The following is a 111,833-nucleotide window of genomic DNA, read 5'->3' as shown; positions in this document are numbered from 1 at the left end:
TCGACCGCGAAGGCAAGGAGCCGATCGACCTGCTCGATGAAGTGGAAAGCGTGCTCGGCATCCAGTGCGCGCCGGTGACCTGGCCGATCGGCATGGGCCAGCGCCTGAAGGGCGTGGTCCACCTGATCAGCGGCGAAGTGCACCTGTACGAACAGGGCCGCAACTTCACCCGCCAGGACTCGACGATCTTTCCCTCGATCGATTCGCCGGGCCTGGCCGAGAAGATCGGCGAGCGCATGCTGGCCGACCTGCGCGACGAACTGGAACTGGTGCAGGGCGCCAGCCACCGGTTCGATTCGGCCGAGTATCTGGCTGGCAGGCAGACCCCGGTGTTCTTCGGCTCGGGCGTGAACAACTTCGGTGTGCAGCCGCTGCTGGACTTCTTCGTCGAGCACGCCCCGTCGCCGCAGCCGCGCGCCACCACCGGCCGGGTGATCGCCCCGCAGGAAAACAAGCTGACCGGCTTCGTGTTCAAGATCCAGGCCAACATGGACCCGCAGCACCGCGACCGGGTGGCCTTCATGCGGGTGTGCTCGGGCCGCTTCGTGGCCGGCATGAAGACCTTCCACGTGCGTACCGGCAAGGAAATGAAGCTGGCCAACGCGCTGACCTTCATGGCCAGCGACCGCGAAATCGCCGCCGAAGCCTGGCCTGGCGATGTGATCGGCATCCATAACCACGGCACCATCTCCATCGGCGACACCTTCACCGAAGGCGAAGCGGTGAGCTTCACCGGCATCCCCAACTTCGCCCCGGAACTGTTCCGCCGCGCGCGCCTGCGCGATCCGCTCAAGCTCAAGCAATTGCAGAAGGGCCTGGCCCAGCTGTCCGAAGAAGGCGCCACCCAGTTCTTCCGCCCGCTGATGAGCAACGACCTGATCCTCGGCGCGGTCGGCGTGCTGCAGTTCGACGTGGCCGCCTACCGTTTGAAGGACGAGTACGGCGTGGAAGCCACCTTCGAGCCGGTCAGCGTCAGCACCGCGCGCTGGGTGACCTGCAGCAACGAGAAGAAGCTGGAGGAGTTCCGCGAGAAGAACGCCGGCAACCTCAGCATCGACGCGGCCGGCCAGCTGGTCTACCTGGCCCCGACCCGGGTCAACCTGCAGTTGGCGCAGGAGCGCGCGCCGGACGTGCGCTTTGCCGCCACCCGCGAAGCGGCGCACAGCATTTCAGTGGCCTGAGCCCCGGCCTGAGCCCCGACTGAAACGGCGCGCGTGCATGCGCGCCGCATCGCGGCGATGATAGGGGGGAGCGGGCTCCCCCTCCCCGCACGCCTTATCATCACCATGACCTCTGTTGCTTCGGTACGTGAAGAAATCGCCAGCGCCCTGACCCACGGGTTGGGCGCGGTTGCCGCGCTCGCTGCCAGTGCGGTGCTGATCACCCTGGCCGCCATCCATGGCGACCGCTGGCAACTGGCCAGCGCGATCGTGTTCGGTGTGGCGCTGCTGCTGCTGTATACCGCCTCCACCCTGTACCACGCGATCCAGCACCCGGTCGTCAAGGGCCGGCTGAAGGTATTCGACCATTGCGCGATCTATGTGCTGATCGCCGGCACCTACACCCCCTTCACCCTGATCGGCCTGCGCGGCGGCCCGTGGGGTTGGGGCATGTTCACCGCGATCTGGGCGCTGGCGCTGTTCGGGGTGATCTTCAAGCTGTTCTACACCGGCCGGTTCAAACTGCTGTCGACCATCATCTACATCGCCATGGGCTGGATGGTGATGGTGGCGATCAAGCCGATGTGGGCCTCGCTGGACGCCTGGACGCTGGGCTGGCTGCTGGCCGGTGGCGTGTTCTATACGCTGGGCACCTATTTCTACCACCGCGAATCGATCCCTTATTCGCATGCGATCTGGCATCTGTTCGTGATTGGCGGCAGCGTATGCCACTTTGTGGCGGTCACCGCGCAGGTGCTGTAGCACCTTTGCGGCGGCCGCCACAAAGTGGCACCCCATCCTGCTGTGCAGGATGGGGCCCCTTGCGCATGCCTCCTATCCCCGCGCCTGTCGGCGCGCCCCCTTAACAGAAGGGGGCTTGCACGTTCTGGGGCACCTCCTCGGCAGCACAGCAGACGGCTTACCTCTGCCGGCATGTCCATTTAACAAACACCGCCTCCCTGACAGATCGCTTACGCTTGCTTCGCGTTGCGTGCACCGTGAACAGGGAAAGATGGGCGTGTGAATACCGTCCCCACGCCTGTGCCCGATTCATCCTCCTCCCGCTCACGCTGGCGCACGCGGCGTCCTGGCAAGCGCGGGCAACGCTGGCTTGCGGTGCTGGTGTTCCTGTTCGCGCTGGTCCTGCTGGTGATCGCGCTGTGGGACTGGAACTGGTTCAAGGGTCCTGTCGAACGCGCCGTGCAGGCCAAGACCGGGCGCGAATTCCATATCGGCGGCAACCTGGATGTCGATCTCGGGCGCACCCTGACCGTGCGCGGCGATGGCCTGACCTTTGCCAATGCGTCGTGGTCCAGGACGCCGCGCATGGCCAGCGCCGACCGCGCCGAAATCGACCTGCGGGCCTGGCCGCTGCTGCGCGGCCAGATCCGCATTCCCGAAATCCGCCTTACCCGGCCCGACCTGCTGCTGGAAACCGCACCGGGCAAGGACCAGCCCGGCAACTGGGATTTCCTCGGCCCCAACGATGGCGACCCGCCGGTACTGCAGCGCCTGCTCATCGACGACGGCCGCCTGAAGTTCCTCGGCAGCGCCGGCCGCACCGACGTCCTGGTCGCCCTCAACAGCGGCAAACCACGCACGCCGGACAGTGCCCCGCCGCTGCTGGTCAAGGGCAAGGGCCGCTGGAAGGGCAACGCCTTCTCGCTGGACGGCAACACCGAGTCGCCCCTGGAGCTCACCAACAGCGACCACCCGTTCCGCATCCATCTGGACGGCCGCGCCGGCGGCACCCGTGCCATCGCCAGCGGCACCCTCACCAACCCCTTCGCCCTGCGCGTGTTCAACCTCCAGCTCATGCTCAGCGGCCGGGACATGGAAGACCTGTTCCCGCTGATCGGCGTGGCCATGCCGTCCACCCCGCCGTACCGCCTCAACGGCCGGCTCAAGCGCGACCACGACATCTGGCGCTACGAGGAGTTCACCGGCGTCGCCGGCGACAGCGACCTTGCCGGCACCGCGCAGATCGACGTCGGCGGGCAACGCCCGTTCCTCAAGGCCGACCTGGCCTCCAGGCGCCTGGACTTCGACGACCTGGCCGGCTTCATCGGCGCCCCGCCGCGGACCGGCGCCGGCGAAACCGCCAACGCCGAACAGAAGGCCAGGGCCGCCGCCCTCGCCGCCCGCGCGAAGATCCTGCCCGACACGCCCTACAACCTCACCAAGCTGCGCGCCATGGACGCGGACGTGCGCTGGAAGGCGCAGCGCATCAATTCCCCCACGCTGCCGCTGGACGACATGGATGCCCACCTCAAACTCGACGCCGGCCTGCTGCGCCTGGAGCCGCTCAACTTCGGCGTTGCCGGCGGCGACATCCGCAGCACCGTGCGCATGGACGCACGCAAGGACGTGATTTCCACCCAGCTGCAGGCCAGCATCCGCAAGGTGCAGCTGGGCAGACTGATGCCCGATTCCAAGCTGGCCGACCAGGTCGCCGGCGGCGTCAGCGGCGACCTCGACCTGGCCGGCAGCGGCAACTCGGTCGCGGCCATGCTGGGCAGTTCCAACGGCAACGTGTCCGTGGGCATCGGCCGCGGCCACGTCGGCAACCTGGTGATGGAACTGGCCGGGCTGGACGTGGCCGAATCGCTGAAATTCCTGTTCACCGGCGACAAACAGATTCCGCTGCGCTGCGCCTTCGGCGACTTCGGCGTCGACGACGGCGTCATGCACGCCCGCGCACTGGGGCTGGATACCACCGATACCCTGATCGTCGGCGAGGGCAGCATCGACCTCAAGCAGGAACAACTGGACCTGCTGCTGCGCCCGCGCCCGAAGGACTTCAGCATCCTGGCCCTGCGCTCGCCGCTGCGCGTGGGCGGCAGCTTCAAGGATCCTTCGTTCCGCCCCGACTTCAAGGCCCTGGGCCTCCGCGGCGCGATCGCCCTCACCCTGGGCACCCTCACCCCGCCGGCCGCGCTGCTGGCTACCCTGGAAACCGGGCCCGGCAAGGACAGCAATTGCGGCGGACGCTACCGGAAGTGAGGGACGCCAGGCGTACCGACCAACGGTCGGTACCTACCAATCGCGCCACCGTAGGTGCCGACCGCAGGTCGACACGCCCCCTTCAACCGCAGCGGCGTAACCCGGACAGGAGGGCGCGGGTAACCCCATGCAGGACCGTGAGGCGCATGGATGCGCCGACCGAGCCTACAAGGACGTATTCACGGCGTGTCCTGCATGGGGTTGCCCGCGCCCTCCTGACCGATGCCAGGAAGGCGCCCACCAATGCCGCAAGCCAGCATCATCCAGCCACGATGTACTGCTGCAGCTGATCCAGCTTCTGCGCCTGTTCGTCGATCACCGCCTTGACCAGGTCGCCGATCGAAATCACCCCGATCACGCTGCCACCCTCGACCACCGGCAGATGCCGGATACGGTAGTCGGTGACCAGTTGCAGGCAGTGCTCGACCTGTTCGGACGGCGCCACGGTCACTACCTTGGCGGTCATGATCTCGCTGACCGGCGTGGTCCGCGAGGAACGTTCGTGCAGGACGATCTTGCGGGCGTAATCGCGCTCGGACAGGATCCCCGCCAGTTGCCCGCCTTCCATCACCAGCACCGCGCCGATGCCCTTCTCGGCCATCAGGCGGATCGCGTCGATCACCGCAGATTGCGGCGCAACCGCGAACACCTCAGGGGACTTGCCTTCCAACAGCTGTCGTACCGTGGCCATCTCGCTGCCCTCCAACATTGGGATGCACGCCCGAGTCTGCCACGAACGGCGCCTGCCAGGTGTCAACCAGGTACAGCGGGCGCTGCTTGGATTCCTCATACAGCCGCCCCAGGTATTCGCCGATCAGGCCCAGCGCGATCAGCTGCACCCCGCCCAGGAACAGGATCACCACCATCATCGTCGGCCAACCGGCGACACGGTCGCCATACAGCGCCGCCTTGCCCACCACCCACAACGCGAACAGGAAGGCGAAACCGGCCGTGGCCAGCCCCAGGTAAGTGGTCACCCGCAGCGGCGCGGTGGAAAACCCGGTGATGCCTTCCAGCGCGAAGTTCCACAACCGCCACAGCCCGAACTGGCTGTGCCCGGCCATCCGCGCATGGCGGTGGTACGGCAGCGCCACCCGGCGGAAACCGACCCAACCGAACAGGCCCTTCATGAAACGGTGGCGCTCGCGCAGCTGGCCCAGGGCCTGCAGCGCGCGCGGCGACAGCAGCCGGAAATCACCGGTGTCGGCCGGGATCGGGGTCTTGGACAGCCGCCCGATCACCCGGTAGAACATCGCCGCGGTACTGCGCTTGAGCCAGCCCTCGCCGTCGCGCACGCGCCGGGTGCCGTACACGTTGTCATAGCCCTGCCGCCACAGCGCGACGAACTCCGGGATCAGTTCCGGCGGGTCCTGGCCATCGGCATCGAGGATCATCACCGCCCCGGACTCGACAAAATCCAGCCCTGCGGTCAGCGCGGCCTCCTTGCCGAAATTGCGCGACAACCGCAGCACGCCCACCGCAGGGTCGGCCGCGGCCAGCGCCTGCAGCACCGCCCAGGTCGCATCGCTGCTGCCGTCATCCACATACAGGATGCGGCCCTCGATGCCGTCCAGCGCGTCGAGCACCGCACGCAGCCGCGGGTGCAGCAACGGCAGGCTGGCCGCTTCGTTGTACGCGGCGATGACCACGGTCAGGCGTTCTGCAGGCATGCCCGGATTGTAGCCTCCCCCCATGCCGGGCATCGGCGCTCAGTCCTCGCCCAGGTAGGCGTTGCCACCCAGCTGCCGCGCCTGGCGCTGGATCCAGGCCGCGCGCCGCTGCACATAGGGACCGGGCCGGGCCGCGGCGTAGCGCCGCGGCGCCGGCAGCACCGCGGCCAGCCGCGCGCTTTCGGCCGGACTCAGGCGTTTGGCGTCCTTGCCCCAGAACTGGCGCGCGGCGGCCTGGGCACCGTAGATACCGTCGCCGAACTCGGCGATGTTGGCGTACATCTCCAGGATCCGCGATTTCGGCCACAGGGTCTCGATCAGCAGCGTGTACCAGACCTCCAGCCCCTTGCGGACCCAGCTGCGGCCCTGCCAGAGGAACAGGTTCTTGGCCACTTGCTGGCTGATCGTGCTGGCCCCGCGCAGGCGCCCGCCCCTGGCATTGTGGTCGCGCGCCTTCTCGATGGCCTGCAGGTCGAAACCGTTGTGCTCGGGGAAGCGCTGGTCCTCGGCGGCCACCAGCGAAATGGGCAGGCTCGGGGCCATCTGCTCCAGGTCGCGCCACTGGTAATGCAGGCGGTAGTCCCAATCGCCCTGGCCCAGCGCTTCGCCGTAGCGCCACAGCATCACCGTGGACAGCGGCGGGTCGATGAAGCGCAGGACCAGCACCTGCAGTACGCTGAACGCCGCCAACAGCACCGGCAGCCACAGCAGGCGTTTCCAGTGCCAGCGCCGCGGGCGCGACGGTGCCAGGCCCGGCCCGGCCTTGAGGTTGCTGCGCTCTGCCCCCATTACGGATGCATCCTTTGCCTATACGGTTGTCGGCGCATTATCCGGCAACATGCCGCGTTTGCAGCATGCCGCCGTTGCCGCACATCTTTCCCATTCCAGCGCAGCCACCACACCGATGACCGCCCAATCCGACACCCTTACCCGTTTCCTGCTTCCCGATGCCGGCGTCCGCGGCGTGCACGTGCACCTGGATGAGACCTGGCGCGAGATCCTGTCCCACGCCAGCTACCCGCCGGCGGCGGCCGAACTGCTCGGTGAGGCCAGCGTCGCCTCGGCGCTGTTCACCGGCCACACCAAGGTCGATGGGCGCCTGTCGATCCAGCTGCGCAGCAACACCGCCATGCGCACCCTGTTCGCCGAATGCACCGCCGCCGGCACCCTGCGCGGCATCGTGCAGCTGGCCGAGGGCGGCGGCGACGCCCCGCGCGACCTGACCGCGCTGGGCGAGGACGCGCTGCTGGCCATCACCATCGAGAACCCCGGCCTGGACCCGCGCGAACCGCAGCGTTACCAGAGCCTGGTAGGGCTGACCGCCTCGAACCTGGACGAGGCGTTCGAGGACTATTTCCGCCAGTCCGAACAGCTGCCCACCCGCCTGCTGCTGGCCGCCGACGGCGGGCGCGCCGCCGGCCTGCTGCTGCAGAAACTGCCTGGCGATGAAGGCGACCACGACGGCTGGTCGCGGGCCAGCGCCCTGTTCGAGACCCTGGGCAAGCAGGAACTGCTGGAAGTGGCCGGCAATGACCTGCTGCACCGGCTGTTCCATGAAGAGAAGCCGGAACTGCTCGGCGAGCGCCCGCTGCGGTTTGCCTGCTCGTGTTCGCGCGAGCGGGTGCAGGGGATGCTGGAGTCGCTGGGCGAGGCCGAAGCCCGGGCGGCGGCCGAGCCGACCGGCGCGGTGGAGATCCGTTGCGAATTTTGCGGACAGGAGTATCACTTTGCGTTGACGGAACTGGACATACTGTTCGGCGACGCCGTCGTCTCCTCGCCGGCACCTGAACGGCTTCAGTAATCGCCATGCGAGTTTTGTTCTGGGGAGAACGAAGACTTGTTAAGAAATCATAAACGCCCTAGGATCAGTGTCCCGCTTCGGCGGGAACTTGTGTCGATTGCTGCTGTCTGAGAGTTCCCATGCGCCCCCTTCTGCGTCTACCACTGGCCCTGTTGATCGCCCTTGCCGCGATCCCGGGCGCGTATGCGCAATCCAAACCGCGGCAGGACAGCACCGTGCTGCCGATCTGGAACAAGGGCAGCGGCAAGGTCGAAGCCCTGCTGTACCTGGAGCCCACCGGCGAACAGGCGGTGGGCGCGCGCTGGCATTTCGGGCGCAGTTCGCTCGACGCCGCCTTCGGGCTGTCCTCGGGCGATTCGCTGGGCCTGCTCTGCAACAGCAGCCGCGGCACCAGCATCAGCGGCCTGGCCAGCCATTGCATGCTGGCCACCCTGGGCGACGATGACGACGCCCCGCTCAGCCGCCGGGTCAGCGGCACCGCTGCGTTCAACCGCCCTGGCGGTCGCGTGGGCATCACTGCCGGCAGCGGCCGCGATACCCTGCCGGCCTGGCTGGCCGGCCCGAACAAATCGCCGGCGCTGCGCGCCGAGCAGAATGACCTGACCGTGTTTGGCCAGAAGAACATCGGCCGCGAAGGCTTTGTGTCCATTGGCGGCACCTATGCCAAGGCGCGCCTGGTACCGCTGGCCGACGCCTCGCCGGCCCTGGTCGACCGCTGGGACAGCAAGAGCCTGACCTTGGGCGCCGGCTACGGCAATTTCAGCGGCAACATCATCGGCCGGGTGGTGGATGTGCCCGGCCAGCCCGGCAAATGGGAAGGCCTGGGCGTCGGCCTGACCTGGCGCACGCCGTGGAGCGGCCAGCTCACCGTGGGCGCCGAGAACGTCATCAGCCGCGGCAAGAACCCGTTCGCCCCGCGGAATGAGAGCACCGACGAAGGCACCGTGCCCTACGTCCGCTACGAGCAGGATCTGTAAGCCGGTCCACGCCGCCTGCGCGGCGACCGCTGCCGCTGGAAAACGCGCCTGAGGGCGCGTTTTTTTTTGCCCGGGCGCCAGCGCGAGCCCAGCCCTGCCCGGTCGCGGCGCCTCTGAGAGCAGGGGACTGCATCGCGTCACCGCGGATGCAATGTGTCGAAGCGATACGCGTTGATACAAAGCGTGACAAATCAATTGCAACTATTTTCTTCACATAATTTTAACTTTTGATACGCCATGCCGAAAGTAATGACGTAAGCCTATTGATCCACAAGGACTTTGCCGAATTTCACGCATTTCACAGGAAACATTAACGGGACTTTAATTCTCTTGTCGCGGGAGCTACTATCGAGTCAGCCTCGTGGTTGTTGGCACCCTGGTTGGCGCCGCCGCAGGCAAACACCCCAGTGAATACCCAAGATTCCCTTGGAGAGAGAGAGCAATGAACTTTAAGCCCAACAAGCTGCGTGACGCGGTGATCATCGCGCTGGTCGCGACGGCCGCCACTGCCACCGCGCAGGCGCAGGAGTCGGATCAGCCGACCAATCTGGATCGCATCTCGGTCACCGGCTCGCGCATCAAGAGCACCGACATCGAGACCTCCCAGCCGGTGCTCAGCCTGACCCGTGCCGACATCGAAAAGCAGGGCGTGACCTCGGTCGCCGATATCCTGCAGCGCGTCGCCGCCAACGGTGCCGCCCTTAACCGCACGTTCAACAACGGCGGCGACGGTACGGCTGGCATCAGCCTGCGCAACCTGGGCAGCGCCCGCACCCTGGTGCTGGTCAACGGCCGTCGTTGGACCACCGGTCTGGACGGCAGCGTCGATCTGAATACCATCCCGACCGCCATGGTCGAGCGCATCGACGTCCTGAAGGACGGCGCCTCGACGATCTATGGCTCCGATGCCATCGCCGGCGTGGTGAACATCATCACCAAGAAGGACTTCGACGGCGCGGAAGCCAACTTCTACAAAGGCCAGTACAGCGCCGGCGACGGCGAGCGCGAAGCCTATGACTTCACCCTCGGCACCACCACTGATCGCTCTTCGCTCACCCTTGGCGCCTCCTACGTCAAGGAAGGTTCCGTCGGCGCCGGCGATCGTGCGATCTCCGCCGGTGGCCCGCCGTTCTTCAGTGGCCAGAGCAGCACCGGCCTGCCGGGTTCGTACATCCGTGACGGCCGACGTTACGTCATCATCAATGGTACGGAAACGCCGTTCAACAGCCAGATCCACGGCTACAACAGCTCGCCGGACAACTACCTGCTGACCCCGCAGGAACGTACCTCGCTGTTCGCCACCGGTTCGTACAACGTCACCGACAACATCACCTTCCGTACCGAGGCGATGTACAACGAACGCAAGTCCGAACAGTTGCTTGCCGCAATGCCGGTGACCGGCCAGCGCCTCAGTGCTGACAGCATGTACAACCCGTACGGCGTCGACCTGACCGGCGTCAACCGTCGCTTCAACGAAAGCGGCGGCCGTTCGTTCAACCAGAACGTGAAGAACTGGCACTTCTACGGCGGCTTCGAAGGCTTCTTCGAGTTTGCTGACCGCACCTTCGATTGGGATGTCGGTTACCGCTACGACAAGACCGACGAGAACGTCCTGACCTACGGCCTGTTCAACGTGGCCAACCTGCAGAATGCCTATGGCCCGTCGGAACTGCGCAACGGCGTTCCGGTGTGCGTCAGCGCTCCTGGCGGCGACGTTATCCCAGGTTGCGTACCGGTCAATCCGCTTGGCCCGGAAGGTTCCATCTCGCAGGGCGCGATCGATTACACCGCGTTCACCGCACATGATTCCTCGAACCTGGAATCCAAGGGGTACTACGCCAACATCTCCGGCGAAATCGTGCAGCTGCCGGCCGGTGCCCTGGCCTTCGCAGCCGGCTACGAGTACCGCAAGGAAAGCGGTCAGTTCGACCCGGATGCCTTCATCGCCTCGGGTCTGAGCACCGGCAATGGTGCAAAGCCGACCAAGGGCGGCTACGACCTGGACGAGTTCTTCCTGGAACTGTCGATCCCGGTGCTGGCTGACCTGCCGGGCGCGAAGCTGCTGGACTTCAGCGTGGCTACCCGCTACTCGAAGTACAGCAACTTCGGCAACACCACGAACAACAAGTTCGGTTTCCGCTGGAAGCCGATCGATGACCTGATGATTCGTGGTAACTACTCCGAAGGCTTCCGCGCGCCGAGCATCAGCAACATGTTTGCCGGTGACGCCGACTCGTACGAAACCTACGCAGATCCCTGCGCCCTGGCCAACAACCCCACCGGTGGCACGCTGGCGCTGTGTCAGGCTCAAGGTGTGCCGGCCAACTTCATCCAGCCCAACAGCGTCGACTCCGACGATGTCGCCCAGCCGGGCGCGTATCAGACCAACGAGCCGTTCACCTGGACCTCCAACCCGGACCTGAAGCCGGAAACCTCGACCAGCAAGACGCTGGGCCTGGTGTTCAGCCCGAGCTTCGTGCAGGGCCTGAACGTGACCCTGGACTGGTGGCAGATCGAGGTCGAAGATGCGATCACCCGTCCGGCGATCGGCGACATCATGGATCGTTGCTACTCGGGTAACGCCACCGAGCAGGCTGCGTACTGCGGTCTGATCACGCGTGACCCGAACTACGGCACCACGGCAGAGAACTACACCATCACCAACGTGCGCATGCCGCTGCAGAACCTGGCGTCGTACAAGGTCGAAGGCTGGGATCTGGGCATCATGTATCGCCTGCCGGAGACCTCGTTCGGTCAGTTCACCGTCAGCTGGGACAGCACCTACCTGAGCAAGTGGGAAACCAAGGCGACGAGCGAATCCGCCGCCGAAGGCTACCAGGGCCGGTATCTGGACCAGGACCCCTACTGGCGCATCCGTTCCAATCTGTATGTGGATTGGAGCTTCGGCGATTTCGGCGTCAACTGGGGCATGCGCTACAAGTCGGGCATTACCGAAGAGTGCGATCTGGGCTCGCTGCAGAACTACTGCTCGGATCCGGAGGGCTTGGAAAACCGCCTGCCGACCACGGTCTATCATGACGTCCAGGTCCGCTACAACACGCCGTGGAATGGCACCGTCATGCTTGGCTTGAACAACGCGTTCGACAAGCAGCCGCCGGTCTCCTACCAGGTCTCGTACAACATGTTCGACCCGCAGTACGACCTGCCGGGCCGCTACATGTACATGCAGTACAAGCAGAAGTTCTGATCGATTCACTGATCGGCACCTGATGCAGCAACGGCCCCGAAAGGGGCCGTTGTTTTTTGTGCCGCCGCTAAAGTGGACGGCACCATCGCCCACGAGAAAGGCCGCATCGCTGCGGCCTTTCTGCATGGATCCGGGCAGCACTCAGCCGATCGGGATCAAGGTCTCGATCACGTGCTCCACATACGCCTCGAAATCCTCGCGCGCCTGCTTGGGCTGCTGCAGCTGCAGCGACAGCTGCAGGAAGCCGACATAGGCCGCGTAGGCCAGCCGCGCGCGGTGCTGCGCATCGGTGCGGCTCAGGCCGGCCTGGCGGAACGAGGCCACCAGGTATTCCAGCCGGCGGTGCGACACGCGATCGATCACCGGGCGCACCATCGGATGGTCCAGTGCCTTGAGCAGCTCGCTGTAGATGATGTGCGGCTGCACTTCGTGGGCCACCACCTGGAACAGCTGGCGCAGGCGTACGCGCGGGTCCGGCACGTCTTCCAGGCTGCCGAATACCTGCTCCTGCTCGAACAATTCCCAGCGTTCCAGCGCGGCCTGCAGCAGCGCATCGCGCGAGGGGAAATGCCAGTAGAAACTGCCCTTGGTCACCCCCAGGCGGCGTGCCAGCGGCTCGACCGCCACCGCGCCCACTCCTTGTTCGGCAATCAGGTCCAGGGCGGCCTGGGCCCAGTCTTCCGCGCTCAGGCGGCTGTTGCGGCCGGCACGTGGCTCGCCGGCGGAAGCTTCAGGTTCATTCATGAGGTGATTTAACCATACGCTGGGGTGGGTGTGCGCCGAAGGGGCCGCCAGGCAGCGCCACCGGGCCCCGCCGCGGCTGCGCCGGTAGCGGTCGACGGCCCGTCCAGCATCACCATACCCCAAAGTATTGACATGCCACAGGGCAGGTCCATACTAGCGAGTATGGTCACTCCTTCTTCTACCCTGCCTCGTTTTGACGATGAGCGACTGACCGCCGCGCACGATGCCGTGCTGGCCGCCACCCGCTCCCCGCCCGGGCGCCGCGGCACTGTGTTGTTCGCCCACGGCTTCGGCCAGACCCGGCACGCCTGGACCGCCGCCGCGCAGGCGCTGGCCGGCGCCGGTTACCAGACCCTGGCCTATGACGCCCGCGGCCATGGCGACTCGGACTGGAACCCGGCCGCGCTGGCCTACCACGGCCAGCAATTCGCCGATGACCTGATCGTGCTGGCCGGTGAGCAGGCGCAACCCCCGGTGCTCGTGGCCGCTTCGATGGGCGGACTGTTCGGGCTGCTCGCCGAATCGCGCTGGCCGGGCCTGTTCGCGGCGATGGTGCTGGTGGACATCACCCCGCGCTGGGACACCGCCGGCGTCGAAAAGATCCTGATGTTCATGACCGCCCACCCGGACGGTTTCGCCTCGCTGTCGCAGGCCGCCGACGTCATTTCGGCCTACCTGCCGCACCGCCCGCGCAAATCCGACGCCTCCCTGCGCGCGCTGCTGCGCGAGGACGGCCAGGGCCGCTGGCGTTGGCACTGGGACCCGCGCCTGGTGGCCGAGCTGGCGCGCGACAGCGAACAGCACCAGGACGCGCTGGCCGATGCCGCGCGCCAGGTGAAATGCCCGCTGCTGCTGGTCAGCGGCGGGCGCAGCAACCTGGTCACCCCGCAGACGGTGGCCGAATTCCTCGCGTTGGCGCCGCATGCGCGCCATGTGCAGTTGCCGGAGGCCACGCATATGGTCGCCGGTGATGACAACAACGCCTTTACCGCTACTGTGTTGGACTATCTGGACGTGTTGCCCTCGGCCTCCGCCGTGGCACAGTCCGCCACTACCGAGCACGTCACCGGAGCACGCTCATGAGCATTGTCGTCCCCTTCCTGGCCATCCTGCTGGCGGGCGCCTTCGTCGCCTACCACCGGATGCGGCTGATCACCTGGACGATCATCAGCGTGGCGATCCTCGCCGCCTGCTGGTTCATCCCCTACGTGAACCAGACCGCCACCCTGGTGGCCGCAGCCATCGTTGCGCTCATCGTGGTGCCGCTGCTGCTGCCGTTCATCCGCAAGCCGCTGCTGACCGCGCCGATGATGAAGGTGTTCCGCAAGGTGCTGCCGCCGCTGTCGCAGACCGAACGCATCGCGCTGGAAACCGGCTCGGTCGGTTTCGAAGGCCAGCTGTTCACCGGCGACCCGGACTGGAACATCCTGCTCAACTACCCCAAGCCGCAGCTAACCGCCGAGGAACAGGCCTTCCTGGATGGCCCGGTCGAAGAGCTGTGCAGGATGGTCAACGACTGGGAAATCACCCACGTCTACGCCGACCTGCCGCCGGAGCTGTGGAGCTTCATCAAGAAGAACAAGTTCTTCGGCATGATCATTCCGAAGGAATACGGCGGCCTGGGCTTCAGCGCGCTGGCCCACCACAAGGTGATCCAGAAGCTGGCCTCGGTGTCGAGCGTGGTCAGCTCCACCGTCGGCGTGCCGAACTCGCTGGGCCCGGGCGAACTGCTCAACCATTACGGCACCCAGGAACAGAAGGACCAGTACCTGCCGCGCCTGGCCGATGGCCGTGAAGTGCCGTGCTTCGGCCTGACCGGTCCGTTTGCCGGCTCGGATGCGACCTCGATTCCCGATTACGGCATCGTCTGCAAGGGCGAGTGGAACGGCGAGCAGGTGCTCGGCGTCAAGCTCACCTTCGACAAGCGCTACATCACCCTGGCCCCGGTGGCCACGCTGATCGGCCTGGCCTTCCGCATGTACGACCCGGACGGACTGATCGGCACCACCCGCGATATCGGCATCACCCTGGCGCTGCTGCCGCGCGACACCGCCGGCGTGGAGATCGGCCGCCGCCACTTCCCGCTCAACTCCACCTTCCAGAACGGCCCGATCCGCGGCAAGGATGTCTTCATCCCGCTGACCCAGCTGATCGGCGGCGCCGAGAAGGCCGGCAAGGGCTGGAACATGCTCAACGAGTGCCTGGCCGTGGGCCGCTCGATCACCCTGCCCTCCACCGCCAGTGGTGGTGCCAAGGCCGGTGCGGTGGTGACCGGTGCCTATGCGCGCATCCGCAAGCAGTTCGGCCTGTCGGTCGGCCGCTTCGAGGGCGTGGAAGAGGCGCTGGCCCGGATCGGCGGCAAGGCCTATGCGATCAGCGCGCTGTGCCAGGCCACGGCGGCGGCGGTGGACCGCGGCGACGTGCCGTCGGTGCCGTCGGCGATCGCCAAGTACCACTGCACCACCATGAGCCGCGAAGTGATCTCGGACATGATGGATGTGATCGGCGGCAAGGGCATCATCCTGGGACCGCGCAACTTCGCCGGCCGCAGCTGGCAGGCCGCGCCGATCGCTATCACGGTGGAAGGCGCCAACATCATGACCCGCAGCCTGCTGATCTTCGGCCAGGGTGCGATTCTGTGCCATCCGTGGGTGCTCAAGGAAATGAAGGCCGCCCAGGACCCCGATACCCGTGCCGGCCTGCAGGAATTCGACCGCAGCCTGTTCGGCCATATCCGCTTCGGCATCTCCAACGCCGTGCGTTCGTTCTGGTTCGGCCTGACCGGCGCGCGCATCGGTGCCGCCCCGGGCGACGCCTACACCCGCCGCTACTTCCGCAAGCTGGACCGTTACTCGGCCAACCTGGCGCTGATGGCCGACATCTCGATGATGACCCTCGGCGGCAAGCTGAAGTTCAAGGAATCGCTGTCCGGCCGCCTGGGCGATGTGCTGAGCCACATCTACATGACCAGCGCCATGCTCAAGCGCTACCACGACGAAGGCGCGCCGACCGCCGACCAGCCGCTGCTGGCCTGGGCCTTCCATGACAGCGTGCACAAGATCGAAGAGTCGCTGTCGGCGGCGCTGCGCAACTTCCCGATCCGCCCGATCGGCTGGCTGATGTGGCTGCTGATCTTCCCGTTCGGCCGCCGCGCCGAAGCCCCGGGCGACCGCCTGGGCCACCGCGTCGCCGCGCTGCTGATGGCGCCCAACGAAGCCCGCGACCGCCTGGCCAATGGCGTGTTCCTGACCCCGTGCGAGAACAACCCCGGTGGCCGCATCAACAGCTACCTGTCCAAGGCGATCATGGCCGAGCCGGTCGAGCGCAAGTTCATCAAGGCGGTCAAGACCAAGGGCATCGAAGCGCTGGACTTTGTCACCCAGCTGGACGAAGCCGTGGCCGAAGGGGTGATCACCCAGGACGAACGCACCCTGCTCGAAGAGCTGCGCGTGCTGACCCTGGAAACCATCACCGTGGACGACTTCGATCCGCGCGAACTGCGCTCGGCCGGTTACCACGACCTCCAGCACAAGGATCGGCAGTCGCAGGAAGCGGCGTGATCCCGGCAGCAAGGCAATAACAACAACGGCGGACTTCGGTCCGCCGTTTTTCTTGGGAGACCCATCAATGTCCGCTCCACTGCTCAAGCTCTACCAGCGCATGCAACGCTGGCCCGCCGGCAACTGGCTGTTCGCGCGCGCGGTGTGCTTCAAGGCGCCCTACTTCGCCAGCATCGCCCCGCGCATCACCCTGCTCGAAGCGGCCCGCTGCGAAGGCCGCATCGCGCACCGTCGCCGGGTGCGCAACCACATCGGCACCGTGCATGCCATCGCCCTGTGCAACCTGGCCGAACTCACCGCCGGGCTGATGGTCGACGCCTCCCTGCCCAGCGGCATGCGCTGGATCCCCAAGGGCATGGAGGTGAAGTACCTGGCCAAGGCCATCGGCACCCAGCACGCGGTCGCCACGCCCGCCCAGCCGATCGTCAGCGCGGACGCGGGCTACGCCCTGCCGGTCAACGTGCAGATCCGCGATACCGCGGGGACGGCGGTGTTCGAGGCGCGGATCGACATGTGGGTATCGCCGGTCAAGCGCTGATCATTGCCGCGCCGCCACGCAGGCGTGGTTCGACCGGGGTAGCGTGTGCGCCGAGGTAGAGCCACGCCCTGCGGGGCCGCACCGCCTCAGGCCGGCACCATCCACCATGCCGCCACCGCCAGGATCGCCGGCAGCGCCTGGATGAAGAAGATCCGCTTGTTGACGCTGTAGGCGCCATAGCAGCCAGCCACGATCACGCAGCCGAGCATGAAGTTCACCAGCATCGGCAAGTGGTCGAACAGGCCCCAGAACAGGCCCGCGGCCAGGAAGCCGTTGTACAGCCCCTGGTTGGCCGCCAGCACCCGCGTGGCCTGCGCCTTCTCGGGGGTGTTGCGGAAGGTCTTCAGCCCCAGCGGATGCGTCCACAGGAACATCTCCAGGACCAGGAAGTACACATGCAACAGCGCGACCACCAGGGTCAGGATCAGTGCGGTCCAGTACATGCGCAACCCTCGAACAAGATGGAGGAAGCTTACTCCGGGCGCTCGCCCGGCAGTTTCTTTTCTTCGCCCAGCACCCCGAACGCGGCAGCGGTCATCAACCCGGCCACCACCAGGCCGCCGGCGAACACCGCGTGCGAGCCGAACAGCGACAGCCCCTTGTGCACCCAGGCGAAGGTCAGGTCGGCACCGCGGTAGACCACCGTGTCGATCGCCGCGCCGGCCTTGTAGCGCCACTGGCGGTCCACCCGGGTGTACAGGGTCTCGCGTGCGGGCTTGGCCAACGAGAACTCGCTGGCGCGGGTCATCACCTGCACCATCGCCACCAGCATCGGCAGCGGCGAGGCGGCCAGCACCGAGAAACCGACGATGATCGCAAAGCCGGGAATCAACAGCGCCGGGCCGATGCCATGGCGCGACAGCAGCCAGCGGGTCAGGCCCAGCTGCAGCAGCAGGGTGAGCGCGTTGACCGCCAGGTCCACCCGCGAGAAGAACGCGGTGCTCGCGGCCGGATCGGTATACAGGCGGCGTACGATCGCGGCCTGCTCGTTGTACAGCAGCGTGCCGATGCCCACGCCGAACAGCACCAGCGCCGCCAGCCAGCGCAGCAGCGGCTCGCGTGCGATCAGCTTCAGGCCATCGAGCACACTGCCGCCCATCGGGGTTTCACCCGACGCCAACTGCTGTTCCTGCTCGCGCGCCACGGCCCACAGCCGCAGCCGCCAGATGCAGACCAGGCAGGTGGTGAGGAACCCGGCCGAGACCAGCATCAGGTTGGCGATGCCGACCTGCTCCACCAGCGCCGAGGTGATGACCGGGCCGAGGAACGCACCGAGGGTGCCGGCCGCGCCGATGTAGCCGTACACCGCACGCGCCTGGGCGTTGGAGAACACATCGGCCATGAAGCTCCAGAACACCGCCACCGCGAACAGGTTGAACACCGCCGCCCAGAAGAAGAACGCCATGCCGCGCCCGGGCACGCCACTGTCGAACAGCAGGTAGAAGCCCAGCAGGGAGACGATGAAGAAACCGTACACCGCCGGCAGGAACACCCGCCGCGGGTAGCGGCTGACCAGCGCGCCGTACAGCGGCTGCAGCACCAGCATGATCACGAACACGCAGGTGAACAGCACCTGCAGCACGAAGTCCTGCAGCGCGATGCCGTGCGCGCTGAACCAGTCGATCATCACCGGCGGGAACACCGCCTTCGGGTCGGCCGAGGCCGCCATCGCTTCGCGTACCGGGCGCAGCACGTAGTAGCCGCTGAGCAGGCAGAAGAAATACAGGCAGGCCCAGATCAGCGGCGGCGATTGCCGCAGCGCCGCGCGCAGGCCGGTCCGCACCGGTGCCGCAGCACTCATCGCACCCACTCCCGGCTCGGGCGGCGTGGCAACGGCAGCATCGTGGGAACTCCGGGCAGCAAAGCGCGCAAGGTAAACGATGCACCGCAACATCGCCAGCCTCCGGCGTGCCCATCCACGCAACCCAGCGTGATGCCACCCCGTCGCCCCGTGGCCGGCCGACCTGGCCCATGCTCAACCGCTGCGGTGGGGGACGGCCAATGCCCGACCATCATGCTGGCCAGGCGCGCCGCCCAGTGGCGGCTGGAACAGGCTGGCGGCGGCTGAACAGGGCTGCGCCCGAGGCCAGGCCGATGCCGCCGCATGGCGATGCAAAAACCGCGCCTTTTCAACACGATACGCATTCATCTTCGCTTGGTTTGTGTAATCGGGAACAGCAGCGCTAGAATCGGCCACAGCAGTTGCGCACGGGCCCAAAACGATGAATCAGAACAGCAGGCGTCGACCGATCCGTTCGGCGGCAACCGGATTGCTGGGCATATTGATGCCCATCGCCATGTCGTCCACTGCACAGACCCCCAGTGCCGCCCCGGCTGCGTTCCCGGTGAACATCGAGAACGCTGCGGCGATTGCGCACACCCAACCGGCGGCGTACCGCCCCACCGTCGCCGCGCGCCAGGTGCTGGCGCCGGCGCCGGGCTTCAATGTGGCCGCGATCGAATCGATGGCCCAGCAGCTCACCTACGGCGAACGCGTGCCCGGCATGGCCGTGGCGATCGTGCAGGGCGGCCGCGTGCTCAGCGCGCGCGGCTACGGCGTCACCGACGTCAACAATCCGCAGATGGTCGACGCGCATACCGTGTTCCGCCTGGCCTCGCTGTCCAAGGCCTTCGCCGGCACCATGGCCGGCCTGCTGGTCAACGACGGCACCCTGCGCTGGGACAGCAAGGTCACCGACTACGTGCCCGGGTTCCAGCTGAGCACGCCTGAAGCCACCGAACGGCTGACCGTGGCCGACCTGCTCAGCCACCGCGTCGGCCTGCCCTACAACGCCTACGACCGCGATGTGGAAGGCAACGCCGAGTACTACACGCTCACCCACAAGCTGGCCTCGACCTCGCTCAAGTGCCTGCCGGGCGATTGCTACGCCTACCAGAACGTGGCCTTCAGCCTGATCGGCGATGTGGTCTACGCCGCCTCCGGCAGCTTCTACGAACAGTCGGTCGAACGCCGTCTGTTCAAGCCGCTGGGCATGGACGACGCCAGCCTGGGCCTGGCCGGCATCCAGGCCAGCTCGCGCTGGGCGCGCCCGCACGTGCGCAGCCGCAACGGCTGGGTGGCACTGACTCCCAAGCCCACCTACTACCGGCTGGCGCCGGCCGCCGGCGTCAATGCCAGCGCCAGCGACATGGCGCAGTGGCTGCTGGCCCATACCGGGCACCGCCCCGATGTGCTGCCCGCGCCGCTGCTGGCCACGCTGCACTCGACCCTGATCAGCACCCCCGGCGAAATGCGCTCGGGCTGGCGCCGCGAGCGCCTGCACTCGGCCGGCTACGCACTGGGCTGGCGCAACTTCGATTACGCCGGCCATGAGGTGGTCTTCCACGCCGGTGCCGTGCAGGGCTACCGCGGCCTGGTGGCGCTGGTACCCGAGCGCGACCTGGGCATCGCGATCATGTGGAACGGCGAAAGCAGCCTGCCCAGCGGCCTGCTGCCGACCGTGCTGGACGCGGCCATGGGCCTGCCCAGCCAACGCTGGCTGGACGTGGACACCGACTTCGGCAGCGACAACCTGATGGCCGAAGACGGTGCCCCGCAGCCGGGCAAGCGCAAGGGCGTGTCGTCCAACCGCGCGGTGGCATCGCCGCGCTGAGTCGAGGACGGGCTGAATCGGAAAGGCGACCTGCGGGTCGCCTTTTTTGTGTCCCGGAGAAACCGGGCAGCGCGGGGAGCCGTCCAGCGAAAGCAACTACCGGTCCGTATACACCAACCCATCCCACCGGACAGCGTGGCGCTCTTCGATCCGCCATGGGAAAGTGTGGAGAGGGCGTCGGGCGGCCCAGTATAAAAACGCGCATAAAAAAACTCCCTCCCCGCTGGGCTGCCGGGGAAGGAGTTTCAGGGTACGGCTATCGGGAAACGCTTAGATCAGCGGTGCCGGGGTTGCCGGCAGGGCGACCGGGGCGGCCTTCTTCTTGCGGGCCACCGGCTTGCGCTTTGCAACCTTCTTCACCGCCTTCTTGGCAGCGGCCTTGCGGGCCGGCGCCTTCTTCGCGGTGGCCTTCTTGGCGACCTTGCGGACGGCCTTCTTGGCGGTCTTCTTTACCGCTTTCTTGGCAGTCTTCTTGGCGGCCGCTTTCTTGGCTACCTTGCGGACGGCCTTCTTGGCGGTCTTCTTTACCGCTTTCTTGGCGGTCTTCTTGGCAGCCGCCTTCTTGGCTACCTTGCGGACAGCCTTCTTGGCGGTCTTCTTCGCTGCCTTCTTGGCAGTGGCCTTCTTGGCGACCTTCTTGACCGCCTTCTTTGCCGTCTTCTTCACTGCCTTGCGGGCGGTGGCCTTCTTGGCGGCCTTCTTCACCGTCTTCTTGGCCGCCGCCTTCTTGGCGACCTTCTTCACGGCCTTCTTCGCAGTGGCCTTCTTAGCGACCTTCTTGACCGCCTTTTTGGCGGCCGGCTTTTTCTTCGCAGCTTTCTTGGTTGCCATGGGATGGCTCCTCGTCAGTGATCTATGGAGTTTGAACGCCCAGGTAAAGCAAACCCGCAGATGCTGCGTCGCGGGGACCGCCGTCGCGTCATGCGCGTCGTGACGGATACGGTGATACCCGCCGCATGCGGCCAGGCAGGTATCGAATCAGAAAGGGGCTTGCGGTTCGCCGAGGGAAGCGAAGCCATCTCCACCGTCTTGGGACGCGAGGTGGATGTCCAGGTTGTGCTTCGCGACTGGATGTCGATTCTGCTCACTCTGTTCGCAGGCAAGGTCTGCTGGGCGAAACCTAATCACGCCTTTTTCCACTGTCAACAACCCGGGCGAAAAATTTTCACATCCACGCCTCCCGCCGCAGCGCCGCCACACCCCGCAAACCGTCCCGCCGCGCCCCGTGCAGACGCCATGCAGACCATCCCGGCAACCGCCGTGCACGCCACATGCAAAAAGAAAACCACTTAAAAGAAGCACTTTTGCATTCGGCGCCAGGTTTGAGCGCGCGCATCGCCACTGCATCGGCCGCGCCGCCGCCGACGCCCCGATGCGTCCCAACACGGGAGCAAAACAGAGGCGAAAAGTTTTCACATCCCGGAGCGCTTTTTGCCACCGGATTTGCACAAATGCGCAAACTTTTGGACGCCGACGGCGGCGATGTCGGCGCCGTCGGCATCGGTTGCGCGCCGCGTGCACGACCGCCGCGGCGGTGTCGGGCACGCGCACCGCGACCGATCGATCCCTGCTTATGACCACCGCGCGCATCCACCCAACGCATCCGCATGAGGCCGTTCGCCGGCCGAAGGGTGCACCGATTGCGCCGAACCCATCACGCACCACTAACGCCGCCGGCGTCGCCGCGCGGCCGCCGACCGATCCGGCTCGAGCATCGGCCCGGGTCGAGCGCACCCACCGCAGCCACGACGATCGCCGGCCTCGGTGGCGATGCTCCCAAAAAAAACGGCCGCACCAGGCGACCGTTTTTTCCCAGCCACGACCAGGCTCAGTGGTCGTCGTCTTCCAGCAGCTCGGCGTACTCGTCCGGGCCGAGCAGATCGTTCAGTTCGTCGGTGGCCGAGAACTCGACCACGTAGATCCAGCCCTCGCCGTAGGCATCTTCGTTGATGGTTTCCGGCTTGTCGCTCAGGGCCTCGTTGACCTCGACCACCTTGCCGGTGACCGGGCTGTACACATCCGAGGCGGCCTTGACCGACTCGACCACGGCGGCCTGCTGGCCTGCCTTCACTTCATCGCCCACCGCCGGCAGCTCGACATAGACCAGGTCGCCAAGCAGGCCCTGGGCATGGTCGGAAATACCGATGGTGACGCGGCCGTTGCCTTCCACGCGTGCCCACTCGTGGGACTTGAGGAATTTGAGGTCGCCGGGGATCTCGCTCATGGGACTGCTCCGAGGAATTTCAGGGGGTCAAGAAACGGGGGTAGTGTAACCAACCGGCGCGGACTGCCGACAGACCGCCGCCGGGCAATATCAGGCGTCGGCCAGCACGCCGGGCTGGGCCTGGCCTTCGCGCACGAACGGGAACTTCACCACCCGCACCGGCACCTGCTTGCCGCGGATGTCCACGTGCACCTGGCCCAGCTCGCCGGCCGGCACGCGGGCGAAGGCGATGCCCTTGCCCAGGGTCGGGGAGAACGTGCCGGACAGGATCTCGCCCTGGCCGCTGGCGGTCAGCACCGCCTGGCCGTGGCGCAGCACGCCCTTCTCATCCATCACCAGACCGATCAGCTGGCGCGCGTCGCCGGCGGCCTTCTGCGCTTCCAGCACCGGGCGGCCGATGAAGTCGCGGCCTTCGTCCAGTGCCACCGTCCAGGCCAGGGCGGCTTCAAAGGGGGTGATCGTCTCGTCCATGTCCTGCCCGTACAGATTCATGCCCGCCTCCAGGCGCAGCGTGTCGCGCGCGCCCAGTCCGGCCGGGCGCACGCCGGCGGCGGCCAGTGCGTTCCAGAATGCGACCACCTCGGTCTGCGGCAGCAGGATCTCGAAACCATCCTCGCCGGTGTAGCCGGTACGGGCCACGAACAGCGGCGTGCCGCTGGCGGCGGTGGCCTGCAGCGCGGCGAAGCGGCCCAGCTTTTCCAGCGCGGCGCGGTCGCCTTCGCCGACCAGGCCGATGACCCGTTCGCGCGCGGTCGGGCCCTGCACGGCGATGATCGCCAGGTCCTCGCGCTCGGTCACCTGCACATCGAAGGCGGCCGCCTGTTCGCCGATCCAGGCCAGGTCCTTCTCGCGGGTGGAGGCGTTGACCACCATGCGGAAGAAATCGTCGGCCAGGTAGTACACGATCAGGTCGTCGATGACCCCGCCGCGCGGGTTGAGCATGCACGAGTACAGCGCCTTGCCGGTGACCTTGAGCTTGTCCACCGAGTTGGCCAGCAGCCGGCGCAGGAACGGCTTGACCTGTTCACCACGCAGGTCGACCACGGTCATGTGGCTGACGTCGAACATGCCGGCGTCGGCGCGCACCAGGTGGTGCTCGTCCAGCTGCGAGCCGTAATGGATGGGCATGTCCCAGCCACCGAAATCGACCATCTTGGCGCCGAGCGCGCGGTGGGTGTCGTTGAGAAGCGTCTTCTGGGTCATGACCGGTTCCGGGGGAATGAAAACAAGAACGCCATTATCCCAGAACCGCCTTCACAACGCGTGCGGCGCTGCGGTATGCAGCGCGTGGCCGTGTTTCCACGGTGCCGCCCGGCGGCCGGCGCTAGGACGCGCGCGGGGCGAACATGATCACCATCATCCCGGCCAGGCACAGCCCGGCGCCGAGCAGGTCCCAGCGGCTGGGACGGATGCCGTCCACCAGCCACAGCCAGAACAGCGCGCTGCCGATGTAGACGCCGCCGTAGGCGGCATACACGCGGCCGCTGGCGGCCGGATGCAGGGTCAGCAGCCACGCGAACAGGGCCAGGCTGGCCGCAGCCGGCAGCAGCAACCAGGCACTGCCGTCGCGGCGCAGCCACAGCCAGGGCAGATAGCAGCCGACGAGCTCGGCCGCGGCGGTCAGCACGAACAGCAGCAGGGTTTTCACGACGCCGCTTCGTCGGCCTTGACCTGCTGCCAGAGCCGCTCCTGTGCATCCAGGTCCAGTGCGGCGATGCCCTGCCCGGCCGCGTCGGCCTGCGCTTCCATCGCCCGGAAGCGGCGTTCGAACTTGTGGTTGGCCTGGCGCAGCGCCGCGCCCACGTCGACCCTGGCGTGCCGGGCCAGGTTGGCGCAGACGAACAGCAGGTCGCCCAGCTCTTCCTGCAGGCGGGCGTGGTTGTCCTGCACCGGCCCGCGCGCGAATTCGGCGGCGACCTCGTCCAGTTCCTCGCGTACCTTGTCGATCACCGGTGCCGGGCCGGGCCAGTCGAACCCCACCCGCGCCGCGCGCGCCTGCAGCTTCACCGCGCGTTGCCACTCGGGCAACCCGCGCGAGATGCCGGCCAGCGCCGAGGTATCGGCATGGCCCTTGGCCGCGCGCTCGGCGCGCTTGATCGCCTCCCAGTTGGTGTTGACGTCTTCGGCGCCGTCGACCTGTACCTGGGCAAACACGTGCGGATGCCGGCGCTGCATCTTGTCGCTGATCGAACGGGCCACGTCGGCAAAGCCGAAAGCCTGCTGTTCGCTGGCCATCTGCGCATGGAACACCACCTGCAGCAGCAGGTCGCCGAGTTCGTCCTGCAGATCGCCCAGGTCGCCGCGGTCGATCGCGTCGGCCACCTCGTAGGCTTCCTCGATGGTGTACGGGGCGATGCTGGCAAAGTCCTGCTGCAGGTCCCAGGGGCAGCCCCGCTGCGGATCGCGCAGCCGCGCCATGATGCCCAGCAGGCGTTCCAGTTCGGCAGTGGCGGACATCCGGGGCTCCTTGGCAGGCATCAGTCGGGCAACCAGTCCCGCCACGGCAGGCGGGTGTCGCCCAGGGCGATGAAATCGCCGTTCAACAGGGTCTCGCGGCGGTTGTAGCGGAACGGCTTGCCGGTGGCGGCCGACAGCACCGCGCCGCCGGCGGCATGCAGCACGCACTGGCCTGCGGCGGTGTCCCATTCGGAGGTGGGGCCCAACCGCGGGTATACGTCCAGCGTGCCTTCGGCAAGCCGGCAGAATTTCAGCGACGAACCCTGCGCGACCACCTCGATCTCGCCCATCCGCTCCAGCAGGGCCTGGGTCTGCACGCTGCGGTGCGAGCGGCTGGCGGCGACCTGCAGCGGCGCCGTGGCGGGGGTGCGGGTGCGCAGCACCGAGTCGCGCATGCCATCACGGCGGTAGGCCAGCTCACCGCGCATGGCGTGCCAGACCACGCCGGTGACCGGTGCCTGCACCACGCCAAAGGCCGGCGCACCCTGGTAGATCAAGGCGATGTTGACGCTGAATTCGTCGTTGCGCTTGACGAATTCGCGGGTACCGTCCAGCGGGTCCACCAACCAGTACGCGCCCCAATGCTGGCGCACATCCCACGGCACGTGCGCCGATTCCTCCGACAGGATCGGCAGCTCCGGGGTGAGCTGCCGCAGGCCGCGCTCGATCACCTGGTGGGCGGCCAGGTCGGCGGCGGTCAGCGGGCTGTGATCGGGCTTGATCTGCACCTCGAACGGGGCGGCATACACCGCCATGATGGCGGCGGCGGCGTCCTGGGCGATGGCGATGACGGTTTCGCGCAGATCGGTGGTGAGTTTGATCATTCTCCGCGTCCCAGCCACTGGCGCGCGATGAACAGCGCGGCCAGCGAGCGGCCTTCTGAGAAATCCTCACGCAGCATCAACTGGTCCAGGTCGGCCAGCTTCCACGGCACCACTTCCAGTTCCTCCGGCTCGTCGCCGGCCAGGCGCTCGGGATACAGATCGCGCGCCACCACCAGCCACGACTGGTGGCTCATGTAGGTCGGGGCCAGGGTCATCGCGCGCAGCACGTCCAGGCGGCGGGCACCGTAACCGGCCTCTTCCTTCAGTTCGCGGTCGGCGGCCTGCACCGGGGTTTCGCCGGCATCGATGCGGCCCTTGACCAGGCCCAGTTCGTAGCGGTGCATCCCGGCGGCGTATTCACGCACCAGCAGCACGGTCTGGTCGTCCAGCATCGGCACCACCACCACCGCGCCATGGCCCTGGCTGACCAGGCGCTCGAAGCGGCGGCGCTCGCCGTTGGAGAACTCCAGGTCCAGATGCTGGCGCTGGAACGGCCCGCTCTGCTCGTCCGTGATCTTGTGGATGATGGGCAGGCGACGGCTCATGCGAGCATCTCTAGAATGGGAACTGGTGAAAACGTCTTCATGAGCCTGAAATGCTAGCAGACCCAGCCCCCTCCACGCTGGCCGATCGGTGGCGGCAACGCGACCTGGCCGTGTTGTGGCACCCGTGCACGCAGATGCGCGAACACCCCGACACCCTGCCGCTGGTGCCGATCGCCCGTGGTGAAGGCCCGTGGTTGATCGATCATGACGGCAAACACTACCTGGATGCGGTCAGCAGCTGGTGGACCAACCTGTTCGGCCATGCGCAGCCGCGCATCGGCGCGGCCATCGCCCGCCAGGCCACCCAGCTGGAGCAGGTGATGCTGGCCGGCTTCAGCCACGAACCGGCGGTGGCCCTGGCCGAACGGCTGCTGGCGATCGCCCCGCGCCAGGCCGGGCGCGCCCCGCTGGCCAAGGTGTTCTACGCCGACAACGGCTCGGCCGGGGTGGAAGTGGCGCTGAAGATGGCCTTCCACTACTTCCGCAACCGCGGCGAGCACCATCGCACCCGCTTTGTGGCCTTGGAGAACGGCTACCACGGCGAAACCCTGGGCGCGCTGTCGGTGGGCGATATCCCGCTGTACCGCCGCGTGTATGCGCCGCTGCTGACCGAGGCGCTGTTCGCGCCGTCGCCGGACGCCTACCTGGCCGAGCCGGGGCAGAGTGCGGTCCAGCGCGCCCACCAGGCCGCCGATGCGCTGGCCACCCTGTTCGACCAGCATCCCGGTGAAATCTGCGCGGTGATCCTGGAGCCGCGCCTGCAATGCGCCGGCGGCATGCGCATGCACGACCCGGTGTACCTGCAGCGCGCCCGCGAACTGTGCGATGCCAACGGCGCGTTCCTGATCGCCGATGAGATCGCCACCGGCTTCGGCCGCACCGGCACGATGTTCGCCTGCGAACAGGCCGGGGTGATGCCCGACCTGCTGTGCCTGTCCAAGGGCCTGACCGGGGGCTTCCTGCCGCTGTCGGCGGTGCTCGCCACCCAGGCGCTGTACGACGCGTTTCTGGATGAGTCGCGCGAACGCGCGTTCCTGCATTCGCACAGCTACACCGGCAACCCGCTGGCCTGTGCCGCGGCCCTGGCCACGCTGGATATCTTCGCCAGCGAGGACGTGATCGCGCGCAACCGCGGCACCGCCGAGGTGATGGCCCGCCTGGCCGCGCCGTTCAACGACCACCGGCACGTGGCCGATGTGCGCCAGGCCGGGATGGTGGTGGCCTTCGAACTGACCCGCAATGGCGACAAGCGCACACCCTTCCCCGCCGAGGCGCGGGTGGGGCTGCATGCCTATACCGCCGCGCTCAAGCGCGGGGTGGTGCTGCGCCCGCTGGGCAACGTGCTGTACTGGATGCCGCCGTACTGCGTGGAAGACCAACACCTGGATCTGCTCGCGCAGACCACCCTGGCCGCGATCGAGGAGGCTGTTGCATGCGTGTGACCCGTTGCCATGTTGCCCACCCGCTGGCGCTCGGCCAGATCCTGTCGCTGCCCGAAGAAGCGGCCAACCACCTGGTGCGGGTGATGCGGCTGCGCGAAGGCGACGGCTGCGTGCTGTTCAATGGTGACGGGCACGATTACCCGGCCACGCTGGTGGTGGTGGGCAAACGCGATGCGCAGGTGCGCATCGATGCCGCGCTGGCGCTGGACAACGAATCGCCGCTGCACATCACCCTGCTGCAGGGCATCGCGCGCGGCGAGAAGATGGACCTGATCCTGCAGAAGGCGACCGAACTGGGCGTGGCCGCGATCGTGCCGGTCAACGCCGAGCGCACCGAAGTGAAGCTCGATGCGGCGCGTGCGGAAAAGCGGCTGGCGCACTGGAACAATGTGGTGGTGTCGGCCTGTGGCCAGTCCGGTCGCGCGCGGGTGCCGGCCGTGGCGGCGCCGCAATCGCTGCTGGAGGCCGCACGCAGCATGCCCGCCGACGCACTCAAGCTGACCCTGGACCCGCTTGGCGCGCATCGCCTGTCCACCCTGCCGGCCGCGCCCGGCGGAGTGGTGATCGCGATCGGCCCGGAGGGCGGCTGGTCGCCGCGCGACCGGCAGGCATTGGCCGAGGCGGGATTCCAGGGCCTGCAGCTGGGCCCGCGCATCCTGCGCACCGAAACGGCCGGACTGGCCGCGATCGCGGCCGTGCAGGCGCGGCTGGGCGACCTGGGCTGACCGATCACATTCGGGTAGGTAGCGACCGTTGGTCGCTACCGGCCTGGTCCGGGTCGGTGTCATGCAGGTGCCGACCAACGGTCGGCACCTACCATCGGTCACGCGCCGGTACGCACCGACCGTTGGTCGGTGCGCGAATGGTCCGGCGCGCAATATGCCAGCGCAAGCGGCCCGAGCGGGTGGAACAGCCCCCTTGAGTCAAGGGGGCGCGCCGTCAGGCGCGGGGATCTGGAGGAATGGTCCGCGGGGGGCCCACGATCTGCAGCGCAGATCGTGGGAGGTTTCGCGAATGCGAACCTACCCCGCGACGGGGTAGGCCTCGTCCAGCGCCGCTTCCAGCGCATCCAGGTCCGGCAGCAGCGCGCTCTGCTCGCCCAGCAGCACGCGCATGTGCACGCCCTGCGGCAGGGTCTCTTCCGAGGCGTCGGCCAGCAGGCCGTCGCGCGGCACCGAAATCAGCTGCGGGAAGGTCTGGGTCAGCAGCGCGAAGTACGGGCGGCCCGGATTGCCGCCCAGCGCCTTGAGCACCACCACCTTGTTGTTGCCATGCACCGGCTCGTCGCCCAGCCCGGACAGGCGCGCGAACGACAGCAGCGGCACGTCCCAGCCGTGCCAGGCGATCTGCCCGACCAGCCAGGCCGGCGTGTCCGGCACCGCCTGCACGGCGACCTTGGACATCATTTCGGCGACGGTGGCATTGGGCAGCAGCACGCGTTCGTGCCCGGCCTGGATCAATACCCCACGGATTTCGTCGTTGCTGGCGTAGCTCATCGGTGTGTCCTTGTGGGTGCCGGCGCGGCGATCACTCGCTCACGCCCCAGCGTTCGGCGATGACGGCGGCCAGTTGCTGCGGTTCGCCCGCCTCCCTGCCGGCGGCGACCACGGCGCTGGCCGCGGTCGGGTCGTAGCAGCCTTCACCGATCTGCCCGGCCACCCAGGCGCCGGCGCCGGCCAGCGCCAGCACGGGCTCGACCTGTGCCGGATCGGCGCCACTGAGCAGCACCACGCCGCTGTGTGCCGGCGGCAGGGCGTCGATCTGGATGCCCTGTGCATCGGTGCTGAAGTACAGGCTGCGCCCGCGCAGTTCCAGCCCGACATCGTCGGGCAGGATGTAGGCATGCCCGGCCAGCACCGGTTGTGCGGTTTCGGCCAGCAGTACCGGCAGCGGCGACACCCGCGCCATCTGCTTGACCAGGTTGCCGTAACGGCCGCCGTCCAGGCGCATGTGCACCAGCACCGGCGCGGCCAGCGCGGCCGGCAGGGCGGCCAGCAGCCGGCGCAGCGCGTCCGGGCCACCGATACCGGCCAGCACCAGCACCGCACCGGGGGCGGCGCCGTCGGCCAGGCCTTGCGGTTCCAGTTCGACCAGCGACAACCGTTCCAGGTCGAATGCCGTTGCCGGCGGTGTCGGCGGTGCCGGCTCCGCGGCGGCGGCAGGCGGCGCTGCCGCTGCATCGTCGTCGACCAGCGACCAACTGCTGTGGTCGCCCAGCGGCGCCGCGGCCAGGGTCGCCGCGGCCGAGGGCACCGGCGGCGGTACCGCTGCTGCCGGGGACGGGGTGGCGCCGGTCTGCAGCGCCGCCAGGGCTTCTTCCAGCGAAACCGGCTCGCTCAGCGCCCCGGGGGCTTGGTACAGGCCATCGGCAGGCACCTCGGCCGCCGCGTCGAACGCCTCGCGGACATGGAACTCCAGCGGGGCGTCGGCATGCAGCTGTGCCGGGGTGACCGGCAGGCCCGGTTCGGGCTGCAGCAGGCCGTCCTGCTCCGAACCCGGCGGCAGCACGTCGTGGTGGCCGTGCAGCTTGGCCACCAGGTGCCGCGCCCAGCGCTGGGCCTCCCAGCCCTCGCGGCGCGCGGCCAGTTCGGCCTCGTCGAAGATCAGGGTCAGCGACGGTGCGGCCAGCACCGGGTCCAGCCGTTCCAGCGCATCCTCGATCGCCGGTTCCAGCGCGATCAGCACCGCGCCCGGTGCGGCATCGCGCAGGGTCTGCAGGTCCAGCGTGTTGGGGTCTTCTTCAAGCACCACGTTGGCCCCGGCGAATACCAGCGCCTCACGCAGGCGCTCGCGGGCCGGCCCGACCCGGGCCAGCAGCGCCACCGGCAACAGCGAAGGCAGGTCATTCACGGACACGGGCAATCCCCAGCAGGTCGTACACGTTCCGCATCAGGTCCAGTTCCTGGTACGGCTTGCCCAGGTAACGCTGGACACCGATTTCGAAGGCGCGCTGACGGTGCTTGTCGCCGCTGCGCGAGGTGATCATCACGATCGGCACATCCTTGTAGCGCGGGTCGGCGCGCATCGTGGTGGCCAGTTCATAGCCATCCATGCGCGGCATTTCGATATCCAGCAGCATCAGGTCGGGCACCCGCTCCTCCAGCCGCTCCAGTGCCTCCACGCCATCGCGGGCCACGGCCACCTCGAAGTTGTGGCGCTCCAGGATACGCCCGGTCACCTTGCGCATGGTCAGCGAATCGTCGACCACCATCACCAGCGGTGCCTGGCGGTCGCTGACCTGGGCGGTCATGGCGATCGGCTTGTGCGGGTTGGCCACGAAGCGACGCACCAGCGGCGCAACGTCGAGGATCACCACCACCCGGCCATCGCCGGTGATGGTGGCGCCGTAGATACCCGGCACCGAGGCGATCTGCAGGCCGACCGGCTTGACCACGATTTCGCGGTTGCCCAGCACCTGGTCGATCGCCACGGCGGCGCGCAGGTCGCCGGCGCGCACCAGCAGCAGCGGCACCTGGGCCTGGCCTTCGGCGCGGGCCTGGCCCTGGCCGATCAGCGTGCCCAGATCGTGCAGCGCGAACTCTTCGCCGCCGTAGTGGTAGCCACCGGCGGTTTCGAACCGCTCGCGCGAGATCCGGCCGATACCGCTGACCGAGGCCACCGGTACGGCAAAGGTGGTTTCGCCGATCTGCACGAACACCGCCTGGGTCACCGCCAGCGTCTGCGGCAGACGCAGGGTGAAGGTGACGCCCTGGCCACGTACCGAGTGGATGTCCACCGAGCCGCCGAGCTGGCGCACTTCGTTGTGCACCACGTCCATGCCCACGCCACGGCCGGCCAGCTGGCTGACCTGGTCGGCGGTACTGAACCCGGGGGCGAAGATCATCGCGTCCAGTTCGGCTTCGCCCAGTTCCACCCCGGCTTCGACCAGGCCGCGCTGTTCGGCGCGGCGACGGATCGCGTCACGGTCCAGCCCGGCGCCGTCATCGGCCACTTCCAGCACGATTTCCGAGCCTTCGCGGCGCAGCCGGATGGCGATCTCGCCTTCCTCGGGCTTGCCGGCGGCGCGGCGTTGTTCCGGCGTTTCCAGGCCATGGGCGACCGAGTTGCGCAGCATGTGTTCCAGCGGCGCGACCATGCGGTCGAGCACGTTGCGGTCCAGTTCGCCGTGGGTGCCTTCCAGGATCACATGGACCTGCTTGCCGGTGTCCTGGCCGGCCTGGCGCACCACGCGGCGCAGGCGCGGCACCAGGCCGTCGAACGGCACCATGCGCGCGCGCATCAGGCCGTCCTGCAGCTCCGAGCTGACCCGCGACTGTTGCTGCAGCAGCACGTCGTACTGGCGCGACAGATCATCGAGCACGCCCTGCAGGCCGCCAAGGTCGGCGGCGGACTCGTTCAGCGCACGGCTGAGCTGCTGCAGGGTGGAGAAGCGGTCCAGTTCCAGCGGATCGAACTTGTGGTCGGCCTGGTCCTGTTCGCGCTGGTAGCGGGCGACGATCTGCGCCTCGGTTTCCAGGTCCAGGCGGCGCAGCTGGTCGCGCAGACGGGCATTGGTGCGGTCCAGTTCGCCCATGGCGCCGCGGAAGGCGCCCAGCTGCTGTTCCAGCCGCGAGCGGTAGATGGCCACTTCACCGGCATGGTTGACCAGGCGGTCGAGCAGGTCGGCGCGTACCCGCACCTGTTCCTGCTGCGGCCGGGCCAGACTGTCCTCGTCGGTGGCCACGTCCAGCGGCAGCGGGGCCGACAGCGGGGCATCGGCGACGGTGGCATCCACCACCACCGGTGCGGCCTCCTCAGCCAGCTCGGCCGGTGCCGGTACCACCCGGCCCAGGGTGCGTTGTTCGAACGCGGCGATCAGGTCCTCGGGCATCGCCACGCTGCGGTGCTGGCCGGTGCGGGTCAGCATCTGGTGCAGGCGGTCGAAGCCACGTTCGAGCAGGTGGACGTCGCTGCGGTCGATGTCGGTGCGGTTGGCGGCCACCGCCTCCAGCAGCGATTCGATGCCGTGGCCGAGGTCGCCGATCGGGTTGATCCCGGCCATGCGCGCCCCGCCCTTGAGGGTGTGCAGGTCGCGCTGCAGGCCGGCGATCACCTCGCGGTCCTGCGGGGCCGCACGCAGCTCGCTGATCAGGCCATCGCAATGGTCGAGCAGGTCCTTGCCCTCTTCCACGAAGATGTCGACCAGTTCCTGGTCGAGCACGCTGAAGTCCAGCGCCTCGCTGGGATCGCTGTCCTCGTCCGGCGCAGCGGCCGGCGTCGGTGCGGCGCCATCCACCGTCGCTGCGGCAACCGCAGCGACGGCGACCGGCGCGGCCGCCCCGCTGCCGGCTGGCAGCGGCGCGTCTTCGAGTTCGAAGAACGGCGACGGCATGGCGGTTTCTGCTTCGGCTTCAGTCCCGGCGTCGCTTGCGCTGTCGGCCGGGTCCGCGGCCGATTCGGCGAAGGCATCGGCTTCGGTGCGTGCGTCCGGGTCGGCGGCATCGCCGGCGTCCAGGTCGAGCACGCTGTCGAGGTCGGCGTCCAGCGCGTCGATCACGGTCAGGCCGTCATCCAGTGCCTGCTGTGCATCCACCGGTTCACCGAAGGCCGGTACCGGCGGCAGCGCTTCTTCCAGTGCCTGGCGGTCGCTGTCGGCATCGGCATCGGCGTCTACTTCCGCAGCGGCAGCGGCAGCGTCCAGGCCGGCGCGGTCTGCATCGCCGTGCTGCGGTTCGGCCGTCGGCACATCGGCTGCGGCGGTTACCGCGCTGTCATCGGCCAGAACGCCGGCACCCGACCACGGGTTGAGCGTGGCAACCGGCGACGACGGCTCGGCATCGGCGTGCGTGGCCGGCTCCACCTCGGAGCCGGTCTCGGAGGCAGAGTCGGTGCCTGCGGTCGGCCCGGCGGCGGCCAGGGGCTCGGCCGTGCTGTCCGGGCTGATGCCGGCCGCGCCATCCTCGGCGGCCGCAGCCGGCGTCGCATCGGGTAGCGGCAACGCATGTTCGAAGAAGCGCGACAGGTCTTCGGCGCCGGTCAGTTCGACCGCTTCCAGGCCCTCGGCCGTGGCCGCCCCGGTGGCGGCCGGCGGCAGCGGCGCGGCGGCAGCCGTGACAGCATCGCTGCCGGCAGGCTGGCTGGCCGTAAGATCGGCGTCGAAGTAGGCCGACAGGTCATCACTGCCGGTCAGCTCGCCGACCAGCAGCGCGTCGTTGTCCGCGTCGGCAACACCGTTGGTGTCGGCAACAGTGTCGGCAACTGCATCGGCATCGGCATCGGCATCGGCATCGGCATCGAAGTCGAGCACGGACAAGGCGTCGGCCTGCGGCAGCGGCGCATCGCCGCTGGTGTCGGCGTAGTCGCCCTGCCCGCCGGCCTGCGGCCACGTGGCCAGTGCATCGGCGGCATCGCGGGCAGCACCATCGCTGGCAGCCGGCTGGTCGCCCTCGTCCTGGTCCAGGCCGTCCTCGTCGTCCAGCCCATCATCGGCATCCAGCGCCGGCCAGCGTGCTTCGGGCAAGGTGTCGGCCAGCGCCTGCAGGCGCGCGGCCAGCGTGGCCTGCACCGGAATGCGCGGCGCGTCGGCCTGCAGCGCGGTCATGGTGGCGGCAATGGCCGCAGCGGTCGCTGCCAGCGCGTCCACGCCGTCGGCATCGGGCGCGGCATCGGCCGCCAACGAACGCTTGATATAGCTTTCCGCACTGCCGGTGACGGCGGTGATCTCGGGCACGTCGGTCATCGCGAACGCGCCGTTCATGGTGTGCACGGCGCGCAGCAGGCTGTCGGTAACCGGCTGCGGGGCCACGCGGGCATCCTGCAACCAGGCCTGCAGCGTGGCCTGGTGGGTGTCCACCTCGGCCTCAAGTATCTCGCGCAGCACCTCGTCGATATTGGCCGGGGTACCGGCCGCTTCGATCGGTTCGGCCACCTCGGCGGCAACGGCAACCGGCGCGGCGCGCTGCAACGGCACGTGGAAGGTTTCCTCACCGGCGGCAACGCGGTCGGCAATGGCCTGCATCGCCTGCAGGTCGGCGGTGACCCGGCTGCCGTCGCGCAGCGCGGCATTGAGCTGCGGCAGCACTTCATAGGCCTGGCCGACCATCGCCACCACCGCCGGGGTCGCCGCGCGGCTGCCGTCGAGCACGCGGTTGAGCATGCCCTCGATCTTCCAGCTGAACTCGCCCAGGGTACGCGCGCCGACCAGCCGGCCACTGCCCTTGAGGGTGTGGAACACGCGGCGGATCGGGCGCAGGCGGTCCAGGTTGTCCGGCGCGGCGCGCCAGACCGGCAACAGGTTGCCGAGGTTGACCAGCTCTTCGTCGAATTCTTCGATGAAGACCTCGCGGATGTCCTGGTCGATGTTCTCGCCATCGTCCTCGAAGCCGGCCTCGATGCTGTCGACCGGCTCGACCACGCCGGCATCGACGGACGCCGGCGCAGCCGGCAGCGGCTCGGTGCTGAACTGCGCGGCGGCGGCATCGAGCTCGGCGAGGAAACGCGCCGATTCGTCGTCCAGTTCGATCTTGCCGATCACCGCGGCATGGACGCCGGTAACACTGTTGACCGGCGTGGCAGCGACCGGCTCGGTGCTGTCGGCGGCGGCCGGTTCGGCGTCGTGTGCATCGGCAATATCGCCGATATCGGCAACCTGACCGATCGTCGGCTCGATCTGCCCGCGCAGGAACGGCGGCAGGCTCTGCACGTCCAGTTCGGGCGCGGCATCGCTGTCCAGCCCGGCAGCGGCCGGGAGCCCGTCATCGATCTGCAGCGACAACACGTCATCGGCATTGTGCAGCGCCTCGTCGACGCTGAACTCGATCGGCTCGTCGCTGATCTGCAGGTCGTCGTGTTCGGCAGCGACCGGATCAAAGCCGGCGCTGTCGGCGACGAACGTATCGGTGCGCGCAACCGGCAGCGCCTCCCCGGCAGCAGGCTCGGCGCTGGCGTCCAATCCATCCAGCCCCGCATGCAGCGCTGGCGGTACGTCCCAGTGCGCGGCAGTCACGGCATCCTCGGCCACGACCGGATCGAAGTGGGCGAAGGTAGGCAACGCGTCGTCGCGTTCACTCGGGCGCGACAGCGTCCACTGCGGTGCGTCGGGCGCGACCGGTGCGGTGGAAGCATCGAACACCAGGGCGACCGGAGCAGCCACGGCGGGTGCAACCGTTGCCGCGGCGTCGGCGTCGGTGTCGGCATCGACCGCGGCCAGCAGCGGCTCGAAGGTGAAATCCGGCAGCGCCGGTGGCACGCTGCCCGGCGGCGGCGCGCTGGGAGCCACCTGGATCGGCAGCGACTCCACCGATGCGGCGTCCCAATGGGGCAGGTCGATGCGCTCGGCAGCTACCGGCAGCGCCGCGGCACTGGCATCGACGGCAGCGGCATGCGCATCGGGCAGCGGCCAGTAGCGCAGCGTTTCCAGGCTGGTACGGGTGATGTCGAGGATTTCCTCGCGGCCCGGGCGGCGTTCGCGCAGGGCTTCGAGGTAGTACTCCAGGCTGGCCATGGCATCGGCCAGGGTGTCCAGCTGGCGCCCGCTGGGCACGCGCTGGCGGTCGATCAGCTCCACCGCGATGTACTGGCGCACGCCCTGCAGGTAATCGGCCGGGGTGGCCAGGTCCAGCATGCGCAGCGCACCGGCGACCTCGCCGAGCAGGCGCGGCACTTCCTGCAACTGCTGGTGGTTCCAGTTGGTTTCGATGAAGGCGACGAAATGCTCGCGCGCCGCGGCGAAATTGGCGATCGCTTCATGCGCCAGCACCTCCACGGTGCGGCGGTTTTCCACCGCGCTGGGATCGTCCTCGCCACTGCCGCCGGCGCCCAGGTGGGCGACCTGGTCGTCCAGCGAGGCATCCACGTACAGCAGCGCGCCGGCGATATCCAGCAGCAGGCTTTCATCGATGGTCTGCTCGCCCTGGACCACGCTGCGCAGCGCATCGCGCTGCTGCACGACCACGCCGCGGGCCACGCCCAGGCCCATCATGCCCAGGGTGTCGGCCACCGCGCCCAGTTCGTTGACCTGGGTCTGCAGCTGGGTCGGCTCGCCGCCGGTGCGCAGGTGCAGGTCCAGCGCGTCCTTGATCCGCAGCAGTTCTTCCTTGACCGCGTTGCCGACGGTATCGAGCAGTTCGCGGTTGCGCCCGCTCAGGCTGCCGCGGGCGTGGTCGAGCTCGGCTTCGGTGGCGCTGGCGCTGTCCGGGGCGAAGGCGAACAGCACGCTTTCATTGATGCCCGGCAGGGCGCGCGCCGAACGGATGTCGTTGAGCAACGGCAGCAGCACGATCGGGATGTCGCGATGGCCGTTCTGCAGGCGTTCCAGGTAGTCGGGCAGCAGCACGCTGCCGCGCATCAGGGTGGCGCAGGCTTCATCGCGGTCGGGCACCTCGCCGGCGCCGATGGCGTTGGCCAACTGCTCCAGTTCTTCGGCCACCATTGCCGGCGCATACAGCTCGACCATGCGCAAGGTGCCCTGCACCTGGTGCAGGTAGCCGGCGCAGAAGCGCATGCGGCTGCCGTCGGCCGGGTCTTCGGCGTAGTACTCGACCTCGTTGCGCACCTGGCGCAGGGTCTCGTCCAGCTCCGGCTTGACCCAGCCCAGGGCGGCATGGCTCATGGCATCGCGCAGCGTGCTCATGCCGGAACTCCCGGCAGGGGCGCGCGCGTGTCGTGCTGTGATTTCTCGCGATGCATCATCTGCTGATTCCTTCCCTCTCCGCCCTGCCCGCGGCTCACGCCGGCAGCTTGAAGTCGGCAACCGAGCGGCGCAGGTCGGCCGCCAGCTGTGCCAAATGACCGATCGACTCGGCGGTCTGTCCCGCGCCCTGCGAAGTCTGGCCGGTAATCTGCCGGATCACGCCCATGGTGCGGGTGATGTCCGAAGCGGCCGACGACTGCTGCTGGGCGGCGATCGAGATGTTCTTGATGAGGTTGTTGAGCGCGTTGGAGACCCGCTCGATTTCGGTCAGCGCGGTACCGGCGTCCTCGGCCAGGCGCGCGCCGGATACCACTTCGGCGGTGGTCTGCTCCATCGAGCTGACCGCCTCGTTGGTATCGGCCTGGATGGCCTGGACCAGATTCTCGATCCGTCGGGTCGCGCCGGAGGTACGCTCTGCCAGGCGCTGCACTTCGTCGGCCACCACCGCGAACCCGCGGCCGGCCTCGCCGGCCGAAGCGGCCTGCACGGCCGCGTTCAGGGCCAGGATGTTGGTCTGCTCGGAAATGTCGTTGATCAGTTCCACGATCGAGCCGATTTCCTGCGAAGACTCGCCCAGGCGCTTGATGCGCTTGGAGGTTTCCTGGATCTGGTCGCGGATCTGGTCCATGCCCTGGATGGTCTCGCGGACCACGCCGGCGCCTTCGGCGGCGATCACCACCGAACGCTGCGCCACCTCGGCCGATTCGGCCGAGTTGCGCGAGACCTGCTCGATGCTAGAGGCGATTTCGCCGATGCGGTCCGAGGCCGAGGTGATCTGGTTGGCCTGGTGGCCGGCCGCTTCGGCCAGCTGCATCGCGGTGGCCTGGGTTTCCTGGGTGGACAGCGCGACCTTGGCCGAGGTGTCGTTGATGGTGGTCACCAGGTGGCGCAGTTCGTCCACGGCGTAGTTGATGGCGTCGGCGATCGCGCCGGTCATGTCTTCGGTCACCGAGGCCTTGACGGTCAGGTCGCCCTCGCCCAGCGAGCTGATTTCATCCAGCAGCCGCATGATCGCCTGCTGGTTGCGGCTGTTGAACTCGACCTGGGTCTGGTAACGCAGGTCCTGTTCGCGCGACCGGCTGCGCACGGTGCTGCTGACAAAGCCGATGATGGCGACCAGCGCCAACGCGCCGGAGATCACGCCCAGCCAGAAGTTCGGGAACAGGCGCGTATCGCGCACCGAACCGAACGAGGAGAACGCTTCGAACAGCTTCTTGCTGTCATCGAGCATCTTGCCCGAGCCGGCGGTCAACGCCGCGGCCGAGGACTGCGCCGAGAACAGCTGGCGCGAGCTGGCCAGGATCGCGTCGGCGTCCTTCTTCATGGTGTCCCACTGCTTCTGCGACTGCTCCAGCGCCGACAGCGCACCGGCATTGCGGACCGGGCTGATGCCAAGTTCCTCGTTGCCGTTGCGCAGCGCTTCCAGCACCTGGGTGAACACCACCGAGTCGCGCGCCAGCGCGTCGCCGGCCGCGGCGGCATTGGCGCCGCCGGCCCGCATTTCGGTCACCCGGCGCGCCATCGAGCCGACCACCACCACCTGCTGCAGCGCGTTGTACACCTGCGAGGCGGGGGCGCCACCGGCCGACATCGCGCGCACCACCTCGTTCAGCTGCGCCTGCAGTGCCGGCACGCCGTTGACGAAGTTGTTGGCGTTGCCGGCCAGGGCCAGCACCGCCGGCTCACTGGCCACCAGCTGGGCGGCGCTCTTGCCGAGCGGTTCCCAGGTCTGGCCAAGCTGGTTGAGCGGGCCGGACACGTTGGCTTCGCTGCCGTAACGGCCCTGCAGGCTGCTCACCGTGCTTTCGATGCGGGTCTTGGTGTCCTTGAACGCGGTGAATGCCTGGGCGTTGCCCGAGACCGCTTCACGGCCCTGGTTGGCCAGCTGCTGGGACAGCACCTGCAGGTCGGCCGCGCCGGTACTGGCGCCGGCCAGGCGACTGCCCTGCCAGGTGGCCACGCCGGTGTTGACGCCGAACACGATCATCGACAGGGCCAGCAGGCCGAGCCAGAAATTGGTTCCCACCGAGCCCAGCTTGCCGGCCTTGGCGGTATCCGAAGCAGTACTCATGGTTCAACCTCGATCTTCAATGCGGTGAGGCAGGCAGCAGCGATCAGGCCGCGGCCTGCCTGAATTCGGGAGTACGGGACAGCAGCGACAGCGAGAACACGCCCCAGTCATGGCCGTCGCCATGGAAGGCGCGGTCGACGAAATGGGCATAACGGCCACTGGCCAGGTCGCCGGCGGCGATGTCCTGGTCCTGCTCGAAACTGCGCTGGCCAAACAGTTCATCGATGGTCAGCGCCACGTCGCCGCCGGCCTGGCGCATGATCAGCACGCGCTGGCCTTCCTGCTGCACGGTGCGCTCGCCTTCCATGAAGTACTTCAGGTCGACCACCGGGAACAGGTTGCCGCGCAGGTTGCCCACGCCCAGCAGCCACGGCTGGGCGCCGGGCACCGGGGTGATCGGCGGCATCGGCACGATTTCCACCACTTCGCGGAAATCCGAGACCAGGTGGCGCTTGCCGACCCGGTAGCCCACGCCACGCCACAGATCCTGCGAAAACTGCCGCTCGGGCAGCTGCACCGCATGGGCCAGGCTGCGCCGTTCGTAGACTTCCAGGATGTCGAAGGGAGAGCGCATCAGACCACCAGTTGGTTGATCCGCGCGATCAGTTCATCCTCGCGCGGCGGCTTGACGATGTAGTCGGCCGCTCCCTGGCGCAGCCCCCACGCCTTGTCGGTTTCCATCGCCTTGGTGCTGACGATGATCACCGGGATGTGCTTGATCGCCGCGTCGCGCGCCATCGCTCGGGTGGCCTGGAAGCCACTCATGCCCGGCAGCACCACGTCCATCAGCACCAGCTGCGGCGCATGCTCGCGGACGAGCGCAAGCCCGTCCTCGGCGTTGTCCGCTTCGAGAACCTCGTGCCCGGCCTTGGTCAACCACTGCGTGAACACCGCACGGTCGGTCGGTGAATCCTCGATCAGAACGATTCGAGCCATTGTGCCTTTCCCCCTGGTCAGGCGTTGACGTATGTGCGGATGGCACCCAGCAGTTCTTCACGCGTGAAAGGCTTGGTCAGGTACTGCTCCGAGCCGACGATGCGCCCGCGCGCCTTGTCGAACAGGCCGTCCTTGGAGGACAGCATGATCACCGGGGTCGACTTGAACAGCTGGTTGCCCTTGATCAATGCGCACGTCTGGTACCCATCCAGCCGCGGCATCATGATGTCCACGAAGATGATCTGCGGCTGTTGGTCGGCGATCTTGGCCAACGCCTCGAAACCATCGGTCGCGGTCACCACCTCGCAGCCTTCGCGCTTGAGCAGTGTTTCGGCGGTCCTGCGAATGGTCTTCGAATCGTCGATGACCATGACCCTGAGCCCTGCGAGTTCCCCACCCGCAGCCATGTTTTCAGTCATTACCTTTCCCCGAGCGCGCGACGCTTCTGCTTGGTCTGGCGCCGCTGCGAAAGCGTATCTATATCCCAAACCCGGCGCAGGCTTCAAGCGCCGCCGCCGCAGCCAAGCCGCAGCCGGGGCCGGGCTGACCGATTCGGCACGTTTTGCGCAAAACCGGGCCGGGCCGGACACTGCGTTGCGCCCCGCCGGGCAGGCAACGGCCCCCCGATCCGGCTACCATCATCGCCCTGCCCGCCAGGTTGCGACCATGCCGTTGAACGTCATCGTGGTGATGGACCCCATCGCCCACATCAAGATTGCCAAGGACACCACCTTCGCGATGCTGCTGGAAGCCCAGCGCCGCGGCCACGCCCTGCACTACGTCAGCCCCGGCGGGCTGGCCCTGCGCGGTGGCCGGGCGGTGGCCCGCACCGCCCCCCTGCAGGTGCGCGAGGACAAGGCCGACTGGTTCAGCCTGGGCGAGTTCGGCCAGACCGAGTTCGGTCCGGGCCAGGTCGTGCTGATGCGCAAGGACCCGCCGGTGGATGCCGAATTCATCTACGACACCCACGTGCTCAGCGTGGCCCAGCAGGCCGGCGCGCTGGTGGTCAACGACCCGCAGGGGCTGCGCGACTTCAACGAGAAGCTGGCCGCCCTGCTGTTCCCGCAGTGCTGCCCGCCGACCCTGGTCAGCCGCCGCAACGTCGACCTGAAGGCCTTCGTGCTCGAGCACGGCCAGGCCGTGCTCAAGCCGCTGGACGGCATGGGCGGGCGGTCGATCTTCCGCAGCGGCACCGGCGACCCCAACCTCAACGTGATCCTGGAGACCCTGACCGACGGCGGGCGCACGCTGGCGCTGGCGCAGAAGTTCATTCCGGACATCACCGCCGGCGACAAGCGCATCCTGCTGGTCGATGGCGAGCCGATCGACTACTGCCTGGCACGGATCCCGCAGGGCGACGAGTTCCGCGGCAATCTGGCCGCCGGCGGCCGCGGCGAAGGCCGCCCGCTGAGCGAGCACGACCGCTGGATCGCCGCCCAGGTCGGGCCGGAAATGAAGCGCCGCGGCATGCGCTTCGTCGGCCTGGACGTGATCGGCGACTACCTGACCGAGGTCAATGTGACCAGCCCGACCTGCGTGCGCGAACTGGACGCCCAGTACGGGCTGAACATCGCCGGTACCCTGTTCGACGCGATCGAGGCCGGCCTGCCGCGATGACCGCAACGGTCGAGCCGCTGCTGCCGCTGCAGGCGCGCGAATCCCAGCGCCTGGGCGCGACCCTGGCGCTGTCGCTGCTGGTGCATGCGCTGCTGATCCTGGGCGTGGGCTTTGCGGTCGGCGACAAGGCCGCGCTGGTGCCGACCCTGGATGTGATCTTCAGCCAGACCCAGACCCCGCTGACGCCCAGGCAGGCCGATTTCCTGGCCCAGGCCAACCAGCGCGGCGGCGGCGACCACGACAAGGCCCAGCGGCCGCGCGACAACCAGGCCGGGATCGTGCCGCAGCCCCAGGCCGGGCTGTCGCCGGTGCCGCAGCAGCGCCAGGATGCGGCCAGCCCGCCCCCGCCGCAGACCCGGGTGGTGTCCAGCCGCAACAGCACCGAGCCGGTGGCCAGCGCCCAACCGCTGCCGCAGCCCGAGCAGCCGCGGCCGGACGCGCCGTTGAACGCGCGCGAGCAGCGCGATGCGGAAATGGCCCGGCTGGCCGCCGAAGTGCACCTGCGCTCGGCGCAGTACGCCAAGCGCCCGAACCGCAAGTTCGTCTCGGCCAGTACCCGCGAATACGCCTACGCCAACTACCTGCGCGCCTGGGTGGACCGGGCCGAGCGGGTGGGCAACCTCAACTATCCCGACGAGGCGCGCCAGCGCCGCCTGGGCGGCCAGGTCGTGATCACCGTCGGCGTGCGCCGCGACGGCAGCGTGGAAAGCGCGCGGATCCTGCGCAGCAGCGGCACCCCGCTGCTGGATGAGGCCGCGCTGCGCGTGGTCCGCCTGGCCCAGCCGTTCCCGCCGCTGCCCAGGACCGAGGACGGCGTGGAGATCCTGCAGGTCACCCGCACCTGGGCGTTCCTGCCCGGCGGTTCGCTGCGCGACGATCGGTAGGTCCGGGCCATGCCCGGACATCGCGGTGCCGGAGCGAACAGCATCCGACCACGGGTCGGACCTACCGCCGGGCTGCGCGCGCGGCCTGTTGCTCCACCAGCGTCAGCGCGACGTTGTTGCGCAGGTAGGCCGGTTCGACCCGCTCCGGCGCCATGCCCTCGCCCCGCTCGAACGCCGGCACCGCCAGCGCCAGCACATCGGAAGCACGCGGCAACGCCTGTGCGTCCACGCCGTCGAGCTGGTCGGCCAGGCGCGTGGCCAGCAGGCCGGCGGCGGCCCCGAAGCCGGTGCCCACGCCGAACCAGCGGCTGCCGTCGGGCAGTGCCACCGCGTCCGGTGCGCAGACGGCCTCCTCACCCTGCAGCTGCCAGTGCCCGTCCACGCGCACCTGGCGCGCCACGTAGACCTCGCCCATGCGCGCATCGATGCTGCTCAGCACGTGATCGGCGTCGGCCGGGGCACGCAACGCCAGAACCTGCAGCGTGGAGACCGGGATGAGCGGTCGGTCCAGCGCCAGCGCGATGCCCTGCGCGATCGCGATCGCCAGGCGCACCCCGGTGAACGCGCCGGGGCCTCGCCCCAGCGCGACCGCATCCAGCTGCGACCGCGCCACGCCCGCCTCGGCCAGCAACGCCTCGGCCCACGGCAGGCTCAGCTCGGCATGCCGGCGCGGAGCGATCTCGAACCGCTCCAGCACCTGCCCATCCACGTACAGGGCAACGGAACAGGCTTCGGTTGCGGTTTCAAAGGCGAGCAGTTTCATCGAGGTCAGAACAGGGAAGTGGGGAAAGGGTCGGCATCGCCGGGGGCGGCAGGGGCAGCGGGGGCCGCCGGCACGACCGGCGCGGCGGGCCCGGCGCCAGCCCATTGTGGCGCAAAGAAGCCGCGCACATCGTCCAGCGCGCGGGTGCGCCGGAACGGCGGCAGCGAATCCAGGAAGATCCGCCCGTAGCCGCGGGTCAGCAGGCGCGGGTCGCACAGCACCAGCACGCCGCGATCGGTCTCGCTGCGGATCAACCGGCCCACCCCCTGCTTGAGCGCGATCACCGCCTGCGGCAGCTGCTCGTCGCGGAACGGGTTGCCGCCGTCGCGGCGGATCGCATCCAGCCGCGCCTCGAACACCGGGTCGTCCGGGGCAGCGAACGGCAGCTTGTCGATCACCACCACGCTGAGCGCATCGCCGACCACGTCCACGCCCTCGCGGAAGCTGGCCGACCCCAGCAGCACGCCATTGCCCGATTCGCGGAACCGCTGCAGCAGCGTCGCGCGTGGCGCCTCGCCCTGCACGAACAGCGGCCACGGCGCATCGCGCAGCGCCTCGGCGGCCTCGCGCAACGCGCGGTGCGAGGCGAACAGCAGGAAGGCCCTGCCCTGCGAAGCCTCCAGCACCGGGATCAACGCACCGATCAGGGCCGTGCCGAAACCGCGTGCGGCCGGATCGGGCAGACCGGCAGGCAGGTAGCACAACGCCTGGGCGGCCCAGTCGAACGGGCTGGGCTGCAGCAGCGTGACCGGGTCATCCAGGCCCAGCCGCTGCGAAATATGCGCAAAGCCGCCGTCCACGGTCAGCGTGGCCGAGGTGAACACCCAGGCCGCCATCGAACGCTGGCGGTGCTCGCGCAGCGGGCCGGATACGTCCATCGGGGTGCGCTGGCAACGGAAGCCGCGCGGGGTCAGTTCGTACCACAGCACTTCGGCGGCGGCCGGGGCCTGGCCGGGATCGCTGTCGAAATCCAGCAGCGGCGCATCCTCGCCCAGCCAGCGCGACAGCCGCGATGCCGCCTCCAGCGCGCGCGCATGGCAGGCATCCAGGCCGGGCGATGCCTCGCGCACCCCGGCCAGCGCATCGCCCAGGGTGACCAGCGCACTCATCGCCGCATCGAAGCCGTCGCGTACCTGCGGCACGGCCAGCGCGCGCCACTGGGTACCGCGCGGCGGCAGGCCGTCCATCGCCGTGCGCAGCTCGCGCAGCACCTGTTCCAGGCCGGCCGCCGGCACCTGCAGCGCGGCCTGGGCGCCGGCCACGCTGCGGCTCTCGGCCAGGCAGTCGCGCGCCAGTTCCTGCCACGGGCGCATGCCGAAGCTCTCGCCGAAGAAATTGGCGGCCAGTTCCGGCAGCTGGTGCGCCTCGTCGATCACGAATGCCTGCGCGCCGGGCAGGATTTCGCCGAAGCCCTCCTGCTTCAGCGCCAGGTCGGCCAGCAGCAGGTGGTGGTTGACCACCACCACGTCGGCCGACTGCGCACGCTGGCGCGCCTGCACCACGAAGCAGTCGTCCCAGAACGGGCATTCGGTGCCCAGGCAGTTGTCGACGGTGGAGGTCACCATCGGGTACAGCGGCGAGTCTTCGGGCAAGGCGTCCAGTTCGGCCATGTCACCGAACTTCGTGCGCCCCGACCAGGCCAGGATGCGCTGGAACTGCGCGACCTGCTCGGGCGAACTGAACCGTGGCTCGCCCCTGGACTGCTGCAGGCGGTAACGGCACAGGTAGTTGGCCCGGCCCTTGAGCAGCGCGCTGCTGTGCCCCACCCCGAGCGCGGCGCGCACGCGCGGCAGGTCGCGGTGGTAGAGCTGGTCCTGCAGCGCGCGGGTACCGGTGGAGATGATGGTCTTCAACCCGGACAGCAGCGCCGGCACCAGGTAGGCGTAGGTCTTGCCGGTGCCGGTGCCGGCCTCGGCGAGCAGCACGTCGCGCTGGTCGAACGCCTCGGCGATCGCCGCGGTCAGGCGCAGCTGCGCCGGGCGCGCAACGAAGGCATCGAGCTGGCTGGCAAGCGTGCCGCCCTCGCTGAGGGCTTCGCTGCTGGCATGGGCAAGGCGTGGCATGGAAGGCATTGTAGAGCGGGGCTCTGCCCCGCTGCTTGGATCTGTCTCCGCTGCAGGGCGCTGCGCCGTCGCGGATCGAGGCAGCGGGGCAGACCAGGCAGCGGGGCAGAGCCAAGCAGCGGGGCAGAGCCCCGCTCTACGAGTCAATACCGCTTGATCCCCGGCACCGTGCAGCCATCCAGCTGCGCGTGCGCGGACACCGCGTTTTCCTTCTGGCCACGGGCCAGGCGCGACTGTTCGATGGTGGCCCAGTGCCGGCGGCACAGCGGGCCGGTCTTCGAGCCGAGGTCCACGGCCTTGCGCGCCAGCGTTTCAGCGCGCGCCCAGTCGCCCTGCAACAAGGCGATCTCGGCGCGTTCCTGCAGGATCGAAGGATCGCCTTCGGAGACCAGCAGGGCCTGGTTCAAGGACTCGGCGGCAGCGGCCAGGTCGTTGGCCTGGCGTTGCGCCTGTGCGGCCATGCGCAGGTCTTCGATCTGCGCATCGCGCAGCGGCTGCACCGCCAGTTCCTTCTCATCGGCGCCGGCGGCGGCCGCGTCCACCGCCGCCATGCGCTGGGCCGGTGTGGTGGTATCCAGCGGCGCCTTCTGTGGTGGGGTGGAGGTAACGCAGGCGGCAAGGCCCACGCCCAGCGCAAGCAGCGACGTACAACGGATCAGGGTTCGGTAGGTCATGCGGGCCGGCCTCGTTCCGGAATCATCGCGCAGGGGGAGTGGTGGCGGCCGGGGCCGGCTCGGCCGCAGGTTCGGGCTTCTTGTCCAGCCCGAACCAGCTGCGCCAGCCACCGCCTTCGGCACCTTCACCGCCCTCGCCTTCCGGCAGGGCGGCCGGCGGCGTGCACGCGGCATAGGCCGGCGCATAGCCGACCACGAACGGGAAGCGGCGCGCGCCCGGGCAGGTTTCATCGGTGGCCGCAGTCCCGCTGGCCTCCACGTACTGCCAGTCCAGGCCCTTGTTGCTGACCTTCAGCGGCGAACTGGGCAGGCGGCTGAAGATGCCCGACCACACCCGCATCGCGCCGCTGGCGCCGAACAGGCCGGTCTGTGCGTTCTGGTCGTTGCCCATCCACACCACGGCCAGATGGTCGCCGGTGTAGCCGGCATACCAGCTGTCGCGGCCGTCGTTGGAGGTGCCGGTCTTGCCGGCCGCCTGCAGGCGGGCCAGGCCGTCGGCATTGAGCCGTTGCGCGGTGCCGCTGGCCACCACCTGCTGCAGGCCGATGCTGATCAGGTTGGCCGCGATCGAATCGCCCTCCTGGGCCGGCGCCGGGCTCTTGTCGTAGCGCTTGAGCAGCTTGCCCTGCGGATCGAGCACGCCACGCACGGCATGCAGCGGCTGGATCTCACCGCCCGAGGCAAGGAACTGGTACAGCTGGGCCATCGCATACGGGCTCTGGTCGGTCGCGCCGAGGATGACCGACGGGTTGGGGTCGGCCTTGATCCCGGCCAGCACGTGGATCAGCTTGGTCAGCCGTTCCGGATCCACCGCCATGCCGATCCGCACCGTGGCCTGGTTGTAGGAGTGCGCCAGCGCATCGATCATCCGCACCGTGCCGTGGCTGCGGTTGTCGGCGTTGCCCGGGCTCCACTTGCGGCCGCCGCTGAGCTGCACCGTCACCGGTGAATCATCCACCCAGCTGGCCAGCGAATAGCGGTCCGGCTGGGCCAGGGCCAGCAGGTAGACGAACGGCTTGAGCAGCGAGCCGACCTGGCGCTGCGCCTCGATGGCGCGGTTGAAGCCAGGTTCGGACACATCGCGGCTGCCGACCACGGCCAGCACGTCGCCGTTGTGCACATCGGTCAGCACCAACCCGGCCTGCAATTCGGGGCGGCGCTTGGTTTCCAGCGACTTGAGCGTCTTGGTCACCGCGCCCTCGGCATAGGCCTGGGCCGACGGCGCCATGCCGGTCATCACGCTCAGGCCGGCGCCCTGCAGCACCGACTCGGGGTAATCGTGGCCAAGCTGGCGCCGCACCAGGTCCACGTAGGCCGGGAAGCGGTTGGCCGCGATCAGGCCCGGGGTCTTGGGCACGCCCAGCGGCGCCTTGAGCGCACGCTGGTATTCGGCATCGTCGATCAGCTGGCTTTCGTGCAGCTTGCCCAGCACGAAGTTGCGGCGGTCCAGCGCCCGCTCGGGATTGCGCCGCGGGTCGTAGTGGGACGGGCCCTTGACCAGGCCGATCAGCAGCGCGACGTGTTCGGTATTGAGCGAGGACAGGTCGCGGCCGAACCAGAATTCGGCGCCCGACGACATGCCGTGGATGGCCTGGCTGCCGCGCTGGCCCAGGTAGACCTGGTTGAGGTAGGCCTCCAGGATGGTGCGCTTGTCGTAGCGCGCTTCCATGATGAGCGCGTACAGCACCTCGTTGAACTTGCGGGTGACGGTCTGTTCCTTGCCGATCCCGAGCAGGCCGCTGCGCGCCAACTGCTGGGTCAGGGTGGACGCACCCTGGCGGCTCTGGCCACCGGAGCGCACGGTCACCCAGACCGCGCGGGCGATGCCGCTCAGGTCGATGCCGTGGTGGCGGTTGAAGTCCTTGTCCTCCACCGCCTGCAGGCCGGTGACCAGCAGTTCGGGGGTTTCCTCGATGCGTACCAGCCGGCGCTCTTCCTGCTTCTGCCCGTACAGGGTGGCGATCCGGGCCGGGTCCAGCCGCGCGGCCTTCAGGGCCTTGCGGCTGCGCGCATCGCGCAGCGAACCGATCTGCCCGCCGGACAGGGTCAACTCGACCTGGCGCGGGGCGACCGGGCCATCGACATCGTTGTAGCCGCGGCTGGAGATCACAAAGCGGCCGCCGTCCTGGCTGTAGGTGGCCGCCGCCTTGCCGGTGCCGTCATCGCGGTAGGCCGCCGCGGCCAGTTCGGTCTTCAGCGTCTGCGCATCCATCGCCACCCCCGGCGCCAATGCCAGCGGACGGGCATAGACGCGGGTCGGGATCTGCCAGCGCAGCTCGCCGAACCGTTGGGTGACCTGTTTGTTCAGGTACACCGTATAGGGAATCAGGAAACCCAGCGCCAGCGCGAACGCGGCCATGCCCCAGGTGATCAGGCGTCGACGCCACAGCGGCCAGCGGCTGTCGGTGTCGTCGTCGAACTCGTCGATGTCGTCGGAATCGTAGCGTCGGGGCACGGGAATGCTGGAGAGTAAATTCTGCCGAGTCTAACGCAGCCATCGCGGCATCCGTCGGCGGCCGGCCCTTCGTTTCACCCCAGTTCAATCACGTCAACTGCTGTCCACGCCAGCCCGCCCATGCCCCGGCGCAGGCGGCGCCGACCCCTGCCCAGCCGCCCCCGGCCAGGCAGGCATTGCCGATGCGCGCGATCAGGCGCGGCGCGTCGTGGGCGATCCACGCCCATTGGACATCCGCGCGCCGGTAGATCTTCAAGCGGGACCACCCCATGCGCCACGCCAACGCAGCCAGGCCATGCACATGCGCAGGGGCGATCTGCACCCGGCGTTGCCGCAGCAGCGCCTGAAGCGCCTGAAGGCGCAGGGCGGTACGTTGCCGGGCCCGCGCATTGAACAGGTCAACGCCGCGCAGGCGCTGCAGGAACGAACGCCGCTTGGCGCCGATCTGGTTACCGCCGTGCTGGCGGTAATCGATGGTGGGCCGCGGCAGCATGTCCAACCCCCCCTCCAGCGACGCAATCACCGCCAGCCACTCATCGTGGCTCCAGTCTGGCGCGACCGGCAAGCCCCGCTCCAGCAGAGACCGCCGCAGTGCGCAGGTCGCTCCGGTGACGAAGTTGCGCAGCAGGATGGAATCCAGCGCCAGGCCGGACCGTTCCAGCGCCACCTCGGCCGGATGCACTCCCAGTACATCCAGCAGGGTGGTACCCAGCGGCATGCCGGCACCATCGACCAGACGCGCATCGCTGTGCAGCAGCAGCAGGCCCGGGTCGGCGTCGAAGCGTTGCAGGAAGCTCGCCACGCGGTCCGGGTACCAGATATCGTCCTGGTCGCACAGGAACAAAATCTCGGCGCGGCAGCGTCGCAGCACCTCGGAGAAATTCAGTACGTAGCCCAGATTGCGCGGGTGCCGGATCACCTCGACATGGATGCCCAGGGCGGCCGCGCGCGATGCGAACCGCTCCAGGATGGCCAGGGTACCGTCACTGGAACCATCGTCACCGATCACCACCTCCTCGACCGCCACGGTCTGCGCCAGCAGGCTGTCCAGCTGCTCCTGCAGATAGTGCTCGCCGTTGTAGGTGCACAGTGCGACGCCAACGCGGGGTGCAGCGTTCAATTCGGGGCGGGCGCCGGACATCAGCTCGTCCTCGGTTGCGATCGGGCGGCGCGATGGTAGCAGAGCCGATCCACCGCACCACATGCAGGCCGCGCGCGCATCAGCACGTGCCCGTACCGATGCGCGCACGCGCTTGGGCCGGCGACATCGGCTGCCAGGTGGCCGCGTCGGGCCGGAACCCACGCGGCTGCACGCCCAGCAGGGCCTGCAGCCGGGCATTGTCGGCCAGCAGATCCTGCCCCAGCCGCGACACCGGGCCACGTGCGCGCGGCACCAGGCTGGCCAGCAGGCGCAACCCGGCCGCGGGCAGGTACAGCGGCAGCGTGCGCTCGGCCAGGCTGGCATGTACGCGTTGGAACATCTGCTGGTAATCCAGCCGCTCGCCGCCGCCGATCTCCAGCACCTGGCCGCTGGCCGCATCGCCGGCCAGGGCGGCCATCACCGCCTGAGCGATGTCGTCGGCGTGCACCGGTTGGCGCAGGCCATGGGTCATCGGGATCGGGAACACGCGCAGACGCCGCGCACGCTGCACGATCGGGGTAAGACTGCGATCGATGCCGGCGCCGTAGATCAGGGTCGGCCGCAGCAGGGTCCAGGCCATGCCCAGCCGCGCCGCCTGCGCGGCAATGCCCTGTTCGCCGCGCTGCAGGCGCAGCACCACGGCCTGCTCATCGGCCTGGGCGGAGTTCTGCTTGGTCACCACGCTCATCGAACTGGTGGCGATGATCTTCGCCGCCGGCGCCACCGGCTGGGCTGCCAGCCAATCCACCAGGGGGTCCATCGGGCCGAAGCTGACGATGGCCTGCCAGGAACCGCCGGCGGCGCTGCGCAGCACGCCGGGCAGGTCGCCTGCAAGCCAGCGCACGCCCTGCTGTTCCGGTTGCCGGTGCCGGCTCACCGCCAGCACCGGCAGCTGCGCGGCGACCAGCCGCGGCAACAGGAACCGGCCGATCTGGCTGGTCGCGCCGGAAACAAGAACGGTCATGCCGGACTCACGCTCGAACGGGCCGAGCACTATAGCCCAAGCCGACCGGCGCTCTCAGCGGGCGCCCTCGATGTCGCGCAGGCGCTGCTGCAGCAACTGGTAGTCGCTGTTGGCGGTATCCACCCCGAGTGCGTCGGCCTGCTGCAGCGCCCGCCGTGCAAAATCCAGATCGCCACTGCCCAGCCGCTCGCTGCCGATCGCCAGCCAGCGCTGCGCCAGCCGCTGCCGTGCCGGTGCCAGGGCCGGATCGGCATGGGCCAGCACCTGCCAGGCGTCCAGGCAGGCACCGGCGGCCTGTACGCGGTTTTCGCGCAGGCGGTCTTCAAAGCAGCGGCGGGTGCCCGGCAGCAACCGTTGCGCCGCCGCGCGCACGCGCGCATCGCCTGCGGCAAGGGCCTGTGCTTCACGCAGCGCGTCGTAGGCACTGCGCCCCGGCGGCGTCAGGAAATGGCCCTGCGCCTCGGCATCGGCGATGCGCTCGAGCAGGGCGGCCAGCGCCCGCTCACGCTGTACGCGCGGTGCCGAGGGCGTCTTCAAGGCCTGCTGGGCCTGGCGCGCCTGGGCGACCGCCTGGCGCGCCTGGGCAACCCCCGCCTCGGCCGCGTCCAGCGATTGCGCCGCCTGCAATGCCTGCTCGGCCTGGTCGAAGCGGAAATCGCCGGCCAGCCGGACCGCCCGCACCAGCTGCGCCTCGGCGACGCGCTGCAGGCCGAGGCGGGCCGCCGGATCGTCGGGCAGCGCGGCCAGTACCGCCTGGAAACCGGCGGCGGCCGCATCCCAACGCTGCCGCTGCAGCGCACGTTCGGCCTGTCGCTGGCGCTGTTCCAGCGCATTGTTCAAGGCTTCCTGGGTGGCCGGCAGGTCGACGTGGCCGGCATCGAACCGGCGCGCCCGCTGGACCAGCCCGGCCGCCTGCGCCAGCTGGCCGGCCGCAGCGGCCTGGCGCGCCTGCAGCAACAGGTCCGACAACGCATCCTCGCGCCCTTCCAGCGCGCGCAGCTGGTTCGGCGCCACCGCCAGCACCTTCTGGAACAACGGCAGCGCCGCATCCTCGCTGCCATCCAGGCGCTGCGCCAGCAGGGCCGCTTCGGCACGGCCGAGCAGCACGCCGACCCCGGCCTGCGCCCCGCGCCGCGCGCGCAGCTGTTCGGCCAGCACGTCGGCATCGAGCTGCGGCACCTGCAGCTCGCGGGCCAGTGCCAGCGCGCGCCCGGCCGCGTCCAGGTCGCCGGCCGCCAGCGCATCGCGGGCCTGCTGCAAGGCCGCCTGCGCGGTGCGCGCCAATCCGTTGCGGGCCTGGTTGCGGTCGCCGTCCAGGGCCAGCGCGGCCTGGTAGGACTCGCGCGCGCCGCTGCCGTCGGCCGCGCTCAGGTGCCCGGCGGCCAGCGCACGGTCGCCCTGGTCGAGCAGTTGTTCGACCTGCGGTTCATTCCAGAACCAGTTGGCCAACGGCCCGCGCAACAGCGCCAGCAGCACGAACACCAGCACCGCGGCCGGCACCGCCCACCGCCACACGCGCCGCGCATGGCGCGCCTGCAGCCACCACCAGCGGCCTTCGCGGCGCACCCGGCGCAGCGCGGCGTGCGCGGCATCGTCGTGGTCGGAAGAGTGGCTCATCCGTTGAGCCTAGCGCGGACCACGTGAGGTCAGCCTAGACGGCGCGCATCGCTGACCCCGGGCAGGGCATCGAGCTTGCCCAGCAGGGTGGACAGCTGGCCGTAATCGCTCACCTTCAACCGCAACCGCAGGTGCGCGCGGCCGCTGTTGCGGACGTTGTCGCTGTGGATGTCCAGCACGTAGGCATCTTCCTGCGCGATCAGGTTGGTGATGTCCTTGAGCAGCCAGCGCCGGTCGACCGCATCGACCACCACATCCACTTCGTAGCCACTGCCGGCCTGGCCCCACTCCACCGGCAGGATCCGCTGCGGGCTGGCCGCGGCCAGCCGCGCCAGCGCGGCGCAGTCGGTGCGGTGCACGGTGACCCCGCGGGTGCGGGTGAGATAACCCACGATCGGCTCGCCGGCCACCGGCTGGCAGCAACGCGCCAGCTGCACCAGCAGGTTGCCCACGCCCTGCACGGTGAATTTGGACTTGCCCAGGCTGTCGCGGCGCGCGGTCGGCCGCGGCAGTGCCGGTGCGGCCGGCTGGCTGGCGGCGCGCTCGGCTTCCAGCAGCGCGCGGCTGACCTGGTTGGGCCCGGTGTCGCCCAGCGCGACCTGGATATACAGATCATCGACGCTGTCGGCGTGGAATTTCTTCGCCGCAACGCCCAGGTCGGCATGTTGCAGGCCCAGCCGTTTCAGTTCGCGCTCCAGCAGCTCGCGCCCGGCGTGCACGTTGCGCGCGCGGTCGAGCTTGTGGAACCAGCCACGCACTTTTTCCCGCGAGCGGTTGCTGGCCAGGAAGCCATTGGCGGCCAGCAGCCAGTCGCGGCGCGGGTCGGCCTCCTTGCCGGTGAGGATTTCCACCCGGTCGCCACTGCGCAGCCGGTAGGTCAGCGGCACGATGCGGCCGTTGACCTTGGCCCCGCGGCAGCGGTGCCCGACCATGGTGTGCACGTGGTAGGCAAAGTCCAGTGGGGTGGCGCCCTGCGGCAGGTCCATCACCTCGTCCTTGGGACTGAGCGCATACACCCGGTCTTCGGTCAGCTCGGCATCCAGCGCACCGGCCAGTTCACCGGCATGGCCGTCCTGGGACTGTTCCAGCAGCTGGCGCATCCAGGTGATCTTGCGGTCGAAGGCCTTTTCGGCGCCCTTGCTGCCTTCCTTGTAGCGCCAGTGCGCGGCCACGCCGAGTTCGGCCTGGGCATGCATGTCATGGCTGCGGATCTGTACTTCGATGGTGCGCCCTTCCGGGCCGATCACCGCGGTGTGCAGGGAGCGGTAGTCGTTGGCCTTGGGCCGGGCGATGTAGTCGTCGAATTCGCTGGGCACCGGCGCCCACAGCGAATGCACCACGCCCAGCGCGGCATAGCAGGCGGCCACGTCGGGCACCATCACCCGTACCGCGCGGATGTCGTAAAGCTGCTCGAAGGCCAGCTTCTTCTTCTGCATCTTCCGCCAGATGCTGTAGATGTGCTTGGGGCGGCCGCTGACCTCGGCGCTGAGGCCCTGCGCATGCAATTCGCGCGAGAGCACCTTTTTCACCGTTTCCACATAGCGTTCGCGCGCCAGCCGGGTTTCATCCACTTCGCGCGCGATGCGCCGGTAGGTGTCCGGTTCCAGGTGGCGGAAGGCCAGGTCTTCCAGTTCCCACTTCAACTGCCAGATGCCCAGCCGGTTGGCCAGCGGGGCGTGGATGTCGCGGGTGAGCTGGGCCAGGGCGCGGCGCTCGGACTCGGCCAGGCGGTCGGCGCCGCGCATGCGCGCCAGTTGCCGGGCCAGCAGGATCGGCACCACCCGCAGGTCCTGGATGATCGACAGCAGCAGCCGGCGCAGGCCTTCGCTGTTGCGGCCGGCATCGCGGCCGGCATGCAGGGCCCAGACCTGGTCGGCCGCATCCTGGCCTTCCAGCAGGCCGGCCACGGCCGGCTTGAGCGGGCCCAGCGGCAGCGCGTCCAGGCCGGCGCGCAGCCACGGCAGGTCGAACAGCAGCGCTGCCAGCAAGGCGCTTTCGTCGGCCGACAGCAGGGCCAGCGCATCCAGCGTGTCGGCCAGCACCGACCAGGTCGAGCGCAGCGGCGGCTCGGCGTCGGCTGCCTGCCAGCGCAGCAGCAGCGCCTCGCGCAACGCCGTGGGCAGCGACGCCGCCGAGGGTCGGTTCAACAAGGCATCCAGGCCGGGGACAGAAGCGCGGTTCACAGCATCGTGCAGGCAAGACAGAGACCCCTACACTAGCGCCGCCGCTGTTCAGGGACAATCAAAACCGCCGCATCGCTGCGCATCAGCTGATTCCCGCAGCGCCCGCCGGGCCACTTGGCGCTGTGCGCCGATGCTCGCCCAAACGCAGCCGCTGGCCCTACACTGCGGCCACATCCAGGAGAGTTGCCATGCGCTTTTCCCGTCTACGTGTATTGGCCAGTGCGGCCGTCCTGTTGAGCCTGGCCAGCCCGGCGCTGGCGCAGCGGGTGGTCGAAGGTGATCTGCAGCAGCAGATGACGCCGGCCGAGTTCAAGGCCGCCGGCCTGGACAAGCTCAACCCCACCGAACTGGCCACCCTCAACAGCTGGCTGCAGGGCAAGGTGGCCGCGGTCACCGCCGATGTGCGCGAGCAGGTCCGCGAACAGGCGCGCGAGGAAGGCCGCCAGGAAGTGATCGTCAAGAACCGCGGCTTCTTCGATTTCGGCAGCAGCGAACCGATCGCCAGCACCCTGCCCGGCGAGTTCCGTGGCTTCGGCAAGGGCCGCCGCTACGTGCTGGCCAATGCGCAGGAATGGGAGCAGACCGACGACACCCAGCTGGCAGGCGTACGCAAGACCGACCCGGTGGTGGCCATCACCCCGGGCGTGGCCGGCGCCTGGTACCTGCGCGTGGAGGGGGTAAACACCCGCGCCAAGGTACGCCGGGTCAAGTAGGCCGCCATCGCCCCTGCCGCGTCGGCACGGGGCGACGCGGGGTCAGGCCTGGCGCAGCGCGGCCACGCGCTGGGCCAGCTTCTTGGCCGACACACCGGTCTTGGCGCCCAGTTCCTGGGCGAACAGCGACACCCGCAACTCTTCCAGGTCCCAGCGCAGCGCCTGCCATTGCGGGCGCTGGCGTTGCCCGCGCGCGTCGGCCTCGGCAAGTGCATCGATGAACGGCCGCAGTTCCAGCATGCGCGCCTGGTCGCGCGGGGGATCGCGCTTGGCCCGTTCGCTGCGCAGGATCATCGCGCGCAGGTAACGCGGGTACTGGGCCAGTGCGTCGGCCGGGGTATCGCGCAGGAAGCCCGGATGCACCAGCGCGGCCAGTTGCTGCTCCAGATCGTCCAGGTTGCCGCGCGCCCAGCCCATCAGCGGTGATTCCAGCAAGGGCTTGAGTTCGGCGACGTGGGCCAGGATGTTCTCGGCCAGCTTCAGCCGTGCCACCGCCTCGGCAAACAGCCCCTTGCCGGCCGCATCGCGGCGCTGGGCGAACGCGGCCGGATTGCGGATCTCGCCCAGCCCATCGGCCAGCACCGCGTTGATCGCGGCATCGACCAGATCGCCGCGCAGGCGTTCCTGCGATTCGATCGCCGCATACAGCAGGCCGGTCTTGGGCGGCACCGGCAACTGCTTGCGGGCCTGCTTGGCCTTGTCGGCCAGCGCGATCTCCAGCAACCGGCGCACGCCGCGCGGATGCTGCTCCAGGGCTTCGTTGCGGTCGGCGAAGATGCGCAGCGCGGCCGTCTCGCCGGTATCGACCAGGGCCGGGTAGGCCGGCACGCCGGCTTCGCCGGGCACCTGCAGCGGAATCGGCGTGGCCGGGAAGTCGCGCAGGCCGGTAGCGGCCAGCGCGCGCCCGGCGCGTGCGGCAAACGCATCGCCGGCCTGGGTGCCAAAGCGCGCGCGCAGGCCGTCCAGGTCGCGCGAACTGGCCAGCAGCTTGCCGTCGGCGGCGTACAGCCGCAGGTTCATGTGCAGGTGGGTGTCCAGCGCGGCCAGGTCGAAATCGGTGGCGGCCAGCTGCGCGCCGGTGGCGCGGGTCAGGAACCGGGCCAGCTCGCCGCGGATATCGTCGGCGCTGGGCTCGGCGAAGGCTTCGGCAAAGGCGCGGCCGAAATCCGGTGCCGGCACGTAGTTGCGGCGCATCGCCTTGGGCAGGCTGCGGATCAGCGCGGAAGCCTTGTCGGCGACAAAGCCCGGCGCCAGCCACGACAACCGCGCCGCATCCAGCGCATTGAGCAGGTGCAGCGGCACATCCAGGCTGACCCCGTCGTCCTCGCTGCCCGGTTCGAACCGGTAATGCAGGGCCAGCCGTGCATCGCCCAGCGCCAGGTACTTGGGATACCGCTCGGCATCGCTGCCCTCGCCGGGCAGCAGGTCGGCCAGCGACCAGGCCAGCGCACGGCGTTTTTCCGGGGCCAGCGCCTGCCACCAGGCATCCAGCGCGGCGGCCGAATGGATCTCGCCGGGAATCCGGTCCAGGTACCAGCGCGCCTGCCAGCCCTCGTCGGCGACGATGCCGGCGCGGCGCAGCTTGGCCTCTTCCTCGCGCGCCTGCTCCAGCACGGCCAGGTTGTCGCCGATCACCCCGGCGCGGGTGTTGATTTCGCCGGTGACCAGGCCTTGGCGCACGAACAGCTCATGCGCCTCGGCCGGCGCGATGCGGCCGTAGTGGACCGGCTTCTTGGGCGCCAGCACCAGCCCGAACAGGCTGATCTGCTCGGAGGCCAGCACCTGGCCCTGGGCGCGCGACCAGTGCGGGTCGAAGTGCTTGCGCAGCAGCAGGTGCGGCAGTTCGGCAATCACCCAGTCCGGTTCGATCGCCGCATTGGTCAGGCCCCAGATCTTCTGGGTGTCCAGCAAGGTGGCGGTGAGCAGCCACGGCGGCGGCCGCTTGGCCAGGACCGAGCCGGGGAACGGCAGGAAACGGCGCTGGCGCGGGGCGAGGAAATCGCCCTTGTCGCTGCGGTGGCCGATCTGGGTGGGCAGCCCGGCGATCAGCGCGCGGTGCAGGGTCTGGTAGGCGGCCGCGCGCACCTTTTCGCTGAAAGCACTGCGCGCCTCGGGCAACGCAGCGGCCGGCCCGGCGCTGGCCGGCGCCGGTTCGGCCTTGCCTTCGCGGGCCAGGCGCGCGGCACGGTGCTGCTGGCCGCGGGTGGCCTTGACCTTGGTCTGGTCATCGGCGGCCGGGGCCGGCGCGGAGGCACCGGCCAGCAGTGGCTCCAGCGCGGCAGCGGCCGGTTCTTCGGTCCAGCCCAGTTCCTCGCATTGCAGGCGCAGCTGGCGATGCAGTTCGCGCCATTCGCGCATGCGCAGGAAGCCGAGGAAATGGCGCTCGCACCAGCCGCGCAGCTTGGACTGGGTCAGGTCTTCATGGGCCTGGCGGTAGCCGTCCCACAGCCGCAGCACGCCGACGAACTCCGAGCGGCCGTCGGCAAACAGGGCATGGGCGGCATCGGCCGCGCCGCGTGCTTCGGGCGGGCGTTCGCGCGGGTCCTGGATGCCCAGGAACGAGGCGATCACCAGCATCGGCCGCAGGCAACCTTGGGCCTGGGCGGCCACCAGCATGCGGGCCAGCTTGACGTCCACCGGCAGGCGCGCCATCTGCCGCCCGACCGGCGTCAGCCGCCGCTCGGCATCGACCGCGCCCAGTTCGCCCAGCTGCTGCCAGCCATCGGCGACCGCGCGCTCGTCGGGCGCTTCCAGGAACGGGAAATCCTCGATCCGGCCCAGGCCCAGCTGCAGCATGCGCAGGATCACCCCGGACAGGCTGGAGCGGCGGATTTCCGGATCGGTGAACTCGGCGCGCGACTGGAAATCGGCCTCCGAATACAGCCGGTAGCAGATGCCCTCGGACACGCGCCCGCAACGGCCCTTGCGCTGGTTGGCACTGGCCTGGGACACCGCCTCGATATGCAGCCGGTCCAGCTTCTGGCGTGGACTGTAACGCTTGATCCGGGCCAGGCCGGGATCGATCACGTAGCGGATCCGCGGCACGGTCAGCGAGGTTTCGGCGACATTGGTGGCCAGCACGATGCGGCGCTTGCTGCCCGGGTTGAACACCTCGTCCTGGTCTTTCACCGACAGCCGCGCATACAGCGGCAGCACGTCGGTTTCGCGGTATTTGCGCCGTTCCAGTGCCTGGTGCGCGTCGCGGATCTCGCGTTCGCCGGGGAAGAACAGCAGGATGTCGCCCCGCGGGTCGACCCGGGTGATCTCATCCACCGCCGCCACCACCGCGTCGTTCACCGTGCGCTCGCCATCGCGGTCGCTGCCCTCACCGCCCGATTCGCCTTCCAGCGGGCGGTAGCGCACTTCGACCGGGAAGGTACGGCCTTCGACGCTGATCACCGGGGCATCGTTGAAATGCTGGGCAAAGCGCGAGGTGTCGATGGTGGCCGAGGTGACGATCAGCTTCAGGTCCGGGCGCTTGGGCAGCAGCTGCTTGAGGTAGCCGAGCAGGAAGTCGATGTTCAGGCTGCGCTCGTGCGCCTCGTCGACGATGATGGTGTCGTACTGGGACAGCCAGCGGTCGCTGCTGATTTCGGCCAGCAGGATGCCGTCGGTCATGAACTTGATGCGGGTGTCATCGCCGACCCGGTCGGTGAAGCGCACCTGGTAGCCCACGGTGGTGCCCAGTTCGGACTTCAGTTCCTGCGCCACGCGGGTGGCCACCGCGCGTGCGGCAATCCGTCGCGGCTGGGTGCAGCCGATCATGCCGGCCACGCCGCGGCCGGCGGCCAGGCACAGCTTGGGCAGCTGGGTGGTCTTGCCCGAGCCGGTTTCACCGGCGATCACCACCACCTGGTGGTCGCGGATCAGCGCGGTGATCTGCGCCGCTTCACGCGCAATCGGCAGCTGTTCGTCCAAGGTGACCGCAGGCAGATTGCGCGCGCGCGCCTGGCGGCGCTCCACCGAAGCCTGCAGGGCTTGCTCGAAGGCGGCCGCCACGCCGGCATCGCCGGGCTTGGCGCGCATGCGCGACAGCAGGCCCAGCAGGCGGCCGCGATCACGGCTCATGGCCTGGTCGAGGGCCGGCTGCGGCGGGTGCCGGGGAGAGGCGCTGGTTTTGTTGATAGGGTTCATCAATCGAATTGTTTAGAACTTTTGTTTACTACTGAAAGAGTAGTCTGATCTATTGTGAAGGCCATCCCAATCCAACAGGAGACGTTTCCCATGGCGAAGACCAAGACCCCGGTCAAGGCAATCAAGGCCAAGACCGGCAAGCAGAAGCTGGCAACGGCGGCCCCGTCGGCCCCGAACATCGATATCGGGATCAAGGAAGGCGATCGCAAGAAGATTGCCGATGGGCTGGCGGCCTTCCAGGCCGATGCGTTCACGCTCTACCTGAAGACCCACAACTTCCATTGGAATGTGACCGGGTCGATGTTCAACTCGCTGCACACCATGTTCGAGACCCAGTACACCGAACAGTGGGCCGCGCTGGACGACGTGGCCGAACGCATCCGCGCCCTGGGCTTCAACGCGCCGGGTTCCTATCGCGAATTCGCCGCCCTGACCTCGATCACCGAGGAACCGGGCCTGACCGACAGCGCGGACTGGCGTGAGATGGTACGCCAGTTGGTGGCTGCCAACGAGGCGGTGTGCCGGACCGCGCGCAAGGTGCTGGACGTGGCCGACGACGCCGACGACGCCCCGACCGAGGACCTGATGACCCAGCGCCTGCAGACCCACGAGAAGTACGCCTGGATGCTGCGGTCGTTGCTCCAGTAAAGCGGGTTGTTTGGCGCGCTCATGTTCTGCGCGCGGCGAGGCTCCCAGCCCCTTGCCGGGACACGCCGTAAATCCTTCCCTGGAGGCTCGTGGGCGCCATCCTTGGCGCCCAACGGTCCCGGCAAGGGGCTGGAACCCTCGCCTAGATGGATGTGCATCTGGCGGTTGGGAAGAGAGAAGAGCATGCAGAACAGGCGTCCGATGGCGCCTGTTCTGCGTTTTGGGCCCTTCGCTTCCATGTCTGCCGGCAAGGACACTGCTTTAGGCTTTGGCTCGCTTTCCCCCGCGCACCGACCAACTGTCAGGGGCGCGGGGTGTGGGGGTTGGCGGGACCGTTGGGCGCCATGGATGGCGCTCACGAGCCTCCAGGGGTGAGAACGCATTGCTTGCGAGGCATTGCCTCGCATGCGCTCGAACGCCCAGCCGCCAGCGGCTGGGCCGGACCGCGGAGCGGGATTTACGGCGTGTCCCGCCAACCCGCACACCCCGCGCCAACCATTGGCAGGAATAACTATGGCCTTAGGCTCTGGGGCTTTGGCTTTGGCTTTGGCTTTGGGCTTGGAGTCGATTCTGCGGAAAGCCGGCCAGCGGCCGGCACTACCCTGATCCTGGACGGTGCCGGAGACTTGTGGGCGTGGGCCTACGCGCCAGACCGCTGTTGGAGGACACGGCCGGCCTGCGCGGCGGGGTAAACTAGTGCGATGTCTTCCCGCCCCGCGCACGACCTGCTCAGCCGTATTTTTGGTTACGACGATTTCCGCGGTCCGCAGCAAGCGATCGTCGAACATGTCGCCGCCGGCAATGACGCGCTTGTATTGATGCCTACCGGCGGCGGCAAGTCGCTGTGCTACCAGGTACCCTCGCTGCTGCGCGACGGCACCGGCATCGTCATCTCGCCGCTGATCGCGCTGATGCAGGACCAGGTCGAAGCCCTGCGCCAGCTGGGCGTGCGCGCCGAGTTCCTCAACTCCACCCTCGATGGCGACACCGCCGCCCGGGTCGAACGGGAACTGCTCGCCGGCGAACTGGACATGCTCTACGTCGCCCCCGAACGCCTGCTCACCGGCCGCTTCCTGTCGCTGCTGGCGCGCAGCAGGATCGCCCTGTTCGCCATCGACGAAGCCCATTGCGTCTCGCAGTGGGGCCACGACTTCCGCCCCGAGTACCGCCAGCTCACCGTCCTGCACGAACGTTGGCCCGACGTGCCGCGGATCGCCCTGACCGCCACCGCCGACCCGCCGACCCAGCGCGAAATCGCCGAACGCCTGGACCTCACCGGCGCCCAGCACTTCGTCAGCTCCTTCGACCGCCCCAACATCCGCTACACCGTGGTCCAGAAGGACAACGCCAAGCGCCAGCTGCTGGACTTCCTCAAGGTCCACCGCCAGGAAGCCGGCATCGTCTACTGCATGTCGCGGCGCAAGGTCGAGGAAACCGCCGAGTTCCTCTGCAAGGAGGGCATGAACGCCCTGCCCTACCACGCCGGCCTGCCCGCCGAAGTGCGCGCGGCCAACCAGCGCCGCTTCCTGCGCGAGGACGGCATCGTCATGTGCGCCACCATCGCCTTCGGCATGGGCATCGACAAGCCCGACGTACGCTTCGTGGCGCATACCGACCTGCCCAAATCGATGGAAGGCTACTACCAGGAAACCGGCCGCGCCGGCCGCGACGGCGAACCGGCCGAAGCCTGGCTCTGCTATGGCCTGGGCGATGTGGTGCTGCTCAAGCAGATGATCGAGCAGTCCGAAGCCGGCGAAGAACGCAAAAGCCTGGAACGCAACAAGCTCGACCACCTGCTGGGCTACTGCGAATCCATGCAGTGCCGCCGCCAGGTGCTGCTGGCCGGCTTCGGCGAAACCTACCCCCAGCCCTGCGGCAACTGCGACAACTGCCTGGTGCCGCCCGATGCCTGGGATGCCAGCGTGGCCGCGCAGAAGGCGCTGAGCTGCGTCTACCGCAGCGGCCAGCGGTTCGGCGTGGGCCACCTGATCGACATCCTGCGCGGCGGCGAGAACGACAAGATCCGCCAATTCGGGCATGCCCAGCTCAGCACCTACGGAATCGGCAAGGACCTGGACGCACGCACCTGGCGCAGCGTGTTCCGCCAGCTGGTGGCCGCCAGCCTGCTGGAAGTGGACAGCGAAGCCTACGGTGGCCTGCGCCTGACCGACGGCAGCCGCGAGGTACTCAAAGGCCAGCGCAAGGTCATGATGCGCCGCGAAAGCCCCAAGGCCCGCGAGCGCGAGCGCAGCGGCCAGCGTACCGGCCTGTCGGTACTGCCGCAGGATCTGGCCCTGTTCAACGCGCTGCGCAGCCTGCGCGCCGAACTGGCCAAGGAACAGAACGTGCCGGCCTTCGTGATCTTCCACGACAGCACCCTGCGCAACATCGCCGAACAGCGCCCAACCAGCATCGACGCGCTCGGGCGGGTCGGCGGCATCGGCGGCACCAAGCTGGCCCGCTATGGCGAGCGGCTGGTGGACATCGTCCGCGAGCAAGGCTGATGGGCCGCCGGCACGGCCATGGACCGGGCGCCAGGCTTGAACGGCGCGTTCAGCTGCAGGTGCACGCGCGCCGGTTTGGCGCTAGGGTAGGCCCCATGTCCGCCGGTAGCCTGCTCCTGCGAGTGGTCCTGATCTTCAGCCTGTTGCTCAACGGGTTGAATGTCGCCATGGCCGCGCCGATGGCCATGGCCCTGGCCGCACCGGTTGCCGCCGCACCGGCCGCGCCCTGCCACGGCGATGCCCAGGCAGTAGCCACGCACCACGACCATCACCCCGATGCGGCCGTGCAGGCCCCGCATGACGGCGACCACTGCAAAATCAAGGAATGCCTGCGCAACTGCGCACAGCAACCCAGCCTGGCGGCGACCATCGCCTGGATCGCCAGCCCGCCGCCACTGACCCTGGCCCCGCTCGAGCGCACCCGGCCGGCCCTGCCGGCGCTGCCGCTGGACCGCATCACCCGCCCTCCGATCGGCTGAACCTGCGCCCCTTGCGGGCGCGTCTGTTCGATGCGATGCCACGCCTTGCCGCGTGCGCGTCCTGACCGCACCTGCCGGTGCCACTCCCATCCGATTCGGAGCTGCAATGTCATTCCCCAACACACCCGGCCCGGGCCAGCTGCCCATGCCGTCGCGCCGCCTGTTCGTACAAGGCGCCGCCGCCGGCGGCGTGGTCGCCGGCCTGGTCGCCAGCGGCCTGCCCGGCCGTGCCTTCGCCGCGGCCGGCCCGAGCGTGGCCGGCGCCCCGCAGGTCCTCAGCGGCACGCAGATGGACCTGAGCATCGGTGAATCGCTGGCCAACTTCACCGGCCGCACCCGCCCGGCGATCACCGTCAACGGCAGCCTGCCCGCGCCGATCCTGCGCTGGCGCGAAGGCGACACCGTCAGCGTGCGCGTGGCCAACGCCCTGCAGGGCCACCCCACCTCGATCCACTGGCACGGCATCCTGCTGCCGGCCAACATGGACGGCGTGCCCGGCCTGAGCTTCAACGGCATCGCCCCCGGCCAGGCCTACCAGTACCGGTTCACCCTCAAGCAGTCCGGCACCTACTGGTACCACAGCCATTCGATGTTCCAGGAACAGGCCGGGCTGTACGGCGCGCTGATCATCGACCCGCTGCAGCCGGCGCCGTACCGCTTCGACCGCGAGCACGTGATCCTGCTGTCCGACTGGACCGACATGGACCCCGGCGCGCTGTTCCGGCGCATGAAGAAACTGGCCGAATACGACAACTACTACAAGCGCACCCTGCCCGACTTCCTGCGCGATGTCCGCAAGGACGGCTGGGCCGCGGCCACCGCCGACCGCGGCATGTGGGGCCGGATGCGGATGACCCCGACCGACATCTCCGACATCAACGCCCACACCTATACCTACCTGCTCAACGGTACCGCCCCGGCCGGCAACTGGACCGGGCTGTTCCGCAGCGGCGAAAAGGTGCTGCTGCGCTTCATCAACGGCGGCTCGATGACCTATTTCGACGTGCGTATCCCCGGCCTGAAGATGACCGTGGTGGCCGCCGACGGCCAGTACATCCATCCGGTCAGCATCGACGAATTCCGCATCGCCCCGGCCGAAACCTTCGATGTGATCGTCGAACCCAGCGGCCAGGACGCTTTCACCATCTTCTGCCAGGACATGGGCCGCACCGGCTATGCGGCCGGCACCCTGGCCGTGCGCCACGGCCTGCAGGCCCCGATTCCCGCACGCGACCCACGCCCGCTGTTGACCATGAGCGACATGGGCCATGACATGACCCATGTCCCAAATAGCATGTCGGGCCATGGCTCAAACGGCATGTCGGGCCACGCCATGAAGGGCATGGAAGGCGGCTGCGGCGCCAACATGGGCCACGGTACCCACGGCGGCAACGCCAAGGCACCGCGCCACGCGCCTAGCGAGAAGGGCAACCCGCTGATCGACATGCAGAGCATGGCCACCGAGCCCAAGCTCGACGACCCCGGCATCGGCCTGCGCGACAACGGCCGCAACGTACTCACCTACGGCGCGATGCGCAGCCTGTTCGACGACCCGGACGGGCGCGAACCCGGTCGCGAGGTCGAGCTGCACCTGACCGGGCACATGGAGAAATTCAGCTGGTCCTTCGACGGCATTCCGTTCGCCGGCGCCGAACCGCTGCGCCTGAACTACGGCGAGCGCATGCGCATCGTGCTGGTCAACGACACCATGATGCAGCACCCCATCCACCTGCACGGGGTGTGGAGCGACCTGGAAAACGCCGAGGGACACTTCCAGCTGCGCAAGCACACCATCGACATGCCGCCGGGCACCCGCCGCACCTACCGCGTGCGCGCCGACGCACTGGGCCGCTGGGCCTACCACTGCCACCTGCTGTACCACATGGAAGCGGGCATGATGCGCGAAGTGAGGATCGAAGAATGAGCCGCGCCCCTCTCACCGCACTGACCACGGCCCTGCTGCTGGCCTTGTCCGCACCGGCATGGGCGCAGTCGCATGCCGGCCATGCCGCAACGCCGACCACGACCAAGGCGCCACCGGTGGATCACAGCCGGATGGACCACTCGAAGATGGGCCATGACAGCAGCGATCACGGCGCGATGGATCACTCCAAGATGGACCATCGCAGCACCGATCACAGCCAGATGGACCATGCCGCGATGGGCCACGGCGCTCCGAAACCGCCCGCCCCCAGCGAGCCGCTGGAACCGATCCCCGCCGTGACCGCCGCCGACCGCGCCGCCGCGTTCCCGCCGATCGACCACGGCGCGATGGAACATGCCCCGCAGGTCCACAGCATGCTGCTGGTCAACCGGCTGGAGCAGTGGGACGGCCGTCATGGCAATGGCCAGGCCTGGGAGGCCAGCGGCTGGGTCGGCGGCAACATCCACCGCTTGTGGCTGCGCAGCGAAGGCGAGCGCAGTGGCGGCAGCACCGAGTCGGCCGACCTGGAAGCGCTCTACGGGCGTAGCGTCTCGCCCTGGTGGGACGTGCTGGTGGGCGTCAAACAGGACTTCCGGCCAGCCGATTCGCGCACCTGGGCCGCGCTCGGCATCCAGGGCCTGGCCCCGTACAAGTTCGAGACTTCGGCCACGGCCTATGTCGGCGAAGGTGGCCAGGTGGCGGCAAGCGTGGAGGTGGAGTACGAGCTGCTGCTGACCAACCGCCTGATCCTGCAGCCGCTGCTGGAAGCCAGCTTCTCGGCCAGGGACGAGCCCGAGTACGGCAACGGCGCCGGGCTCAACAAGGTTGAAGCCGGGCTGCGCCTGCGCTATGAGTTCAGTCGTCGTTTCGCCCCCTACATCGGCATCAGCCACGAACGCCTGTTCGGCGACACCGCCGACTACCACCTGGCCGCCGGCGAACGTGCCCGCGACACCCGCTGGGTGGCCGGCATGCGCATCTGGTTCTGAGGAAAAAGATCCCGGGCGCGGCGAGCGCCCGGGACAACAGGGGTTGTGCATGCCGGATCAGACGGGCCGCAGGCGGGGCGTCACAGGTGGCCGCGTCGAAGCGTGGCCTGTCCTGTCCGACACCCGGGCAGCCTTGCTCGTTGGCACCCGGGTATTGATTGGATGCGCCCGGGCAAAGGTTCCGCCATCGGCCGGCGCTTTTTCCCTCCGGCGCCCGATGGCGTAAGCTGCCGCCCCGCCCTGTGAAGACCCGCGCCATGGCCCTGTTGATCCGTCGCGCCACCCCGGCCGACGCCGACGCCTTGTCGGCGATCGCCATCGCCACCTATACCGAAACCTTCGGCGACTCCTACCCGGCGCAGGATCTGCAGGCCTTCCTGCAGGACCATTACAGCCCGGCCCCGCAGCGGCGCGAGCTGGAAGACCCGCACAGCGCGGCCTGGCTGCTCGAGGAAGACGGCCGCGCCGTGGGCTATCTGGCAGCCGGCCCGAACGGCTTGCCGCATGCCGATGCGGCCGCTGGCGATATCGAGCTCAAGCGTCTGTACGTGCTGGCCAGCCACCAGGGTGGCGGCCACGGTGCGCGACTGATGGAGGCGTTCCTGGCCTGGCTGGATCACCCGGTGCACCGCCGCCTGTGGGTCGGCGTGTGGTCGGAAAATTTTGGCGCCCAGCGGTTCTATGCGCGCTACGGCTGCGTCAAGGTCGGCACGTATGAGTTCGTGGTCGGCGACAGCCGCGATCTGGAGTTCATCCTGCGCCGGCCCTGAGCGACAGGGCCGGCGCGAGGGTCAGAAGTCGAACAGGTCCGACAGGAAGCTCTCTTTCTTCTTCTTGCGGTAACCCTGCTGGTCGCCGTACGGCTGCTGCTGGCCCAGATGGCGGGTGTCGCGGTGCTGCGACGGCGGCGGCGCGGCGGCGCGTACCGGTTCGGCCGGCGCGGCCGTACCGACCGAACGCTCGATGATCTTGTCCAGCTCGCCACGGTCCAGCCACACGCCACGGCACTGCGGGCAGTAGTCGATCTCGATGCCCTGGCGTTCGGACATCACCAGCGCCTGGGTCTTGCATACGGGGCATTGCATGTTCAGTGCTCCATTGTTCAAACCCCGACTCTACCCTGCCCCGGCTGAGCCCTGCGCAACGCGGCCAACGCCGGCTGAACCTGCACGCGCGCGCATGCCCGCGTGCACGGCTCGCTAACCTGGGGCCGGCGATACTTGCGCGCCTTTTCCGGCCCAACCCAGGAATACCGTGTCATGTTGTTGTCCAAGCGCCATGTTGCACCGCGCGTGCTGTTGATCGAAGACAGCGAAGAAACCCGTGAACTGAGCCGCATCACGCTGGAAAGCCAGGCCTGCGACGTGGTCGCGGTGAGTTCGGCCGAAGCGGCCCTGGGCCTGCTGCAGGCCGGCGAGCGTTTCGACCTGGTGTTCACCGATGTCTGCCTGGGTGGCCTGAGCGGGATCGAGGCGGCCCACCAGATCAAGCAGTACCAGCCCGGTCTGCCGGTGCTGGTCACCTCCGGGCTGGAACCGGCCCAGGTCACCGGCCAACTGCGTCCCGGCATGCACTTCCTGCCCAAGCCCTATTCGATGAGCGACCTGCTGGACGCCATCCGCAGCTGCTTCGGCGCGGTGGAAACCGGGCAGGCGGCCTAGATCGGGAACGCGCTCAACCGCGCGGCTTGTAGCTTTTGTTGCCCGAGGGCGTCAGGCAGTAGCGACCACCACGCGGGCCGGTACACAGCCGGCCGGAACTGCACGGACAGCTGCCGGCCGCCGCCGGGGCCAGCGGGGCCAGCCGGGCACCGCTGCTGCCGCCGGCAGCGGCGCATACCTTTTTCGAGGCACTGATCGAGCCGTCGTTGCACACGAACTGGCCCGCAGCGCAATGCGACACCCCGCCCTTGCGGCCGGAGCAGGGCGTGTTTCCCGCCGTCGCTGCCGCACTGGCCATTCCCAACGCCAGCAGCAGCCAGCCCAGCACGCAGCCTCGTCCATGAACCCGCATCCTGGCCCCCTGTGGCCCCCGCGCCGAAGTGGCACGGGGAAATCCTACGTCTTCATCCGGTTTTCATCCATGGATGGCATCGTCTGCCTGTGCCCTCTCCTGCCGGACCCGCATCATGCCCACCCGCCTGCTGCTGACTGCTCCGCTGCTGCTTGCCGCCTCGCTCACCGACGCCCGCGCCGACGAGTTCATCACCTGCGAAAGCCGCGACAACCGCTACCAGTCCTGCGCATTGCCGTGGGCCGGCTACGTCAGCCTGGACCGCAAGCTGTCCGGCGCCGACTGCCGGCAGGGCCGCAGCTGGGATTACGACCGCCGCGAAGTGTGGGTGGACGACGGCTGTCGTGCTTCGTTCCGCGTGCATGACGGTGGCGGGCGCGATGGCGACGACCGGCATGACGGCAACCACGATGCCAAGGTCGCCGCCGGCGTGCTGATCGGCGCGGCGATCCTGGGCGCGCTGGTGCACAACGCCAACAAGCAGGACGACCGCTACGACGACGACACCTACCAGGGCGCGCGCCACAACTCCTACGTGCCGGGCTGGATGGTTGGCGAATTCGAAGGGTTCAACCCGATCTACAATGCCGACATCCGCATGACCATCGACAGCAACGGGCGCATGAGCGCGCGGGCACGCGGGCAGAACCTGTCCGGCTGGGTCAACGGCGGCCAGCTCAACGTCGGCAACAGCGTGTTCGACATCAGCCAGAGCCGCGACGGTTTTGTCACCACCGAAGTCGGCGACCGCCAGAACGAAGTGCGCTACCGCCGCGTGCGCTGAACACCCTCATCGAGCGCTGCAATCACCGGTAGGGTCGGATCCCGATCGACTGCCGATCACGATGAACACGCCGACGAACGCAGGACCATCGATCGACAGCAGCGCCGACGGCTGATCACGCACGCTCCTCCAATGCAGCCATCCCGGTAGGGTCGAATCCCGATCGACTGCCGACCACGATGAGCACGCCGACGAACGCAGGATCATCGATCGACAGCAACCGCTGGCGCCAGTCTGGACGCCCCCCCCCTACCGGTAGCCCGTCCCGCGGCCAAGCTCCGGCTCAGCCAACCGCCTTGCAGCTCAATGCAGTGCCATAGAAATTCAGCGTGGCCTCGCCCTGGTGCTCCCAGAACTCCACGCCTTCGCGCGTGTAACGGGCGCCACTGGCCGCTTCGGCCGGGAACACGATGGCCTGGTCGTTGCCCCAGCGGATCACCGCCGCCTGCGGATCCAGTTCGTTGTAGAACACCGCGGTGACCGGCTTGCTGTCGTCGTCGCAGCGGTATGCCACCGGTGCAGGCGCCTTGACCGCGCCACTGCCGATGTTCAGTTCGACGATCCGGGTCTGGTAGGCCTCCAGCAGGCAACGATGGGCATCCACCGCCTGCCAGCAGGCATCGCGGCCCTTGACCCAGCCGCGCTGTTCGGCGGCGATATCCAGTTCATCCGGGCTGCTCTGCGCGCTCTTGTACAGCGCGGCCAGCTGGCGGTCCAGCGCGGCCAGGCGCGCATCGCCGCACACCAGTTTCTCCGCATCGTTGTGCGCCTTGGCGCAATCGAACGACCGCGCCTCCAGTGCCGGGGTCGCCGGTGCGGTGGCTGCCGGGGCCTTGGCATCGGCGACCGGCGGTGCCGTCGGCGCAGCGGTATCGGTCGGTACCGGCTTGGAACAGGCCGCGAGCGCAAGCGCCCCCATGCCGAGCAGGACGAAACGATTCATGGCACCTCCAACAACGGTCGACGGAAAGACGTCCCATTGTGCGGGATCGGTCGCCTGCTGGATGTGTACGCCGCCTGCGCTACTCCACCGTGCAATCGGCCACCGGCGCCGGGTGCGGCAACACCTCGATCGAACGCGCTTCCAGCTGCGCCAGCACCGCCTCGGGCCCGCGCTGGCTGCGCCAGCCCAGGCCGATGCTGGCCGCGCGCGGGTCGTGGATGCGGTCCACCACCGGCAAGGTCCAGCCACGGCGGTCGTATTCGGCCAGCCACTGCGGGCAGCGCCGCGCCAATACCTCCCGCGGCTGCTGCGCCAATTCCGCGCAATCCTGCGGTTGGAACGGCGTCCAGCCACTGGCGATGTAGCGCTGGAACGCCGCCCCCGGGTTGCCCAGTGCCGCCACGTGCGCGTCGGCCACATCGCGCACATCGATGCCACGGTGCAGGCGGTACAGCAGCATCCGCTCGGCGGTTTCCGGGAAACAGCGCGACATGCGGATCACCCGCACCGCAAATCCCGGCGCAGCGGCCTGCTCCAGCCACTGTTCGGCGGCCAGCTTGGAGCGGTGGTAGACGGTACGCGGCTGCGGCCGGGTGTGCTCGTCGATCCAGGTGCACTGCCCCGGCACGATCGCATGCCCGTACAGCGCGGTGGTGCTGGTGAACACCAGGCGCGCCACCCCGGCCTCGCGCGCCAGCATCGCCAGCGTCCGCGTGCCCTCCACATTGATGCGCTGGAACTCGGCATCGGGCGCCAGCCCCACATGCGGCGCATGCAGCGCCGCGGCATGGATCACCGCCTCCACCCCGACCAGCGCACGGCGCAGCACCCGGGCATCGGTGAAGTCGGCCACATGGCGGGTAGTGTTGAAGGGATTGCGGTCGATCCCGACCACCTCGTGCCGTGCCGCGAGCGCGCCGAAGATCGCGCGCCCGACCCGGCCTGAACTTCCTGTCAGGAGAATCTTCACTGTGTTGCACATGGTCAGCGCCCGGGAGCTACCGGGATGGATCGAGTATAGCCATGCACCCGGCCGGCCGAGCATGCCGCTAGGTGCGCTTGCCGACGCGCGCGGTGCGGCCGTCTTCCCGGCGCACAAAAAAGGCGCCCCATGGGCGCCTGATCTGTGCATGCAATGGTGGGCCGTGATGGATTCGAACCATCGACCAAAAGATTAAAAGGCGACTACACTTCCCTTTACAATCACGGGGTTACCTCATCCAATTTTTCCGGTGCCACACCGTGGAACCTCTGCGGCATCGAGGGGGGACACCCTTTTTTTCCGACCCGCCTTTCGGTGCGCGATACTTCCTGCCTGGACCGCGCGTACAGCAAAAGGAATGGGGATGAAGCAGGGAACAGTTCGGCGTTGGGGAGAGATCCTGGGATGGGCAATTACAGCCATCCTGATCGTCGCATTGCTACTGAACCCGGATGGGCCTTGGGAGCGTTGGCTAACAGCCTCAGCGTTCCTCATCATGGTTTTCGCCAAGATTTTCAACTGGCTCAGGCCGCCGCAGCCTGAGCGATTCGCGTCCGACGCGGCGCGTGTGCAGCATCGAGAGGCGATGCGTCAGCTGCTACAAGGCGAGATCTACCGGCGCCGAGGCGAGCAGCTGCGACAGGATGTTGTTATGCGTGACTTGTCACGCATGGACAGCTATCCGGACGCACTCGGGGGAGACGGCATCTCGCCCTGGTTCCGTGTCGGCCTTGTCGACACCTACGACAAGGGAATCGTGGTGGGCCTGCGGATCGGCGGCCTGAAGGAATGCGAAGCGGGCTATCGGTTTGTCGACTGGATCAACGGCGAGAAAGGCGACCATGTGGTGCATTTGCTGGGTGACGTTCCTTACGACTCCATCGCATCGGTGAACCTTGATGGCGACGAGTATTACGGCTACGCGCACATCTACTGCCACTTCGATTTCGAAGGCCAGCCCTACCGGCGACTATGGCTCGGCCGTCAGGTGAAAATCAGCGATAACGCGTGGTACTACGAGCATGTAGCGGACTATGACGCTGTGACCCGCAATAATCCCGTGGATGGCACGCTCCACTTCGGCTGAAGCCGGCGCCAGCTGCTGCAGGTCGCTTGACCCCGCCGCCGAAGGGCTCTACCCCATCCAGCCGAACGGCGGCGGAATGTTCAACTTGGCCAGCCTGTTCGCACGCACAGCCTCCCGCCAGCGGTTGATGGCTGCCACGTCCTCGCGGAGCCTTGCCTCATGCCTGGCCACCCAAAGCTCCGCGCCGGCACGACCCTGCTCGTAGCTGCTGCACCGCCGGGCAGGCCCACCTGGGCCATTGCGGTGACGGTCCAGCGAAGCGATCCAGGTGCCGTCGTCAACGCGCCGGGACAGGGTGACGACCCACTCGGTCCCGTACGCGATCACCGTCAACCGTCGTCTAGGCCGTTTGTCGTGATCGTGGTCCAACGGAAGAGGGAGTGCCATGGGCGCAATGGTTGCCATTCGGCGTCTCAGATCTTGTGACGGCCAGCCCGCCGTGGGCAATGGCGTGCGTGCGTGCGACGGAGGGTGTGCGGGCATGCAGGGCGCCAGGCGGCCCTCCCGCCTTATAAGGCGATTTTCGATGTGCCCACGGCGAACGGGTAATCTTGGTAACCACCCCCGCAATCGACGGAAAATCTTCTTATATTTCAATAAGATATCTATATATCTATAAGGTAATAATAGGGTAACGCTAGAGTAATCACGTTACCTTCTCAGAGGGTAACCAATAGCCGAGAAATAGTCCTTTCAAATCAAACACATAACCATCCGCCACCCAGGAAATTACCCGCCATTACCTCCCGAGGTAACCGTCAAGAGCGTTGCGGCAGTAAGGCCTTCGCCGCGTCCCGCTGTTGGTGTTACCGGATTACCCGGTTCCGATGGGCATATCCAGAAGCGGCCAGCGATCAATGCCGCCGTGAACGCCCTGACAGGCTCCCAGACGGGCGCCGCCGCGCAGGGTTCCGCAGGGCCGGCGCACGACTCCACCCCCCGCAGCAACCCATAGTGGCCCAGCCACCAACGCCTCCGAAGGGGTGCGGAAAAAGAGGTGCATTAAGCCGGCAGGCGTGGGGGGGAGACGAGTGCGCGCGCCAGGGTCCGAACGCGGCTGAACCTCGCCTCGGCCCAGCGGGACGGGACGGTGCCACCTGGCGGGACGCAAGGCGGCGTCAGCGGATGCTGTGACGGTGGAGCCTGGACCAACGTCGGCTACGCCGCAGGACAGTTGGCCAGCCCAGCCGAGGGAGACGCCGCCATATTGCAACCGACCGATCTATCGGCGAAGCTACTGCCGCAGCATCATTCCCCAGGTCGGGGAATCAGGAACAATATCCTTAGACGGACCGAAGGAGGCTGTGGTGAATACGCGCTTACTATTATTGGGTTGCGGGCTGGTTGGGGCAGGAGCCATAGCATGGTTTGCCTACAGCGCTGGCGCGCCTCGCTCAACCGAACCCGCCAACCAAGACCGAACAATCGCATCGGCGCCTCAGCGAGAATCAGCGCGGGCACCCGCACTAAATCGCAGCTTGACTAACTTCGCCCCGAGCGATCAAACCGTCATCGCCGGTCGAGCAATTGACGTTGAAGCTAGACTCCGAAATGCTGCCGAACATGGCGACGCGCGCGCCAGCTTTAGTATTTATCTCAAGCTGGCTCAATGCGCTGATTCAATGGCAACCGGCACTTCGGAGCAAGAGCGGGAGATGTTTAGGCAGGGGGGAGTTGACACCAGAACCCTCGACGAGGCGACAGCAAAGCTCCAGGTCGAGTGCCAAGGGGCCGAAGAGCTGATCGCTAGCCGCGGACGCTGGCTTGAGATCGCCGCCGAGAACGGGCTAAAGGAAGGACAACTGTTGTACGCCGCCGATCCTGTTGCGGTGCTGGGTAGCGATGACCTGAAAAAACTTGATCCTGAAGCGGTCGCCGAGTATGGGCAGCGAAGCGAGAGCTATATGTCCAACCTGGCTTTAACAGGCGATGTCGACGCGATGCTTTCACTGTCCTTGATGTACAAGGCGAGCCAATTCACACCGCGAGACTATGTGAAATCCGCAGCATTTCGCTTGGCTGCAGAACGTGCGGCACCGACGATTATTCGCCCCCAACCGCTCAGCCTGACAATGAGTGGGCTTGATGCAAATCAGCAAGCCGATGCCATCAGAATGGCGCGCGATATCCAATCGCGGTGCTGCAAAAGTTAACGTAAGGAACGTTGACACAAACCGCCCAGTGCATTCGACCAACCCGAATGCCCTAGGCCTTCATGAAATACCCCCAATCAGAAGGACATGATTGTGATAAAGCGACTACTGTTGACTGGTCTTGTTTTTGCTTCTGGCGTTGGAATTGGCATTGCTGGCAACTATTTGAACCAACCTGAGTTGTATGGGCCGTTCGTCTGCGACACATGTACGTTGGCGTACCCTGCCCCTGACGTAGGGACCAGAGCCTACATCGACTATATGGATAACTGGCTCGACGATGGTCCCAACTACTACAGAATGGTGAACGACAGGTTCCTAGTCTGCAACGCGACGCATTGCGGCATTTATACGCGAACCGCCAGTGGCGACTATCTGGGCTCGGCTCCAATGCCCCAGAATCCCGGCACCGGTGGCGGCGGCGGTGGTGGTGATGGCGGCGGTCTCCCCGGGGGCGGAGGAGATAACTTTGATGATTGCATATCTTCCACAAAGCCCATCACCGCATGCACTAGCGTCGGCGGCGGCAAGAGCGTTTGCACGACGCACAATGTCCCAGTCCTGGACTGCCCCCCCTGAACGCCTGGGCGTGGGAGCACAAATGCCCCCATGCCCATGAATGCCGCTTCCAGCGGCACATCGGACATAAGCCGCGCCCACCGACTGAACGCATAGAAGCCGCCCAAGGGCGGCTTCGACATGTTGTGCTGCTCGTAGGCCGCAGGCTACAGGCCGGGCAGGACGAGTGCGCGCGCCCGGTCTGGGCGGCGGTCGGAGGTCCCAACGGCAGCCCGCGCTATGCTGCTGCCTCCAGGGCAGGAGCAACGAACGTGGACCCACTGCAGGAAGCAATACGCTGCGCGATCAACGAAATGCCGGTCGCCGTCGTCCGGCGCCCCTCAAAGGCGCGTGAGTCGCTCGTCCACATCGCTACTGATGCGCAAGCATTCGTTGAGGAAACCCGCACGGCGATGGCTGCTGGTGCGGGGGGGCCACGGACCGAACGCCGAATAGTTGCTGGGGCGCTGCTGGCCTACGCCCTGGACATCGCCTGGTCGATCTGCCACCTACTCCGCACTGAGCCGGTGCGAACCCACATCGTTGTGCTGACACTCTGGCGCCCCCTGTTGGAGACGTGGTTGCGTGCCGCCTTCTTCGCGCTGGAGGCAACCGAAGAAGAGATAAGCGCCTTCCGGACTGCTGGAACGCTGCCTAAGCGCGGATGGCCGAGCCGTCCCGAAGTCAAGACTGAGATCACCCCTCGCTTGATCGCTAAATTGATCGCCCCGTTAATCTGTCCCCAACAGCCGGGCCTGCTAGACAGCCTGGCCGATGAGGTGAAGGACTGGCACGGATTCGTGCATGGAGGGGATGTGGTCGTTGACCTGTTCGACGGCGGGGACACACTGCAGTCGCAAGTTGGCCCTGATCATATGGCGTTCAAGGTTCAACGCGTGGCTGTGATCGCGCTCCTAACCGGGCTGGTGGGCCTGAACCTCTCCACCGGCGAGCGCCAGCCCGAAGAACTCGACCCGCTCGGAGCGGGCCTGCGGGAGAAGATCCTCGCGTTCCAATCACGGTGGCCGCGACCTTCCGAGAAAAGCGACGCCGCCCCCTAAAGTCAATCCTGCCGCAGCCGCTATCTACCGAACAGGGGCATTTCGTAGATACGCTGGGAGACGTTTCATGCTGCAGGGCTTTTCGTTTGGCATCTGGACCATCATCGGCGCCGCCCTGGGGCCGGTAGCCGCGTACCTGGCGTTCAAACTGCGCCGATTTATCGCATTCATGGATGGAAAGCAGGATCAGCCGCGCCCGTTCTTCGCCTGGTGCATCATGTTCGCAATCGCAGGGGCCGTAGCGGGATCGCTCTGGCAGGGCTCAGGCGTTGCTTTCATCGAGTGCCGCGGCCAGGGTCACGCCACTGGCGAGTGTTTCTTCAAGCCCCTGACCAGCAGGGACTGAAACGAGAATGGCCGCCCGGTCGGGCGGCCATTGCAGGTCCGGGGTCAGGGTACGGTCAGGGTGTGCAAGTCAACCGCGAGCGGGCAACGTCGTGGTAATGGCCGGTCATCTCGATGCCGGTCCAGTTGTAGCCCTCAAGCTCCGCAGCGACCAGGGTTGTGCCCGATCCCGCGAACGGATCGAGAATGCGGCCCCCTTCCTCGCAGATCCGCACCAGCTGTCGCATGAGGTCCGTGGGCTTGCCGGTCATGTGGTGCTTGTCGGCCTTGCGGACGCTCTCGCGGATCACGCCGGGCAACACTGGGGCGCGGCGGCCGAGCGGCATGTTGCCCTTGCTGCCCCACACTACGTACTCGGCCTGGTTCCGGAACCGGCCCAGCTGCGGGCGCACGCCTTCGGTCTTGTCCCACACCGCCACACCGCGCCAGGTGAAGCCGGCGCATTGCAGCGCGTCGGTGGTCAGCGGCAGCTGCCGCCAATCGGTGAACAGCAGCACCGGGGCGCCGTCCTTTAGCACGCGGCTACATTCCACTAGCCACAACCGCATCCATGCCAGATGCGACCGCTGGTCGCGTTCGTCGCCCACGAAGTCGGCATGCAGCTGGGCGGTGCCGCTCTGCATGTACTTCGCCTGGGGCGACTGCTGGCGCGAGGATGCATGCACGCCCCCGCTGGCATACGGCGGATCAGTGATCAGGGCGTCGAAGCTCGCGGCCGGCAGGGTCGGCAGCACGGTCAGCGCATCGCCGTGGATCAGTTCGTTCTTCATCAGTGGAGCCTTCTTCGGGATGTCGCTCGCGGCGATCCGTGGAGAGGCTCTCGGCCTTCATGTGGTTCAGAACCCCGCAGCGGGGGCATTTGATCTGGATCTCATAGGTGCCGCCGGCCTTGCCCAGCAGCTTGGCGCAGTCGCCGCAACGCAGGTTCTTCATGTGCCGGCCGTCCCCACGGTGAACGGGTTGAAACGGATCACGTCCATTCCCAGCCACTCGTTGATCGCCGTCATGCGTGCCTGCAGCGGCGCCAGCTCCATGGCCGCCCAGACCTGGGCAGCCTTGCCGATGTCACCAAAGCCGCCGGAATTCTGCGCGACGATGCCGAGCAGCTGCGGCTGCACGCGTAGCGCGGTCAGCATGTCATCGCGGGTTACGTTCTTGATGCCGCTGAATTCGTCCTTGGCCGCCACCTCGCTGATCGGGATCAGCTTGATGCCGTCCTTCTGGCCGCCAGGGGAATGCAGGAACAGGTTGCGGAAGTTGCCTACACCCTTGGAGTCCTTCAGCGCCTGGCGCATCGCGTCCACGTCGCCATCGTTCACGTTCGCGTCTGACAGGTACAGGATGAAGCCGGCGTGGGAGCCGTTGTTGTAGTAGCGGCGGCGAAACAGGGTCGCCGACTCGTTAAGCAGGGCCGACTGGACCGCCGACAGCCATTCGGGCATGCCGTAGATCTCCTGGTCCACATCGGCGTCACGCAGCTGGAAGATGCTTCCCGGCTTGAACGCGTGTTCCTCGCGGTGGCCGCGGACCTGGAAGAACTCTCCCGGCACCACCCCTCGGCGGACGTACTGCGCCAACGGCACCAGCATTTCCAGCGGCGCCCCGGTCACCGAGTTCCGCCGTTCGACGTAGGCGGTGCCGAACGTGATCCAGTCCAGCGCCAGCTGGTTGAAGCGCTCGCGCGACAGCAGTGGATGCGGCTTGAACGTCAGCGACAGCATGTTCCGCTTGAACAGCAAGCCGCTCTGCAGGGTCGGGTTCGACCGCGTCGTGCGGGCCAGGCCGGACAGCGATACGGGCGGCTCGTAGTACCGCCCGTTCTGCCAGCACTCGGCGTAGTCGAGGATGCCACGCGAGTCCAGTACGGGGGTCGGCTCACCGAAGGTGAACGCCTGCGCCCCTGCGGGTGCGGGCACGGGTGCCTGATCGGCGGTGTCGGACATCAGTAAATCTCCATGGTGCTGGTGCGCGCGGCGGTGCCTTCCAGCGGCTCGTTGTGCAGGGCGTGGAAGAGCGCCCACGCCAGATCGGCATGGCCGGTTTCGTTGGACCGGCCAGCGGTGTAGGTCATGTGGCGCCCGCTCTTGGTCATGGTCTTCTGGATCGCCATGATGGACTGGGCCAGGTCGGTCCAGCCCGCATCGAACTGCAGGCGTTCGTTCTTGATCACGTCGTAGGCCTTCAGGACCAGGCGCGACTTGACCTCCGGCGAGTACTGGAACGTCGTGACGTTGGGGAAGAACACGCGGACCAACTGGGCAACACCCGTGCCCATGCCTGTCGTATCGATCCCGATGTAAGTCACCCAGTAGCGCTGGCAGATCTTCTGGATAAACGCGGCCTGGCCGGCGAAGTCCATGCCCCGGAACTGGTGCTTCTCCAGGACGCGGAACGCGCCGCCCTCGACACCCGGCGGCGCGAGGACAACCAGGCCAGCGCTGTCGCCAGTTTCGGCCGGGTCATAGCCGATCCACACCGCTCGGTCGCCGAAGGGGCGCTGCGCGAATGGCTTGTATTCGCCTCCCCATTCCTCCCAACTGTCGACCATGCACGGCTGGATCAGAGCCAGCGGGAAGACGCTGGCGCTGTCGTCCACGAACTCGCACATCAGCAGGTTGGCGAAGGCGTCCGGGCTGTACTCGCGGCGCAGTTCCTCGATATCGAACAGATCGCAACCGCCCTCCTGCGCGTCAAGGATCGTGACGATGTGCCGCCAGATATGGTCATCGCAAGCCGCACCGCGCTGCAGGGCGGCGTGGGTTACATCCAGGTGATGGCGCTGCGCAGCCGGCTTGCCCTTGTTGAAGCGCTCGCCGGTCCAGAAGTCGTAGGCCTCATGGGCCATGGACGAAGGCGTGCTGAAGTAGGTCTTGCGCCACTTCTTGTGCATCGCCATGCCGCTGGCGACCTTTTCCAGCTCGTTGAACTTGTGGGTCCAGAAGAACTCATCGAAGTAGAAGTTGCCGTGATAGCCCTGCGCCGTACGTGCGTTGGTGCCCAGGAAGAACAGCTCGGCGCCGTTCGCCAACACGATGGGATTGCCGGCAAGGTCCACGTCCAGTACCTCACGAACGAAGGACTGCATGTAGCGGCGGAACAGGTCAGCCTGCGCCTTGGAGGCGCTCAGGAAGATCTGGTTGCGCCCGGTGGTCAGCGCGTCAATCAGCGCTTCGCGGGCGAAGTAAAAGGTGGCACCAATCTGGCGCGACTTCAGCACCGCTCGGGTGCGCTGATCCCGCGCCCGGTACCAATCGCGCTGGTAGCCGAAACACGTTTCAAGGAAGGCATCGACCAGCAGCGTGACCTGGTCCTCGCTGAAATCGTTCTTGCGGGCCTTCTTCTTCGGGCCGGCGTTGCGGTTGGCAATCGCCGGGGACAGATCCGTCTCTGTGCCGCCGCCCTGGTACCGTTGAATCCTGGCCTGGCGCTCAAGCTGGCGGTGCAGCAGGTCAATCTCTTTGAAGTCGCCGCCGGTCTTCTCCGGCTTCATGATCAGCATGATCAGGCGGGCTTCTAGCGCCCCGCCGATGCGCTCCACGTTGTCCGCACGGTCCCATTCGTCGCGCGCCTTCCAGCTGTGAATGGTCTTCTCTTTCTCCCCTGTCGCTTCGGCGATATCGCAGACACGCCAGCCCATCCAGTACAGGAACTTGGCTTGCCTGCGCACATCGATCGGCATCTGGTCGACAACTGTATTCACATGGATTAGGGTGCCTACCGCGCGCATCACCGCACAGCTAAGTACCGCGTAGCTGAGTCAGCTACACGGCGACTTCATTGCTGGGAAATTGCCCTCTGCCGAACATGGGTCATCGCATCGCCAGCCGATGTTTTCGACCACCAAGCAGAGGGCACCATGTCCAACAAGTCCAAAAAGTTCCGTTCCAAGTTCTTCCGCGTGGCGGTCGAGGGCGCGACCACCGACGGCCGCAAGATCGAGCGCAGCTGGATCGAGCAGATGGCGGCAACGTACAGCGCCGACACCTATGGCTCGCGCGTATGGGTGGAACACATGCGCAGCCTGCTGCCGGAGTCCCCGTTCCGCGCGTACGGCAGCGTGCTGGCGGCCAAAGCCGAAGAAGTCACCGTCAACGGCGAGAAGAAGCTCGCACTGTTCGTGCAGATTGACCCGACCGATGACCTGGTCAACATGGTCAACGTGCAGAAACAGAAGCTCTACACCTCCGTCGAGGTGCAGGAGAACTTCGCCGGCACCGGCAAGGCCTACCTGATGGGCGTGGCCGTGACCGACACCCCGGCCAGTCTGGGCACCGAAATGCTGGCTTTCGCCGCGCAGAACCCGGACGCCAACCCGCTCAAGGCACGCAAGACCAACCCGGACACCCTGTTCAGTGCGGCCGAGCTTGTCGATATCGAGCTGGACGAAGTCGCTCCGGCCGCGCCGCAGGTCCGGTCCTTCGCCGAGCGCATCAAGGGCCTGTTCAAGCCGGCCAACCCGGCACCGACCCCGGCCGATGAGGGCGATGAAGGCATGCAGCGCTTCGCCAGTCTGCTCACCGATATGGATGAGCAGATGGGCAGTCATCAGGACGAACTGGTGCGGCTCACCGCGCGCCTGGCCGAGAGCGAGCGCGTCAATCAGGGCCTGCGTGCAGAGTTCGCCACCCTCAAATCGACCGTCGAGAAGACCCCCGAGTTCAGCACCCAGCGCCCGCCCGTCACCGGCCCGGCCGGTGCGGAACTCACCGACTGCTGATCGCCTGCAGCCCACACCCCGACCACCAAGGACCACACGATGCATCCCAATACCCGCGTAGCGTTCGACGCCTACACCCGCCGCCAGGGCGAGCTGAACAATGTCGGCTCCACCGCGCACACCTTCACCGTCGTTCCGGCCGTGCAGCAGGTCATGGAACAGCGGATTCAGGAATCCAGCGCGTTCCTGCGCCAGATCAACATCGTCGGCGTGCCGGATCTGGAAGGCGAAAAGGTCGGCGTCGGCGTCTCCGGCACCATCGCCGGCCGGACCGACACCACCGGCAACGCCGAGCGCAAGCCGCGCGACGTGACCGCGCTGGACAAGAAGGGCTACCGGGCGGTGCAGACCGACTTCGACACCGCCCTGCGGTACGCCACGCTCGACGCCTGGGCGCGTCAACCCAACTTCCAGACCCTGATCCGCGACAGCATCGTTCAGCGCCAGGCACTCGACCGGATGATGATCGGCTTCCACGGCACCGAGGCCGCAGCCACCACCGACCGCATTGCCAACCCGCTGCTGCAGGACGTGAACATCGGTTGGCTGCAGCAGTACCGCACCAATGCCCCCCAGCGGGTCATGAGCGGCGGCAAAACCGATGGCGTGATCAAGGTCGGCGGTGCCGACGCGGACTACGCCAACCTCGACGCCCTGGTGATGGACGCGGTCAGCAGCCTGATCGACCCGTGGCACCGCCACGACCCCGGCCTGGTGGTGATCCTCGGCCGCGACCTGATCCACGACAAGTATTTCCCGATGGTCAACAAGGACCAGCCGGCCACCGAGAAGATCGCCACGGACCTGCTGCTGGCCTCCAAGCGCATCGGCGGCCTGCAGCCCGCCGACGTGCCGTACATGCCCGACAACGCCATCCTGATCACCAGCCTGGCCAACCTGTCGCTGTACTGGCAGATCGGCGGGCGCCGCCGCTTCATTCAGGAGCAGCCGCAGAAGAACCGGGTCGCCAACTTCGAGCAGTCCAACGACGCCTACGCGGTCGAAGACTACGGTCTGGGCGCCCTGATCGAGAACATCCAGCTGCCGGAGGGTTGAGCCATGGCCGACAGTCCCGCCAAGCGTCACCTGCGCCGCGTCCTCGCCGCGCAGGAGGCGTCCGCCCGTCAAGCCGACCAGCCCATGGATGGCTCCGGCCAGTTTGAGCTGACCATGATGCAGCTGCACCAGGACCGGCTGCGGTTGAAGCAAATCCAGTCCAACGAAGGCAAGGCCCAGCTGAAGGCCCACCTGCTGCCCGCCTACGATCCCTATGTCGAAGGCGTACTGGCCGAGGGGAAGGGCGCGGCCGATGAAGTCATCACCACCCTGATGATCTGGAACATGGACGCCGGCCGCTACACCGAGGGCCTGCAGCTGGCCGAGTACGTCCTGGCCCACGGCATGAAGATGCCCGACCGCTTCCAGCGCACCACCGGATGCCTGGTTGCCGAGGAAATTGCCGAGGGCGCCCTGAACCTGCAGAAGGTGGGCGGGACGTTCGATGGCGCCGTCCTGGAACGGGCGCAGCTGCTCACCACCGGCCAGGACATGCCCGACGAGGTCCGCGCCAAGCTGCATCTGGCGCAGGCCCGCAACATCCTTGGGGCGGACGATCCCGAGCAGGTGCCGACCGACGCGGTGAATCGCGCCGTCGACCATCTGCACGCCGCGCTGCAGTTGCACGGCAGCTGTGGGGGGAAAAAGGATCTGGAGCGCGCCCTGCGTGTCCAGAAGAAACAGGCCACCGCTACCGCCAACGGCGATAGCAACGGCTGATAGAGCGTCCCCGCGACCCAGCCGGCTCGGGGCCGATCACCAGGTATCCATCCCATGGTGTGACGCCCCGACCACCGGCTTTCTTTCCTTGAGGCCACCATGAGCGGATTCACCGCCAACGCACCTGCAGTTGCTCCCGAGGCCGACGTGGTCGCTGGCAGCTTCTGGCCTGCGGTCAAACTGCGCCCGCTGCGCGAGGCCATGCGGCTGGACGGCAGTGCCACGCCAGCCCGCCTGCGCGTCGCTGTGGTGGCTGCAATGCTCACCGTCGGTGATGAGCTGGCCCACTGGCGTGCCGAGCAGCAGGCAAAGGGATATGCGACCTTGGCCGATGTGCCCTCCGATGAGGTCGACGGCTCGACACGTCACCTGCAGCTGTTCCTGCGGGCGGTCCAGTGCGCAGCCGCCGTCGAGTTGTCCGAGCGCTACCGCTCATATGACGCCACCGCGCAGGGCAACCAGCGCGCTGAGGACCTTACCCCCACCATTGATGACCTGCGCAGGGACCAGCGTTATGCGATCAGCGACTTCCTGGGGCGCCGCCGCGTCACCGTGGCGCTGATCTGATGCGCGTGTATGCCCAGCAAGGCGACACCGTCGACCTGCTGTGCTGGCGCCACCTCGGCGCCACGGCCGGCATGACGGAGCAGGTGTTCGCGCTCAACCCCGGCCTATCACTCCACGGGCCAATCCTTCCGATGGGGACGGTGGTGACACTGCCGGCCCCCCCCTCCCCCCAATCGATCGCCACCGAGCGACCGCTGATCCAGCTCTGGGACTGACCTGATGACCGAACCCACCTCCCTCACCGGCACCGCAATGCTCGCCACTGGCGTGGGCCTTGCCTCGCTGCTGCCCGGCATCGACGGCGATGCCCTGGTCGGCGCCTTTGCCGGCGGCACGCTGTTCGTTGTTTCGGCAAAGAACCTGCCGGTCTGGAAACGGCTGATCTACCTGGGCATCAGCGTGGTGGCCGGCTACTACGCCGCGCCCGACGTGCTGCGCTGGGTGCCTATCCAGTCCACTGGCGTGGCCGCCTTCGCGGCAGCAGCCTGCGCCATCACCGTCACGCTCGGGCTTATCGAGCGCGGCCGCACTTTCGACCTGTCCCGTCTTCGCCGCGGAGGGCCACCTAATGCATAGCCTGCTCATCGTTGCCACGCTGATTTCCAGCCTCGCCATCTGCGTACGCCTGATCACCTACCGGCCAGGACCAGATGCCCGCCACCGGTTCGGCGTGTCCTGCTGCGCCTGGCTGCTGATCGCCTGCACCGGCGGCCTCGCTATCCACGTCGCGCTGTTGGGCGCTTCCGCACAGGTCAGTGTGTGGCAGCTGGGCCTGCTTGTTGTTCTAATGTTGGTGACCTACCGCGCCCGAGGCAATGTGGCGCAGCTTCTGAGGGTCGAATGATGATCACTGCCGAGCAGTTGAGCCAGATCATGCAATGTCCGCTGCCCCGTGCGCAGCGCTGGGCGCCCGCGCTGAACGCCGCCATGGCGCGCTTCGGCATCAACAGCCGGCGGCGCACGGCACACTTCCTCGCACAGCTGGGTCATGAAAGCCTGAGCCTATCCAAGGTGGAAGAGGGCATGAGCTACAGCCGCATGCGGCTGCTGGAAGTGTTCGGCAAGCGTCTTGCTCCGAGCGAAGTGGGTGCGTTGGTGCACCAGCCGGTGAAGCTGGGCAATCGCGTCTACGCCAATCGCAACGGCAACGGCAATGAGGCCAGCGGCGACGGCTACCGCTACAGAGGGCGCGGGCCGATTCACGTCACCGGGCGCGGAAACTACGCAAACGTAGGCCAGCTGATCGGCGAGCCGCTGGAAGAGCAGCCGCAACTGCTGCTGGACGTGGACGTTGGCGCGGCAGCGGCGGCCGCCTACTGGAAGGATGCCGGCCTAAACGTGCTGGCCGATGGCGGCGACGTGCTGGCGGTCAGCCGGCGTATCAACCTTGGTTCGGTCAACGCCCGCGCCACTCCCGAGGGCATGGCCGACCGTATCAGCCGCACCAACCGCGCCCTGCAAGTCCTGGGGGCTGCGTGATCTCCCGCCGCCTGGCAGCGATCCTGGCCGCGCTGCTGGTGATCGTAACGCTGCTGGGCGTCGTCGTCGCCCTGATCCAGCAGCGACGAATTGATGGCGTTGGCCGCCAGCGCGATCACGCCGAGGCCCAGCGCGACGCGGCTATCCAGCAGCGCGACGCAGTCAGCGGCGACGCCAAGGTCATCACGCGCTACGTCGACCGGGTGCAGTACGTCCGCGAGGCCGGCGCCACCATCGTCAAAGAGGTTCCCGTCTATGTCACGCCCCAAGCTGATCGCGCTTGTCCTGTGCCTGTTGGCTTTGTCCGCCTGCACGACGCCGCCGCAGAGAACCGCCCCCTGGCCGGACCTGCCGGAGATTCTGATGCGCCCGCCGCCAGCATTGCGCTCTCTACCGTCGCCAGCACCGTCGCCGACAACTACACCAGCTGCCACGCCATCCGCGAGCAGCTGATCGGCCTGCAGGACGCTGTGCGTCAGCGGCAGGCGCAGGCCCATGATTAAGCCCGGCTCGCTGCGTGACCACCTGCTGGCGGCGGTTCCCGGCCTGCTAGACAGTCCCGACCGCCTGCTGGTATTTGTGGAAGACGGCAAGGTCCAGAGCAGCTACGAACCGGGCTTGTCGTTCCAGATCCTCTACACGCTCTCTCTGATTCTGACCGACTACGCCGGCAGTCCCGACTCGGTGATGCTGCCGCTGTTGCAGTGGGTGACGCGGCACCAGCCCGAACTACTCGCCAACCCGGCTCACCGCGATGGCATCGCCTTCGATGTCGACGTATTGGCAAACGACCTGGTCGACGTGGCGCTCAAGCTGCCACTGAGCGAGCGCGTGGTGGTGGTGGCGCAGGCCGATGGCACCTTCCTACTGAACCACGTGGGCGAGCCGCCCACCGAGGACTACCACGCCCAGTCGCTCGCCGGCGGCGCGGTGCTCGACGCGGCCGGAGTCCTGGTCGCCACGCTTCCCGACATCCCACTTGTCTGAGGATCTGCGCGCATTGGAGCAGTGGGTAGAACCGCTGCTGGCGCGCCTGGCGTCCGCCCAGCGCGTACGCCTGGCCCGGCGCGTGGGTATGCAGCTGCGGCGTGCGGAACAGCGCCGTATCGCCGCACAGCGCAATCCTGACGGCAGCGCCTATGCGCCACGCCGCAAGCCGGCGCCGGCCCGGCAGAAGGCCGGTCGCATCAAGCGCGCGGCCATGTTCGCCAAGCTGCGCCAGGCCAAGCACTTCCGTGTACGCGCGGGCGCCCAACAGGTGTCGGTCGGATTCGTCGGGCGCGTATCCCGCATCGCCACGATCCATCAAGAGGGCCGCTCCGATAGCGTCAGCCGCGGCGGCCCACGCATCCGCTATGAGCAGCGCCGCCTGCTCGGCTTCTCCAACGACAGCCTTGCGCTGGTGCACGAAGCGATCATGAGCCATCTCACCGCCGGCAATCCGTAGAGGCTGCGGCTACACACGCTCGACATGGCCCCCGATGTGGGCCGATGACACCCTTGATACGCCCCTGCGCCTGGTGTTGCCATGTCCACCTTTACCGCCGTCGAACTGTCGAAGCTGCCCGTCCCGGATCTGACCGTTCAGGTCAGCTTTGAGCAGTGCTATGCCGATCTCAAGGCGATTCTGTATCTGCTCGCTCCCGAGTACGGCGACCTGCTGGAGTCGGACCCGATGAGCGTGGCACTACAGGTATCCGCGTATCGAGAGGTGCACCTGCGCGAATCGTTCAACGTGCGCGCCAAGGGCAACATGCTGGCCTACGCCGGCGGCGCCGACCTGGACAACCTGGCCGCCTTCTTCGGTGTGGTGCGGCACCAGATCACTCCGCCTGAGCCGAAGACTGGCGTGGCGGCGGTGATGGAGAGCGATGGAGAACTTCGCCGCCGTGTGCAGCTGGCGCCGGAAGGCTACAGCGTGGCCGGTCCTGAGGGCGCGTACCTGTTCCATGCGCTGTCGGCAGACCCTGACGTACTGGATGCCAGCGCAATGAGCCCCGCCCCGGCGGAGGTTCTGGTAACACTGCTGTCGCGCAGCGGTGACGGCATCCCATCCGGCGGGCTGATTGCGCGCGTAACCGATGCACTTATGGATGGCAACGTCCGGCCGTTGACTGACCTGGTCACAGTCCGTGCAGTCGAGAACGTGAGCTACGCGGTCAAGGCCGAGATCATCACCTATGCCGGCCCGGACGCGACCGTGGTGCTGGAGGAAGCGAATCGGCGCCTGCGTGCCTATGTGGAGGATCTGCACCGGCTCGGGCGTGACGTGCCACGCTCGGGGCTGTATGCAGCACTGCACGTTGAGGGGGTTCAGCGGGTGACGCTGACGGAACCCGTGGCCGACCTGTTCATTGCCAAGCATCAGGCCGCGTACTGCACCGGCGCTGAGATTGTCCACGTGGGCGGCAATGAGTAAGCGGATCACCAGACGGCTGATCAATGAGCCGGTAGGCATCGGCGATGGCTCGCGGTCGGTCTTCGCGCCGACGTTCCTGGGCAAGCCCACCCGTCTCGCCACGGAGATCACCTCGATCTATCGGCGTGACTGGCGAGGCCGCCTGCGGCTGTCACGGGAGCTGCGGCACAACCTGCTGGCGAACTCCGATGTGCTGACTTCGGTCGTTGGCACGATTCCCAGCATCGGAAGGTTGCCTCCAGGCTGGAGTTCCTCATCCGGGGCGTTTGCTAATTGGACCCGGCACGTGGTGGCGAAGGGACTACTGCCCGACGGCACGCCGTACATCGACTATCGACTGGCCGGCAAGAACACCGGGCCGGTTGAGCGCCTGTTCAACCTGACATTTCAGGCCACACCTGTTCCTGCGGCGCGAAACAGCCTCTGGACCGCTAGTGTTGGTGTACAGGTGATCGGCGGTGATCCAGTGACCGGATTCAGCGACCCGGTGCGTGGCCTGGTGCTGGGCGAATGCAACGCCAATGGTGACTACCTTGCCACCAGCGCCAGTGGCCCGGGCAATCCGAGCGCGCTACAGCGCGTATCGATCACTCGGAAGCTAACCCACCCCGATGTTGCAGGCATCAAGTGCTACATCAACCTAGCAGTGGCCCCCTACGGCGCAGTGGACGTCACGCTGCGCGTTTCCCAACCCCAACTTGAACCCGCCACCGGCCCCACCGCCTACATCCCGACGCGGGGCGGTGCCCGGTCGATCACCGACTACGCGCTGGATGAGCGCATGCAGATCGCGTTGGGCGAAGCGCCACCGGTCGGTGCCGTCCTGACCTGGGACGGGACCATCGCCTATGACCTGCCCGATTCGCTGCTGCCGCCCAATGCCACACGCTTGGAGCGCCTGGCCGAAGCCGCCATCGCCCGCAGCACCGCCATCGACTCCGTCGTGGGGCAGCTGTGGAACCCGACCACGTGTCCGGAGGATCTTCTCCCCTGGCTGGCCTGGACCGTGTCCGTCGACACGTGGCGCAATACCTGGCCGTTGGCCGTCAAGCGTGCCCGTGTTGCCAACTCCCTGATCGTGCAGCGCCGCAAGGGCACCGCCCGCAGCATCGCCGATGTGGTGAACAGCTTCGGCGGCGCGGTGGAGATCACCGAGTGGTGGCAGACCACACCGCGTGGCACCCCGCACACCTTCAGCCTGACCTTGACCCTCGGCGGCCAGGACGGTGAAACCACCACCGCGCAGTACGTCGATGACGTGATCGCGGAAGTGAACCTCACCAAGCCCGTGCGCAGCCACTTCACCTTCACCCAGGGCATCAACCTGGCAGGCCGCGTCGGCGTCATCGCTGCTGCCCGCGTCGGCATCTTTGTCCGCTTGCAAGCTACGGAAACCACTACCCCATGACCGGCCTGAGATTCACCGTAACCCGCCGTGGCCGTGAGGCCATCGTCAACGCCGAGCAGAATGGGACAGCCCCGGTGCTGGCTCATTCGCTTGGCCTTACCGCCGAGGTGATCGAGCCCGACCGGGAGATGCAGACCCTGCCGGGCGAACACACCCGCCTGCTATCGATCAAGGGCGGCGCCACTGCCCGAGACACGATCCACGTCACGGCCCGCGACGCAACCGACGCCACTTATTCGGTACGTGGGATGGGCCTGTTCCTGGCCGATGGAACCCTCCTGGCGGTGTATGGCCAACCGAGCGTGCTTGCCGAGAAGTCCACCCAGGCAGTGCTGCTGCTTGCTGCCGATCTGCAGTTCGCTGACATCGCCGCTACCGACATCACCTTCGGCGATACCAACTTCGATCTCAACATCGGCACCGAGGACAAGGCCGGCGCACTGGAACTGGCAACGCCGGCAGAGACGGCCGGGGGCCTCGACGCCACCCGCGCCATTCACCCGAAGGCGCTGCGGGCACTGCTCGATGGCCGGTTCGGTGCGGGCGCTCCCAGCGCGTTCGCCAAGAAGCTGATCGCCGCTGCCACTGATCAGGCAATCCGCGAGCTGCTGGGTCTGAAGAATGCCGCATTGAAGGACGAAGGCGACGGCAATGGCCTGGATGCGGACCTGCTGGACGGCAAGCATGGCTCGCACTACCTGGCTTGGGAAAACCTGACCGGCGTACCCGCCAGCACTTATATGCCCGGCCAGGTGATCACCTTCGCCGGCATCGCCCCGCCCCAGGGCACCCTGATCTGCGACGGCAGCGAGCTGCTGCGCAAGGCGTATCCCCGCCTGTTTGCGGCCATCGGCACCACCTATGGCGGCAACGCCGAGGGCACCACGTTCAAGCTGCCCAAGGTCGATGAAGACAGCGGCATCATCCACACGGCCAACCCGGCCAAGGTAGGCCAGACCAGCGACGGGGCCGTGATGTCGCACTCGCACGATGCGAGCGCGTCGGCCGCCGGCGGGCACGCACACTCGGCCAGCGCAGGGGCGGTGGGCGACCACGCCCATGGCGCATGGACCGACCACCAGGGCGTCCACGGGCATACGGGCGGCACGGGCTGGCAGGGCGATCACCAGCACCTCACCGCCTTCGCCGAGACCGGCGCCCAGTATCCGTGGGGTGCCGACTATGCGCGTCACATGGGTTCAGGCGGCAACATCGACTACGACAACCCGTGGCCCTACACCAGCCCGGCCGGCGGCCACTCCCACGCCTACACCACCGATGGCGCCGGCAACCACGGTCATAACGTCGGCATGAATGCCGCCGGCGGCCACAGCCACGCTGTCTCCGTCGCGGCGGTCGGCGATCACACCCACATCATCAGCGTCACCGCCACCGGCTCGACCCGCAATCTGCCTGCCGGCATTCGGATGCTGTTCTGCATCGCCTACTGAGGAACAACCATGCAGCTGAAGCAAGCCCATGAAACCTACGGCCACTCGTTCGATGAAGTGACCGGCCTGTACCTCCTGCCGATCCGCATCTATCCCGAAGCCGATGGCAGCTGCCCCCTGCCAGACAATACGGTCGACTTCCCGCCGGTGCAGCAGGCTGGCCGCTACCAGGGGTGGCGCATCAGCGCGGACCGGTCCGCCTGGGAAACCGTGGCCGATTTCCGCAGCGCGATGCTGTGGGACAAAGCCACCGCCATGGCCGCGCCCAATACGCTAGCCCTGGGCGATCAGCTGCCCTCGACGGTGACGCTGGACGCGCCGCTGCCGGTCGCGATGGGCCAGCCGGCCGCAAACCGGTGGAGCGATGCGCTCGATTCCTGGGTGCTGGTGCCGGACTACAGTCAGACCGCCATCTGGGAGAAGGCAACGGGGTGCAACCTGCCCCAGCTGGCCGTGGGTGAGCCACTGCCCGCAACGGCAACCGATCAGGCACCGCCGCGCGATGACACGGGGCCGTGGTGCTACAGCGACGCGCAGAGCGTGTGGGAACCGATACCCCGGCCGCAGCCGGTTGAAGTGCCGCCGGCGCCTACTGACTCCAACCCGGACCGGGCGGCGGAATGACCGGCATGGCGCGCGGCGACATCCCCGCAGAGGTCAGCAACATGCTGCGCTGGGGCACGGTGATCGCCGTCCGCCCCGCGATGCCTGCACGCGTGCGCGTCCAGACCGGGGAGATTCAGTCCAACTGGATCACCTGGCTGGAACGCCGCGCTGGACCTAATGGCCGCACCTGGTCTGTACCCGGCATCGGCGAGCAGGTGCTACTGGCTTGCCCTGACGGTGACATTTCGCAGGCGGTCATCCTCGGCAGCGCGCCGCAGGATCAGTACCCCCAACCGGCCGCCAGCGAGGACGTGGACCGCACCACCTATCCAGACGGCAGCGTGGTCGAGTTCAACCACGCAACCTCGACCCTGTCCGTGCATGTCGGCAAAGGCCAGGTCATCGTGAATTGCCAGCAGGCCGAGGTACATGCGAGCGCGGCGGTGGTGCTGGATTCGCCCACGGTTCACGTCACAGGCAGCGTCGCGGCCGATGGCAACGTGTCCGCAGGCACCGGCGCTACCGGCACCTTCACCACCGGTACCGGCCAGGTCGTGAGCGTAGAGCGCGGCAGCGTCACCAACATCTACTGAGACACCCCATGAACCCACAAGGCTCCCTTCCCTTCAACGCCGAAACGTTTGAGCGCCTGGCCGACCAGATCAATGCGGTGCAGTCCTGCGCTGAACTGCAGGCTCTCACCGATGAAGCTATGCAGTCGGCCAACGCCCTGCTCGCCGGCATCGGCGCACAGATGTCGGCGCTGCAGCCGATGCTGGCGCTACTCAGCCCGCCTGGCGTCAACCCTGCACAGATCGTCACGTGGATCACCGACTTCATCACGGCCTTTCTGCAGCCTTACGTGAAGCCCATGCTGGTGCTGCCGCTGCAGATCGCACAGATCACCGCGGCCATCGCCAAGCTGCAGGCGGCTATTGAATCGGCCTCGTCGCGCATCGGCTCCTGCAGCATCGAGATGCCGACCATCACCATGCCCGAGCTACCCAAGCCACCAGAGCTTCCGCCCGTGGGACTGCCGGATATCTCCGGCCTTTCATAGGGCGTTGGTGTTTGCGTAGCTGATACATGCAGACAGGGGCGCCTTCGGCGACGCCCGTCAACAGAATGAGGTCATGGCTTTGACCTCGCCCCATCTGCCCCTCCCGCGCCGTTGCGCTCCCCTGCGGAGTGCGGCGCGATGAGGGGTATGGATGCAAGCACTGGTCGCTGGCTGGACGATGACGCGCACCTGGTGCAGTCCATCGCACGCATCCTAACCACGCCCATTGGCACGAGGGTGCAGCGCCGCGACTTCGGCTCGCTGCTGCCCGAGCTGGTCGACCAGCCGTTCAACAGCACCACCCAGTTGCGCCTATATGGCGCCGCTGCCACGGCGCTCATGCGCTGGGAGCCCCGCCTGCAGATCAAGCAGCTGGCGCTCTCGCGCGGCGACCGCCCGGGCGCGTTCGTGCTCGATGTCACCTGCCGCCGTGTACGCAGCCTGCAGTCCAACGAGTTCACCCGGCTGACCGTCCCCCTCCGCTACCGCGAAACCTGACCCAAGGAACCAGCAATGGACCAATATCACCACGGCGTGCGCGTCATTGAAGTCACCGGCGGCACCCGCTCCATCCGAACGGTGGCCACCGCCATCCTGGGCATCGTCTGCACCGCCGAGGACGCCGACAAGTCGGTGTTCCCGCTCAACAAGGCCGTACTGCTGACCGATGTACGCGGCGCCGTCGCCAAGGCCGGCACCAAGGGCACGCTGGCGGCCAGCCTGCGCGGCATCGCCGACCAATCCAACCCCGTCACCGTGGTGGTGCGCGTCGCCGAGGGCGCCGCCGAACCGGACACCATCACGAACATCATCGGCGGCAAGGACACGGGAGCCTACACCGGCATGCATGCGCTGCTGGTCGCCGAGGCGCAGCTGGGCGTCAAGCCGCGCATCTTGGCTGTTCCGGGCATGGACACGCAGGAGGTGGTCACCGCGCTGGCGCCCATCGCAAAGACGTTGCGTGCGATGGCCTACGTCAGCGCCTCGGCCGCCGGCAAGGTGTCCGATGTGATCGTCTACCGCGATCAGTTCAGCGAGCGTGAGCTGATGATGATCTGGCCGGACTTCGTCGCCTGGGACTCCACCACCAACGCGCCGGCAATGGCCTACGCCACGGCCCGAGCCGCCGGCCTGCGCGCGCGCATCGACCAGGAACAGGGCTGGCACAAGTCGATCTCCAACGTGCCCGTCTCGGGCGTGACCGGGATCAGCCGCGACGTGCACTGGGATCTGCAAGACCCCAACACCGATGCCGGCCTGCTCAATTCCAAGGATGTGACCACCCTGGTCAACGTGAACGGCTATCGATTCTGGGGCAACCGCACCCTGAGCAGCGACCCACTGTTCGCGTTTGAGACCGCAACCCGGACGGCGCAGATCCTGGCCGACACCATCGCCGACGCGATGCTGACCTACATGGACAAGCCGCTGCATCCGAGCCAGGTCAAGGACATCTTGGAAAGCATCAACGCCAAGTTCCGCGAGCTGAAGAACAACGGCTACATCATCGACGCCAACGCCTGGTACGACGAAGCCGCGAACCTGCCCACCTCGCTGTCGGGCGGAAAGTTGGTCATCGAATACGACTTCACGCCTGTGCCGCCGCTGGAAAACCTGCAGCTGAACCAGCGCATCACTGACCGCTACTTCGCCGATTTCCCTAGCCGCATCAACGGCTGACCGGCATTACTGAGGAACCCACAACATGGCAATGCCCAGCAAGCTGAAGAACCTCAACCTGTTCAACGACGGCGGGAGCTATCGTGGACTGGTCATCGAATTCAAGCTGCCCACGCTGACCCGCAAGATGGAGGAATACCGTGGCGGCGGCATGGCCGGCCCCGTCGACATCGACATGGGCCAGGAGAAGATCGAGGCCGAATGGAAGTGCGGCGGTCTCGCCCGCGAAGTATTGCGTCAGTACGGCGCCAACCGCCACAACGCCGTGCAGCTGCGCTTCGCCGGCGCCTACCAGCGCGACGACACCGGCGAAGTGGACGCGGTGGAGATCGTGATGCGCGGTCGCCACAGCGAGATCGACGCCGGCACCGGTAAGGTCGGCGACGACACGGAGTTCAGCGTGAAAACCACGGCCAGCTACTACAAGCTGTCCATCAACGGCCGCACCGAGATCGAGATCGACATGGTTGCCATGATCTTCATCGTCAACGGTGTGGATCTGCTGAAGGAACAGCGCCGCGCAATCGGCATCTGACCCGCCCACCACGGCCCGGCATCGCCGGGCCTTGCTTCCCCTCCGGAGACACCATGAGCCGCAAGACCCCCGACACCGCCGTGCTGGACACCTCCACCGGCCAGGTCAGTGCACCCGACTACACCACTATCGATCTGGATTCCCCGATCACGCGCGGCGACCAGGTCATCGACAGGCTGCAGGTCCGCAAGCCGGACGCCGGCTCGTTGCGCGGCGTGAAGCTGCTGGACCTGCTGCAGATGGACGTGACCGCGATCCGCACCCTGGCCCCGCGCATCACCTTCCCGACGCTGACCACCGCTGATGTCGACAAGCTGGACCCGGCCGACTTGGTGTCCCTGGGCACCGAGATTGCCGGTTTTTTCATGAAGAAGGCGGATCGGGAATCCCTGAACGCGTAGAGGATGCGATGGCCGATGTGGCCGTCATCTTCCACTTCCCGCCCAGCGAGATGGAACGCTGGACGGTGACCGAACTGATGGAATGGCGGGAGCGAGCCGTCGAACGTAGCGGAAACCACCCATGACCCATTCCAGCGCTGCCCCTTCGACCCGCCGTGACCTTCCGGCGGCCCACACCGAGGGGCTGCGCTGATGGCCGCCGACAGCCTCCGGATGCAGGTCATCTTGTCCGCAATGGACAAGGTGACTGCGCCGTTCCGCAAGATCCAGCGCAGTAGCAAAGGCGTAGCCGATCAGTTGCTGCAATCGCGCGATGCCCTACGCAAGTTCAACGCCACCCAGCGCGACCTAGGTGCCTTCCGGCAGCAGGCCGCTGTATCGCGGCAGTCCGCCGTGGCCTACGCCGAGCAGCAAGCCCGCGTCAGTGAACTTGCCGCCCGCATGAAGTCGGCCGCCGGGCCGTCGCGGGCGCTGACGAAGGAGTTCAAGGACGCCACGCGCGTCGCCGGGCTGATGAAGGCCAAGCAGGGACAGCAGGCCGCCGAGTTGCAGCGCCTGCGTGATGGCCTGAAGCGGGCGGGAATCAGCACCCGCGACCTCTCCGCCGGGGAGCGCAGGTTGCGCGCCGACATCGCGCGCACCACCGAGAGCATCCGCAAGCAGGAGCGGCACCTAGCCCTGGCATCCAAGGCCAAGGAGCGCGCAGGGAAGCTGCAGAGCGCGGGCATCGGGATGGCCGCCACGGGCATGGGTATGGCCTTCGGCGGGCAGCGTGCGCTGATGGCCCAGGCGTTGCCGCTGCGAGAGGCCATGAGCTTCGAGTCGGCGATGGCTGACGTGAAGAAGGTGGTGGACTTCGATACTCCCCAACAGTTCGCCCAGATGGCCCGGGATGTGCAAAACCTGTCGCTGGCTCTGCCGATGGCATCCACCGACATTGCCAAGATCGTGGCCGCCGCCGGCCAGGCCGGCATCGCCAAGGGTGAGCTGGTGCGCTTTGCGCAGGACGCGGCCAAGATGGGCGTGGCGTTCGACTCCACCGCCGAGGACGCCGGCCAGACCATGGCGACGTGGCGGACCGCGTTCCGGATGGGCCAGGACGACGTGGTAGTCCTCGCCGACAAGATCAACTACCTCGGCAACACCGGCCCAGCCAGCGTGCAGAAGATCAGCGAGGTGGTTAACCGCATCGGCGCCCTGGGCGAAGTCGCCGGCCTTGGCAGTGGGCCGCTGGCCGCGCTGGGCGCGACCGTGGCCGGCATGGGCATCGAGTCGGAAGTGTCCGCCACGGGCATCAAGAACATGCTGCTGACGCTCGGCTCAGGCGAGGCGGCGACGAAGCGCCAGGTGGAGGCGTTCAGCACGCTGGGAATCAATGCCACGCAGATGGCAAAGGCCATGCAGAAGGATGCGGGCGGCGCGATCTTGTCAGTCCTGGAGAAGCTGAAGAAGCTGCCCAAGCACCAGCAGGCGGCCACCATGACCACCCTATTCGGGCGCGAGTCGGTGGGCGCGATCGCGCCCCTGCTGACCAACCTGGACCTGCTCAAGACCAACTTCGACAAGGTCACCGACGCCACCAAGTACAGCGGCTCGATGAACGCCGAGTACGCCTCGCGCGTGGCTACGTCCGAGAACGCGCTGCAGCTGCTGAAGAACGCGGCCGGGGTGACCGCGCAGGCCATCGGCGAGACCCTGCTTCCGGACTTCAAGGTCTTGGCCGAGCGCACCGCCGTGGTCGTGAAGCGGGTGATCGACTGGGTGCGCGAGAACCCGGAGTTGGTGAAGTCGCTCGCCAAAGCCGCGATTGTGGGCACAACCCTGGTCACCGTGCTGGGCGGCCTGCTGGTGGCAGCCGGTGTGGTGTCGATGGCCTTCTCTCAGATCCACGGCGCCATCGCTCTGCTCAGTAATGCCGGCGGCTTCAGTGGCCTGGTCACCCGCGTGCTGTCGCTGGCGGGACGTGCCTTCCCGATGCTACTCAACGTCGGCCGCATGCTGTTGCCGCTGCTGGGCGGGATCAGCGCGCCGGTGCTTGCCATCGGCGCGGCGGTGGCACTGGTCGCCGTACTGGTCTGGAAGTATTGGGGCCCCATCAAGGCCTTCATGATCGGCATGTGGCAGGGCATCGGCGATGTGGTCGGGCCGATCCTTGACGAACTGAGCGCTGCGCTCGCGCCACTGGGTCCGGTATGGGATCAGGTGGCCGCTGCGATGGGTAAGGCATGGGCCTGGGTCAAGCAGCTGTTCGCCCCGTTCGAGGCGACTACCGAGCAGCTGGCCGGGGCCACCAGCGCCGGCCGCGGATTCGGCCAGATCCTGGGCACGGTGCTGACCATGAACCTGCGCGCGGCGGTCAAGGCCATCGGTTGGTTGGTGGATGCCTTCATGTTCCTGCTGCCGGCGATCAAGGCCACAATGACCGGCGCCTGGACGTTCCTGCAGGGCGCGTGGGCAATCATCGTGGGCATCTTCACCGGCAACGGGGACAAGCTGCGCGAAGGCTTCATCCAGACCTGGAACGGCATCAGCACGCTGCTCGGCGGCTGGCCGGCGCGGATGATGCAGGCCGGCGTGGACATGGTGCGCGGCCTGGTTAGCGGCATCAGCTCGATGGCTGGCGCCGTGCGCGACAGCATCGCCGGTGTTGCCGGCGGTGCCATCGACTCGTTCAAGGGCATGCTGGGTATCCATAGTCCATCACGCGTGTTCGCCCAACTGGGCGACTACACAATGCAAGGCCTGGCCGGCGGTTTGAACAGGGGCCAGGATCGCGCCCTGCAGTCCGTGGCGGGCCTCGGCGACCGCATGAGGCGCGTTGGTGCCGGTATAGCTATAGCGGCCGCCGCAGCGCCTGTGGTGCCGGTCAGCAGCAGTCCGGTCATGGCGCCGTCGACAGTCGGCGCCGGCGGCGCGGCTGCAGGTGGCAACACCTATGAGATCAACATCCACGCCGCCGCCGGCGCCGACCCGCAGGCCATTGCATTGGCGGTGCGCGCCGAGCTGGACCGCCGCGACCGCGAGAATGCTTCGCGCCGCAACAGCCGCCTGACCGATTGAGACCCGCCACATGATGATGTCCCTGGGAACGTTTGTTTTTTCCCTCTCCACCGCTGCCTACCAGCAGCTGCAACGCCAGATGTCCTGGCGCCACCCGACCAGCGAGCGGGTCGGCGCGCGGGCGGCGCGGCAGTACGTCGGCCCTGGCGAGGAGACCATCGACCTGTCGGGTGTCATCCACGCCGAGCTAACCGACGATCTGCTCACCCTGGATGCACTGCGCGAGCTGGCCGCCGAGGGCCGGCCACTGGCGCTGGTCGAAGGCAATGGCATGGTCTACGGCGCGTACGTCATCCTGTCGATCAACGAGGGCCGGTCTGAATTCTTCTCCGATGGGACGCCGCGCCGGATTGAGTTCCAGCTGCAACTTGCGCGGACCGACGACGACGCCGAGGGCGCATGAACGCCTACCCGATTCCCCAGTGGCGGGCGACCCTGGACGGTGTCGACATCACCGACCGCATCGCCCCGCGCCTGCTGGATCTGACCTTGACCGAGAGCCGTGGGGATGAAGCCGACCAGGTCGACCTTCGGCTGCACGACCATGATGGGCGCCTGGCGCTTCCGCGTCGCGGTGTGACCCTGGCGCTCGCGTTCGGCTGGGCCGACACCGGCATCGTTAACAAGGGTATGTTCGTCGTCGATGAGGCCGAGCACAGCGGCCCGCCCGATATCGTCACCATCCGCGCTCGCAGCGCGGACCTGACCCATTCGATCCGCACCCGGCGCGAACGCAGCTGGCACGACACCACGCTGGGTACGGTGCTGCGCACGCTAGCCGGCGATCACTCGTTGAAGTTGGCGGTGGGGCCAACGCTGGACACCATCGCCCTACCCCATCTGGATCAGGCGAACGAGAGCGATGTGAACCTCATCACTCGGCTGGGCAGGCGCTTCGATGCCGTGGCAACGATCAAAGCCGGAACGCTCATCTTCAGCCCCATCGCCAGCACGACCACCTCCAGTGGGCTGCAGCTGCCTGTGCAGCGACTCACCCGCGCATCGGGCGATTCGCACCGTTACGCCGTCGCAGACCGCGACGCCGTCACGGGGATTCGCGCGTACTGGGGAGATCGCGGCGCAGCGCGGCGCAAGTCCGTGCTTGTCGGCAGTGCCGAGAACGAAAAGAAGCTGCAGGCCACCTACGCCAGCGAGCGCGAGGCGCGGCAGCATGCTGGTGCGGAGCTGCGGCGCCTGGCGCGGGGCACCGCCACGCTATCGCTCAAGTTGGCGTTAGGCCGTGCCGATCTTTATCCCGGTCAAACGGTGAATGTCGCGGGGTTCAAGCCGGAAATCGACGGTACGGCCTGGCTGGTGATCAAGGCGACGCACACCATCGACGGCGGCGCAGGCTTTTGCACGGGCCTAGAGCTTGAGCGCGCTACCACCGCGCCCGCTATATAAGAGCACCATTTCGCTCATCGAGAATGGTCGTCAGTACCGCACCATCATCTGTAAAGCTGGCCCCTTGGATTAGCACTGGGTAGGGCACCTCCGCAGAAATTCTGAACGCGACTGCGGTGGCCCATCTACTGCGACTCCAGAACTCTACCGAGACATCCGAGCCGTAAAGAACCACTGCATCCGCCTCTACGACCGCGCTCTCGGCAACGGCAATGTAGTTGTCAAGCCCTTCCAGGGACGGGTTCTCTTTCGGCCAGGTGGAGACGTTGACCAGAGCATATTTCTGCATTCTCTTCCCGTCACCAAGCGGTACCGAAGCCACAATAAAACCCTGCCGTGCCACACGGAATCGCACTGCACCTAGCGCATCTCCAATCATCCCTATGCCTACGACCGCCCCGGTGAGTCCCCCACTGGCGTCCCTCATCGAATGCTTGAGTTGAAGATCTACCACGTAACTGTCGGCGGCGATCTGATCTGCCTGCTCCACGTCCGAAATTGTGTCTTCGGACACGGACGAATCGAGGTACTTCTTCGACTTCTTCACAAAATCGCTAAGTGTGTACATCCAGAACCGCCCGTCACATCCGCGCCGGCGCACATCCATCACTAGTTCTGGCTGAGGCCTGAGACCCGATACAGACTTTGTGTCCAGCCACCAGTCCTCCTTGACGTCGGACGTGATCAACAGGATTCCATCAGGCTTCACCTTATCAACGTGCGCCAGTAGCTGCGTCCAGAGAACATAGTCGCCGTACTGGCGGTCATAGATAAGCCCGTCGATCATATACTTGTCACCAGCCTTGGCCCGATCTAGGTGACCTGGCCCCATGCCCACGGCGTATCTTGCCTCTGCCTCTTGGTAGAGCGCTTCTAGCTCATCTTGGTCGCGCGGCCGCGCCCCGATCCGCCCATTAAAGAGCTCAGTTAGAAAGTCGTTGATGCCGTCTGCCTCATTGGGCGATAGGTAGCCATCCGCCAGTTTTCCCGCCAACTGCGACAGCTCGGAGACGTTATCGGCGATCTTCTTCATCACAGCATCAACCTCTTCGCCGCCCCCGCGCTCATTGAACTGAACGCTCTGGATGCTCTGCCGAAACGCCGCATGCGCTTTGTTGACATTTGCAGCGAGGGCCTTGGCCTTGTCGTACTCTTCTCGAAGCGCCTTAAGTCTATTTCGCTGGAACTCGGCGGCGACCTGATAGGGAATCCAGAGACGGTCCTTTTGTGAATCCAGAATCGCCATGACTTCTCGACGTGCCTTGTTGGACACACGATACAAATTCAACAGCACGTTGGTATCTAAGACGATCAATGCGTCAGCCCACAAGGCGCGAATCTCCGCCTCATTCGGATCGTAGTAGCCTTCGAAGAGAGTCTTCACGTTGTGATCTTCCTTTACCCTTCAACTTGAACGATTGGCAACGACTGCGGCTTTTGTCGTGCCTGACTCTACATGGTGTGCCATGCCGGCCGATAGGATGCCCGACAGCTACCACCAGCTGACCGATGTTCAGCTCGACCGTTTGCCGCCGCCCTTGCTGCGCGAACCGATCTGGAAGCTGACATCACCCTGTGTGACCGTACCCGCATTGACCTGGCCGGAATTGTTGCCGCCCACCAGCGCCGGGGTGTTCGCCCTGGCCTGCCGCGCAGCGGCTTCCTGCGGCGCCGTCAACATCAGCCGAACGGCAAAGCGCAGTTCCGGCGTCGCGGCGCGGAACCGGGCCAGAATCTCCGCATCCTCATCGAGCAGTTCGGTGGGAAACCCCGTCAGCACGTAGCCGATGTCCACGCCCAGGTCGGCAAGATCGTGCAGGTAGGCGGTCGTAGGCGCGTTCACCCCCGTCTCGTAACGCATCTGGGTGTTCTTATTCTTGCCGGCGCGGGTGCCCATTTCGTCCTGGCTCATGCCCAGGCGCTCCCGCTCGACGCGCAATCGTGCGCCCACACCGTGCTTCGCATCCTCAATAAGTGACATTTTTCGTACCTTCCATGTTGACTAGTGCGTTTTTTCGCACTATCGTTACCCCAAGTACACAATAATCACACTTTGGTGCCCGATATGTCCAAACCTTCTCTAAAAACCGCACCCGAAGTGCGGGAAGAACTCGACCGGCAGGGCATCTCAATCGCCGAGTTTGCCCGCATGCACAAGCTCGACAAGCGCGCCACCTGGCTGGTGCTGTCGGGCCGCAACAAGGGCCGGCGCGGCGAAGCACACAGGGCGGCCGTGGTGCTTGGCATTAAGGCCGGCACCATCGACACCGCATCGAACTGAGGGCCCGCACATGTCTCCGTACGGTGCACGTAGAAAGGTGGTCTTCCGTTGCGACTTCTGCCTTGCCCCGCTGGTGAAGCGCACCAGCCACCTGAGCCACGACCATCTGCGTCACGACTCCTTCAACTGCACCAACCCGGTCTGCTCGGCCGCCTTTACCGGCCACACCGAGTTGACCGGCGTCGCCAGCCCCAGCGGCCTGCCCCATGCACGGCCCAGCGATCTACCCCCAAGCCCGGCGCATGCACGCGAGATCGCACAGCGCGCCCACCGGATGCAGCAAAACGGCAATCAGCCCGATCTGCTGGATGCACTGCCGCTCACCGCCGACCACTGAGGTAACAAAACCATGGCTGTTCTTGAACTGGCGATGCTATCGCCAACGGCAAAGCATTGCCTGCAATCCACGATCCGCTGCGGCGGACTGATTGTCGGACCCCGTGGCTACACCGGCCGCGAAGCCGAGGCGGGCGAGGCCTTCACCGCCGCTCCTGTGTGGCAGCTGATGGCCCACGGCCTCGTCAGGTGCGCAGCCACCAATGACCTGCTGTTGGAGGCGACCAATCGCGGCATCGAGCTGAACGATTACGGCGTGGTCGAGATCAACAATCCGCCCCAGGGGCTGGGGCTGATCGACGACGACTCGCATCAGGTTGAAGGCACGCCATGACACAGCGCGACAGCTGGTCCACCGCCCAACAGCCCTTCTTCGTGCCTGGGCCGAGTGGCTACGTGCCCACCGACCCGGCCGAGAAAGCCAACCAGGCCGCTGCACTGGCCGCCCAGGTCGCCGCGTTCCGCAAAGCCGGCGGCAAGGTCGAGGTCATCGCTGGCCCGAGCCACGGCGCACAGAAGCGCAACACCAGCCGCAACGCCAAGGCCTGAACCGACCATGCAAGAAGACATCCGCCAGCACGTCCTGCAGCGCATCGAACAGGACTACGGCCTGAAGCACCGGCCCGGAACGGAGTACGTGCGCGGGGGCAGGTGCCCTTCCTGCGGCAAGAAGGAGCTTTACACCAGCCACCTCAAGCCGTGGGTGCTGCGCTGTGGCCGGCAAGCAAAGTGCGGGCGTGAGGTGAGCGTCAAGGACGTATACGAGGATCTGTTCGACGACTGGTCCAAGCGCCATGAGCGCACGGAGGCCGCGCCCAACGCCGCCGCCGATGCCTACCTACAGTATTCCCGTGGCTTCGACCTGGCCCCATTGCGCGGCCTGTATTCGCAGGAGAGCTACCACGACCGCAAGATCGGCGAAGGCACCGCCACCGTGCGCTTCGCATTGGCGAAAGGGGGCTATTGGGAGCGCCTGATCGACCGTGCCCACCGCTTCGGCAAGCAGAAGGCCCGCTTCATGCCGGGCCAGAGCTACGCGGGCGTGTGGTGGATCGCGCCGAAGGCGGCCGAGCAGTTGCCCACCGCCAAGGAAGTCTGGATCACCGAGGGTATCTTCGACGCCATTGCCCATATGCAGCACGGCAACACCGCCGTATCTGGCATGTCTAGCAACGCCTTCCCTGAGCAGTCCCTGCGCGCACTGCTCGACCTGCGCCGCAATGACCTCCCGGTGTTGGTTTGGGCCTATGACAACGAGCCGGCGGCGCGCGAGTACGTGCGCAAGCACGTCCGCCGCGCCGAGGCCATGGGATTCAAGTGCCGCGCCGCCCTGATCCCCCAGCAAGCGGGCAGGAAGACCGACTGGAACGACCTGCACCTGCGTGCCCTGGCCGCGAGCGGAACCGACGAGCAGCATGCGCAGTGGCACGCCGACATCACCGAGGCGCGCTATCAAGGCGACCTGCTGCTGGCGAAGACTGCCATCGAAAAGGGCGCGCTGATGTACGCGCACACCCAGCGCCGGGAGTTCCACCTGGAACACAGGTCGCGGCTGTACTGGTTCCATTTCGACAGCGTGAAGTTCGACAAGCTGTGCCAGGAGCGGGCGAAGCGGAAGGAAGACCCGGACGAAGAGCTTGACCACGACGAGGCCGACAAGATCCGCCGCGCGTGCAGTAGCGTCGAGGAAATCGCCAACTGCTACCCGGAGGCGCTGTACTTCCAGAGCCATGAGAAAACCGACGAAAGCTGGTACTTCTTCAGGGTCAGCTTCCCCCATGACGACCCGCCGGTAAAAGGCACGTTCACTGGCGCCCAGGTTGCCAGCGCGAGCGAATTCAAGAAGCGCCTCATCAGCATGGCCCAAGGCGCGGTGTTCACCGGCTCGGGGCACCAGCTGGATTGCATCATCCGCGATGTCCTGTTCAACATTACCAAGGTCCAGACCATCGACTTTGTCGGGTACAGCGCGGACCATGCGTCCTACATCCTGGGCGATATCGCGGTGCGCGACGGCGAAGTCAGCATCGCCAACGCCGAGGACTATTTCGAGTTCAAGAAGCTGCGGGTGAAGACCACGCAGAAGTCGATTCGCCTGGATATCCAGCGGGACGCCGAGAAGTTCCGCACCGACTGGCTGGCCTGGCTGTGGACGTGCTTTGGCACGCACGGCATGGTCGCCCTCACCTTCTGGTTCGGCTCCCTGTTCGCCAACCAGATCCGCGCCAGCACCAAGTCGTTCCCGTTCCTGGAAGCGACGGGCGAAGCCGGCGCGGGCAAAACGACGCTGCTGACCTTCCTATGGAAGCTGCTGGGCCGCAGCGACTACGAGGGCTTCGACCCGGCCAAGTCGTCGAAGGCGGGCCGTGCGCGCGCCATGGGCCAGATCTCCGGCATGCCGGTGGTGCTGCTGGAGGCCGACCGCAGCGACGCCGACAGGGCGCATGCGAGGTCGTTTGAATGGGACGAACTCAAGGACTACTACGGCGGCGGCACGCTCGCCACGCGCGGCGTGCGCAATGGGGGCAACGATACCTACGAGCCACCGTTCCTGGGCACCATCTGCATCAGTCAGAACGCCGCCGTGGACGCGAGCGAGGCGATCCTGACCCGTATCGTCAAGCTCCATTTCCGCAAGCCCCAGGTGACCACGGAAAGCCGCATCGCTGCGGACAACCTGAATTCCCTGCAGGTCGAGGATCTGAGCCACTTTCTGATCAAAGCAGTGCGGGCCGAGGGCCAGGTGCTGGAGGCGTTCAAAGAACGCGTCCGCTTCTATGAGGCCAAGCTGCGTGATCGTGGCGATCTACGCATGGAACGCGTCATCAAGAACCACGCCCAGATGCTGGCGCTGTTCGACGCCTTGCGTGTGGTGATAGATATTCCGGAGCAGATCGTGGTCGACACCCGCGAGGCGCTGGTGACAGCGGCGATGGAGCGCCAAAGTGCGGTCAGCGCCGACAACGCCCTGGTCAACGAGTTCTGGGAGGTCTACGAGTATCTGGAAACCACCAACGGTGGCCTGCCGGCGGTCAACCATTCGCGCGATCCGTCGCGGATCGCCATCAACCTCAACGAGTTTGCCGCCAAGGCGGCGCACCATTCCCAGCAGCTGGCAGACCTCAAGGTGCTGCGCTCACTACTGCGTGATTCCCGGCGGCACAAATGCGTGGACAGCAACGTGGCGGTGAATAGCGCGATCCGCCAGGGCGCCATGGGCGCCGCCGCCACGGTCAAATGCTGGGTGTTCAAGGCATGACCACGCTACCGCTGCCCCGATCCCCAACGACTGCGCGCCAGGTCAGCCCCGATCTGAGCCTCACCGGCCGGCGCCACCCGCGCCTTCGGTCAGGCCGCGCTCGCGTGCAGCTGCACACCGAGGGCGCGCGTCACCTTGAGGATCGTGGCGAAGTCGGGGCTGCGCTCGCCGGACAGGGCGCGGTAGAGGCTCTCGCGCGACACACCAGCGTCGCGGGCAACCTTGCTCATGCCCTGGGCGCGGGCGATATCGCCAAGCGCCTTGGCGATGAACGCCGAGTCGCCATCGCTTTCGATGATGCACGCGTCCAGGTACGCGGCCATTTCTTCCGGGGTGCGCAGATGCTCGGCGACGTCGAACGCCTCCAGCTGGATCTTCTTCTTGGCTGCCATGACTTTGTTGCTCCGTCTGTTTCGTCTGTTTCGTCTGTTTCGTTTGCTTCGTTTGCTTCGTTTGCTTCGTTTGCTTCGTTCGCTTCGTTCGCTTCGTTCTTCAGTGTCTTTGATACTTCAGCGTTGCGTGTTGCTCAGACCCGCCCCTCAGAGGTTGCCGGCCAATTCCTTCGCCTTGTCGATGTCCCGCTGCTGGCTGGCCTTGTCGCCGCCCACCAGCAGGATGACCAGTTCGTTCCCCCGCTGGGTGTAGTACACCCGGTACCCCGGCCCCACATCGACGCGCAGTTCCGAAATACCGCCGGTCAGGTTCCGGTGGTCGCCGGGGTTGCCGTCGGCCAGCCGCCGGATGCGGGCCAGAATCCGAGCGCGCCCCGTGATGTCCTTCAGGCCGTCGATCCATGCGGTGAACTGGGGGGTGCGCTTCGTTTCCATGGCCCCAACTGTAGCCCACGGGCTACACATCGTCAAGCAATTTGTAGCCGCCCGGCTACACGCCATTCTGCACTGAATGCCGGCACTGGGTCGACTACGTGGTGCTTGACACCCGCAGATAACGAGGGCAAAGTCCGCCGCAAGGAGATTAAGAACTCCGAGAACGTAGCGGCAACCGCGCCCGACAGCATCGCGGTTTTTTTGCGCCTGCAATTCTGGCGCACCGACGTCTTCTGCGTCGGGAGGGCGGCAGCGATACAACACCCGCAAGGGGAAACCTGCCCGCCGGTCTACGTTCCGGTTCTTAACCTCCCGACACCCTCGGTGCGGCGCGTAAGAACGTCTCCCCGAGGTCCAATCTCGAACGTAGGAGACGTCTTCGATGTCACACGACACCCAAGTTGCGCCCGCGCACGCCGCGCGCCAGCTCGCACACTTCTTCGGCCAGATCGCCGACACCACCGAATGGAACCACGCCTGCTGGCAGGGTCTCTTTGCGCGCCTGCTCGGCGTTGGAAGGACGCCGGCAGATTTGACTCTGGGCGAGATCCAGATCGCCATCGACCAGGTCAAAGCCCGGTGGGAGCATTGCCAAGCCACCGCCCCGAACTCCGGCCGGGGGTCGCTGCAGTGAGCGCCTACACCCGCAACGGCACCCGCACAGCGGCGGACGTGGTGAACAGCATCCACTTCGTGATCCACGAACACGACATCGACCGTCTCTGGCAGGCCCAGCAGGCCATCGACCTGCTGGCACTGCTCGATACCAGCCAGCCCTCGCCAATCACCCTCGACCACGTCGCCGCCATTGCGGCCTACGTCGCCGAGGATCTGCGCGGCATCCTGGGCAATGCCCACCGCGCCGACCAGCTGCCGGGTGAAGACCTGGCCGACACCCTGTAACAAGTGGGTCCGGCCGGTGGCGCGCCAACGCCACCGCTGGGCCTTCCCACCACGAAGCTCGAGGAAGAGCCATGAACCAGCAGACTGAGTTGACCCCAGCCACCGCCGCATGTTCGCAGGGGGCCGACACCGGACCCGGTGCGCAGGCTAGCACGCACCTAGGTTTCGACCCTGCACAGCACCCCGACAGCACCGCCGTGCTGATGTTCTCGATCAGCCATGGTGAGATCGTCGTCACCGCAATCCTGACCATGGGCGCGGTCCGCAAGGTCGAACAGCGGTGGCGCCGCCGCAGCCCCAGCAGTTGGGTGCTGGCCGGCGGCCCGCCCGTGTTCGATTACGAGAAGGGCGCGATCAGCCCGGACCTGGCCGACTTTCTGGACCGTGCCGGCGTACCGATCGGCATCGCCAACATGCTGCCGCGCCAGCCCAGTGCAGCCGCAGCCGCGGCTATCGCCGCCGCCGCCCAGGAGGTAGACCGTGTTTGACCGCAAGCCCTGTCCAACCTGCGAAGCAATGCCGGCCAACGCCCGCCAACTGGTCAAGCGCCTAACCGACCAGGCCGAATATGCGGCCGAACTGCCGCCGTACGAGCGTGTCGTCGGTGTGCACCAGGCCCATCAAGCGCTGGCGGCGGCGCTGACCGCGCGGACCGCAGACATGCGCTCCACTGAGCCGCTTTCCGCCCGAGAAGTGATGATGTCCGGCGTGATCGATGCGGTCATCCGTCAGCGCTTCCTGCTCAACGCGTCCAACGGCGTCTATGCGGAGGAACTGATTGCAGCCACCCGGCAGGTGGATGCCGCCCTCGCGGTGCTGGCCGCGCACGACTTCGACGCGGCGCTGGCGGTGACCCGATGAAGTACCACACGACACTGCGCCAGATCACCGCGCCCTGGCCGCTGCCGGCGTGCAAGGCCAAGCACGTCGCCCGGCTGATGGAGGACCGCCGGCGGCCTAGCGCCGGCGGTGGCCACTTCATCGAATGCCTGTGCGGTCACACCCAGAAGCACCCCAGCCCGCACCTGGCCCTGCAGGAGTGGACGCGGGTTTACGGGCGCGCTGTGCAAGTTGCGCCCACCGCAAGCAACGTGGTGCAGCTGGGGCTTGGCCTGGGCGATAGAAGCACCGGGTAATGGATGACGCCACAGAAGCGCACCGGCGGGCCTGCGAGGCCCGCCACTGGATCAGGCAGGGGTACAGCAGCGGCAGGTGGGTCGACGAACTGATTGCCCGCATCGCGGGCAAACGTGGCCCGGCTGCAGCCGAAGCCCTACGGGAAGAAATGCGCCGGCAGTGGGTTCGCCGGCGGGAGTGGATGGAGGCGTCCGAGCTTTGAGCAGCCGCATTGTGCAATTCAACGTCCTGCAGGAACTGTGCACGCCGCATGGCCCGCCGCCCCGGGCGGCGGCCGTGAGGCGCTGGGCAGATCGACAGGGAATCCGGTACAAGTACGACCGCCACGGCGGGATCTGGACCACGCTCGATGCCCTGAACGCAGCACTGGGCCTCGTCGAACCGCTACAGCAGGACGTACGGGAAGAGGACAACATCTGATGACACGCGGCAGAAAAAGGAAGTTCAACCCCGCCATCCCGGGGCACATCGAGCAGGATGCCCTGCCAAAGGGAATCTACTGGGACGACGGCCGATGGTTCATCTACCAGGATCACGCCGAGGGCGGCCGGCGCATCAAGCGCACGGTCGCCCACGCCAGTGCCCGCCTATCGGAACTGCACGCCATCGTCGAAGAACTCGGCGCCGGCGCCGCCCGGGGCACCCTGCGTTTCTTGTTTGACCGCTACCACCAGTCCAGCGATTTCCGGGGACTGGCGGCCGGCACACGGAAGAACTACGAGGGGCACGCCGAGGTGTTGGCCAACTACGTCCGCAAGGACGGCACCCTGCTGGGATCGATGCAGGTCGACCGCATCACCACGCCGGTCGTGCAGCGCCTGGTCGAGACCTTCGCCGCCGGCAGGCCGGCAAATCGCTCGCAGCCAGCGCTGCCGGCGACGCCCAGCAAGGCCAACCACCTCCACCGCTACCTTCGGCTCACCCTGTCCTGGGGCGTACGCATGGGCTACTGCCAGTCCAACCCGGCAAAGGGCGTGCGCCAGGCAAAGGAGCGGGGCGATTCCCGCATGCCCTCTCAGGAGGCATTTCGCGCCGTGCTGGCCTTCGCGCGCGAGCGCGGCGCCCTTTCCACCAATGTCAAAGGCAGCTTCCCCGACTACCTTGCCCCCGTGATGGTCCTCGCGTACAGCGTGCGGCTACGCGGTATCGAGGTCTGCACGTTGACGGATGCCCATCGCCACGCCGAGGGAGTCCACAGCAACCGGCGGAAGGGGTCGCGCGACAATCTGACCGAATGGGACGCGGCGATGGTCGAGGCATGGGACCAACTGGTGGCCCGGCGCCATCGGATATGGAACCGGAAGGGTCGGGTGCGCCCGGTTCCGCTGCGCGCCAGTGATCGCTTTCTGCTGGTGGAACGCGGTGGGAATCCCATCACAAAATCAGCATTGGACAGCGCATGGCAGCGGTTCATCACCAGGGCAATCCGGGAGAAGGTGATAGACGAGGCGGAGCGCTTCGCCCTGCATGGGCTGAAACATCGCGGCATCACCGATGGCGAAAACAAGTCCGCCGGCGGCCACGTCACCGAGGCGATGCGGCAGCACTACGACCACGAAGTGCCGGTGGTGCAACCGCCGGGCGTGAGAAGTGCCCTTGAGCGTGGAACCTCGTAATTTTTCCGCCAATTTTTCCGGCGACACAAAAAAGGCGCCCCGAGGGCGCCTAAGTCGTTGATGCAATGGTGGGCCGTGATGGATTCGAACCATCGACCAAAAGATTAAAAGTCTTCTGCTCTACCAACTGAGCTAACGGCCCGTGCATGCCCCGGCATCGCTGCCGGGGGTGCGCATTCTAACCCACTTGGCACCCAAGCGTAACCGCCCGGCGCTCAGGCGTAACGGGTCGGGTCGGCGACGCCGGCCTCGATAAAGCCCTGTGCGCGCAGGCGGCAGGCGTCGCAGTGGCCGCAGGCCGCGCCGCTGTCGTCGGCGCTGTAGCAGGACACGGTGAGGCCGAAATCCACGCCCAGGCGCACGCCTTCACGCACGATGTCGGCCTTGCTCAGGAACTGCAGCGGGGCGTGGACCTGGATGCCCGCGCCTTCGACGCCGGCCTTGGTGGCCAGGTTGGCCAGGGTCTGGAAGGCGGCGATGAACTCGGGGCGGCAGTCGGGGTAGCCGGAATAGTCCACGGCATTGACGCCGCAGAAGATGTCGTTGGCGCCCAGTACTTCGGCCCAACCCAGCGCCAGCGACAGCATGATGGTGTTGCGCGCCGGCACGTAGGTGACCGGGATGCCCTGCCCGCCGGCATCGGGCACGTCGATGTCGTCGGTGAGCGCCGAGCCACCGATGCTGCGCAGGTCGACGCTGACGGTCTTGTGCGCGACCACGCCCAGTGCGGCGCAGACCGCGGCGGCGGCGTCGAGTTCGGAGGTGTGCCGCTGGCCATAGCGCACGCTCAGGGCATGCACGGCGAAGCCCTGTTCACGGGCGATGGCGACGACAGCGGCGGAGTCCATGCCGCCGGACAGGAGGACGACTGCTTTTTTCATGGGGGTGTTTCCGGTGGTTTGCGGGGAACCAGCACGCTGTCCCGCGCCGGGATGACAAAAGAAAAAGAGGCGTAGCGAGCGGTCGTCAGGCAGACGTGGACGGCGCGCAGGAACCGGAGTGTACAAAAGTACATGAGGCTGCCGAACACCGGCCGCGCCTGCCTGGCGGCCGGCCGGCAACCGACCTCAGCGGCCGGGTTCGTCGTTCCAGAGCAGTTTGTGCAGCTGCATCTGGAAGCGCACCGGCAGGCGGTCGGCGACGATCCAGTCGGCCAGGTCGCGCGGGCTTACGTCGCTCTTGCTGGGCGAGAACAGCACCATGCTGCGCTCGTTGAGCCGGTGCTCGGCCACCATCGCGCGCGCCCACTCGTAATCGGCGCGGCTGCACAGCACGAACTTGATCTGGTCGCGCGCGGTCAGCAGCGGCAGGTTTTCCAGGCGGTTGCGCGCCATCTCGCCCGAACCGGGGGTCTTGAGGTCGACCACCCGCGACACCCGCGCGTCCACGCCGCCCACATCCAGCGCGCCGGAGGTTTCCAGCGATACGTCCAGGCCGGCCTCGCACAGCTTTTCCAGCAGCAGCAGGCAGCGTTTCTGCGCCAGCGGCTCGCCGCCGGTCACGCAGACATGGCGCACGCCCTGGGCCAGCACCTCGGCGACGATGTCGTCGATATCCCACCAGGTGCCGCCATGGAAGGCATAGGCGGTGTCGCAATAGCTGCAGCGCAGCGGGCAGCCGGTCAGGCGGACGAACACGGTCGGCCAACCGGCGGCATCGGCTTCGCCCTGCAGCGAGGTGAAGATCTCGGTGATCTTCAGGCGCGGCAGCGGCGACTGCACGATCTCGCTGGGGAGCGCGGCGGCGGCGGACAGGGGGACGGTCATGGCGGCGATGGTTGGGCTACGGCTTCGGAAACGACGATAGCCGAGCATGGCTCGGCTCTACAGGCCCCTTTGGGCGGGGGTGCAACCAAGGATTATACCGGTCCGGGCCGACCACGCGGCCCAAGGCGGTTCAGCGGATCTGCTGGCCCAGCCGGATCGACTGCAGGCGGTCCTGCGCGGTGCGCGCGGCGTCCGAACCGGGATAGGTGGACACCACCTGCTCCAGGGTTGCCTGGGCCTGGTCGACCTTGCCTTCGCCATACTGCGACAGGCCGATCTTGAGCAGGCCACCGGACGCCTTGTCGTGGGTCGGGTAGCGCGAGAGGAGATCGCGGAACTGCGCCTCCGCCAGCGGGAAATTGCGGGTGGCGTAATAGCTTTCGCCCAGCCAGTACAGCGCATTGGGGGCGTAGACGCCGTTGGGATACAGCTCCAGGAAACTCATGAACAACTGGGCCGAATCGTCGTACTTGCCGGCCTTGAGCGAGTTGAAGGCCACGTTGTAGGCGGCACGTTCATCGCCACTGGCAGCCAGGCTGCCGGCATCGCCGTGCACCGAAGGCGGCCGCTCGGAAGCGGCCGTTGCCGGTTTCGCGGGGGCCACAGGCGGGGGCGCGGCGGCCGCGGGCGTGGCAGGAAGTGCCGGGGCACCGCCTTCCAGGCGGTTCAGGCGGCCGTCCAGGTCCAGGTACTGGTCCTTGCCGGTCTGCTTGAGCTGCTCGTTGTCGTGCTGCAGCTGCTCGACCTGCGACTGCAGGGCCTGCACCTGGGCACGCAGCTGGTTCAGCTGGTTGAGCATGTCCATGTTGGACTGGTTGTTGCTGGCCTGCTGCTCAAGCGCGCCGACCCGGTCGGCCAGGCTCTGCCGCTGCGCATTGGCCGGTGCGGCAGCCACCAGGGCTGCCGCAACGATCATCGATAGGAATCGAAGGCGCATCTATTACTGAGCCGTGTACACGATCTCGACGCGGCGGTTCTGCGACCAGCAGGACTCGCCCGACTCGGTGCAGACCGGACGCTCTTCACCGTAGGACACCACGGTCAGCTGCGAAGCCGAGCCGC

At 67.3% G+C, this 111,833-nt stretch carries 111 protein-coding genes, 1 tRNA gene and 1 other RNA gene (2 of these 113 cut by a window edge); 66 read left to right on the top strand and 47 right to left on the bottom strand.

All coding sequences use genetic code 11. The annotated features are described in order from the left end of the window. The 3 genes from IC535_RS08240 to IC535_RS08230 all read left to right on the top strand — a co-directional run. Positions 1–1,181, top strand: partial view of a peptide chain release factor 3 gene (locus IC535_RS08240; RefSeq protein ID WP_228884176.1) — the 3' portion only. The gene continues 424 nt to the left of window position 1, outside the view; 1,181 of the gene's 1,605 nt are visible here — the last part of the coding sequence; its start codon lies beyond the left edge, outside the window; it ends in the stop codon at positions 1,179–1,181. A gap of 105 nt (positions 1,182–1,286) precedes the next feature. Then, the gene (trhA, locus tag IC535_RS08235; protein ID WP_267472835.1) at positions 1,287–1,922 is read left to right on the top strand and encodes a PAQR family membrane homeostasis protein TrhA; all 636 of its coding nucleotides are present in this window, start codon (positions 1,287–1,289) and stop codon (positions 1,920–1,922) included. Positions 1,923–2,180: 258 nt separating this feature from the next. Next, positions 2,181–4,163, top strand: coding sequence for an AsmA family protein (locus IC535_RS08230; RefSeq protein ID WP_429000309.1), 1,983 nt, complete (start codon positions 2,181–2,183; stop codon positions 4,161–4,163). Positions 4,164–4,422: 259 nt separating this feature from the next. On the opposite strand, the gene IC535_RS08225 is transcribed toward IC535_RS08230, so the two are convergent. Genes IC535_RS08225 through mtgA form a run of 3 tightly spaced genes read right to left on the bottom strand, consistent with a single transcriptional unit; the run spans position 4,423 to position 6,622 of the window. Continuing rightward, positions 4,423–4,854 (bottom strand): CBS domain-containing protein, encoded by a 432-nt coding sequence (locus IC535_RS08225; RefSeq protein WP_228884175.1) that lies wholly within the window; start codon positions 4,852–4,854, stop codon positions 4,423–4,425. Further along, entirely contained in the window at positions 4,814–5,833 is a 1,020-nt protein-coding gene (locus tag IC535_RS08220) for a glycosyltransferase family 2 protein (RefSeq protein ID WP_228884174.1), read from the bottom strand. The genes IC535_RS08225 and IC535_RS08220 overlap by 41 nt, the downstream gene beginning before the upstream one ends. A 39-nt stretch (positions 5,834–5,872) precedes the next feature. Then, complete coding sequence (gene mtgA, locus IC535_RS08215) at positions 5,873–6,622, bottom strand: monofunctional biosynthetic peptidoglycan transglycosylase (protein WP_228884173.1); 750 nt, start codon at positions 6,620–6,622, stop codon at positions 5,873–5,875. A gap of 115 nt (positions 6,623–6,737) precedes the next feature. On the opposite strand from mtgA, the gene IC535_RS08210 reads away from it, so the two are divergent. The 3 genes from IC535_RS08210 (at position 6,738) to IC535_RS08200 (ending at position 11,819) form a co-directional block, all read left to right on the top strand. After that, entirely contained in the window at positions 6,738–7,634 is an 897-nt protein-coding gene (locus tag IC535_RS08210; RefSeq protein ID WP_228884172.1) for an Hsp33 family molecular chaperone HslO, read from the top strand. Between the two features lie 119 nt (positions 7,635–7,753). Further along, positions 7,754–8,611, top strand: a complete 858-nt coding sequence (locus IC535_RS08205; RefSeq protein ID WP_228884171.1) for a hypothetical protein — start codon at positions 7,754–7,756, stop codon at positions 8,609–8,611. Positions 8,612–9,053: 442 nt separating this feature from the next. After that, positions 9,054–11,819, top strand: coding sequence for a TonB-dependent receptor (locus tag IC535_RS08200; protein WP_228884170.1), 2,766 nt, complete (start codon positions 9,054–9,056; stop codon positions 11,817–11,819). Between the two features lie 141 nt (positions 11,820–11,960). Here the strand turns inward: IC535_RS08200 and IC535_RS08195 are convergent, their stop codons facing one another. Further along, positions 11,961–12,563, bottom strand: a complete 603-nt coding sequence (locus tag IC535_RS08195) for a TetR/AcrR family transcriptional regulator (protein WP_228884169.1) — start codon at positions 12,561–12,563, stop codon at positions 11,961–11,963. A 162-nt stretch (positions 12,564–12,725) separates the two neighbouring features. Here IC535_RS08195 and IC535_RS08190 point away from each other — a divergent pair, with 162 nt between their 5' ends. The 3 genes from IC535_RS08190 (at position 12,726) to IC535_RS08180 (ending at position 16,661) form a co-directional block, all read left to right on the top strand. Continuing rightward, entirely contained in the window at positions 12,726–13,646 is a 921-nt protein-coding gene (locus IC535_RS08190) for an alpha/beta fold hydrolase (protein WP_228884168.1), read from the top strand. Continuing rightward, entirely contained in the window at positions 13,643–16,123 is a 2,481-nt protein-coding gene (locus tag IC535_RS08185; RefSeq protein ID WP_228884167.1) for an acyl-CoA dehydrogenase, read from the top strand. Before IC535_RS08190 ends, IC535_RS08185 begins: the two co-directional genes overlap by 4 nt. Positions 16,124–16,190: 67 nt before the next feature. Continuing rightward, complete coding sequence (locus tag IC535_RS08180) at positions 16,191–16,661, top strand: hotdog fold domain-containing protein (RefSeq protein WP_228884166.1); 471 nt, start codon at positions 16,191–16,193, stop codon at positions 16,659–16,661. A gap of 86 nt (positions 16,662–16,747) precedes the next feature. Here the strand turns inward: IC535_RS08180 and IC535_RS08175 are convergent, their stop codons facing one another. Further along, positions 16,748–17,104 (bottom strand): DUF1304 domain-containing protein, encoded by a 357-nt coding sequence (locus tag IC535_RS08175; RefSeq protein ID WP_228884165.1) that lies wholly within the window; start codon positions 17,102–17,104, stop codon positions 16,748–16,750. Positions 17,105–17,133: 29 nt separating this feature from the next. Further along, complete coding sequence (locus tag IC535_RS08170) at positions 17,134–18,462, bottom strand: NTP/NDP exchange transporter (protein WP_228884164.1); 1,329 nt, start codon at positions 18,460–18,462, stop codon at positions 17,134–17,136. A 421-nt stretch (positions 18,463–18,883) separates the two neighbouring features. On the opposite strand from IC535_RS08170, the gene IC535_RS08165 reads away from it, so the two are divergent. Further along, positions 18,884–20,275: a serine hydrolase domain-containing protein gene (locus tag IC535_RS08165; protein ID WP_228884163.1), complete on the top strand. Its 1,392-nt coding sequence runs from the start codon at positions 18,884–18,886 to the stop codon at positions 20,273–20,275. Positions 20,276–20,545: 270 nt separating this feature from the next. Here IC535_RS08165 and IC535_RS08160 read toward each other — a convergent pair whose 3' ends face one another. Next, positions 20,546–21,106, bottom strand: coding sequence for a hypothetical protein (locus IC535_RS08160; RefSeq protein WP_228884162.1), 561 nt, complete (start codon positions 21,104–21,106; stop codon positions 20,546–20,548). Positions 21,107–21,130: 24 nt separating this feature from the next. Here IC535_RS08160 and IC535_RS08155 point away from each other — a divergent pair, with 24 nt between their 5' ends. Next, complete coding sequence (locus IC535_RS08155) at positions 21,131–21,568, top strand: hypothetical protein (protein WP_228884161.1); 438 nt, start codon at positions 21,131–21,133, stop codon at positions 21,566–21,568. A gap of 535 nt (positions 21,569–22,103) precedes the next feature. Here the strand turns inward: IC535_RS08155 and gcvH are convergent. From gcvH to nudE, 6 genes are all read right to left on the bottom strand, one after another. After that, entirely contained in the window at positions 22,104–22,499 is a 396-nt protein-coding gene (gene gcvH / locus IC535_RS08150; RefSeq protein ID WP_228884160.1) for a glycine cleavage system protein GcvH, read from the bottom strand. Between the two features lie 90 nt (positions 22,500–22,589). Next, complete coding sequence (gene gcvT, locus IC535_RS08145; protein ID WP_228884159.1) at positions 22,590–23,702, bottom strand: glycine cleavage system aminomethyltransferase GcvT; 1,113 nt, start codon at positions 23,700–23,702, stop codon at positions 22,590–22,592. A 121-nt stretch (positions 23,703–23,823) separates the two neighbouring features. Further along, the gene (locus tag IC535_RS08140; protein WP_228884158.1) at positions 23,824–24,147 is read right to left on the bottom strand and encodes a YnfA family protein; all 324 of its coding nucleotides are present in this window, start codon (positions 24,145–24,147) and stop codon (positions 23,824–23,826) included. Continuing rightward, complete coding sequence (gene mazG / locus IC535_RS08135) at positions 24,144–24,956, bottom strand: nucleoside triphosphate pyrophosphohydrolase (protein WP_228884157.1); 813 nt, start codon at positions 24,954–24,956, stop codon at positions 24,144–24,146. The genes IC535_RS08140 and mazG overlap by 4 nt, the downstream gene beginning before the upstream one ends. 20 nt (positions 24,957–24,976) lie before the next feature. Further along, positions 24,977–25,780 (bottom strand): 3'(2'),5'-bisphosphate nucleotidase CysQ, encoded by an 804-nt coding sequence (gene cysQ / locus IC535_RS08130; RefSeq protein WP_228884156.1) that lies wholly within the window; start codon positions 25,778–25,780, stop codon positions 24,977–24,979. Beyond that, on the bottom strand, positions 25,777–26,325 hold the full coding sequence (gene nudE, locus IC535_RS08125) for an ADP compounds hydrolase NudE (protein ID WP_228884155.1): 549 nt from the start codon (positions 26,323–26,325) through the stop codon (positions 25,777–25,779). The genes cysQ and nudE overlap by 4 nt, the downstream gene beginning before the upstream one ends. A 50-nt stretch (positions 26,326–26,375) precedes the next feature. Between nudE and bioA the strand changes: the two genes are divergently transcribed. Further along, positions 26,376–27,767: an adenosylmethionine--8-amino-7-oxononanoate transaminase gene (gene bioA, locus IC535_RS08120; RefSeq protein ID WP_228884154.1), complete on the top strand. Its 1,392-nt coding sequence runs from the start codon at positions 26,376–26,378 to the stop codon at positions 27,765–27,767. Further along, entirely contained in the window at positions 27,758–28,492 is a 735-nt protein-coding gene (locus IC535_RS08115; RefSeq protein WP_228884153.1) for a 16S rRNA (uracil(1498)-N(3))-methyltransferase, read from the top strand. The genes bioA and IC535_RS08115 overlap by 10 nt, the downstream gene beginning before the upstream one ends. Positions 28,493–28,789: 297 nt before the next feature. Here the strand turns inward: IC535_RS08115 and IC535_RS08110 are convergent, their stop codons facing one another. From IC535_RS08110 to pilG, 7 genes are all read right to left on the bottom strand, one after another. Further along, positions 28,790–29,263: a chemotaxis protein CheW gene (locus IC535_RS08110; RefSeq protein ID WP_228884152.1), complete on the bottom strand. Its 474-nt coding sequence runs from the start codon at positions 29,261–29,263 to the stop codon at positions 28,790–28,792. A gap of 31 nt (positions 29,264–29,294) precedes the next feature. After that, positions 29,295–30,623, bottom strand: coding sequence for a chemotaxis protein CheB (locus tag IC535_RS08105; RefSeq protein ID WP_228884151.1), 1,329 nt, complete (start codon positions 30,621–30,623; stop codon positions 29,295–29,297). Continuing rightward, a complete protein-coding gene (locus IC535_RS08100) occupies positions 30,610–37,338 on the bottom strand; it encodes an Hpt domain-containing protein (protein ID WP_228884150.1) in 6,729 nt (2,242 codons plus the stop codon). Before IC535_RS08100 ends, IC535_RS08105 begins: the two co-directional genes overlap by 14 nt. Before the next feature lie 94 nt (positions 37,339–37,432). After that, positions 37,433–39,469: a methyl-accepting chemotaxis protein gene (locus IC535_RS08095; RefSeq protein WP_228884149.1), complete on the bottom strand. Its 2,037-nt coding sequence runs from the start codon at positions 39,467–39,469 to the stop codon at positions 37,433–37,435. Between the two features lie 43 nt (positions 39,470–39,512). Continuing rightward, the gene (locus tag IC535_RS08090; protein WP_228884148.1) at positions 39,513–40,043 is read right to left on the bottom strand and encodes a chemotaxis protein CheW; all 531 of its coding nucleotides are present in this window, start codon (positions 40,041–40,043) and stop codon (positions 39,513–39,515) included. Beyond that, positions 40,043–40,405, bottom strand: coding sequence for a response regulator transcription factor (locus tag IC535_RS08085; protein ID WP_228884147.1), 363 nt, complete (start codon positions 40,403–40,405; stop codon positions 40,043–40,045). Before IC535_RS08085 ends, IC535_RS08090 begins: the two co-directional genes overlap by 1 nt. Positions 40,406–40,422: 17 nt before the next feature. Further along, positions 40,423–40,824: a twitching motility response regulator PilG gene (gene pilG / locus IC535_RS08080; RefSeq protein ID WP_017356958.1), complete on the bottom strand. Its 402-nt coding sequence runs from the start codon at positions 40,822–40,824 to the stop codon at positions 40,423–40,425. A 247-nt stretch (positions 40,825–41,071) separates the two neighbouring features. On the opposite strand from pilG, the gene gshB reads away from it, so the two are divergent. Beyond that, the gene (gshB, locus tag IC535_RS08075; protein ID WP_228884146.1) at positions 41,072–42,022 is read left to right on the top strand and encodes a glutathione synthase; all 951 of its coding nucleotides are present in this window, start codon (positions 41,072–41,074) and stop codon (positions 42,020–42,022) included. Next, positions 42,019–42,906, top strand: coding sequence for an energy transducer TonB family protein (locus IC535_RS08070; protein ID WP_228884145.1), 888 nt, complete (start codon positions 42,019–42,021; stop codon positions 42,904–42,906). Before gshB ends, IC535_RS08070 begins: the two co-directional genes overlap by 4 nt. Before the next feature lie 61 nt (positions 42,907–42,967). On the opposite strand, the gene tsaB is transcribed toward IC535_RS08070, so the two are convergent. The 8 genes from tsaB to IC535_RS08030 form a co-directional block, all read right to left on the bottom strand. Then, on the bottom strand, positions 42,968–43,669 hold the full coding sequence (tsaB, locus tag IC535_RS08065; RefSeq protein WP_228884144.1) for a tRNA (adenosine(37)-N6)-threonylcarbamoyltransferase complex dimerization subunit type 1 TsaB: 702 nt from the start codon (positions 43,667–43,669) through the stop codon (positions 42,968–42,970). 5 nt (positions 43,670–43,674) lie between these two features. Next, complete coding sequence (locus IC535_RS08060; RefSeq protein ID WP_228884143.1) at positions 43,675–45,732, bottom strand: ATP-dependent DNA helicase; 2,058 nt, start codon at positions 45,730–45,732, stop codon at positions 43,675–43,677. A gap of 143 nt (positions 45,733–45,875) precedes the next feature. Next, entirely contained in the window at positions 45,876–46,406 is a 531-nt protein-coding gene (locus IC535_RS08055) for a hypothetical protein (protein WP_228884142.1), read from the bottom strand. 22 nt (positions 46,407–46,428) lie between these two features. Further along, complete coding sequence (mrcB, locus tag IC535_RS08050) at positions 46,429–48,861, bottom strand: penicillin-binding protein 1B (protein WP_228884141.1); 2,433 nt, start codon at positions 48,859–48,861, stop codon at positions 46,429–46,431. A gap of 88 nt (positions 48,862–48,949) precedes the next feature. Continuing rightward, on the bottom strand, positions 48,950–50,164 hold the full coding sequence (locus IC535_RS08045; RefSeq protein WP_228958669.1) for a glycosyltransferase family 2 protein: 1,215 nt from the start codon (positions 50,162–50,164) through the stop codon (positions 48,950–48,952). Further along, a complete protein-coding gene (locus IC535_RS08040) occupies positions 50,082–50,966 on the bottom strand; it encodes an SDR family oxidoreductase (RefSeq protein WP_228884139.1) in 885 nt (294 codons plus the stop codon). The genes IC535_RS08045 and IC535_RS08040 overlap by 83 nt, the downstream gene beginning before the upstream one ends. A gap of 54 nt (positions 50,967–51,020) precedes the next feature. Continuing rightward, entirely contained in the window at positions 51,021–52,583 is a 1,563-nt protein-coding gene (locus IC535_RS08035; RefSeq protein ID WP_228884138.1) for a hypothetical protein, read from the bottom strand. A 29-nt stretch (positions 52,584–52,612) separates the two neighbouring features. Further along, the gene (locus tag IC535_RS08030; protein ID WP_228884137.1) at positions 52,613–54,766 is read right to left on the bottom strand and encodes a RelA/SpoT family protein; all 2,154 of its coding nucleotides are present in this window, start codon (positions 54,764–54,766) and stop codon (positions 52,613–52,615) included. A gap of 188 nt (positions 54,767–54,954) precedes the next feature. Between IC535_RS08030 and IC535_RS08025 the strand changes: the two genes are divergently transcribed. Next, positions 54,955–55,479 carry a hypothetical protein gene (locus IC535_RS08025; protein WP_228884136.1) on the top strand — a complete coding sequence of 175 codons (525 nt, stop codon included), beginning with the start codon at positions 54,955–54,957 and terminating at the stop codon, positions 55,477–55,479. 42 nt (positions 55,480–55,521) lie between these two features. Here IC535_RS08025 and hrpA read toward each other — a convergent pair whose 3' ends face one another. Continuing rightward, the gene (gene hrpA / locus IC535_RS08020; protein ID WP_228884135.1) at positions 55,522–59,613 is read right to left on the bottom strand and encodes an ATP-dependent RNA helicase HrpA; all 4,092 of its coding nucleotides are present in this window, start codon (positions 59,611–59,613) and stop codon (positions 55,522–55,524) included. Positions 59,614–59,703: 90 nt separating this feature from the next. Here hrpA and IC535_RS08015 point away from each other — a divergent pair, with 90 nt between their 5' ends. From IC535_RS08015 to IC535_RS07990, 6 genes are all read left to right on the top strand, one after another. After that, positions 59,704–60,261, top strand: a complete 558-nt coding sequence (locus IC535_RS08015) for a Dps family protein (protein ID WP_228884134.1) — start codon at positions 59,704–59,706, stop codon at positions 60,259–60,261. Positions 60,262–60,962: 701 nt separating this feature from the next. Further along, positions 60,963–62,765, top strand: a complete 1,803-nt coding sequence (gene recQ / locus IC535_RS08010; protein ID WP_228884133.1) for a DNA helicase RecQ — start codon at positions 60,963–60,965, stop codon at positions 62,763–62,765. Positions 62,766–62,860: 95 nt separating this feature from the next. Then, the gene (locus tag IC535_RS08005; protein ID WP_228884132.1) at positions 62,861–63,244 is read left to right on the top strand and encodes a CopL family metal-binding regulatory protein; all 384 of its coding nucleotides are present in this window, start codon (positions 62,861–62,863) and stop codon (positions 63,242–63,244) included. A 106-nt stretch (positions 63,245–63,350) separates the two neighbouring features. Next, a complete protein-coding gene (locus IC535_RS08000; protein WP_228884131.1) occupies positions 63,351–65,168 on the top strand; it encodes a copper resistance system multicopper oxidase in 1,818 nt (605 codons plus the stop codon). Then, the gene (locus IC535_RS07995; protein WP_228884130.1) at positions 65,165–66,157 is read left to right on the top strand and encodes a copper resistance protein B; all 993 of its coding nucleotides are present in this window, start codon (positions 65,165–65,167) and stop codon (positions 66,155–66,157) included. Before IC535_RS08000 ends, IC535_RS07995 begins: the two co-directional genes overlap by 4 nt. Positions 66,158–66,414: 257 nt before the next feature. Beyond that, complete coding sequence (locus IC535_RS07990) at positions 66,415–66,927, top strand: GNAT family N-acetyltransferase (protein WP_228884129.1); 513 nt, start codon at positions 66,415–66,417, stop codon at positions 66,925–66,927. A 21-nt stretch (positions 66,928–66,948) separates the two neighbouring features. Here the strand turns inward: IC535_RS07990 and IC535_RS07985 are convergent, their stop codons facing one another. Continuing rightward, positions 66,949–67,242: a zf-TFIIB domain-containing protein gene (locus IC535_RS07985; RefSeq protein ID WP_228884128.1), complete on the bottom strand. Its 294-nt coding sequence runs from the start codon at positions 67,240–67,242 to the stop codon at positions 66,949–66,951. 174 nt (positions 67,243–67,416) lie between these two features. Between IC535_RS07985 and IC535_RS07980 the strand changes: the two genes are divergently transcribed. Next, positions 67,417–67,818 (top strand): response regulator, encoded by a 402-nt coding sequence (locus IC535_RS07980; protein ID WP_228884127.1) that lies wholly within the window; start codon positions 67,417–67,419, stop codon positions 67,816–67,818. A 13-nt stretch (positions 67,819–67,831) separates the two neighbouring features. Here the strand turns inward: IC535_RS07980 and IC535_RS07975 are convergent, their stop codons facing one another. After that, positions 67,832–68,146, bottom strand: a complete 315-nt coding sequence (locus IC535_RS07975) for a hypothetical protein (RefSeq protein WP_228884126.1) — start codon at positions 68,144–68,146, stop codon at positions 67,832–67,834. A 139-nt stretch (positions 68,147–68,285) separates the two neighbouring features. On the opposite strand from IC535_RS07975, the gene IC535_RS07970 reads away from it, so the two are divergent. Then, positions 68,286–68,954 (top strand): DUF3011 domain-containing protein, encoded by a 669-nt coding sequence (locus IC535_RS07970; protein ID WP_228884125.1) that lies wholly within the window; start codon positions 68,286–68,288, stop codon positions 68,952–68,954. A gap of 283 nt (positions 68,955–69,237) precedes the next feature. Here IC535_RS07970 and IC535_RS07965 read toward each other — a convergent pair whose 3' ends face one another. Beyond that, complete coding sequence (locus tag IC535_RS07965) at positions 69,238–69,897, bottom strand: MliC family protein (RefSeq protein WP_228884124.1); 660 nt, start codon at positions 69,895–69,897, stop codon at positions 69,238–69,240. A gap of 79 nt (positions 69,898–69,976) precedes the next feature. Next, the gene (locus tag IC535_RS07960; RefSeq protein ID WP_228884123.1) at positions 69,977–70,867 is read right to left on the bottom strand and encodes an NAD-dependent epimerase/dehydratase family protein; all 891 of its coding nucleotides are present in this window, start codon (positions 70,865–70,867) and stop codon (positions 69,977–69,979) included. Between the two features lie 376 nt (positions 70,868–71,243). On the opposite strand from IC535_RS07960, the gene IC535_RS07955 reads away from it, so the two are divergent. The 4 genes from IC535_RS07955 (at position 71,244) to IC535_RS07940 (ending at position 76,084) form a co-directional block, all read left to right on the top strand. Next, complete coding sequence (locus tag IC535_RS07955; RefSeq protein ID WP_228884122.1) at positions 71,244–71,966, top strand: hypothetical protein; 723 nt, start codon at positions 71,244–71,246, stop codon at positions 71,964–71,966. Positions 71,967–73,444: 1,478 nt separating this feature from the next. Continuing rightward, complete coding sequence (locus IC535_RS07950; protein WP_228884121.1) at positions 73,445–74,119, top strand: hypothetical protein; 675 nt, start codon at positions 73,445–73,447, stop codon at positions 74,117–74,119. An 830-nt stretch (positions 74,120–74,949) separates the two neighbouring features. Then, positions 74,950–75,738 (top strand): hypothetical protein, encoded by a 789-nt coding sequence (locus tag IC535_RS07945; RefSeq protein WP_228884120.1) that lies wholly within the window; start codon positions 74,950–74,952, stop codon positions 75,736–75,738. Between the two features lie 67 nt (positions 75,739–75,805). Further along, positions 75,806–76,084, top strand: coding sequence for a hypothetical protein (locus tag IC535_RS07940; protein ID WP_228884119.1), 279 nt, complete (start codon positions 75,806–75,808; stop codon positions 76,082–76,084). 55 nt (positions 76,085–76,139) lie between these two features. Here IC535_RS07940 and IC535_RS07935 read toward each other — a convergent pair whose 3' ends face one another. The 4 genes from IC535_RS07935 to IC535_RS07920 are packed head-to-tail and all read right to left on the bottom strand — an operon-like array spanning position 76,140 to position 79,783. Further along, entirely contained in the window at positions 76,140–76,853 is a 714-nt protein-coding gene (locus tag IC535_RS07935; protein ID WP_228884118.1) for a DNA-methyltransferase, read from the bottom strand. After that, positions 76,771–77,016, bottom strand: a complete 246-nt coding sequence (locus IC535_RS07930; protein ID WP_228884117.1) for a Com family DNA-binding transcriptional regulator — start codon at positions 77,014–77,016, stop codon at positions 76,771–76,773. The genes IC535_RS07935 and IC535_RS07930 overlap by 83 nt, the downstream gene beginning before the upstream one ends. Beyond that, positions 77,013–78,026, bottom strand: coding sequence for a phage portal protein (locus IC535_RS07925; protein ID WP_228884116.1), 1,014 nt, complete (start codon positions 78,024–78,026; stop codon positions 77,013–77,015). Before IC535_RS07925 ends, IC535_RS07930 begins: the two co-directional genes overlap by 4 nt. Next, positions 78,026–79,783 (bottom strand): terminase ATPase subunit family protein, encoded by a 1,758-nt coding sequence (locus tag IC535_RS07920; protein ID WP_429000423.1) that lies wholly within the window; start codon positions 79,781–79,783, stop codon positions 78,026–78,028. Before IC535_RS07920 ends, IC535_RS07925 begins: the two co-directional genes overlap by 1 nt. Before the next feature lie 156 nt (positions 79,784–79,939). Here IC535_RS07920 and IC535_RS07915 point away from each other — a divergent pair, with 156 nt between their 5' ends. The 25 genes from IC535_RS07915 (at position 79,940) to IC535_RS07795 (ending at position 98,646) form a co-directional block, all read left to right on the top strand. Continuing rightward, entirely contained in the window at positions 79,940–80,800 is an 861-nt protein-coding gene (locus IC535_RS07915) for a GPO family capsid scaffolding protein (RefSeq protein WP_228884114.1), read from the top strand. A gap of 39 nt (positions 80,801–80,839) precedes the next feature. Continuing rightward, positions 80,840–81,856 carry a phage major capsid protein, P2 family gene (locus IC535_RS07910; RefSeq protein WP_228884113.1) on the top strand — a complete coding sequence of 339 codons (1,017 nt, stop codon included), beginning with the start codon at positions 80,840–80,842 and terminating at the stop codon, positions 81,854–81,856. Between the two features lie 3 nt (positions 81,857–81,859). Further along, positions 81,860–82,576, top strand: coding sequence for a phage terminase small subunit (gpM, locus tag IC535_RS07905; RefSeq protein WP_228884112.1), 717 nt, complete (start codon positions 81,860–81,862; stop codon positions 82,574–82,576). A gap of 99 nt (positions 82,577–82,675) precedes the next feature. Then, on the top strand, positions 82,676–83,143 hold the full coding sequence (locus tag IC535_RS07900) for a head completion/stabilization protein (RefSeq protein WP_228884111.1): 468 nt from the start codon (positions 82,676–82,678) through the stop codon (positions 83,141–83,143). Next, positions 83,143–83,358 (top strand): tail protein X, encoded by a 216-nt coding sequence (locus tag IC535_RS07895; protein ID WP_228884110.1) that lies wholly within the window; start codon positions 83,143–83,145, stop codon positions 83,356–83,358. The genes IC535_RS07900 and IC535_RS07895 overlap by 1 nt, the downstream gene beginning before the upstream one ends. Before the next feature lie 4 nt (positions 83,359–83,362). Then, the gene (locus tag IC535_RS07890; protein WP_228884109.1) at positions 83,363–83,719 is read left to right on the top strand and encodes a putative holin; all 357 of its coding nucleotides are present in this window, start codon (positions 83,363–83,365) and stop codon (positions 83,717–83,719) included. After that, complete coding sequence (locus IC535_RS07885; RefSeq protein ID WP_228884108.1) at positions 83,712–83,987, top strand: phage holin family protein; 276 nt, start codon at positions 83,712–83,714, stop codon at positions 83,985–83,987. Before IC535_RS07890 ends, IC535_RS07885 begins: the two co-directional genes overlap by 8 nt. Beyond that, the gene (locus IC535_RS07880) at positions 83,987–84,622 is read left to right on the top strand and encodes a glycoside hydrolase family 19 protein (protein WP_228884497.1); all 636 of its coding nucleotides are present in this window, start codon (positions 83,987–83,989) and stop codon (positions 84,620–84,622) included. The genes IC535_RS07885 and IC535_RS07880 overlap by 1 nt, the downstream gene beginning before the upstream one ends. 20 nt (positions 84,623–84,642) lie before the next feature. Beyond that, positions 84,643–85,125 (top strand): hypothetical protein, encoded by a 483-nt coding sequence (locus tag IC535_RS07875; protein ID WP_228884496.1) that lies wholly within the window; start codon positions 84,643–84,645, stop codon positions 85,123–85,125. Continuing rightward, positions 85,118–85,609 (top strand): phage tail protein, encoded by a 492-nt coding sequence (locus IC535_RS07870; protein ID WP_228884107.1) that lies wholly within the window; start codon positions 85,118–85,120, stop codon positions 85,607–85,609. The genes IC535_RS07875 and IC535_RS07870 overlap by 8 nt, the downstream gene beginning before the upstream one ends. Further along, entirely contained in the window at positions 85,602–86,069 is a 468-nt protein-coding gene (locus IC535_RS07865; RefSeq protein WP_228884106.1) for a phage virion morphogenesis protein, read from the top strand. The genes IC535_RS07870 and IC535_RS07865 overlap by 8 nt, the downstream gene beginning before the upstream one ends. An 81-nt stretch (positions 86,070–86,150) precedes the next feature. After that, positions 86,151–87,041, top strand: coding sequence for a baseplate assembly protein (locus IC535_RS07860; protein ID WP_228884105.1), 891 nt, complete (start codon positions 86,151–86,153; stop codon positions 87,039–87,041). Beyond that, complete coding sequence (locus tag IC535_RS18785; RefSeq protein ID WP_306433045.1) at positions 87,034–88,449, top strand: phage tail protein I; 1,416 nt, start codon at positions 87,034–87,036, stop codon at positions 88,447–88,449. The genes IC535_RS07860 and IC535_RS18785 overlap by 8 nt, the downstream gene beginning before the upstream one ends. Continuing rightward, positions 88,446–89,900 carry a phage tail protein gene (locus IC535_RS07850; RefSeq protein ID WP_228884104.1) on the top strand — a complete coding sequence of 485 codons (1,455 nt, stop codon included), beginning with the start codon at positions 88,446–88,448 and terminating at the stop codon, positions 89,898–89,900. Before IC535_RS18785 ends, IC535_RS07850 begins: the two co-directional genes overlap by 4 nt. A gap of 9 nt (positions 89,901–89,909) precedes the next feature. Continuing rightward, the gene (locus tag IC535_RS07845) at positions 89,910–90,524 is read left to right on the top strand and encodes a hypothetical protein (RefSeq protein WP_228884103.1); all 615 of its coding nucleotides are present in this window, start codon (positions 89,910–89,912) and stop codon (positions 90,522–90,524) included. A gap of 5 nt (positions 90,525–90,529) precedes the next feature. After that, positions 90,530–91,099: a phage baseplate assembly protein V gene (locus IC535_RS07840; RefSeq protein WP_228884102.1), complete on the top strand. Its 570-nt coding sequence runs from the start codon at positions 90,530–90,532 to the stop codon at positions 91,097–91,099. Positions 91,100–91,107: 8 nt separating this feature from the next. Then, positions 91,108–91,566, top strand: coding sequence for a hypothetical protein (locus IC535_RS07835; RefSeq protein WP_228884101.1), 459 nt, complete (start codon positions 91,108–91,110; stop codon positions 91,564–91,566). A 138-nt stretch (positions 91,567–91,704) separates the two neighbouring features. Continuing rightward, on the top strand, positions 91,705–92,064 hold the full coding sequence (locus IC535_RS07830; RefSeq protein ID WP_228884100.1) for a GPW/gp25 family protein: 360 nt from the start codon (positions 91,705–91,707) through the stop codon (positions 92,062–92,064). Between the two features lie 15 nt (positions 92,065–92,079). Continuing rightward, the gene (locus IC535_RS07825; RefSeq protein WP_228884099.1) at positions 92,080–93,246 is read left to right on the top strand and encodes a phage tail sheath protein; all 1,167 of its coding nucleotides are present in this window, start codon (positions 92,080–92,082) and stop codon (positions 93,244–93,246) included. A gap of 25 nt (positions 93,247–93,271) precedes the next feature. Further along, positions 93,272–93,781 (top strand): phage major tail tube protein, encoded by a 510-nt coding sequence (locus IC535_RS07820; protein ID WP_228884098.1) that lies wholly within the window; start codon positions 93,272–93,274, stop codon positions 93,779–93,781. 53 nt (positions 93,782–93,834) lie between these two features. Beyond that, entirely contained in the window at positions 93,835–94,182 is a 348-nt protein-coding gene (locus IC535_RS07815) for a phage tail assembly protein (protein ID WP_228884097.1), read from the top strand. A gap of 8 nt (positions 94,183–94,190) precedes the next feature. Next, complete coding sequence (locus IC535_RS07810; protein ID WP_228884096.1) at positions 94,191–94,307, top strand: GpE family phage tail protein; 117 nt, start codon at positions 94,191–94,193, stop codon at positions 94,305–94,307. 64 nt (positions 94,308–94,371) lie between these two features. Then, a complete protein-coding gene (locus IC535_RS07805; RefSeq protein WP_228884494.1) occupies positions 94,372–97,242 on the top strand; it encodes a phage tail tape measure protein in 2,871 nt (956 codons plus the stop codon). 10 nt (positions 97,243–97,252) lie between these two features. Next, on the top strand, positions 97,253–97,645 hold the full coding sequence (locus tag IC535_RS07800; RefSeq protein WP_228884095.1) for a phage tail protein: 393 nt from the start codon (positions 97,253–97,255) through the stop codon (positions 97,643–97,645). After that, complete coding sequence (locus tag IC535_RS07795) at positions 97,642–98,646, top strand: phage late control D family protein (protein ID WP_228884094.1); 1,005 nt, start codon at positions 97,642–97,644, stop codon at positions 98,644–98,646. Before IC535_RS07800 ends, IC535_RS07795 begins: the two co-directional genes overlap by 4 nt. Here the strand turns inward: IC535_RS07795 and IC535_RS07790 are convergent. Further along, positions 98,639–100,030, bottom strand: a complete 1,392-nt coding sequence (locus IC535_RS07790) for a PIN domain-containing protein (RefSeq protein ID WP_228884093.1) — start codon at positions 100,028–100,030, stop codon at positions 98,639–98,641. The genes IC535_RS07795 and IC535_RS07790 overlap by 8 nt on opposite strands. A 129-nt stretch (positions 100,031–100,159) precedes the next feature. After that, positions 100,160–100,627 carry a helix-turn-helix domain-containing protein gene (locus IC535_RS07785; RefSeq protein WP_228884092.1) on the bottom strand — a complete coding sequence of 156 codons (468 nt, stop codon included), beginning with the start codon at positions 100,625–100,627 and terminating at the stop codon, positions 100,160–100,162. A gap of 84 nt (positions 100,628–100,711) precedes the next feature. Here IC535_RS07785 and IC535_RS07780 point away from each other — a divergent pair, with 84 nt between their 5' ends. From IC535_RS07780 to IC535_RS07760, 5 genes are all read left to right on the top strand, one after another. Further along, positions 100,712–100,927 (top strand): DNA-binding protein, encoded by a 216-nt coding sequence (locus IC535_RS07780; protein ID WP_228884091.1) that lies wholly within the window; start codon positions 100,712–100,714, stop codon positions 100,925–100,927. Positions 100,928–101,000: 73 nt separating this feature from the next. Further along, positions 101,001–101,264, top strand: coding sequence for a hypothetical protein (locus IC535_RS07775; RefSeq protein WP_228884090.1), 264 nt, complete (start codon positions 101,001–101,003; stop codon positions 101,262–101,264). Positions 101,265–101,276: 12 nt separating this feature from the next. Next, positions 101,277–101,597: a hypothetical protein gene (locus tag IC535_RS07770; RefSeq protein ID WP_228884089.1), complete on the top strand. Its 321-nt coding sequence runs from the start codon at positions 101,277–101,279 to the stop codon at positions 101,595–101,597. Then, on the top strand, positions 101,594–101,812 hold the full coding sequence (locus IC535_RS07765) for a hypothetical protein (RefSeq protein ID WP_228884088.1): 219 nt from the start codon (positions 101,594–101,596) through the stop codon (positions 101,810–101,812). The genes IC535_RS07770 and IC535_RS07765 overlap by 4 nt, the downstream gene beginning before the upstream one ends. Positions 101,813–101,819: 7 nt before the next feature. Beyond that, complete coding sequence (locus tag IC535_RS07760) at positions 101,820–104,522, top strand: toprim domain-containing protein (protein WP_228884087.1); 2,703 nt, start codon at positions 101,820–101,822, stop codon at positions 104,520–104,522. An 89-nt stretch (positions 104,523–104,611) separates the two neighbouring features. Here the strand turns inward: IC535_RS07760 and IC535_RS07755 are convergent, their stop codons facing one another. Beyond that, entirely contained in the window at positions 104,612–104,914 is a 303-nt protein-coding gene (locus IC535_RS07755; protein ID WP_228884086.1) for an addiction module antidote protein, read from the bottom strand. A 147-nt stretch (positions 104,915–105,061) separates the two neighbouring features. Further along, positions 105,062–105,349, bottom strand: a complete 288-nt coding sequence (locus IC535_RS07750; RefSeq protein ID WP_228884085.1) for a type II toxin-antitoxin system RelE/ParE family toxin — start codon at positions 105,347–105,349, stop codon at positions 105,062–105,064. Between the two features lie 382 nt (positions 105,350–105,731). Here IC535_RS07750 and IC535_RS07745 point away from each other — a divergent pair, with 382 nt between their 5' ends. The 8 genes from IC535_RS07745 to IC535_RS07710 all read left to right on the top strand — a co-directional run bounded on the left by IC535_RS07745 (position 105,732) and on the right by IC535_RS07710 (position 109,005). Then, positions 105,732–105,983 (top strand): hypothetical protein, encoded by a 252-nt coding sequence (locus IC535_RS07745; RefSeq protein WP_228884084.1) that lies wholly within the window; start codon positions 105,732–105,734, stop codon positions 105,981–105,983. Continuing rightward, on the top strand, positions 105,980–106,252 hold the full coding sequence (locus tag IC535_RS07740) for a hypothetical protein (RefSeq protein ID WP_228884083.1): 273 nt from the start codon (positions 105,980–105,982) through the stop codon (positions 106,250–106,252). The genes IC535_RS07745 and IC535_RS07740 overlap by 4 nt, the downstream gene beginning before the upstream one ends. Positions 106,253–106,323: 71 nt before the next feature. Next, positions 106,324–106,740 carry a hypothetical protein gene (locus IC535_RS07735; protein WP_228884082.1) on the top strand — a complete coding sequence of 139 codons (417 nt, stop codon included), beginning with the start codon at positions 106,324–106,326 and terminating at the stop codon, positions 106,738–106,740. Continuing rightward, positions 106,733–107,113, top strand: coding sequence for a hypothetical protein (locus tag IC535_RS07730; protein WP_228884081.1), 381 nt, complete (start codon positions 106,733–106,735; stop codon positions 107,111–107,113). Before IC535_RS07735 ends, IC535_RS07730 begins: the two co-directional genes overlap by 8 nt. Continuing rightward, positions 107,110–107,388 carry a hypothetical protein gene (locus tag IC535_RS07725; RefSeq protein WP_228884080.1) on the top strand — a complete coding sequence of 93 codons (279 nt, stop codon included), beginning with the start codon at positions 107,110–107,112 and terminating at the stop codon, positions 107,386–107,388. The genes IC535_RS07730 and IC535_RS07725 overlap by 4 nt, the downstream gene beginning before the upstream one ends. Next, positions 107,388–107,591: a DUF7696 family protein gene (locus tag IC535_RS07720; protein ID WP_228884079.1), complete on the top strand. Its 204-nt coding sequence runs from the start codon at positions 107,388–107,390 to the stop codon at positions 107,589–107,591. The genes IC535_RS07725 and IC535_RS07720 overlap by 1 nt, the downstream gene beginning before the upstream one ends. After that, entirely contained in the window at positions 107,588–107,809 is a 222-nt protein-coding gene (locus tag IC535_RS07715) for a hypothetical protein (RefSeq protein ID WP_228884078.1), read from the top strand. Before IC535_RS07720 ends, IC535_RS07715 begins: the two co-directional genes overlap by 4 nt. Beyond that, positions 107,809–109,005, top strand: a complete 1,197-nt coding sequence (locus tag IC535_RS07710; RefSeq protein ID WP_228884077.1) for a site-specific integrase — start codon at positions 107,809–107,811, stop codon at positions 109,003–109,005. The genes IC535_RS07715 and IC535_RS07710 overlap by 1 nt, the downstream gene beginning before the upstream one ends. Before the next feature lie 66 nt (positions 109,006–109,071). On the opposite strand, the gene IC535_RS07705 is transcribed toward IC535_RS07710, so the two are convergent. From IC535_RS07705 to pal, 6 genes are all read right to left on the bottom strand, one after another. Then, positions 109,072–109,147, bottom strand: a tRNA-Lys gene (locus tag IC535_RS07705). A gap of 73 nt (positions 109,148–109,220) precedes the next feature. Continuing rightward, complete coding sequence (gene queC / locus IC535_RS07700) at positions 109,221–109,886, bottom strand: 7-cyano-7-deazaguanine synthase QueC (protein ID WP_228884076.1); 666 nt, start codon at positions 109,884–109,886, stop codon at positions 109,221–109,223. Positions 109,887–109,935: 49 nt separating this feature from the next. Continuing rightward, positions 109,936–110,020: non-coding RNA, sX9 sRNA (locus IC535_RS07695), on the bottom strand. Between the two features lie 52 nt (positions 110,021–110,072). Beyond that, positions 110,073–110,771: a 7-carboxy-7-deazaguanine synthase QueE gene (gene queE / locus IC535_RS07690; RefSeq protein WP_228884075.1), complete on the bottom strand. Its 699-nt coding sequence runs from the start codon at positions 110,769–110,771 to the stop codon at positions 110,073–110,075. A 130-nt stretch (positions 110,772–110,901) separates the two neighbouring features. After that, on the bottom strand, positions 110,902–111,708 hold the full coding sequence (gene ybgF / locus IC535_RS07685; protein ID WP_228884074.1) for a tol-pal system protein YbgF: 807 nt from the start codon (positions 111,706–111,708) through the stop codon (positions 110,902–110,904). Between the two features lie 3 nt (positions 111,709–111,711). After that, positions 111,712–111,833, bottom strand: partial view of a peptidoglycan-associated lipoprotein Pal gene (pal, locus tag IC535_RS07680; RefSeq protein WP_228884073.1) — the 3' portion only. The gene runs 397 nt beyond the window's last position; only the last 122 of its 519 coding nucleotides appear in the window; the start codon falls outside the window, past its right edge — the gene reads right to left on this strand; the stop codon is at positions 111,712–111,714.

The sequence above is a fragment of the Stenotrophomonas rhizophila genome (assembly GCF_020857975.1).
In the GTDB taxonomy this organism is placed as follows: Bacteria; Pseudomonadota; Gammaproteobacteria; order Xanthomonadales; family Xanthomonadaceae; genus Stenotrophomonas; species Stenotrophomonas rhizophila_C.
This window is presented reverse-complemented; position numbering and strand designations above follow the sequence as displayed.

What these genes read in the sequence shown, in the direction of transcription:
- trhA (WP_267472835.1), top strand. Translation starts at nt 1,287, where the DNA reads ATGACCTCTGTTGCTTCGGTACGTGAAGAAATCGCCAGCGCCCTGACC.
- IC535_RS08225 (WP_228884175.1), bottom strand. Translation starts at nt 4,854, where the DNA reads ATGGCCACGGTACGACAGCTGTTGGAAGGCAAGTCCCCTGAGGTGTTC.
- IC535_RS08220 (WP_228884174.1), bottom strand. Translation starts at nt 5,833, where the DNA reads ATGCCTGCAGAACGCCTGACCGTGGTCATCGCCGCGTACAACGAAGCG.
- mtgA (WP_228884173.1), bottom strand. Translation starts at nt 6,622, where the DNA reads ATGGGGGCAGAGCGCAGCAACCTCAAGGCCGGGCCGGGCCTGGCACCG.
- IC535_RS08210 (WP_228884172.1), top strand. Translation starts at nt 6,738, where the DNA reads ATGACCGCCCAATCCGACACCCTTACCCGTTTCCTGCTTCCCGATGCC.
- IC535_RS08205 (WP_228884171.1), top strand. Translation starts at nt 7,754, where the DNA reads ATGCGCCCCCTTCTGCGTCTACCACTGGCCCTGTTGATCGCCCTTGCC.
- IC535_RS08200 (WP_228884170.1), top strand. Translation starts at nt 9,054, where the DNA reads ATGAACTTTAAGCCCAACAAGCTGCGTGACGCGGTGATCATCGCGCTG.
- IC535_RS08195 (WP_228884169.1), bottom strand. Translation starts at nt 12,563, where the DNA reads ATGAATGAACCTGAAGCTTCCGCCGGCGAGCCACGTGCCGGCCGCAAC.
- IC535_RS08190 (WP_228884168.1), top strand. Translation starts at nt 12,726, where the DNA reads ATGGTCACTCCTTCTTCTACCCTGCCTCGTTTTGACGATGAGCGACTG.
- IC535_RS08185 (WP_228884167.1), top strand. Translation starts at nt 13,643, where the DNA reads ATGAGCATTGTCGTCCCCTTCCTGGCCATCCTGCTGGCGGGCGCCTTC.
- IC535_RS08180 (WP_228884166.1), top strand. Translation starts at nt 16,191, where the DNA reads ATGTCCGCTCCACTGCTCAAGCTCTACCAGCGCATGCAACGCTGGCCC.
- IC535_RS08175 (WP_228884165.1), bottom strand. Translation starts at nt 17,104, where the DNA reads ATGTACTGGACCGCACTGATCCTGACCCTGGTGGTCGCGCTGTTGCAT.
- IC535_RS08170 (WP_228884164.1), bottom strand. Translation starts at nt 18,462, where the DNA reads ATGAGTGCTGCGGCACCGGTGCGGACCGGCCTGCGCGCGGCGCTGCGG.
- IC535_RS08165 (WP_228884163.1), top strand. Translation starts at nt 18,884, where the DNA reads ATGAATCAGAACAGCAGGCGTCGACCGATCCGTTCGGCGGCAACCGGA.
- IC535_RS08160 (WP_228884162.1), bottom strand. Translation starts at nt 21,106, where the DNA reads ATGGCAACCAAGAAAGCTGCGAAGAAAAAGCCGGCCGCCAAAAAGGCG.
- IC535_RS08155 (WP_228884161.1), top strand. Translation starts at nt 21,131, where the DNA reads ATGGAGTTTGAACGCCCAGGTAAAGCAAACCCGCAGATGCTGCGTCGC.
- gcvH (WP_228884160.1), bottom strand. Translation starts at nt 22,499, where the DNA reads ATGAGCGAGATCCCCGGCGACCTCAAATTCCTCAAGTCCCACGAGTGG.
- gcvT (WP_228884159.1), bottom strand. Translation starts at nt 23,702, where the DNA reads ATGACCCAGAAGACGCTTCTCAACGACACCCACCGCGCGCTCGGCGCC.
- mazG (WP_228884157.1), bottom strand. Translation starts at nt 24,956, where the DNA reads ATGTCCGCCACTGCCGAACTGGAACGCCTGCTGGGCATCATGGCGCGG.
- cysQ (WP_228884156.1), bottom strand. Translation starts at nt 25,780, where the DNA reads ATGATCAAACTCACCACCGATCTGCGCGAAACCGTCATCGCCATCGCC.
- nudE (WP_228884155.1), bottom strand. Translation starts at nt 26,325, where the DNA reads ATGAGCCGTCGCCTGCCCATCATCCACAAGATCACGGACGAGCAGAGC.
- bioA (WP_228884154.1), top strand. Translation starts at nt 26,376, where the DNA reads ATGCTAGCAGACCCAGCCCCCTCCACGCTGGCCGATCGGTGGCGGCAA.
- IC535_RS08115 (WP_228884153.1), top strand. Translation starts at nt 27,758, where the DNA reads ATGCGTGTGACCCGTTGCCATGTTGCCCACCCGCTGGCGCTCGGCCAG.
- IC535_RS08110 (WP_228884152.1), bottom strand. Translation starts at nt 29,263, where the DNA reads ATGAGCTACGCCAGCAACGACGAAATCCGTGGGGTATTGATCCAGGCC.
- IC535_RS08100 (WP_228884150.1), bottom strand. Translation starts at nt 37,338, where the DNA reads ATGAGCACGCTGCGCGATGCCATGAGCCATGCCGCCCTGGGCTGGGTC.
- IC535_RS08095 (WP_228884149.1), bottom strand. Translation starts at nt 39,469, where the DNA reads ATGAGTACTGCTTCGGATACCGCCAAGGCCGGCAAGCTGGGCTCGGTG.
- IC535_RS08090 (WP_228884148.1), bottom strand. Translation starts at nt 40,043, where the DNA reads ATGCGCTCTCCCTTCGACATCCTGGAAGTCTACGAACGGCGCAGCCTG.
- IC535_RS08085 (WP_228884147.1), bottom strand. Translation starts at nt 40,405, where the DNA reads ATGGCTCGAATCGTTCTGATCGAGGATTCACCGACCGACCGTGCGGTG.
- pilG (WP_017356958.1), bottom strand. Translation starts at nt 40,824, where the DNA reads ATGACTGAAAACATGGCTGCGGGTGGGGAACTCGCAGGGCTCAGGGTC.
- gshB (WP_228884146.1), top strand. Translation starts at nt 41,072, where the DNA reads ATGCCGTTGAACGTCATCGTGGTGATGGACCCCATCGCCCACATCAAG.
- IC535_RS08070 (WP_228884145.1), top strand. Translation starts at nt 42,019, where the DNA reads ATGACCGCAACGGTCGAGCCGCTGCTGCCGCTGCAGGCGCGCGAATCC.
- tsaB (WP_228884144.1), bottom strand. Translation starts at nt 43,669, where the DNA reads ATGAAACTGCTCGCCTTTGAAACCGCAACCGAAGCCTGTTCCGTTGCC.
- IC535_RS08060 (WP_228884143.1), bottom strand. Translation starts at nt 45,732, where the DNA reads ATGCCACGCCTTGCCCATGCCAGCAGCGAAGCCCTCAGCGAGGGCGGC.
- IC535_RS08055 (WP_228884142.1), bottom strand. Translation starts at nt 46,406, where the DNA reads ATGACCTACCGAACCCTGATCCGTTGTACGTCGCTGCTTGCGCTGGGC.
- IC535_RS08040 (WP_228884139.1), bottom strand. Translation starts at nt 50,966, where the DNA reads ATGACCGTTCTTGTTTCCGGCGCGACCAGCCAGATCGGCCGGTTCCTG.
- IC535_RS08035 (WP_228884138.1), bottom strand. Translation starts at nt 52,583, where the DNA reads ATGAGCCACTCTTCCGACCACGACGATGCCGCGCACGCCGCGCTGCGC.
- IC535_RS08025 (WP_228884136.1), top strand. Translation starts at nt 54,955, where the DNA reads ATGCGCTTTTCCCGTCTACGTGTATTGGCCAGTGCGGCCGTCCTGTTG.
- hrpA (WP_228884135.1), bottom strand. Translation starts at nt 59,613, where the DNA reads ATGAACCCTATCAACAAAACCAGCGCCTCTCCCCGGCACCCGCCGCAG.
- IC535_RS08015 (WP_228884134.1), top strand. Translation starts at nt 59,704, where the DNA reads ATGGCGAAGACCAAGACCCCGGTCAAGGCAATCAAGGCCAAGACCGGC.
- recQ (WP_228884133.1), top strand. Translation starts at nt 60,963, where the DNA reads ATGTCTTCCCGCCCCGCGCACGACCTGCTCAGCCGTATTTTTGGTTAC.
- IC535_RS08005 (WP_228884132.1), top strand. Translation starts at nt 62,861, where the DNA reads ATGTCCGCCGGTAGCCTGCTCCTGCGAGTGGTCCTGATCTTCAGCCTG.
- IC535_RS08000 (WP_228884131.1), top strand. Translation starts at nt 63,351, where the DNA reads ATGTCATTCCCCAACACACCCGGCCCGGGCCAGCTGCCCATGCCGTCG.
- IC535_RS07995 (WP_228884130.1), top strand. Translation starts at nt 65,165, where the DNA reads ATGAGCCGCGCCCCTCTCACCGCACTGACCACGGCCCTGCTGCTGGCC.
- IC535_RS07990 (WP_228884129.1), top strand. Translation starts at nt 66,415, where the DNA reads ATGGCCCTGTTGATCCGTCGCGCCACCCCGGCCGACGCCGACGCCTTG.
- IC535_RS07985 (WP_228884128.1), bottom strand. Translation starts at nt 67,242, where the DNA reads ATGCAATGCCCCGTATGCAAGACCCAGGCGCTGGTGATGTCCGAACGC.
- IC535_RS07980 (WP_228884127.1), top strand. Translation starts at nt 67,417, where the DNA reads ATGTTGTTGTCCAAGCGCCATGTTGCACCGCGCGTGCTGTTGATCGAA.
- IC535_RS07970 (WP_228884125.1), top strand. Translation starts at nt 68,286, where the DNA reads ATGCCCACCCGCCTGCTGCTGACTGCTCCGCTGCTGCTTGCCGCCTCG.
- IC535_RS07965 (WP_228884124.1), bottom strand. Translation starts at nt 69,897, where the DNA reads ATGAATCGTTTCGTCCTGCTCGGCATGGGGGCGCTTGCGCTCGCGGCC.
- IC535_RS07955 (WP_228884122.1), top strand. Translation starts at nt 71,244, where the DNA reads ATGAAGCAGGGAACAGTTCGGCGTTGGGGAGAGATCCTGGGATGGGCA.
- IC535_RS07940 (WP_228884119.1), top strand. Translation starts at nt 75,806, where the DNA reads ATGCTGCAGGGCTTTTCGTTTGGCATCTGGACCATCATCGGCGCCGCC.
- IC535_RS07935 (WP_228884118.1), bottom strand. Translation starts at nt 76,853, where the DNA reads ATGAAGAACGAACTGATCCACGGCGATGCGCTGACCGTGCTGCCGACC.
- IC535_RS07930 (WP_228884117.1), bottom strand. Translation starts at nt 77,016, where the DNA reads ATGAAGAACCTGCGTTGCGGCGACTGCGCCAAGCTGCTGGGCAAGGCC.
- IC535_RS07925 (WP_228884116.1), bottom strand. Translation starts at nt 78,026, where the DNA reads ATGTCCGACACCGCCGATCAGGCACCCGTGCCCGCACCCGCAGGGGCG.
- IC535_RS07915 (WP_228884114.1), top strand. Translation starts at nt 79,940, where the DNA reads ATGTCCAACAAGTCCAAAAAGTTCCGTTCCAAGTTCTTCCGCGTGGCG.
- IC535_RS07910 (WP_228884113.1), top strand. Translation starts at nt 80,840, where the DNA reads ATGCATCCCAATACCCGCGTAGCGTTCGACGCCTACACCCGCCGCCAG.
- gpM (WP_228884112.1), top strand. Translation starts at nt 81,860, where the DNA reads ATGGCCGACAGTCCCGCCAAGCGTCACCTGCGCCGCGTCCTCGCCGCG.
- IC535_RS07900 (WP_228884111.1), top strand. Translation starts at nt 82,676, where the DNA reads ATGAGCGGATTCACCGCCAACGCACCTGCAGTTGCTCCCGAGGCCGAC.
- IC535_RS07895 (WP_228884110.1), top strand. Translation starts at nt 83,143, where the DNA reads ATGCGCGTGTATGCCCAGCAAGGCGACACCGTCGACCTGCTGTGCTGG.
- IC535_RS07890 (WP_228884109.1), top strand. Translation starts at nt 83,363, where the DNA reads ATGACCGAACCCACCTCCCTCACCGGCACCGCAATGCTCGCCACTGGC.
- IC535_RS07885 (WP_228884108.1), top strand. Translation starts at nt 83,712, where the DNA reads ATGCATAGCCTGCTCATCGTTGCCACGCTGATTTCCAGCCTCGCCATC.
- IC535_RS07880 (WP_228884497.1), top strand. Translation starts at nt 83,987, where the DNA reads ATGATCACTGCCGAGCAGTTGAGCCAGATCATGCAATGTCCGCTGCCC.
- IC535_RS07870 (WP_228884107.1), top strand. Translation starts at nt 85,118, where the DNA reads ATGATTAAGCCCGGCTCGCTGCGTGACCACCTGCTGGCGGCGGTTCCC.
- IC535_RS07860 (WP_228884105.1), top strand. Translation starts at nt 86,151, where the DNA reads ATGTCCACCTTTACCGCCGTCGAACTGTCGAAGCTGCCCGTCCCGGAT.
- IC535_RS18785 (WP_306433045.1), top strand. Translation starts at nt 87,034, where the DNA reads ATGAGTAAGCGGATCACCAGACGGCTGATCAATGAGCCGGTAGGCATC.
- IC535_RS07850 (WP_228884104.1), top strand. Translation starts at nt 88,446, where the DNA reads ATGACCGGCCTGAGATTCACCGTAACCCGCCGTGGCCGTGAGGCCATC.
- IC535_RS07845 (WP_228884103.1), top strand. Translation starts at nt 89,910, where the DNA reads ATGCAGCTGAAGCAAGCCCATGAAACCTACGGCCACTCGTTCGATGAA.
- IC535_RS07840 (WP_228884102.1), top strand. Translation starts at nt 90,530, where the DNA reads ATGGCGCGCGGCGACATCCCCGCAGAGGTCAGCAACATGCTGCGCTGG.
- IC535_RS07835 (WP_228884101.1), top strand. Translation starts at nt 91,108, where the DNA reads ATGAACCCACAAGGCTCCCTTCCCTTCAACGCCGAAACGTTTGAGCGC.
- IC535_RS07830 (WP_228884100.1), top strand. Translation starts at nt 91,705, where the DNA reads ATGAGGGGTATGGATGCAAGCACTGGTCGCTGGCTGGACGATGACGCG.
- IC535_RS07825 (WP_228884099.1), top strand. Translation starts at nt 92,080, where the DNA reads ATGGACCAATATCACCACGGCGTGCGCGTCATTGAAGTCACCGGCGGC.
- IC535_RS07820 (WP_228884098.1), top strand. Translation starts at nt 93,272, where the DNA reads ATGGCAATGCCCAGCAAGCTGAAGAACCTCAACCTGTTCAACGACGGC.
- IC535_RS07815 (WP_228884097.1), top strand. Translation starts at nt 93,835, where the DNA reads ATGAGCCGCAAGACCCCCGACACCGCCGTGCTGGACACCTCCACCGGC.
- IC535_RS07810 (WP_228884096.1), top strand. Translation starts at nt 94,191, where the DNA reads ATGGCCGATGTGGCCGTCATCTTCCACTTCCCGCCCAGCGAGATGGAA.
- IC535_RS07800 (WP_228884095.1), top strand. Translation starts at nt 97,253, where the DNA reads ATGATGATGTCCCTGGGAACGTTTGTTTTTTCCCTCTCCACCGCTGCC.
- IC535_RS07795 (WP_228884094.1), top strand. Translation starts at nt 97,642, where the DNA reads ATGAACGCCTACCCGATTCCCCAGTGGCGGGCGACCCTGGACGGTGTC.
- IC535_RS07785 (WP_228884092.1), bottom strand. Translation starts at nt 100,627, where the DNA reads ATGTCACTTATTGAGGATGCGAAGCACGGTGTGGGCGCACGATTGCGC.
- IC535_RS07780 (WP_228884091.1), top strand. Translation starts at nt 100,712, where the DNA reads ATGTCCAAACCTTCTCTAAAAACCGCACCCGAAGTGCGGGAAGAACTC.
- IC535_RS07770 (WP_228884089.1), top strand. Translation starts at nt 101,277, where the DNA reads ATGGCTGTTCTTGAACTGGCGATGCTATCGCCAACGGCAAAGCATTGC.
- IC535_RS07765 (WP_228884088.1), top strand. Translation starts at nt 101,594, where the DNA reads ATGACACAGCGCGACAGCTGGTCCACCGCCCAACAGCCCTTCTTCGTG.
- IC535_RS07760 (WP_228884087.1), top strand. Translation starts at nt 101,820, where the DNA reads ATGCAAGAAGACATCCGCCAGCACGTCCTGCAGCGCATCGAACAGGAC.
- IC535_RS07755 (WP_228884086.1), bottom strand. Translation starts at nt 104,914, where the DNA reads ATGGCAGCCAAGAAGAAGATCCAGCTGGAGGCGTTCGACGTCGCCGAG.
- IC535_RS07750 (WP_228884085.1), bottom strand. Translation starts at nt 105,349, where the DNA reads ATGGAAACGAAGCGCACCCCCCAGTTCACCGCATGGATCGACGGCCTG.
- IC535_RS07745 (WP_228884084.1), top strand. Translation starts at nt 105,732, where the DNA reads ATGTCACACGACACCCAAGTTGCGCCCGCGCACGCCGCGCGCCAGCTC.
- IC535_RS07735 (WP_228884082.1), top strand. Translation starts at nt 106,324, where the DNA reads ATGAACCAGCAGACTGAGTTGACCCCAGCCACCGCCGCATGTTCGCAG.
- IC535_RS07725 (WP_228884080.1), top strand. Translation starts at nt 107,110, where the DNA reads ATGAAGTACCACACGACACTGCGCCAGATCACCGCGCCCTGGCCGCTG.
- IC535_RS07720 (WP_228884079.1), top strand. Translation starts at nt 107,388, where the DNA reads ATGGATGACGCCACAGAAGCGCACCGGCGGGCCTGCGAGGCCCGCCAC.
- IC535_RS07710 (WP_228884077.1), top strand. Translation starts at nt 107,809, where the DNA reads ATGACACGCGGCAGAAAAAGGAAGTTCAACCCCGCCATCCCGGGGCAC.
- queC (WP_228884076.1), bottom strand. Translation starts at nt 109,886, where the DNA reads ATGAAAAAAGCAGTCGTCCTCCTGTCCGGCGGCATGGACTCCGCCGCT.
- queE (WP_228884075.1), bottom strand. Translation starts at nt 110,771, where the DNA reads ATGACCGTCCCCCTGTCCGCCGCCGCCGCGCTCCCCAGCGAGATCGTG.
- ybgF (WP_228884074.1), bottom strand. Translation starts at nt 111,708, where the DNA reads ATGCGCCTTCGATTCCTATCGATGATCGTTGCGGCAGCCCTGGTGGCT.